The sequence below is a fragment of the Nesterenkonia sp. HG001 genome (assembly GCF_034438835.1).
Lineage (GTDB): Bacteria > Actinomycetota > Actinomycetes > Actinomycetales > Micrococcaceae > Nesterenkonia > Nesterenkonia xinjiangensis.
The window spans coordinates 57,107-171,244 of the sequence record NZ_JAOSZD010000008.1 but is presented as its reverse complement, the minus strand read 5'-3'; the positions used below and the strand labels follow the sequence as shown (position 1 = coordinate 171,244).

The 114,138-nt window shown below is 68.8% G+C and carries 100 protein-coding genes, 3 tRNA genes and 2 pseudogenes (2 of these 105 only partly in view); 71 read left to right on the top strand and 34 right to left on the bottom strand.

Features of this window, described 5'->3' with window-relative positions; translation table 11 throughout:
* From rho to ODE13_RS13795, 14 genes are all read left to right on the top strand, one after another.
* Positions 1-1,080, top strand: the 3' portion of a protein-coding gene (gene rho, locus ODE13_RS13860) for a transcription termination factor Rho (protein WP_416210710.1). The gene continues 1,056 nt to the left of window position 1, outside the view; the window shows 1,080 of its 2,136 coding nt (coding positions 1,057-2,136); its start codon lies beyond the left edge, outside the window; its stop codon occupies positions 1,078-1,080.
* Between the two features lie 144 nt (positions 1,081-1,224).
* Positions 1,225-2,310 (top strand): peptide chain release factor 1, encoded by a 1,086-nt coding sequence (gene prfA / locus ODE13_RS13855; RefSeq protein WP_322479796.1) that lies wholly within the window; start codon positions 1,225-1,227, stop codon positions 2,308-2,310.
* Positions 2,307-3,287 (top strand): peptide chain release factor N(5)-glutamine methyltransferase, encoded by a 981-nt coding sequence (prmC, locus tag ODE13_RS13850; RefSeq protein WP_322479773.1) that lies wholly within the window; start codon positions 2,307-2,309, stop codon positions 3,285-3,287. The genes prfA and prmC overlap by 4 nt, the downstream gene beginning before the upstream one ends.
* Complete coding sequence (locus ODE13_RS13845; RefSeq protein WP_322479772.1) at positions 3,284-3,970, top strand: L-threonylcarbamoyladenylate synthase; 687 nt, start codon at positions 3,284-3,286, stop codon at positions 3,968-3,970. Before prmC ends, ODE13_RS13845 begins: the two co-directional genes overlap by 4 nt.
* A gap of 17 nt (positions 3,971-3,987) precedes the next feature.
* Complete coding sequence (locus tag ODE13_RS13840; protein WP_322479771.1) at positions 3,988-5,142, top strand: MraY family glycosyltransferase; 1,155 nt, start codon at positions 3,988-3,990, stop codon at positions 5,140-5,142.
* Positions 5,139-5,558 (top strand): ATP synthase subunit I, encoded by a 420-nt coding sequence (locus tag ODE13_RS13835; protein WP_179540248.1) that lies wholly within the window; start codon positions 5,139-5,141, stop codon positions 5,556-5,558. Before ODE13_RS13840 ends, ODE13_RS13835 begins: the two co-directional genes overlap by 4 nt.
* Positions 5,559-5,945: 387 nt before the next feature.
* Entirely contained in the window at positions 5,946-6,755 is an 810-nt protein-coding gene (atpB, locus tag ODE13_RS13830) for a F0F1 ATP synthase subunit A (protein ID WP_322479770.1), read from the top strand.
* A gap of 179 nt (positions 6,756-6,934) precedes the next feature.
* Positions 6,935-7,138 (top strand): ATP synthase F0 subunit C, encoded by a 204-nt coding sequence (locus tag ODE13_RS13825; RefSeq protein ID WP_179540247.1) that lies wholly within the window; start codon positions 6,935-6,937, stop codon positions 7,136-7,138.
* A gap of 84 nt (positions 7,139-7,222) precedes the next feature.
* Positions 7,223-7,783, top strand: coding sequence for a F0F1 ATP synthase subunit B (locus tag ODE13_RS13820; RefSeq protein ID WP_179540246.1), 561 nt, complete (start codon positions 7,223-7,225; stop codon positions 7,781-7,783).
* A complete protein-coding gene (locus ODE13_RS13815; RefSeq protein WP_322479769.1) occupies positions 7,783-8,592 on the top strand; it encodes a F0F1 ATP synthase subunit delta in 810 nt (269 codons plus the stop codon). The genes ODE13_RS13820 and ODE13_RS13815 overlap by 1 nt, the downstream gene beginning before the upstream one ends.
* A 133-nt stretch (positions 8,593-8,725) precedes the next feature.
* Entirely contained in the window at positions 8,726-10,357 is a 1,632-nt protein-coding gene (gene atpA / locus ODE13_RS13810; RefSeq protein ID WP_179540244.1) for a F0F1 ATP synthase subunit alpha, read from the top strand.
* 112 nt (positions 10,358-10,469) lie between these two features.
* Positions 10,470-11,363, top strand: a complete 894-nt coding sequence (locus ODE13_RS13805) for a F0F1 ATP synthase subunit gamma (RefSeq protein WP_179540243.1) — start codon at positions 10,470-10,472, stop codon at positions 11,361-11,363.
* 77 nt (positions 11,364-11,440) lie between these two features.
* Positions 11,441-12,898, top strand: a complete 1,458-nt coding sequence (gene atpD, locus ODE13_RS13800; protein ID WP_179540242.1) for a F0F1 ATP synthase subunit beta — start codon at positions 11,441-11,443, stop codon at positions 12,896-12,898.
* A 31-nt stretch (positions 12,899-12,929) separates the two neighbouring features.
* The gene (locus tag ODE13_RS13795; RefSeq protein WP_179540241.1) at positions 12,930-13,196 is read left to right on the top strand and encodes a F0F1 ATP synthase subunit epsilon; all 267 of its coding nucleotides are present in this window, start codon (positions 12,930-12,932) and stop codon (positions 13,194-13,196) included.
* A 156-nt stretch (positions 13,197-13,352) separates the two neighbouring features.
* Here the strand turns inward: ODE13_RS13795 and nucS are convergent, their stop codons facing one another.
* Positions 13,353-14,045, bottom strand: coding sequence for an endonuclease NucS (gene nucS / locus ODE13_RS13790; protein ID WP_322479768.1), 693 nt, complete (start codon positions 14,043-14,045; stop codon positions 13,353-13,355).
* Between the two features lie 85 nt (positions 14,046-14,130).
* Here nucS and ODE13_RS13785 point away from each other — a divergent pair, with 85 nt between their 5' ends.
* Positions 14,131-14,451, top strand: a complete 321-nt coding sequence (locus ODE13_RS13785; protein ID WP_322479767.1) for a hypothetical protein — start codon at positions 14,131-14,133, stop codon at positions 14,449-14,451.
* Between the two features lie 27 nt (positions 14,452-14,478).
* Here the strand turns inward: ODE13_RS13785 and ODE13_RS13780 are convergent, their stop codons facing one another.
* Positions 14,479-15,987, bottom strand: coding sequence for an AI-2E family transporter (locus ODE13_RS13780; protein WP_322479766.1), 1,509 nt, complete (start codon positions 15,985-15,987; stop codon positions 14,479-14,481).
* A 189-nt stretch (positions 15,988-16,176) separates the two neighbouring features.
* Here ODE13_RS13780 and ODE13_RS13775 point away from each other — a divergent pair, with 189 nt between their 5' ends.
* The 6 genes from ODE13_RS13775 (at position 16,177) to ODE13_RS13750 (ending at position 24,302) form a co-directional block, all read left to right on the top strand.
* Positions 16,177-18,333, top strand: coding sequence for a hypothetical protein (locus ODE13_RS13775; protein WP_322479765.1), 2,157 nt, complete (start codon positions 16,177-16,179; stop codon positions 18,331-18,333).
* Positions 18,334-18,411: 78 nt separating this feature from the next.
* Positions 18,412-19,371 carry a co-chaperone YbbN gene (locus ODE13_RS13770; protein WP_322479764.1) on the top strand — a complete coding sequence of 320 codons (960 nt, stop codon included), beginning with the start codon at positions 18,412-18,414 and terminating at the stop codon, positions 19,369-19,371.
* A gap of 61 nt (positions 19,372-19,432) precedes the next feature.
* On the top strand, positions 19,433-20,251 hold the full coding sequence (locus tag ODE13_RS13765) for an ABC transporter ATP-binding protein (protein ID WP_322479763.1): 819 nt from the start codon (positions 19,433-19,435) through the stop codon (positions 20,249-20,251).
* Complete coding sequence (locus ODE13_RS13760; RefSeq protein ID WP_322479762.1) at positions 20,236-21,825, top strand: transporter; 1,590 nt, start codon at positions 20,236-20,238, stop codon at positions 21,823-21,825. Before ODE13_RS13765 ends, ODE13_RS13760 begins: the two co-directional genes overlap by 16 nt.
* Positions 21,826-21,937: 112 nt before the next feature.
* Positions 21,938-22,345: a DUF3039 domain-containing protein gene (locus tag ODE13_RS13755; protein WP_416210709.1), complete on the top strand. Its 408-nt coding sequence runs from the start codon at positions 21,938-21,940 to the stop codon at positions 22,343-22,345.
* A gap of 223 nt (positions 22,346-22,568) precedes the next feature.
* A complete protein-coding gene (locus ODE13_RS13750; protein ID WP_322479794.1) occupies positions 22,569-24,302 on the top strand; it encodes a DEAD/DEAH box helicase in 1,734 nt (577 codons plus the stop codon).
* Positions 24,303-24,338: 36 nt separating this feature from the next.
* Here ODE13_RS13750 and ODE13_RS13745 read toward each other — a convergent pair whose 3' ends face one another.
* Positions 24,339-24,983, bottom strand: coding sequence for an isochorismatase family protein (locus ODE13_RS13745; RefSeq protein ID WP_179540235.1), 645 nt, complete (start codon positions 24,981-24,983; stop codon positions 24,339-24,341).
* A gap of 105 nt (positions 24,984-25,088) precedes the next feature.
* Entirely contained in the window at positions 25,089-26,105 is a 1,017-nt protein-coding gene (locus ODE13_RS13740) for an NAD(P)/FAD-dependent oxidoreductase (protein ID WP_322479761.1), read from the bottom strand.
* Between the two features lie 107 nt (positions 26,106-26,212).
* Here ODE13_RS13740 and ODE13_RS13735 point away from each other — a divergent pair, with 107 nt between their 5' ends.
* Positions 26,213-26,806 carry an XRE family transcriptional regulator gene (locus ODE13_RS13735; protein ID WP_322479760.1) on the top strand — a complete coding sequence of 198 codons (594 nt, stop codon included), beginning with the start codon at positions 26,213-26,215 and terminating at the stop codon, positions 26,804-26,806.
* Here ODE13_RS13735 and ODE13_RS13730 read toward each other — a convergent pair.
* Complete coding sequence (locus tag ODE13_RS13730; protein ID WP_322479759.1) at positions 26,799-28,151, bottom strand: nicotinate phosphoribosyltransferase; 1,353 nt, start codon at positions 28,149-28,151, stop codon at positions 26,799-26,801. The two genes, ODE13_RS13735 and ODE13_RS13730, sit on opposite strands and share 8 nt — an antisense overlap.
* 23 nt (positions 28,152-28,174) lie before the next feature.
* Between ODE13_RS13730 and clpS the strand changes: the two genes are divergently transcribed.
* The 7 genes from clpS to ODE13_RS13695 are packed head-to-tail and all read left to right on the top strand — an operon-like array spanning position 28,175 to position 33,469.
* On the top strand, positions 28,175-28,483 hold the full coding sequence (gene clpS, locus ODE13_RS13725; RefSeq protein ID WP_218881851.1) for an ATP-dependent Clp protease adapter ClpS: 309 nt from the start codon (positions 28,175-28,177) through the stop codon (positions 28,481-28,483).
* A gap of 4 nt (positions 28,484-28,487) precedes the next feature.
* On the top strand, positions 28,488-29,165 hold the full coding sequence (locus ODE13_RS13720; RefSeq protein ID WP_322479758.1) for a DUF2017 family protein: 678 nt from the start codon (positions 28,488-28,490) through the stop codon (positions 29,163-29,165).
* A complete protein-coding gene (murI, locus tag ODE13_RS13715) occupies positions 29,162-30,121 on the top strand; it encodes a glutamate racemase (RefSeq protein WP_322479757.1) in 960 nt (319 codons plus the stop codon). The genes ODE13_RS13720 and murI overlap by 4 nt, the downstream gene beginning before the upstream one ends.
* 16 nt (positions 30,122-30,137) lie before the next feature.
* Complete coding sequence (locus ODE13_RS13710; protein WP_322479756.1) at positions 30,138-31,019, top strand: MBL fold metallo-hydrolase; 882 nt, start codon at positions 30,138-30,140, stop codon at positions 31,017-31,019.
* Complete coding sequence (rph, locus tag ODE13_RS13705; RefSeq protein ID WP_322479755.1) at positions 31,012-31,752, top strand: ribonuclease PH; 741 nt, start codon at positions 31,012-31,014, stop codon at positions 31,750-31,752. Before ODE13_RS13710 ends, rph begins: the two co-directional genes overlap by 8 nt.
* Entirely contained in the window at positions 31,749-32,399 is a 651-nt protein-coding gene (rdgB, locus tag ODE13_RS13700) for an RdgB/HAM1 family non-canonical purine NTP pyrophosphatase (RefSeq protein ID WP_322479754.1), read from the top strand. The genes rph and rdgB overlap by 4 nt, the downstream gene beginning before the upstream one ends.
* Positions 32,396-33,469, top strand: coding sequence for an exonuclease domain-containing protein (locus tag ODE13_RS13695; protein ID WP_322479753.1), 1,074 nt, complete (start codon positions 32,396-32,398; stop codon positions 33,467-33,469). The genes rdgB and ODE13_RS13695 overlap by 4 nt, the downstream gene beginning before the upstream one ends.
* Here ODE13_RS13695 and ODE13_RS13690 read toward each other — a convergent pair.
* On the bottom strand, positions 33,453-34,289 hold the full coding sequence (locus tag ODE13_RS13690; protein WP_322479752.1) for an ADP-ribosylglycohydrolase family protein: 837 nt from the start codon (positions 34,287-34,289) through the stop codon (positions 33,453-33,455). The genes ODE13_RS13695 and ODE13_RS13690 overlap by 17 nt on opposite strands.
* A gap of 117 nt (positions 34,290-34,406) precedes the next feature.
* On the opposite strand from ODE13_RS13690, the gene ODE13_RS13685 reads away from it, so the two are divergent.
* From ODE13_RS13685 to ODE13_RS13675, 3 genes are all read left to right on the top strand, one after another.
* Positions 34,407-35,645, top strand: coding sequence for an exonuclease SbcCD subunit D (locus ODE13_RS13685; RefSeq protein WP_322479751.1), 1,239 nt, complete (start codon positions 34,407-34,409; stop codon positions 35,643-35,645).
* Positions 35,642-38,890 carry an SMC family ATPase gene (locus ODE13_RS13680; RefSeq protein ID WP_322479750.1) on the top strand — a complete coding sequence of 1,083 codons (3,249 nt, stop codon included), beginning with the start codon at positions 35,642-35,644 and terminating at the stop codon, positions 38,888-38,890. The genes ODE13_RS13685 and ODE13_RS13680 overlap by 4 nt, the downstream gene beginning before the upstream one ends.
* 125 nt (positions 38,891-39,015) lie before the next feature.
* Entirely contained in the window at positions 39,016-40,389 is a 1,374-nt protein-coding gene (locus ODE13_RS13675; protein WP_322479749.1) for a hypothetical protein, read from the top strand.
* Here ODE13_RS13675 and ODE13_RS13670 read toward each other — a convergent pair.
* From ODE13_RS13670 to ODE13_RS13655, 4 genes are all read right to left on the bottom strand, one after another.
* On the bottom strand, positions 40,356-41,153 hold the full coding sequence (locus ODE13_RS13670; protein ID WP_322479748.1) for an alpha/beta hydrolase: 798 nt from the start codon (positions 41,151-41,153) through the stop codon (positions 40,356-40,358). The two genes, ODE13_RS13675 and ODE13_RS13670, sit on opposite strands and share 34 nt — an antisense overlap.
* 22 nt (positions 41,154-41,175) lie before the next feature.
* Positions 41,176-42,672 carry a malate:quinone oxidoreductase gene (locus ODE13_RS13665; protein ID WP_322479747.1) on the bottom strand — a complete coding sequence of 499 codons (1,497 nt, stop codon included), beginning with the start codon at positions 42,670-42,672 and terminating at the stop codon, positions 41,176-41,178.
* Positions 42,673-42,836: 164 nt separating this feature from the next.
* Entirely contained in the window at positions 42,837-44,540 is a 1,704-nt protein-coding gene (locus tag ODE13_RS13660; RefSeq protein WP_322479746.1) for an ABC transporter substrate-binding protein, read from the bottom strand.
* A 150-nt stretch (positions 44,541-44,690) separates the two neighbouring features.
* A complete protein-coding gene (locus ODE13_RS13655; RefSeq protein ID WP_322479745.1) occupies positions 44,691-45,593 on the bottom strand; it encodes a LysR family transcriptional regulator in 903 nt (300 codons plus the stop codon).
* Positions 45,594-45,664: 71 nt separating this feature from the next.
* On the opposite strand from ODE13_RS13655, the pseudogene ODE13_RS13650 reads away from it, so the two are divergent.
* Together ODE13_RS13650 and ODE13_RS13645 are read left to right on the top strand one after the other, a co-directional pair.
* Positions 45,665-45,991, top strand: a pseudogene (locus ODE13_RS13650) (EamA family transporter); the annotation flags it as partial.
* Between the two features lie 256 nt (positions 45,992-46,247).
* Positions 46,248-46,466, top strand: coding sequence for an EamA family transporter (locus ODE13_RS13645; RefSeq protein ID WP_322479744.1), 219 nt, complete (start codon positions 46,248-46,250; stop codon positions 46,464-46,466).
* A gap of 29 nt (positions 46,467-46,495) precedes the next feature.
* Here ODE13_RS13645 and ODE13_RS13640 read toward each other — a convergent pair.
* Together ODE13_RS13640 and bcp are read right to left on the bottom strand one after the other, a co-directional pair.
* Positions 46,496-46,576: transfer RNA gene (locus ODE13_RS13640), tRNA-Leu, on the bottom strand.
* Positions 46,577-46,715: 139 nt separating this feature from the next.
* Positions 46,716-47,183 carry a thioredoxin-dependent thiol peroxidase gene (gene bcp / locus ODE13_RS13635; protein WP_322479743.1) on the bottom strand — a complete coding sequence of 156 codons (468 nt, stop codon included), beginning with the start codon at positions 47,181-47,183 and terminating at the stop codon, positions 46,716-46,718.
* 177 nt (positions 47,184-47,360) lie between these two features.
* Here bcp and ODE13_RS13630 point away from each other — a divergent pair, with 177 nt between their 5' ends.
* The gene (locus tag ODE13_RS13630) at positions 47,361-47,918 is read left to right on the top strand and encodes a hypothetical protein (RefSeq protein WP_322479742.1); all 558 of its coding nucleotides are present in this window, start codon (positions 47,361-47,363) and stop codon (positions 47,916-47,918) included.
* A gap of 148 nt (positions 47,919-48,066) precedes the next feature.
* On the opposite strand, the gene ODE13_RS13625 is transcribed toward ODE13_RS13630, so the two are convergent.
* The 3 genes and pseudogenes from ODE13_RS13625 to ODE13_RS13615 all read right to left on the bottom strand — a co-directional run.
* Positions 48,067-48,139: transfer RNA gene (locus ODE13_RS13625), tRNA-Lys, on the bottom strand.
* A gap of 220 nt (positions 48,140-48,359) precedes the next feature.
* Entirely contained in the window at positions 48,360-48,596 is a 237-nt protein-coding gene (locus tag ODE13_RS13620) for an NINE protein (protein ID WP_179540214.1), read from the bottom strand.
* A gap of 20 nt (positions 48,597-48,616) precedes the next feature.
* Positions 48,617-48,919, bottom strand: a pseudogene (locus ODE13_RS13615) (Ku protein); the annotation flags it as partial.
* Here ODE13_RS13615 and ODE13_RS13610 point away from each other — a divergent pair.
* Both ODE13_RS13610 and ODE13_RS13605 read left to right on the top strand, forming a co-directional pair.
* The gene (locus ODE13_RS13610) at positions 48,812-49,195 is read left to right on the top strand and encodes a hypothetical protein (protein WP_416210713.1); all 384 of its coding nucleotides are present in this window, start codon (positions 48,812-48,814) and stop codon (positions 49,193-49,195) included. The pseudogene ODE13_RS13615 and the gene ODE13_RS13610 overlap by 108 nt on opposite strands.
* Before the next feature lie 199 nt (positions 49,196-49,394).
* Positions 49,395-50,222 carry a hypothetical protein gene (locus ODE13_RS13605; RefSeq protein WP_322479741.1) on the top strand — a complete coding sequence of 276 codons (828 nt, stop codon included), beginning with the start codon at positions 49,395-49,397 and terminating at the stop codon, positions 50,220-50,222.
* Positions 50,223-50,264: 42 nt separating this feature from the next.
* Here ODE13_RS13605 and ODE13_RS13600 read toward each other — a convergent pair whose 3' ends face one another.
* The gene (locus ODE13_RS13600; protein ID WP_179540210.1) at positions 50,265-50,546 is read right to left on the bottom strand and encodes a DUF1540 domain-containing protein; all 282 of its coding nucleotides are present in this window, start codon (positions 50,544-50,546) and stop codon (positions 50,265-50,267) included.
* Positions 50,547-50,907: 361 nt separating this feature from the next.
* Between ODE13_RS13600 and ODE13_RS13595 the strand changes: the two genes are divergently transcribed.
* From ODE13_RS13595 to ODE13_RS13550, 10 genes are all read left to right on the top strand, one after another.
* Positions 50,908-52,530: an AbgT family transporter gene (locus tag ODE13_RS13595; RefSeq protein ID WP_322479740.1), complete on the top strand. Its 1,623-nt coding sequence runs from the start codon at positions 50,908-50,910 to the stop codon at positions 52,528-52,530.
* A gap of 251 nt (positions 52,531-52,781) precedes the next feature.
* Positions 52,782-52,855: transfer RNA gene (locus ODE13_RS13590), tRNA-Pro, on the top strand.
* Between the two features lie 123 nt (positions 52,856-52,978).
* On the top strand, positions 52,979-54,385 hold the full coding sequence (gene tig / locus ODE13_RS13585) for a trigger factor (RefSeq protein WP_322479739.1): 1,407 nt from the start codon (positions 52,979-52,981) through the stop codon (positions 54,383-54,385).
* Between the two features lie 304 nt (positions 54,386-54,689).
* Positions 54,690-55,277, top strand: coding sequence for an ATP-dependent Clp protease proteolytic subunit (locus ODE13_RS13580; RefSeq protein WP_179542920.1), 588 nt, complete (start codon positions 54,690-54,692; stop codon positions 55,275-55,277).
* Between the two features lie 178 nt (positions 55,278-55,455).
* Positions 55,456-56,064 (top strand): ATP-dependent Clp protease proteolytic subunit, encoded by a 609-nt coding sequence (locus tag ODE13_RS13575; protein ID WP_322479791.1) that lies wholly within the window; start codon positions 55,456-55,458, stop codon positions 56,062-56,064.
* A 169-nt stretch (positions 56,065-56,233) separates the two neighbouring features.
* Positions 56,234-57,526, top strand: coding sequence for an ATP-dependent Clp protease ATP-binding subunit ClpX (gene clpX, locus ODE13_RS13570; RefSeq protein ID WP_322479738.1), 1,293 nt, complete (start codon positions 56,234-56,236; stop codon positions 57,524-57,526).
* Positions 57,527-57,802: 276 nt separating this feature from the next.
* Positions 57,803-59,173 carry an extracellular solute-binding protein gene (locus tag ODE13_RS13565; RefSeq protein ID WP_322479737.1) on the top strand — a complete coding sequence of 457 codons (1,371 nt, stop codon included), beginning with the start codon at positions 57,803-57,805 and terminating at the stop codon, positions 59,171-59,173.
* Entirely contained in the window at positions 59,170-60,156 is a 987-nt protein-coding gene (locus tag ODE13_RS13560; protein ID WP_322479736.1) for a sugar ABC transporter permease, read from the top strand. The genes ODE13_RS13565 and ODE13_RS13560 overlap by 4 nt, the downstream gene beginning before the upstream one ends.
* A complete protein-coding gene (locus ODE13_RS13555; RefSeq protein WP_179540205.1) occupies positions 60,156-61,007 on the top strand; it encodes a carbohydrate ABC transporter permease in 852 nt (283 codons plus the stop codon). The genes ODE13_RS13560 and ODE13_RS13555 overlap by 1 nt, the downstream gene beginning before the upstream one ends.
* A 115-nt stretch (positions 61,008-61,122) precedes the next feature.
* The gene (locus tag ODE13_RS13550) at positions 61,123-62,370 is read left to right on the top strand and encodes a sn-glycerol-3-phosphate ABC transporter ATP-binding protein UgpC (protein WP_322479735.1); all 1,248 of its coding nucleotides are present in this window, start codon (positions 61,123-61,125) and stop codon (positions 62,368-62,370) included.
* Between the two features lie 97 nt (positions 62,371-62,467).
* On the opposite strand, the gene ODE13_RS13545 is transcribed toward ODE13_RS13550, so the two are convergent.
* Complete coding sequence (locus ODE13_RS13545) at positions 62,468-64,168, bottom strand: glycoside hydrolase family 13 protein (protein WP_322479734.1); 1,701 nt, start codon at positions 64,166-64,168, stop codon at positions 62,468-62,470.
* A 283-nt stretch (positions 64,169-64,451) separates the two neighbouring features.
* Between ODE13_RS13545 and ODE13_RS13540 the strand changes: the two genes are divergently transcribed.
* Positions 64,452-65,618 carry an ROK family transcriptional regulator gene (locus ODE13_RS13540; RefSeq protein WP_322479733.1) on the top strand — a complete coding sequence of 389 codons (1,167 nt, stop codon included), beginning with the start codon at positions 64,452-64,454 and terminating at the stop codon, positions 65,616-65,618.
* 8 nt (positions 65,619-65,626) lie between these two features.
* Here the strand turns inward: ODE13_RS13540 and ODE13_RS13535 are convergent, their stop codons facing one another.
* Both ODE13_RS13535 and ODE13_RS13530 read right to left on the bottom strand, forming a co-directional pair.
* The gene (locus tag ODE13_RS13535) at positions 65,627-66,442 is read right to left on the bottom strand and encodes an ABC transporter permease (protein WP_322479732.1); all 816 of its coding nucleotides are present in this window, start codon (positions 66,440-66,442) and stop codon (positions 65,627-65,629) included.
* A complete protein-coding gene (locus tag ODE13_RS13530; RefSeq protein ID WP_322479731.1) occupies positions 66,429-67,238 on the bottom strand; it encodes an ABC transporter ATP-binding protein in 810 nt (269 codons plus the stop codon). Before ODE13_RS13530 ends, ODE13_RS13535 begins: the two co-directional genes overlap by 14 nt.
* Before the next feature lie 109 nt (positions 67,239-67,347).
* Between ODE13_RS13530 and ODE13_RS13525 the strand changes: the two genes are divergently transcribed.
* From ODE13_RS13525 to ODE13_RS13495, 7 genes are all read left to right on the top strand, one after another.
* Positions 67,348-68,475 (top strand): sensor histidine kinase, encoded by a 1,128-nt coding sequence (locus ODE13_RS13525; protein ID WP_322479730.1) that lies wholly within the window; start codon positions 67,348-67,350, stop codon positions 68,473-68,475.
* Positions 68,465-69,187, top strand: coding sequence for a response regulator transcription factor (locus tag ODE13_RS13520; RefSeq protein ID WP_322479729.1), 723 nt, complete (start codon positions 68,465-68,467; stop codon positions 69,185-69,187). Before ODE13_RS13525 ends, ODE13_RS13520 begins: the two co-directional genes overlap by 11 nt.
* A 100-nt stretch (positions 69,188-69,287) precedes the next feature.
* Positions 69,288-69,674: a glycine cleavage system protein GcvH gene (gene gcvH / locus ODE13_RS13515; RefSeq protein WP_179540198.1), complete on the top strand. Its 387-nt coding sequence runs from the start codon at positions 69,288-69,290 to the stop codon at positions 69,672-69,674.
* Positions 69,675-69,705: 31 nt separating this feature from the next.
* Positions 69,706-70,143: an FHA domain-containing protein gene (locus tag ODE13_RS13510; RefSeq protein ID WP_179540197.1), complete on the top strand. Its 438-nt coding sequence runs from the start codon at positions 69,706-69,708 to the stop codon at positions 70,141-70,143.
* A gap of 76 nt (positions 70,144-70,219) precedes the next feature.
* Entirely contained in the window at positions 70,220-70,978 is a 759-nt protein-coding gene (locus ODE13_RS13505; RefSeq protein WP_322479728.1) for a MerR family transcriptional regulator, read from the top strand.
* Between the two features lie 197 nt (positions 70,979-71,175).
* Complete coding sequence (locus ODE13_RS13500; protein ID WP_322479727.1) at positions 71,176-71,778, top strand: bifunctional nuclease family protein; 603 nt, start codon at positions 71,176-71,178, stop codon at positions 71,776-71,778.
* 343 nt (positions 71,779-72,121) lie between these two features.
* Positions 72,122-72,709, top strand: coding sequence for a MerR family transcriptional regulator (locus ODE13_RS13495; protein WP_322479790.1), 588 nt, complete (start codon positions 72,122-72,124; stop codon positions 72,707-72,709).
* A 116-nt stretch (positions 72,710-72,825) separates the two neighbouring features.
* Here the strand turns inward: ODE13_RS13495 and ODE13_RS13490 are convergent, their stop codons facing one another.
* From ODE13_RS13490 to ODE13_RS13475, 4 genes are all read right to left on the bottom strand, one after another.
* On the bottom strand, positions 72,826-73,611 hold the full coding sequence (locus ODE13_RS13490; RefSeq protein ID WP_179540195.1) for an AAA family ATPase: 786 nt from the start codon (positions 73,609-73,611) through the stop codon (positions 72,826-72,828).
* A 103-nt stretch (positions 73,612-73,714) separates the two neighbouring features.
* Positions 73,715-74,392 carry a GntR family transcriptional regulator gene (locus tag ODE13_RS13485; RefSeq protein WP_322479726.1) on the bottom strand — a complete coding sequence of 226 codons (678 nt, stop codon included), beginning with the start codon at positions 74,390-74,392 and terminating at the stop codon, positions 73,715-73,717.
* The gene (locus tag ODE13_RS13480) at positions 74,373-75,383 is read right to left on the bottom strand and encodes a hydroxymethylglutaryl-CoA lyase (protein WP_322479725.1); all 1,011 of its coding nucleotides are present in this window, start codon (positions 75,381-75,383) and stop codon (positions 74,373-74,375) included. Before ODE13_RS13480 ends, ODE13_RS13485 begins: the two co-directional genes overlap by 20 nt.
* A complete protein-coding gene (locus tag ODE13_RS13475) occupies positions 75,380-76,624 on the bottom strand; it encodes a CaiB/BaiF CoA transferase family protein (protein ID WP_179540192.1) in 1,245 nt (414 codons plus the stop codon). Before ODE13_RS13475 ends, ODE13_RS13480 begins: the two co-directional genes overlap by 4 nt.
* Positions 76,625-76,838: 214 nt before the next feature.
* Between ODE13_RS13475 and ODE13_RS13470 the strand changes: the two genes are divergently transcribed.
* The gene (locus tag ODE13_RS13470) at positions 76,839-77,072 is read left to right on the top strand and encodes a hypothetical protein (RefSeq protein WP_218881849.1); all 234 of its coding nucleotides are present in this window, start codon (positions 76,839-76,841) and stop codon (positions 77,070-77,072) included.
* Positions 77,065-78,597, top strand: a complete 1,533-nt coding sequence (locus tag ODE13_RS13465) for a sodium:solute symporter family protein (RefSeq protein WP_218881848.1) — start codon at positions 77,065-77,067, stop codon at positions 78,595-78,597. The genes ODE13_RS13470 and ODE13_RS13465 overlap by 8 nt, the downstream gene beginning before the upstream one ends.
* Positions 78,598-78,662: 65 nt before the next feature.
* Here the strand turns inward: ODE13_RS13465 and ODE13_RS13460 are convergent, their stop codons facing one another.
* The 3 genes from ODE13_RS13460 to ODE13_RS13450 form a co-directional block, all read right to left on the bottom strand.
* Positions 78,663-78,992, bottom strand: a complete 330-nt coding sequence (locus tag ODE13_RS13460; protein ID WP_179540190.1) for a putative quinol monooxygenase — start codon at positions 78,990-78,992, stop codon at positions 78,663-78,665.
* Positions 78,993-79,037: 45 nt separating this feature from the next.
* Positions 79,038-79,868, bottom strand: a complete 831-nt coding sequence (locus ODE13_RS13455; protein WP_322479724.1) for an SDR family oxidoreductase — start codon at positions 79,866-79,868, stop codon at positions 79,038-79,040.
* 176 nt (positions 79,869-80,044) lie between these two features.
* Complete coding sequence (locus tag ODE13_RS13450; RefSeq protein WP_322479723.1) at positions 80,045-80,800, bottom strand: IclR family transcriptional regulator; 756 nt, start codon at positions 80,798-80,800, stop codon at positions 80,045-80,047.
* A 144-nt stretch (positions 80,801-80,944) separates the two neighbouring features.
* Here ODE13_RS13450 and ODE13_RS13445 point away from each other — a divergent pair, with 144 nt between their 5' ends.
* The 5 genes from ODE13_RS13445 (at position 80,945) to ODE13_RS13425 (ending at position 88,279) form a co-directional block, all read left to right on the top strand.
* Positions 80,945-81,526: a hypothetical protein gene (locus ODE13_RS13445; protein ID WP_322479722.1), complete on the top strand. Its 582-nt coding sequence runs from the start codon at positions 80,945-80,947 to the stop codon at positions 81,524-81,526.
* Positions 81,526-83,109, top strand: coding sequence for a GMC family oxidoreductase (locus ODE13_RS13440; protein WP_322479721.1), 1,584 nt, complete (start codon positions 81,526-81,528; stop codon positions 83,107-83,109). The genes ODE13_RS13445 and ODE13_RS13440 overlap by 1 nt, the downstream gene beginning before the upstream one ends.
* A complete protein-coding gene (locus ODE13_RS13435) occupies positions 83,106-86,021 on the top strand; it encodes an FAD-binding and (Fe-S)-binding domain-containing protein (protein WP_322479720.1) in 2,916 nt (971 codons plus the stop codon). The genes ODE13_RS13440 and ODE13_RS13435 overlap by 4 nt, the downstream gene beginning before the upstream one ends.
* 52 nt (positions 86,022-86,073) lie before the next feature.
* The gene (locus ODE13_RS13430; protein WP_322479719.1) at positions 86,074-87,546 is read left to right on the top strand and encodes a mycothione reductase; all 1,473 of its coding nucleotides are present in this window, start codon (positions 86,074-86,076) and stop codon (positions 87,544-87,546) included.
* 130 nt (positions 87,547-87,676) lie between these two features.
* Entirely contained in the window at positions 87,677-88,279 is a 603-nt protein-coding gene (locus ODE13_RS13425; protein WP_322479718.1) for a DsbA family protein, read from the top strand.
* A 129-nt stretch (positions 88,280-88,408) separates the two neighbouring features.
* On the opposite strand, the gene ODE13_RS13420 is transcribed toward ODE13_RS13425, so the two are convergent.
* Positions 88,409-89,176, bottom strand: a complete 768-nt coding sequence (locus tag ODE13_RS13420) for an SDR family oxidoreductase (RefSeq protein ID WP_322479717.1) — start codon at positions 89,174-89,176, stop codon at positions 88,409-88,411.
* 105 nt (positions 89,177-89,281) lie between these two features.
* Between ODE13_RS13420 and valS the strand changes: the two genes are divergently transcribed.
* On the top strand, positions 89,282-91,984 hold the full coding sequence (gene valS, locus ODE13_RS13415; RefSeq protein WP_322479716.1) for a valine--tRNA ligase: 2,703 nt from the start codon (positions 89,282-89,284) through the stop codon (positions 91,982-91,984).
* A 152-nt stretch (positions 91,985-92,136) separates the two neighbouring features.
* Positions 92,137-93,036, top strand: a complete 900-nt coding sequence (locus ODE13_RS13410; protein WP_322479715.1) for an AraC family transcriptional regulator — start codon at positions 92,137-92,139, stop codon at positions 93,034-93,036.
* Between the two features lie 34 nt (positions 93,037-93,070).
* Here ODE13_RS13410 and ODE13_RS13405 read toward each other — a convergent pair whose 3' ends face one another.
* A complete protein-coding gene (locus tag ODE13_RS13405; protein ID WP_322479714.1) occupies positions 93,071-93,778 on the bottom strand; it encodes an MgtC/SapB family protein in 708 nt (235 codons plus the stop codon).
* Positions 93,779-94,190: 412 nt separating this feature from the next.
* On the opposite strand from ODE13_RS13405, the gene ileS reads away from it, so the two are divergent.
* Genes ileS through ndk form a run of 4 tightly spaced genes read left to right on the top strand, consistent with a single transcriptional unit; the run spans position 94,191 to position 99,917 of the window.
* Positions 94,191-97,580, top strand: a complete 3,390-nt coding sequence (gene ileS / locus ODE13_RS13400) for an isoleucine--tRNA ligase (protein WP_322479713.1) — start codon at positions 94,191-94,193, stop codon at positions 97,578-97,580.
* A gap of 11 nt (positions 97,581-97,591) precedes the next feature.
* Positions 97,592-98,995 carry a folylpolyglutamate synthase/dihydrofolate synthase family protein gene (locus ODE13_RS13395; protein ID WP_322479712.1) on the top strand — a complete coding sequence of 468 codons (1,404 nt, stop codon included), beginning with the start codon at positions 97,592-97,594 and terminating at the stop codon, positions 98,993-98,995.
* A 1-nt stretch (position 98,996) separates the two neighbouring features.
* Positions 98,997-99,503 (top strand): DUF4233 domain-containing protein, encoded by a 507-nt coding sequence (locus tag ODE13_RS13390; protein WP_322479711.1) that lies wholly within the window; start codon positions 98,997-98,999, stop codon positions 99,501-99,503.
* Positions 99,504-99,917 (top strand): nucleoside-diphosphate kinase, encoded by a 414-nt coding sequence (ndk, locus tag ODE13_RS13385; protein ID WP_322479710.1) that lies wholly within the window; start codon positions 99,504-99,506, stop codon positions 99,915-99,917.
* A 132-nt stretch (positions 99,918-100,049) separates the two neighbouring features.
* Here ndk and ODE13_RS13380 read toward each other — a convergent pair whose 3' ends face one another.
* The 4 genes from ODE13_RS13380 to ODE13_RS13365 form a co-directional block, all read right to left on the bottom strand.
* Positions 100,050-101,081, bottom strand: coding sequence for an ABC transporter ATP-binding protein (locus tag ODE13_RS13380; protein WP_322479709.1), 1,032 nt, complete (start codon positions 101,079-101,081; stop codon positions 100,050-100,052).
* Positions 101,078-102,028 carry an ABC transporter permease gene (locus tag ODE13_RS13375; RefSeq protein ID WP_179542901.1) on the bottom strand — a complete coding sequence of 317 codons (951 nt, stop codon included), beginning with the start codon at positions 102,026-102,028 and terminating at the stop codon, positions 101,078-101,080. The genes ODE13_RS13380 and ODE13_RS13375 overlap by 4 nt, the downstream gene beginning before the upstream one ends.
* A gap of 67 nt (positions 102,029-102,095) precedes the next feature.
* A complete protein-coding gene (locus ODE13_RS13370) occupies positions 102,096-104,351 on the bottom strand; it encodes an acyltransferase family protein (protein WP_416210703.1) in 2,256 nt (751 codons plus the stop codon).
* 112 nt (positions 104,352-104,463) lie between these two features.
* Entirely contained in the window at positions 104,464-105,591 is a 1,128-nt protein-coding gene (locus ODE13_RS13365) for a hypothetical protein (protein WP_322479707.1), read from the bottom strand.
* A 215-nt stretch (positions 105,592-105,806) separates the two neighbouring features.
* Here ODE13_RS13365 and wecB point away from each other — a divergent pair, with 215 nt between their 5' ends.
* The 3 genes from wecB to ODE13_RS13350 all read left to right on the top strand — a co-directional run bounded on the left by wecB (position 105,807) and on the right by ODE13_RS13350 (position 111,925).
* Entirely contained in the window at positions 105,807-106,955 is a 1,149-nt protein-coding gene (wecB, locus tag ODE13_RS13360; protein WP_322479706.1) for a non-hydrolyzing UDP-N-acetylglucosamine 2-epimerase, read from the top strand.
* 73 nt (positions 106,956-107,028) lie between these two features.
* Entirely contained in the window at positions 107,029-110,595 is a 3,567-nt protein-coding gene (gene smc / locus ODE13_RS13355; protein ID WP_322479705.1) for a chromosome segregation protein SMC, read from the top strand.
* Between the two features lie 97 nt (positions 110,596-110,692).
* Positions 110,693-111,925, top strand: coding sequence for an MFS transporter (locus ODE13_RS13350; protein WP_322479704.1), 1,233 nt, complete (start codon positions 110,693-110,695; stop codon positions 111,923-111,925).
* 85 nt (positions 111,926-112,010) lie between these two features.
* On the opposite strand, the gene ODE13_RS13345 is transcribed toward ODE13_RS13350, so the two are convergent.
* A complete protein-coding gene (locus ODE13_RS13345) occupies positions 112,011-113,285 on the bottom strand; it encodes an ammonium transporter (RefSeq protein WP_322479703.1) in 1,275 nt (424 codons plus the stop codon).
* A gap of 220 nt (positions 113,286-113,505) precedes the next feature.
* Positions 113,506-114,138 carry the 3' portion of a signal recognition particle-docking protein FtsY gene (gene ftsY / locus ODE13_RS13340; protein ID WP_322479702.1) on the bottom strand. It continues 573 nt past the right edge of the window, so only the last 633 of its 1,206 coding nucleotides appear in the window; its start codon lies off the right edge, out of view; its stop codon occupies positions 113,506-113,508.

Genomic DNA, 114,138 nt, shown 5'->3' with positions numbered 1-114,138 from the left:
CTTCCCGGGCAGAACGACGTCTATGTCTCGCTAGCGCAGGTCAAGCGCTACACGCTGCGCAAGGGCGACGCCGTCCACGGCCACATCCGCGCCCCGCGTGAGGGTGAGAACCAGAACAAGCGTCAGAAATTCAACGCGCTGGTGAAGCTGGAGTCGGTCAACGGCCGGCCGGCCGAGTCCAACACGGACCGCGTCGACTTCTCCAAGCTGGTGCCCCTGTACCCGCAGGAGCGGCTGCGTCTGGAGGGCGACCCCAAGAAGGTCAGCCCTCGAGTCATCGATCTGCTGGCTCCCATCGGCAAGGGCCAGCGTGGTCTCATCGTCTCCCCGCCCAAGGCGGGCAAGACGATGATCCTGCAGGCGCTCGCGCAGTCGATCAAGATCAACAACCCTGAGGTCCACCTCATGATGGTGCTGGTCGACGAGCGCCCTGAAGAGGTCACGGACATGCAGCGCACCGTCGACGGCGAGGTCATCGCCTCGACCTTCGACCGGCCGGCCGATGACCACACCACCGTCGCGGAGCTCGCCATCGAGCGGGCCAAGCGACTGGTGGAGCTGGGCAAGGACGTCGTCGTGCTGCTGGACTCCATGACCCGCTTGGGCCGCGCCTACAACACCGCTGCCCCGGCCTCCGGCCGGATCCTCTCCGGTGGTGTGGACGCCAATGCCCTCTACCCGCCGAAGCGCTTCTTCGGCGCGGCACGGAACATCGAGAACGGCGGCTCGCTGACCATCCTCGCCACGGCGCTGGTGGAGACCGGATCCAAGATGGACGAGGTCATCTTCGAGGAGTTCAAGGGCACCGGCAACATGGAGCTGCGTCTCTCGCGGCACCTCGCCGACCGCCGTATCTTCCCGGCGGTGGACGTCAACGCGTCCTCCACTCGCCGCGAGGAGAACCTGCTCTCCGGCGAGGAGATCAAGATCATGTGGAAGCTGCGCCGTGTCCTCTCCGGACTGGAGCAGCAGCAGGGTCTCGAGCTGCTCATCAACAAGCTCAAGGAGACCAGCTCAAACGCGGAGTTCCTGATGCTGGCCAGCAAGACGGCGCTGGGGGACAAGAACAAGAAGGACTAGCGGCCCGACGACGACAGACGGCGCCGGGAGAGGGCGCACAGCCCTCTCCCGGCGCCGTCGTCGCATCGCCCGCCCGTCCCTCTCGTCCGGCAGAAGAAGGTCACCGTCCCCATGGCAGTCCCAGATCCCCTCATCGAGAAGCGCATGTTCGACTCGGTCGACACACTGCTGGCCGAACATGCTGAGCTTCAGGAACGCCTCGCCGACCCTGATGTCCATGCTGATCAGGCCCTCGCCCGCCGACTGGGTCGTCGTTATGCACGGCTCGGCGGCGTGGTGGAGGCCCACCGTCGGTGGTTCCAGCTCACCGAGGACCTCGAGGCGGCCCAGGAGCTCGCGGAGGAGGACTCCGACTTCGCCGCCGAGGCCATCCTGCTGCGGGAGCAGCTCGACTCCGCCGCGGAGCGTCTGCTGCGCATGCTCATCCCGCGGGATGAGAACGACGTCCGCGATGTGATCATCGAGGTCAAGGGCGGCGCCGGCGGGGACGAGGCTGCGCTGTTCGCCGCGGATCTGCTGCGCATGTACACCCGGTATGCCGAGTCGAAGGGTTGGAAGACGGAGATCATCTCCTCCACGCCCTCGGACCTGGGCGGCTACAAGGATGTCCAGATGTCGATCCGGTCCGGCGCGACCGACCCCGCACTGGGCGTCTTCGCCCACCTGAAGTTCGAGGGTGGGGTGCACCGCGTCCAACGGGTCCCGGAGACGGAGTCCCAGGGGCGCATCCACACCTCTGCAGCGGGGGTGCTGGTGCTCCCGGAGGTCGAGGAGCCGGAGGAGATCGAGATCCAGCAGAACGACCTGAAGATCGATGTCTACCGCTCGTCCGGGCCGGGCGGCCAGAGCGTGAACACCACGGACTCCGCGGTGCGCATCACTCACCTGCCCACCGGCATAGTGGTCGCCATGCAGAACGAGAAGTCGCAGCTGCAGAACAAGGACGCCGCGATGAGAGTGCTCCGGTCCCGGCTGCTGGCCCACCAACAGGAACAGATCGACGCGGAGAACTCCCAGGTGCGCAGGTCCCAGGTGCGGACCATGGACCGTTCGGAGCGGATCCGCACGTACAACTACCCGGAGAATCGCGTCGCGGACCACCGCACCGGCTACAAGGCCTACAACCTCGACGCCGTCATGGATGGAGACCTGGAGGCTGTGGTGCAGTCCTGCCTCCAGCTGGACGAGCAGGAGCGGCTCGCCGCATTGGCCGAAGACTCCCGCACATGATCGGCGGGGGAGCGGAGACGCAGACTGCGCTCGACGACCTCCTGCGCGCGGCCGTGGACCGTCTGACCGCGGCCCAGGTGCCGTCGCCTCGTGCGGACGCCGAGCTGCTGCTGGCCCACGTGCTGGGTGAAGGCAGGGGACGGGCAGTCGCTCTGGCGCTGGTGGGTTCACCGGTCGACGATCCCACGGCGGCCCGGTACGAATCGCTGGTCGACGAACGCACCCGCCGTGTGCCGCTGCAGCACCTGACCGGTCTGGCACCGTTCCGCGGGCTGGAGCTGCGCGTCGGGCCGGGAGTGTTCATCCCTCGGCCCGAGACGGAGCAGGTCGCGCAGGCGGTGCTGGACCATCTGAGGTCACAGCCGACCGCGTCGCCGCGGGTGATCGATCTCGGGACCGGCTCCGGCGCGTTGGCCGCCTCGATCGCCGCAGAGCACCCGCCGGCTGAGGTGCACGCCGTGGAGCTCTCGGATCAGGCCGCGGCCTGGGCGGAGGAGAACCTCACCCCGCACGGGGTGACGCTGCACCGAGGTGATCTGCGCCGCGTGCCCGAGGAATGGCAGGCGAGCTTCGACGTCGTCGTGTCCAACCCGCCCTACATCCCGCCGCACATGGTGCCCACCGAGATCGAAGTCCGGGAGCATGACCCCGGACTGGCCCTCTACGGCGGCGGGGCGGACGGTCTGGAGATGCCGCTGGCCGTGGTGGAGGCCGCCGCGTCGCTGCTGATCGACGGAGGCTGGATGATCATGGAGCACGCCGAGGCGCAGGCACCAGCGATTGCAGACCGGCTGCTGGCCGACCGGCGCTTCGCGCAGGTGCGCACTCACCAGGACCTCACCGGACGGGACCGTGCCACCAGCGCCCTTCGGCTGCGCCGCGCGGACCAGGACCTGGACCGCGGTCGTGGCGATGCCGCCCGACCAGACACAGCTCGAGGGCACCGCCCGTCGAGCGGCACAGGCATGGGAGAATGACGCGCGTGAGCCAGATTGTCGACTGTCATGATCTCGAAGCCCGTTCCGAGGGGATCGCCGCGGCCCGTGATGCTGTGCAGCGAGGCGAATGCGTCGTCATCCCCACCGACACCGTCTATGGGATCGGCGTGGACGCCTTCTCCCCACAGGCGGTGAGCATCCTGCTGGCCGCCAAGGGACGGAACCGGACCATGCCACCGCCGGTGCTCATCGGACGCCAGGCCGTCATGGACGCGCTGGCTGACGAGGTGCCGGAGGCCGCACGAGGTCTCGCCGAGGCCCTCTGGCCCGGCGCGCTGACCCTCATCCTGCGGGCCCAGCCCTCACTGGCCTGGGACCTGGGGGAGACCCGTGGCACTGTGGCGCTGCGGATGCCCGCAGACGACCTCGCCCTCGACCTCCTCAACCAGACAGGGCCGATGGCGGTCTCCTCCGCCAATCGGACCGGACTGCCGGCCGCGACCGAGGTGGCGCAGGCCCGCGAGATGCTCGGAGAGGCTGTGAGCGTCTACCTCGACGACGGTGAGCGGGACACCACACGCCCCTCGACGATCGTGGACTGCACCGTGACACCGCCGCAGGTGGTGCGTGAGGGTGCGATCAGTCTGGCCGAGCTGCAGGCGGTGGCCCCCGAGGTGCACGGTGCTCAGTCGGACACCACCTCCAGCGGCACCGAGGGCTGAAGGGCCCCGACGTCCTCATGATCTATTTCCTCATCGTGCTCACCATCTCCGCGGTGGTGACCTATGCCGTCACGCCGCTGGTGCGCACGGTCGCGCTCACGCTGGGCGTCTACACGCCCGTCCGTGACCGGGACATGCACCGGCAGACCCTGCCCCGCTGGGGCGGGGCAGGGATGTTCCTGGGTATGGTGGTGGGCCTGGCGGCCGCGGCCGCAGTGCCGTACCTGAGCGGCATCTTCGCCGATCTCACCCCGGTGCGCGGGGTGTTCGCCGCCATGGTGCTGATCCTCATCGTGGGGATGGCCGACGACGCCTGGGACATCCACTGGTTCCTCAAACTGATCGGCCAGATCGGCGCCGGGGTGCTGCTCGTGATCCACGGCGTGCGGCTGGAGGTGATGCCGGTCGGCTGGCTGGGAGTCGGGGATGCCCCGGTCCAGGCGGCCCTGACGGTGTTCCTGGTGGTGCTGACCATCAACGCCTTCAACTTCATCGATGGTCTCGACGGGCTGGCGGCCGGGGTCGCGGCGATTGGCGGCAGCGCGTTCTTCATCTACAGCTATCTGCTGACCCTGTCGATCAATCAGTTCGACGCCTCCAACCTCGTCACCCTGCTCATGGCCGTGATGGTGGGCGCCTGCCTGGGCTTCCTGCCGCACAACTTCCATCCCGCGCGCATCATCATGGGCGACACTGGGGCGATGCTGCTGGGTCTGGTGATGGCCGCCGGTGCGGTCGCGGTGACCTCGGACGTCGGGCAGCTCTCCGAGGGCTGGCGCTTCCGCAACGTCCCCGCCTACATGCCGATCCTGCTGCCGCTGGCGGTCACGCTGCTGCCGCTCCTGGACCTGGCGCTGGCCGTCATCCGGCGCACTGCCCGCGGGGCGTCACCTTTCAGCCCGGACCGCGGACACCTGCATCACAAACTGGTCGACGGCGGATACTCTCATCCGCAGGCGGTGCTGCTCCTCTACCTGTGGTCCGCACTCTTCTCCTTCGGCGCGGTCTCCTTCAGCTTCCTGCCATGGTGGTTCGTGAGCTTGGTGATGCTGGGCACCCTGGGTGCCGCCACTGTCCTGACCCTGAGCCCCTGGTTGCGCCGCCGAGCCCGCAGGGTGAACCGACAGGCGGCGGAGCGGGCCCTGCGCGCCCGGCGAGAGAGGTCTGGATGACGACGAAGCTGTTCCCGCGTGCCACCGGTTGGAGGAGGGTGCTCCTGGTCTCCCTGGCGGCGGGCGTCTCCGCGACGCTGCTCGCCGCTCTGGCCGGCCTGGCGGTCGCCGGTGCCGACGCCGCGCTCAGCGCGTCTCTCGGCGGAATGATCGTGGTCGTGTTCTCGGCGCTGAGCCTGCTGCTGGTGGACATCGCCGAGCGAGTGGTCCCCGCCCAGGCGATCACTGCCTTCATGCTGGGATTCGCGGTGAAGATCATCCTGCTGGCAGTGGTGCTGACCTCGGTGCCCGCACCGGGGTGGATCGTCCCCGGATGGACGCTCTTCCCCGCAGCGGGGGTCGTCGTGGTCTGGCAGATCGCCGAGATCACCGCCTTCATGAGGATGCGCATCGCCGTCGATCCCGAAGAGGGCTGAAGCCGTCTCCTGCGTGCTGGTTCCGGCAGGGTCGCACGAGGCCTCGGACCGAGACCGCTGTGCGGGGGAGGTTGCGAGGGGTGAGTCACAGTGACGTGGACTTCTACAGCTCGTAGTACAGTTGTTCCTGGCGCGAGGGCGTGCCGTGCGTCCCCTCGGTCTTTGATAGGCTGACTGAGGGCCGCATCACGGTGATGGATTCTGTCCAACCACCATTCCCCAGCTCATCCCCGTTCCGGGGTTGAGGGATATCTCTGTGTGCATGTCACTGGAGAGCATCCGCCGATCGCGCCGAGAACGACGTAGAGACGGAGACCCTCCGGCTCGCCGATGCCCGGGGCCCATGCCCCATGTGCCCGATGACGGACACCGCAGAGAGGACCAGCGTTGCAGTCGCTTGCGCTCGTAGCCGCCGACGAGGGTGGTTTCACCCCGCCGACGATCAGTGAGACCCATCTTCCGGAGATCTTCCCGTGGATGGCGGAATGGGGGACCGGCTTCGGCAAGAACATGCTGATGGTCATCCTCGCCGTGCTGGCCATCTGGTGGTTCTTCATGTTCGCCATCCGGAAGCACGAGCTGGTGCCGTCGAGGCTCCAGTTCATCGCCGAGGGTGGCTACTCCTTCGTGCGGAACAGCCTGGGGCGGGACATTCTCGGGGAGAAGCACTTCAAGCCGTGGGTGCCGTTCCTCTTCACGGTCTTCTTCTTCGTGCTGTTCAACAACCTCTTCGGCGCGGTGCCCCTCCTGCAGATGCCGACCTTCTCTCACGCCGGCTCGGCCTACGCCATCGCGGCGATCATCTGGGTGACCTGGATCGGCATGGGCTTCAAGCTCCACGGCGGTCGCTTCGTGAAACTGATGACCGTGCCCTCGGGCGTGCCGAAGTGGCTGCTGCCGCTTCTGGTCCCCATCGAGTTCCTCTCGAACTTCCTCATCCGCCCGCTGACCCACTCGCTGCGTCTGATGGCCGTGATGCTGGCAGGTCACATCATCGTAATGCTGGCCGGCTCCGGTGCGGAGTTCCTCATCGCCCAGCAGGAAGGCATCGGCTCGAGCGGTCTGGGCTTCCTGATCCTGCTCGGCTCCATCCCGCTCTACTTCCTGGAACTGATCATGATGGTCCTTCAGGCCTTCGTCTTCGCGCTGCTGACGGCGATCTACATCCAGGGTTCGATCGAGGCCGACGCCCACTGACCCCTTCCTTCCGCATCGGCAGACTCGCGATCGGCTCGAGGACAAGAACGCAGACCCGGGGAGCTCTCCACGGAGCGCCCCACCCGCAGAAACGATCGTCCGGCCGGCAGCCCCGGCCGGACGACCAGAGACAGTCCCGGTGACACGCACCGGGATCGAGACAGAAAGAGAGAAATTCCATGGATGGATCCCTGAACATGCTCGGCATGGGCATCGCCGGTCTCGGTGCTGCCATCGCCATCGGCCTGGTCTTCGCCGCGTACATCAACGGTGTCGCTCGCCAGCCCGAGGCCCAGCGTGTCCTCCAGCCGATCGCCATCCTCGGCTTCGCCCTGGCTGAGGCGGTCTTCGTCCTGGCGATCGTCTTCGCCTTCGTGATCTGACCAGGCTCTGACACAGCCCGTGTGAGGGGTGCAGCTGGCCTGGACCCCCTTCAGACCGTCTGACTAGTGAAAATGGGTGAACACATGATCAGCACTTCACTGATCCAGGCAGCGGCCGAGGACGCCAACCCGCTGGTTCCCAACCTCTGGGAGACCCTTGTCGTCATCCTGGGCTTCCTGGCGCTGCTCGCCGTCGTGGTGAAGTTCATCGCTCCGGCCTTCGAGAAGGCCTACCAGGATCGCCGCACGGCGATCGAGGGTGGGTTGAGCCAGGCCGAGGAGGCCATGGCCGAGGCCGAGGCGATGAAGGCCGAGTACGAGCAGAACCTGGCCGACTCCCGTGCCGAGGCCAGCCGCATCCGCGAGGAGGCTCGCGCGGAGGGCGCTCAGATCGTCGCCGAGCACAAGGAGAAGGCGGCGGCAGAGGCTGCTCGCATCACCGAGCAGGCTCAGCAGCAGATCGCCGCGGAGCGCCAGCAGGCGGCCGTGACGCTGCGCCAGGACGTCGGCGCGCTGGCGACGCAGCTGGCCGGCCGGATCGTCGGAGAGGCTCTGGAGGATGACGCCCGCTCGGAGCGCGTGGTGGACCGTTTCCTCGCTGACCTCGACGCCGAGCAGTCGAACAGGACAGGAGCGGCACAGTAATGGCTGCGGTGACCGGAGAATCCCTCGCTTCGCTGCAGGAGCAGCTGGCGGACACGCTCGACGGTGCTGAGCTCGCCGTCGCGGCTGAGCTCTTCCACGCGTTGGACGTGCTGGACTCCTCGCCCGCGCTGCGCAGGAGCCTGACCGACCCTTCCCGTGAGGCGCAGGATCGTGCCTCCGTGGTGCGCGCGCTCTTCGGCGCCAAGGTGCGGGCCGGCACCGCGACCGTGCTCGAGGCCGTGGCCTCACAGCGCTGGAGCCGGGAGCGCGACCTCGGCGACGCGGTCGAGCGTCTCGCGGTCTCGGTCGCCGCCGTTCAGGCTGAGAAGGGCGGTCTCGAGGGTCTCGAGGCGCTGGAGTCCGATCTCCTGAGCTTCAGGCGCGCGGTGTCCTCCTCTCACGAGGTGCAGCATGCGCTCACCGAGCCTCAGGCGGAGGCAGAGGCCAAGCGGAAGCTGGCCGGGCGTCTCTCCGCCGAAGTCGGCGCTGAAGCCCGTCTGCTCATCGATCGGGCGGTGACCGCTCCCCGTGGTCTGCGTCCGGAGGCGCTCGTGGAGCGCTTCGCCGGGCAGGTGGCGGCGCGTCAGCAGCGTTGGATCGCCCAGGTCACCGTCGCCAAGGAGCTCGACGTCGCCCACCAGCGGCGGCTGAGCTCCAGTCTTGACCGTTACTTCGGACGAGAGCTCAAACTCGACGTCGTCGTCGACCCTTCCGTGGTCGGCGGCATCCGGGTGCAGGTCGGTGACGAGGTGGTGGACTCCACGGTCTCGACACGACTCAACGACCTCAACCGGAGACTGGCAGGCTGATCCGGGGACCCGGAGCAGCGCACGCGTCTCGCAGCGCCGTTGACATCCAGCGCCGATGGCGCTGACATACACGTGAATCTTTGAACCACTCGGCCGCAGCTGCGGCCACGACACAGGAGAGCAGGGACTGCAGATGGCCGACTTGACCATCAACGCCGACGACGTCCGCAATGCTTTGAACGAGTTCGCAGCGTCCTACGACCCGGCGCGCACCGAGCGCGTCGAGGTCGGACGGGTGATCTCGGCGGCCGACGGCATCGCCCGCGTCGAGGGACTGCCCTCGACCATGGCCAACGAACTTCTCCGTTTCCAGGACGGAACCCTGGGCCTGGCTCAGAACCTCGACACCCGCGAGATCGGCGTCGTGATCCTCGGTGACTTCTCCGGGATCGAGGAGGGCCAGGAGGTGCACCGCACCGGCGAGGTCCTCTCGGTGCCGGTGGGCGACAAGTTCCTGGGACGCGTCGTGGACCCGCTGGGAGCCCCGATCGACGACCTGGGGGACATCGAGCCGGAGGGTCGCCGCGCGCTGGAGCTCCAGGCCCCCTCGGTCGTGCAGCGCAAGTCCGTGCACGAGCCGCTCCAGACGGGCATCAAGGGCATCGACGCGATGATCCCGATCGGCCGTGGCCAGCGTCAGCTGATCATCGGCGACCGTCAGACCGGCAAGACCGCCATCGCCATCGACACGATCCTGAACCAGAAGGCGAACTGGGACTCCGGCGACGTCACCAAGCAGGTCCGCTGCATCTACGTCGCGGTCGGCCAGAAGGCCTCCACCATCGCGGCCGTGCGCCAGACGCTGGAGGAGCAGGGAGCGCTGGAGTACACCACCATCGTGGCCTCGCCGGCCTCTGACCCGGCGGGCTTCAAGTACCTTGCGCCGTTTGCCGGCTCGGCCATCGGCCAGCACTGGATGTACGGCGGCAAGCACGTCCTGATCATCTTCGACGACCTCTCGAAGCAGGCCGAGGCCTACCGTGCGGTCTCGTTGCTGCTGCGCCGCCCGCCGGGGCGCGAGGCCTTCCCGGGCGACGTGTTCTACCTGCACTCCCGTCTGCTGGAGCGTTGTGCGAAGCTCTCCGACGAGCTGGGCGCCGGCTCGATGACCGGACTGCCGATCGTGGAGACCAAGGCCAACGACGTCTCGGCCTACATCCCGACCAACGTCATCTCCATCACCGACGGGCAGATCTTCCTGCAGTCGGACCTCTTCAACGCCAACCAGCGCCCCGCGGTCGACGTCGGCATCTCGGTGTCCCGCGTCGGCGGTGCAGCCCAGGTCAAGGCCATGAAGAAGGTGGCGGGCACGCTGAAGCTGGACCTCGCGCAGTACCGCGACATGCAGGCCTTCGCGATGTTCGCCTCGGACCTCGACCCGACCACTCGTCAGCAGCTGGTCCGCGGTGAGCGTCAGATGGAGCTGCTCAAGCAGGCGCAGTACTCCCCGTACCCGGTCGAGGAGCAGGTCGTCTCCATCTGGGCAGGTTCCAAGGGCCACCTGGATGATGTCGAGGTCAACGACGTCAAGCGCTTCGAGCAGGACTGGATCGAGCACCTGCGTCGCAAGACGACCGTGCTGACCAACCTCGCGGAGTCCGGCAAGCTCGAGGACGACACCCTCTCCGAGCTGGAGCAGGCCATCGTGGAGTTCAAGCGGTCCTTCCACGCGGAGGGTCCGCAGTCGATCGTCGGCAACGAGCAGGCCGAGGCGCTGTCCGCGGACGAGATCGGTCAGGAAGAGATCGTCGCTCAGGACCGCTGAGTCGAGCTGACTCTGACTCCAGCCGTCGACGTCGGCGCAGGAGAGGGCTCGCTGCAGAGCCAGCTCTTCGCCACGTCGGCGGCGGAGCCGACCACTTCAGGGAAGGACAAGCATGGGAGCCCAGATCCGGGTCTACCGTGAGAAGATCGCATCGACCTCGTCGATGAAGAAGATCTTCAAAGCGATGGAGCTGATCGCGACCTCGCGGATCGGCAAGGCGCGCCAGCGCGTGCGCGCGTCGCTGCCGTATTCGGAGGCCATCACCCGCGCGGTCTCGGCCGTGGCCTCGCAGGACGACATCGAGCATGTGCTGACGCAGAAGTCGGAGAACCCGACCCGCGCGGCGGTGCTGATCATGACCTCTGACCGCGGTCTCGCCGGTGCCTACTCGACCAACGTGCTCAAGCGTGCCGAGTCGCTCATCGCCTACCTCCGCGAGGAGGACAAGGAGGTCCGTCCGTATCTCTACGGTCGCAAGGCCCAGGCGTACTTCGACTTCCGTGAGCGTGAGTACGACCAGGTTTGGACCGGAGGGACTGACTCTCCGGCGGTGGAGACCGCCCGCGAGATCGGGGATGCCCTGATCGAGCGTTTCGTCCAGGACGCCTCCGAGGGCGGCGTGGACGAGCTGTACCTGGTCTACACCGAGTTCAAGTCGATGATCAGCCAGGAGCCGGTGGTCCACCGGATGCTGCCGCTGGCCGTCGTCGAGAAGGAGGTCGAGGCCGAGGACGAGCTGCTGCCGCTCTACGAGTTCGAGCCGACCCCGGAGGACGTGCTCGACGCGCTGCTGCCGCGCTACGTCGAGTCGCGCATCTTCTCGGCGATGCTCGAAGCCTCAGCCTCGGAGCTGGCCGCACGTCAGCGGGCGATGAAGTCCGCCGCAGACAACGCCGACGAGCTGATCCGCAAGTACACGCTGCTGCGCAACAACGCACGACAGGCCGAGATCACCCAGGAGCTCACTGAGCTCATCGCGGGCGCCGACGCGCTGTCCGCGAGCTAAGCAGCCCACGGGGCGGAGCCAACGACCGCCCGAACTGACCGCTTTGACATCATCCAACATCAAGTGAAGTGAGAGAGATGACTGCCAGTACTGCAGAACAGTCCGCCGTGGCCGTTCCGTCGGGTGCGACCGGTCGTATCGCCCGGGTCATCGGCCCGGTCGTCGACATCGAGTTCCCTGCTGACGCCATGCCGGAGATCTACAACGCGTTGACCACCGAGGTGACCCTCGGCGGCGAGACCAAGACGATCACCTTCGAGACAGCCCAGCACCTGGGCGACAACCTCGTCCGGGGCATCTCGATGCAGGGGGCCGACGGTCTCGTGCGTGGCCTGCCGGTGCACGACACCGGCTCGGCGATCTCCGTGCCGGTGGGTGACTCCGTCAAGGGCCACATCTTCAACGTCCTGGGGGAGACCCTGGACATGCCGACCTCCGAGCTGGAGATCGAGGACCGCTGGCCGATCCACCGTCAGCCTCCGAACTTCGCGGCCCTGGAGGGCTCCACCGAGATGCTGGAGACCGGCATCAAGGTCATCGACCTGCTGACCCCCTACATCCAGGGTGGCAAGATCGGTCTGTTCGGTGGTGCCGGTGTGGGCAAGACCGTGCTCATCCAGGAGATGATCACGCGTGTGGCCCGAAACTTCGGCGGCACCTCGGTCTTCGCCGGTGTCGGTGAGCGGACCCGTGAGGGCAACGACCTCTGGGTCGAGATGGAAGAGGCCGGCGTGCTCAAGGACACCGCTCTGGTGTTCGGCCAGATGGACGAGCCGCCCGGCACCCGTCTGCGGGTGGCGCTGTCCGCTTTGACGATGGCGGAGTACTTCCGGGACGTGAAGAACCAGGACGTGCTGCTCTTCATCGACAACATCTTCCGCTTCTCCCAGGCTGGCATGGAGGTCTCCACCCTGCTGGGGCGCATGCCCTCGGCAGTGGGCTACCAGCCGAACCTGGCGGACGAGATGGGTGTGCTCCAGGAGCGCATCACCTCGACCCGTGGCCACTCCATCACCTCGATGCAGGCCGTCTACGTCCCCGCCGACGACTACACCGACCCGGCGCCGGCGAACGTGTTCGCCCACCTGGACGCGACCACCGAGCTCTCGCGTGCGATCGCCTCGCGTGGTCTCTACCCCGCGGTGGACCCGCTCAGCTCGACCTCGCGCATCATGGACCCGCAGTACATCGGTCAGGCGCACTATGACACGGCGACCCGCGTGAAGCAGATCTTGCAGAAGAACAAGGAACTGCAGGACATCATCGCGATCCTCGGTGTGGACGAGCTCTCCGAAGAGGACAAGATCATGGTCTCGCGCGCCCGCCGCATCGAGCAGTTCCTCTCCCAGAACACCTACACCGCGGTGCAGTTCACCGGCGTCGAGGGTTCGACGGTGCCGATCAAGGACACCGTCGAGGGCTTCAACGCGATCTGCAACGGCGATCTCGACCACATTCCGGAGCAGGCGTTCTACAACGTCGGTGGCCTGGACGACGTCGAGCAGAAGTACGCCGAGCTGCAGAAGAACTCCTGAGTCTTCGGACATCACGGGGAAGGAACAGATCATGGCTGAACTCGACGTCCAGGTGGTCTCCCAGGACCGCGCAGTGTGGTCCGGGACCGCGAAGGCGATCCGTGGCCGCACCATCGAGGGTGACATGGGGATCCTCCCCGGTCACACTCCGGTGCTGGCGCTGCTGTCCTCCGGTGAGCTAGTCATCGAGCCGGTGGAGGGTGCCCCTGTCCGGGCGCATCTCAACGGTGGCTTCTTCTCGGTCGACTCCGACCGGGTGACCGTCGTCGCTGACGACGCCCAGCTGGTCACGGACTGACCGGCACACTCACTTCACACACTCGTAGGCCGCCGTCGAACCCCGTGAGGGGCCCGACGGCGGCCTTCGTGTGTGCGCACACCGCAGGGCTCGGCCTCTGGCGCCGTAGCGCTGCTGGTGCCGTAGGGAAAGCGAGGCGGCCAGGCCGGGGCGGGGTCAGAACAGGCGGGATTCGGCGTCATCCACGCCGCGCATCTCGTCATAGTCGAGGACCACGCAGCGGATGCCCCGGTCCTCGGCCAGGGTGCGCGCCTGCGGCCTGATCTGCTGCGCCGCGAAGACGCCTTCCACCGGGGCCAGCAGCGGGTCTCTGTTGAGCAGGTCCAGGTAGCGCGTGAGCTGCTCGACGCCGTCGATGTCCCCACGCCGCTTTAGCTCCACGGCGATGGTGCCGCCGGGGCCCTTCGCCAGGATGTCCACCGGGCCGATCGGGGTTGGGTACTCGCGGCGGATGAGGCTGTGGCCATCGCCGAGACGATCGATCTGTTCAGAGAGCAGCCGCTGCAGATCAGACTCCACCCCGTCCTTGACCAGCCCGGGGTCCGCTCCGAGCTCGTGGCGGGAGTCATGGTGGATCTCGGAGAGCGAGATGCGCAGGGTGTCGTCGCTCTTATCGGCCTTGACGGTCCAGATCTCGACGATGCCGGCCTCGGCCTCCTCGGCGTCCGGTTCGGTGACGCGCAGGGTGGCCGGAGGGGACATCCAGTTCAGCGGCTTGTAGGAGCCGCCGTCGGAATGGACGAGCACCGCGCCGTCAGCTTTGACCATCAGCAGGCGCGTCGCCTGGGCCAGGTGGGCGTTGAGTCGTCCGGTATAGGTCACGGAGCATGTCGCAATCACCAATCGCACGGTGATCGATCCTACCCGCTCCGCCGCTGCGTGCGGTGCACGCCGTGCGGTGAGATGCCGGGGCGGCTCTGCCACAATGGGGTCCATGGCGAAGGGCTCTCGAGGATCACGGCGCGGCGGGCGCGGACCCTCCAAATGGCAGCGCGAAGCCCGTCCCCTGAATCCGGGCTTGCTCTCCGCCGGAGGATTCTCTGCGGGAACGGTCTCCCGCCGTGACGGGGAGTACCATGTGCGTCGGATCGCCGCAGCCGGTGCGGCCAAGGAGTACATCTGCCCGGGATGTCACCTGGCCATCCCGGCCGGCACCGCGCACGTGGTGGCGTGGCGGGCCGACTCCCTCTTCGGGGACGAGCATGCGGCCGCCGAGCGTCGGCATTGGCACAGCCACTGCTGGCGGATCAGCTGAGCGGTTGGACGGAAGCGGCACAGGCGGTCACCGAGAGTCCTGATGGGTGATCAGCACCTCACGGATCAGCAGCATCAGGGCGGCGGCCGTCGGGATGGCCATCAGGGCGCCCAGGACGCCGAGCAGCGTGCCTCCGGCGATCACTGAGATCACGGCGACCGCGGCTGGGATCTTCACCGCCCGGGACATGATGCGCGGAGAGACCAGGTAGGCCTCGATCTGAAGGTAGATGAAGTAGATCGCCGCGAAGGTCACCGCCGTCTGCCAGTCCACGGTCAGGGCCACGAGGGTCACGAGTGAGCCGCCGGTCACCGGTCCGACCAGCGGGATGAAGGCCAGTACCCCGACGACGACGGCGAAGAGGGCCCCGAATGGCACACCGGCGATGGTGATCGCGATATAGGCCACCACACCGTTGAAGAACGCCACGCAGGCCTGGCCGATGACGTAGTAGCCCACGCCGTTGAGGATCCTCTCGCCCAGGTGCTGGATGCGCGGGCGGCGGGTTCGAGGCACGAGCCGATAGCCCCAGGCCTTCATGGTGGGCAGCGAGGCCAAGAAGTACAGGGCCAGGACCGCCACCACGAGCATCCCGAAGCCTGTGGTCAGCACAGCTGCGCCCACGCCGAAGAGTCCGCCCAGGGCATTGGTGATGTTCGACGAGTCCGCGACGAAGCGGCTGACCTCGGTGTCGATGATGTCCTGGAGCTGGAAGTCGTCGTCCAGACGCCGGAACCAGGGGGTGCGTGACATGTCGTAGACGATCTGCGGGATCGAGGTTGCGAAGTTCGACATCTGCTGGGTCACCGCGGGAGCCAGCCACGCGATGAAGGAGGCGACTGTGGTGACGAAGGTCAGCATGGTCGCGGTGACCCCGGCGGGGCGAGGGAGTCCGAGGCGCTCCAGGGCGCGGACCACCGGGTCCAGGCCCAAAGCGATGAACAGCGCCGCCCCGATCCAGACGAGCAGCTGGGTGTTCGTCTGTCCGATGTAGAAGATCAGCAGTGCCAGGCCGACGCCGACGGTGAACATGAAGCCTGTGTAGACCGGACGCGTGGTCTGCGTGAACTGCTGCAGGGCGCGCGGAGCCCTCGGATCGGGCTGCGTGGGATCGCGCTGCGTGGGACCCGGCGGGGAGGAGCCGGTGGACGCGACGTCGACGCCTGTCACGGCGGTGTCCGGGTGTCCGGAGGGCTCGTCCTGCATCGGCTGGGGCGAGGCGCCCGACGAGGTCCCCTGGGAGCCGTCTGCTGGGCGCACGGCGGACCCGGCCGGGCCGACGGCCCCGGGGGTGGCCCGCTCAGCGGGGCTCGGGTCCACTTCGGGCGGCAGTCCGTAGGCGTCGTAGCGCCGCACGGGTTCGTCAGGGTCTTCGAGGATCGGGCGCAGCGAGCGGCGCAGGCGCGAGATGCGCCGCGGAGAGTTCTTGCCCAGGTCGGCGTCAGGGCGCGCGGGGGCGTCCGGGCTGGCGTCCTCTGTCCCCGCACGACGCCCCCGTGGGGTCAGTCGCCGGAGAGCTCGCTGCAGGAGACTCACGAGGTCAGCCTAGCTGTGCGCCCTGTCGGGGCGCGGGAGGCGGTCCGGAACGTCGCGTCTACGAGCCGTCCAAGGTGCTCCCGAGCGTGACCGGATCGTTATCGTGAGTTAGTCTAAAGTGTTGGACCGCCGCCGATGTGGCGGCGGTCCGTCCGTTCATGTGCCCTCCACATCTAAGGACACCCATCCGTGCGTTTCCTGTCATCGATCCTCGCCTTCCTGCTCGGACTGGCCGCCCTGGCGGCTGGCATCGGCCTGCTGTCCGTCTGGGCTCCGCAGGAGGTCTCCACAGCGCAGACGTCCGAGGTCGAGGAGGCCCCGCTGACGGTGATCACCGACGGCGTGGTGGATCCCGAGCAGGGCAGCGAGGAATTCACCATCGAGGCTGAGGGTGAGTTCACGATCGCTCTGGCGCGTCTCGACGACATCGACGCCTGGGTGGACGATGCGGCCCATGTGCGCATCACCGGTGTGGAGGAAGGCTCCGCCGAGGAGCCGCCGAGCGTGGTCGCGGAGCATGTCGACGGCGAGGCCCAGGTGCCGGACCCTTCAGGTTCTGACCTGTGGGTCGCCACGGAGATCGCCGAAGGATCTCTGGAGTATCGCTGGGTCGCCCCCGATGACTCCGGGGACTGGGGGCTGATGCTCTTCCGCGACGGCGAGGAAGCCGCCCCGGCCGCAGTCGCTGTCGAGGTCGAGCAGCCGGTGGACCGCACCCTGGGCATCGCGCTGAGCGTGGCCGGTGCGCTGCTGATCCTGCTGGCCCTGCTGCTGTCCTACCGCGCCATGGCCGCCCGCCGGAGGGAGCGCGATGTGCTCGCCGCGGCCTATGACGGCGAGGTGGTGCCAGAGGACGCGCAGGAGGCAGAGGGGGCCGACGTCGAGGACGCAGGGGCCTCCGAACCCACGGACGCGACCACGGCGACGACGATCACCCCCGCCGCGGGCGAGGAGTCCGAGGCCTCCTCCGGGACTCTGGCCGACGCTGAGGCCGCTGATCGTGCCGAGATCGACGAGGAGGATGCCGACGACAAGGACGTCGATGGCGAGGAGGTCATGGATCTGACCTCGGAGGAGACCACTGTGATCCCTGCGACCCCCGGTGTGGAGGAGACCTCAGCCGACGGTGAGACCACCGCAGGCCCGGATGGGGTGCCGGTGCGTGAGGAGGACGACGCGACCGCCCCCGCTCCCTCGGGAACCCCCGATGAGGACCCTGCAGCTGAGGACCTTGCGGCTGAGGGCCCTGCCGCTGACAGCCAGGAGCCCGGACGCCGCTCATTCTGGTGGCGCAGTTCCTCGGTCGCGGTGCTCGCGGCCGTGGCCGTCACCGCAGTGCCCGGCGCCGACATCACCGGGAGCCTGCGCGCCTCGCCCGAGGAGGCCGAGGAGCAGGCCGAGGAGCAGGCTGAGGAGGAGTTCGACGACGCGGACGCTGAGGACGCCGGCGCTGATGTTCCCGAGGCCGGTGAGTACTCGGTGCTTCTGGAAAGCCAGCTCCAGCACATCCTGGAGGACATCGTCGAGGTCGTCGAGGCCGGTGACGAGGACCAGGATGCTGAGGTCCTCGAGGAGCGCGTCGACGGGAACGCCCTTGAGGTCCGTGAGCTCACCTACCGCAACCAGGAGATCAGCGACGCCGCCGGCCCGGAGCCTATCGGCTCCGCACCGCTCGCCGCCGCCGTCACCTCATCCACCGAGTTCCCCCGCCAGGCCGTGGTCATCACCCGACACGAAGAGTCCGAGATTCCCCAGGTGCTGGTGATCGAACAGGACTCGCCGCGGGAGAACTACCGGCTCACCCAGGCCGTGATGATGATGCCCGGCACCGAGTTCCCGGCCATCGCCGCAGAGGAAGGGGGAATCGTCCCGGTGGACCCGGAGGCCGAGGTCGCCCGCTTCGCCCCGGACTACGCCATGATCCGCACGGCGGTGTTCCTGAACAACCGTGAGTACTATTTCGGCGCGCACGTGGAGGACAACCCCTACATCGAGGACCTGCAGTCCTATCAGGAGGAGGTCCGCGAGGCGGCTGCCGACGTGGAGATCTCCTACACCCGACCCCTGGTGGAGGGGAGCACCACCGCGCTGCGGCTTCCCGACGGTTCCGTGCTCGCCGTGGGGTCCTTCGACTCCACGATGCAGCTGCGGCCGCTCGAGCTGGGGGACCAGATCATCTTCGAGGACGAGACGCTCGCTGAGCTGGCCGGCACACAGACGACCACTGCGGACGCCGACGTCATCAACCGGGAGTCGATGATCCTCCACATCCCCGCCGAGGACGAGGACCAGGTGGTCCTGCTCGGCGTGCACGATATCGTGAGTGACGTGAACATCCTCGACTGACCGTGCCCGCCCGGCCTCTGGCCGACGGGGACGGAGCAGTCGGTACGGACCAGCAGCAGTGATGGAGGAGTGAGCTCTGTGACCCAGTCAGGACCCGAATCCGAGACCGGCGCGACCGCCTCGGTGAACGCCCGTGGTGCGGTGGACCTCTCGCAGCTGGGAGGAGCCGGTGGGCCGGACCCCCAGCCGGGACAGCCCGGCGGCGAGCACGCCGCCGGTGCCGACAGCTGGGTGGTGCCGATCCGTCCTGAGCAGCTGCAGCAGATCGTGCAGCTCTCGGCCCAGGCGCCGGTGATCGTGCTGATCCACGGGGAGGACGAAGCCTCCACGACGATGCGCTCCACGCTGGCAGACCACGTGGACGCCCAGCAGGGCCGTGTGCTGCTCGCCGAGGTCGACGCCTCGATCAGCCCGGAGCTTGCGCAGGCCCAGGGAGCGGATCAGATCCCTGTGGCGACTGCCTTCGTCGGTGGGCGTCCCGTCGGTGAGTTCGACTCGTCGGTACCGGCCGACCAGCTCGGCCAGGTGGTCACCGAGATGGTCCAGTTGGCCACTCAGAACGGCATGACCCAGAAGCTTCCCCCGCAGAGCCGGCGAGCGCGTGCCGCCGAGGAGGAGCCCGAGCTGCCGCCGCTGCACCAGAAGGCCCACGACTGCTTGGAGACTGGTGACCTCGACGGAGCGATCGACGCCTACGAGCAGGCGCTGCGGGAGAACCCGGGCGACACCGACGCTTCGATCGGTCTGGCCCAGGTGCGGCTGATGCGGCGCACCCAGGACGTGGACCTCCACCAGGCTCGCTCGGCGGCGGCGCAGAGCCCGGACGACGTCGGCGCGCAGATCACTGTGGCCGACCTGGACGTCCTCGGCGGTCACGTGGAGGACGCCTTCGCCCGGTTGATCACCTTCATCCGCGGCCACTTCGGCGAAGAGCGGGAGCGGGCCAGGGCCCACCTGGTGGAGCTCTACTCCATCGTCGGGGACACCGACCCTCGGGTGAACACTTCGCGTCAGCAACTGGCCCGCGCGCTGTTCTGAGCCGATGAATCATCCTCGCGGGTGATGCTGGCCCTCCAGCCGACAGACTAGCCTGACGACCATGACAGAGTTCGGCCGCACGACGTCGCCCGCCCCGGTACTGCCGCACGACAGTGAATCCACCGGCCGCCCGCCCGCCCTGCGGCTGAGCGGCCTGGGGAAGCGGTTCGGTGAGAAGCTCGCCGTGGACGGTCTCGACCTGGAGGTCCCTCGAGGGTCGTTCTACGGCTTCGTCGGGCCCAACGGCGCTGGGAAGACCACCACGCTCTCCATGGCCACCGGCCTGCTGCGCCCGGACCACGGCAGAGCGGAGGTCGGCGGCGTCGACGTGTGGGCCCGGCCGCTCCAGGCCAAGCGCAGCATGGGTGTGCTCGCCGACGGAGTGATGCTCTTCAACCGGCTGAGCGGGGAGCAGCTCGTCACCTATGCGGGCCTGTTGCGTGGGATGGACCGGGAGACCGTCGCCGAGCGCACGGCGGACCTGCTGAGAGTTCTCGGCCTCATTGAGGCGGCGGGTCAGCTCGTCGCCGACTATTCGGCCGGAATGACCAAGAAGATCGCGCTGGCCTCCGCGATGATCCATGCTCCGGAGCTGCTCGTCCTGGACGAGCCCTTCGAGGCGGTGGACCCGGTCTCTGCCCGCACCATCCGAGGCCTGCTGGACAGCTACGTGGCCTCCGGTGGCACGGTGATCCTCTCCAGCCACGTGATGGACCTCGTGCAACGGATGTGCTCCCACGTGGGCATCATCGCCGAAGGGCGTCTGCTGGTCTCGGGGACCGTGGAGGAGGTCCGAGACGGCGGTGACCTGGAGAGTCGCTTCGTGGAGCTGGTCGGGCTCGAGGGCGGGCACGAGGAGCTGTCATGGTTGCGACTCTGATCCGCCTGAAGCTCGCGCTGGCCGCCAACAGCTTCAGACGCTCCGCCTGGCAGGTCGTCGGCACGCTGTTCATGCTGCTCTACGGGCTGGGCATGACGAGTCTGCTGGTCACCGCTCTGGTGGTGAGCGGGTCTCCGGCCGCCGGCCTGGCGCTGGAGACTCGGCACACCGTCTCCGTGCTGCTCGGCGCCGCCGTGCTGCTGCTCTGGCTGCTGATCCCGCTGTTCCTCACCGGTCGTGACAGTCTGATGGACCCCAGACATTTCGTGACCACAGCGGTACCTCGACGGTCCCTGGTCACGGGCCTGGTGCTGTGCGGCCTGCTGTCCCTCGGAGCCCTGCTCACGGTGGTGTGGCTGCTGGGCCACGTGCTCTACTGGCGCGCCGAGCCGGCGGCCATGATCACTGCCGCGGTCAGCGCTCCGATACTGCTGGTGACCTTCTCGCTGGTCAGCCAAGCGGTCACCACGACGGCCAGCGCCTGGCTGGACGGACGCCGCTTCCGTGATCTGATGGCGGTCACCGGGCTGGGCCTGGCGATCCTCGTCTGGCCGGCGTCCACGCTCGTGCAGGATGCCTTCGGCAGCCTCGCCGAGGCGCTGCCGACGGTCACCCGAGTCATCTCCTACACCCCGCTGGGCGCGGGGACCGCGCTGCCCGGGGACGTCGCGGCCGGCGACTGGGGAGGCTTCCTGATCCACCTGCTCATCCTCGCCGGGACCGCCGGTGCGGCCGTGCTGGTCATCCGCGCCGGTCTGGTCAAGATCACGGAGCGCCCCGGCTCGGCCACAGTCCGCCGCGGAGCCGCCCAGCAGGGTCGCCTGGGGCTGTTCGCTCTCCTGCCGGATCGCCCGTGGGCCGCGGTGGCCGCCCGTGCTCTGACCTATTGGCTGAAGGATCCCCGGTACGGCGGCTCGCTCGTGGTCGTGCCCGGCCTGGTGATCCTCGTGACCGTGATGCACCTGCAGACCGGGCAGACCGGCTTCCTCTATGCCCTCGGTCCCTTCTTGGCCTTCACTTTGGGCTTCGCCATCTCTGCGGATGTGGCCTATGACCACACGGCCTTCAGTCTGCACGTGACGTCAGGGGTCCGCGGCATTGATGATCGATTCGGCAGAGCCTTCGCGCTGCTGGTGTTCGCGCTGCCGGCGACCCTGTTGGCCGCGGTGATCCCCGCCCTCATCGCCGAGGGCGCCATGCAGGTGCTGCTCACCACAGGGCTGAGCCTGGGCGCCCTGTTCACCGCGGTCGGAGTCTCGCTGGTCGTCTCCGCCCGGTTCACGTATCCGGTGCCCAGGCCCGGGGAGAGCCCTTTCAAACAGCCGCAGGGTGCGATGGGGCGGGTGATGGCCGTCCAGCTGCTCTCGATGCTGGCCATCGTCGTGCTGATGATCCCGGAGCTCGCCGGCTGGATCGCCTGGCTGGTCGTCGACATCGCCTGGATCGGGGTGCTGACGGGGATCCTGGCCGTGCTCAAGGGTGCGGCGCTGCTCACCGCGGGTCTGGTCCTGGGCGCCCGCATCTACGACCGCAGCCAGCCCGAGCTGTTCCAGCAGGTCCGGGCCCACGCCTGAGCCCCGTGGTGCCGGGCCCGGTGAGCGGCCCTCGCCGCTCGGGATGGATCAGCATCCTGGCCGTGTGGCGTCGCGATGACTGTGTCAGGGATGGAGCGGTAGAATGAGGTCCATGATGGTTCACAAGCACAGCGTCCGCCTGCCCGGTGCACAGGACCTCCCTTCCGTGCCCACCGTGGCATCCTCCGACATGCACACCGCAGATCCGGCCTCCGCACCGTCCCCGGGCGGTGCGACCACGATCGAGCGTGAGCACCAGGAACAGCTGTCCGAGCCGGGTGACCATGAGCGCTTCTCGCATTATGTGAAGAAGGACAGGATCATGGAGTCGGCCCTCGAGGGGGGCGCGGTCGTCGCTCTGTGCGGCAAGGTCTGGATCCCCTCCCGCGATCCGAAGAAGTTTCCGGTCTGCCCCGAGTGCCAGGAGATCTATGAGGGCATTCAGGGTGGTGACGGGGACGGCGACGGCGGCTCAGCCGGCCGCGGGGGTGGCTTCTTCGGCTTCGGGCGCAACCGCTGACCCATCCATGACGACGGCGGGCACCTCCGCCGTGTGAACATCTCTGGCCTCAGCCCGGCCCCCGCCTGTGCGGGGGCCCTTCCCTGAGCCCGCGGCAGACCAAGCGTGGGCGGAACCAGACCACCGGACCTCGACCTTCAAGGGTGCATGCACAGCTGTGACTGATTCCTCAGGCGTTCAGACGGAGTCGCTGTTCGACGTCGGCACCGACGTCGGAGCCTCGATGCCACCGGTGTATCCGCACCGCGCCGCTCGTGGCACCGCCCCGAAGCTGCGGCAGTGGCAGCAGGAGGCGCTGGATCTCTACATCCGCAGGTCGCCCAAGGACTTCATGGCCGTGGCGACGCCCGGTGCGGGAAAGACGACCTTCGCCCTGCGCGTGGCGAAGCTTCTGGTGGACTCGGGCGAGATCAACCGCATCTGTGTGGTGGCGCCCACCGAGCATCTCAAGCGGCAGTGGGCCGACGCGGCCTCCCGCATCGGTCTGGCGATCGACCCCAACTTCAAGAACTCCGACGGCCGTCATGGCCGGCAGTTCATCGGCGTCGCGGTCACCTATGCCCAGGTGGCGAACAAGCCGGCGCTGCACCGGAACAAGACCGAGGCCGGACGCACCCTGGTGATCCTCGACGAGATCCACCACGCCGGCGACGCGCTCTCCTGGGGTGACGGCATCCGTGAGGCGTTCACCCCGGCGACGCGCCGCCTGGCGCTGACCGGCACGCCCTTCCGCTCCGACACCTCTCCGATCCCGTTCGTGGACTACACCGAGGACGCCGACGGTGTGCGGCGTTCGCAGTCCGACTACTCCTACGGCTACGGTCCGGCGCTGAAGGACAAGGTCGTCCGCCCGGTGGTCTTCATGGCCTATTCGGGGAACATGCGCTGGCGCACCTCCTCCGGAGAGGAGATGGAGGCGCAGCTCGGCGCGGCCGCGACCAAGGACATCACCAACCATGCCTGGCGCACCGCGCTCAACCCTGAGGGTGAGTGGATCCCCTCGGTCCTCTCGGCCGCGCACAAGCGGCTGCTCAACGTCCGGGAGAGGGTGGAGGACGCCGGCGGCCTGGTCATCGCCACCGACCATGAGAGCGCGCGGGCCTACGCCGCGCAGCTGGACCGCCTGACCGGGCAGAAGACCACCATTGTGCTCTCCGACGACAAGGAGGCGTCGCAGCGCATCGAGGACTTCTCCGAGGACGGGTCCCGGATGTGGATGGTGGCGGTGCGGATGGTCTCTGAGGGCGTGGACGTCCCACGGCTGTGCGTGGGCGTGTATGCGACCTCGACGTCGACTCCGCTGTTCTTCGCTCAGGCGATCGGGCGCTTCGTGCGGCGGCGCAACGCCAACGAGGTCGCCAGTGTCTTCCTGCCTTCGGTGCCCGTGCTGACCGCCCTGGCCAATGAGATGGAGGAGGAACGGGACCACGCCCTGGAGGTGCCGCAAGTCGGCGAGGAGTCCGAGATCCAGGAGCAGGATCTCCTGGACGAGGCGGAGCAGGAGGACCGTGCCTCCGAGGAGCTCACCAAGGGCAAGTTCGCGGCCCTGCACTCGAACGCCTCCTTCGACAAAGTCCTCTTTGACGGTGACGAGTTCGGACTCGGGGGAGCAGTGGGCTCCGAGGAGGAGATGGACTTTCTGGGGATCCCCGGGCTGTTGGAGCCGGACCAGGTGTCCACGCTGCTCAAGCAGCACCAGGCCCAGCAGCTGAAGCGCCGGCCGGAGGTCGCTCAGGAACGGCCCGCCGACGTGGTGGACCACCGGCAGCTGAAGAAGATCCGCGGCCAGCTGAACACCTCGGTCTCGGCCTATTCCGCGAAGACCGGGATGCACCAGGGCACGGTCCACAACAAATTGCGCGAGGCCTGCGGCGGCCCGCAGGTCGGACAGGCCACGCAGGCGCAGCTGGAGGCCCGGCTCAAGAAGCTGCAGAATTGGTTCGTGGGCCGGAAGTGAGTCCGGTGCGGTTCGGTGCTCCCGCGGCGCGTCGGCTCAGAGATCCTCGAGGCTGAGCACCTCGACCTCGGCCTCGGCGAACTCCTCCCAGGTCTCAGCGGAGCGTGCAGCATCGACTCCGGCGGTCAGCTCCCGGATGACGCGCACCCGGTAGCCGTTCTCCACGGCGTCGAGCACGGTGGCCCGCACACAATGATCGGTGGCCAATCCGACGATCGTCACCGTGTCGATCTCCTGATCGGTGAGCCAGGCGTGCAGGTCCAGGGATTCCTCGGCGACCGCGTCGCCGGCGGTCACCTTGGTGCCGTTCTCACCCTCGAGGGTGCCCACCCGCTCGGGGTCTCCGACCATGCCCTCGAACCCGGAGTATCCGTCGGAGTATTGCCCCTTGAGGAAGCGGGTCTGGATGTGGTCAGTGTCCAAGTCCTCGTGGAGGTCCGCCCCCGGGGTGCCCGCCACACAGTGCACGGGCCAGCTGGTGCGGAAGTCGGGGTTCTCGGCGAAGTGGGCCCCGGGGTCGATGTGCCAGTCCTGGGTGGCGACGACGGCGTCGAAGTCCGCGTGGGCCTCCTCCAAGAACTCGCTGATCTCGCCGGCCACATGGGCTCCGCCCTGCACGGCGAGCGTGCCGCCTTCGCAGAAGTCGTGCTGGACGTCGACGATGATCAGGGCCTCGGCCATGGATCTCCTCCTTAGACGGCGCGCGTGGAGTCCTCCACGTGCTCCCCACGCTACTGCACCGAAGGCCGGCGGTGCAGCAGCGTGCAGGAGAGTCCCTGGGGGTGCTCAGCCGGGGATGGAGATCGACTCCGCGAGGTCGAAGTCCTCGCTGACCAGAGTCATGTTCGCCGTGGCTCCGGCGAAGGTCCCTGCACTCATCGACATCACCACGTTGGCGGCAGGATCGGAGATGTTGCCCACGGCCCAGACCCGCGGGTGGCTGGTGCGCCCGGTGCGGTCCACGGACAGGAACTCACCCATCGGGGTGGCGTTGCGTGCGAGTCCGAGCTCCTCCAGGGGTGCGTCGTGTGGTCGCAGGGCGCCAGCGGTGAAGATCGCGTCCACGGGCACCTCGCGCCCGTCGGCCAGCGTGACGGCGGTCACCGCGCCGTCCTCGCCGTGAACCGCTGTGACGACGGCAGGCTCGATGACCACGTCCCGTGCGCGGAGCCGCCGTGCGGTCTCGTCGGAGAGAGGCTCGGCGCCGGCGCTGAAGAAGGTCAGCCGATCTGTCCACTGGCGCAGCAGCTCGGCCTGGTGCAGGGCCATCGGCCCGGCGGCGAGCACGCCCAGGCGCTTGTCGCGGACCTCCCAGCCATGGCAGTAGGGGCAGTGCAGCACAGAGGACCCCCAGTGCTCGGCGAGCCCAGGCACGTCGGGCAGCTCGTCGGTGAGCCCGCCGGCGGCGATCACCGCACGGCCGAGGACCTGGCTTCCGTCCTCGAGGGTGACCGTCAGGGTGACCGGGCCGCTCTCCACGGAGGCTTCGGAGACCCGGGCGACGACGCCGGGCACGAGGTCCGCTCCATAGCTGAGCGCCTCCTGGCGACCGGTGCGGAGCAGCTCGGCGGGATCCAGGCCCTCGTGACCCAGCACCGTGTGCAGGTGCGAGGCGGCCCGGTTCCGGGGTGAGCCGGCGTCGATGATCAGCACTCGACGGCGGGCGCGGCCCAGGGCGACGGCGGCGCTGAGGCCGGCCGGCCCCGCACCGATGACCACTGCGTCGTAGAGCTCGCCTGACTCAGGGCGAGGGCCGGAGGCGCTGACAGTGTGGCGGGAGGAGGGGGGAGGAGTGGAGTTCATGCTCCCATCCTCCTCCTGCGAACGGTTCCCAGAAAGCGATCTTGCAGAATTGGCAATAATTGGGGAGGCTGGAAGCATCCGCACGCGTCGAAGGAGGGCGAGGCACCGTGATCCGAGAACTCGCGCAGGTGGGGATCCGACTGCGTGGCGCACGCACGGCACGGGGCTGGACCCTGGACCGGCTGGCCCGAGCCTCAGGGGTCTCCACCTCGACGATCTCGCGTCTGGAGTCGGGCAAGCGGCAGGCGAGTCTGGAGCTGCTGCTGCCGCTCACCCGAGAACTGGGCATCGCAGTGGACGACCTGCTGGTCCACGAAGCATCCGACCCCCGAGTCAGCCGCCCCGGATGGCGCGGAGAGGGGATGGAGGTCCAGCCCCTCTCCGAGGAGCGTTCCCCGGTCAACGCCTTCCGGATCACCTATGCGGAGCGGTCCCCGCATGAGCGCCTCCACACCCACCGGGGCTACGAATGGTTCTATGTGACCTCCGGCCGCCTCCGCCTGCAGCTCGGCGAGGAGGAGGTCATCCTCAGCCGCGGGGAGGCCGCGGAATTCGACACGCTGATCCCCCACGCGTTCAGCGCGGCCGGACCCGGGGAGGCGGAGATCATCAGCCTCTTCAGCGAGGAGGCCATGGGGCCGCACACTGATCCCGAGCAGACGGGCGAGGACGCCGGACGCGTCGACTCCGAGGTCAGCTGAAGATCGTCGGCAGCACCGGCTCGCCGTCCTGCAGGCTGGTCGCAGCGGCAGGAAGCTCGTCCACGGACGCGCGGTGGCGCCGGCGGGCGCGCTCCACGCCCTCGGCGCCGGTGTGCTCGGCGAGGATCTCCCCGTCGATCACCAGCGGCACCATCAGTTCGCGGTGGTCGTCGGCCTCAAAGGTGGGAGCCCGGCCGATGCCGACCACCTCGGCCTGCGCTACATGATCGGTGCCGTAGGTGCGCACCGGGTGCTTGACCCCGCCCACACTGGTCTTGCCGACCGCCGCCTTCGCGACGGGGACCGGGACGCCGTCGTCGTCGGTGCGCTCGACCAGCTTGTAGACCATCGAGGCCGTCGGTGCGCCCGAGCCGGTCACCAGCTGGGTGCCCACGCCGTAGGAGTCCACCGGGGCGGACTGCAGACGTGCGATCGCGTACTCGTCCAGGTCCGAGGTCACGATGATCCGGGTCTCGGTGTTGCCCAGCGAGTCCAGCAGTGTGCGGACCTGATGGGCCTGCTCGATCAGGTCCCCGGAGTCCAGCCGCACCGCGCCCAGCTCCGGCCCGGCGATCTCGACCGCGCGGTGCACGGCGGCCTCGACGTCGTAGGTGTCCACCAGGAGCGACGTGCCCGCGCCGAACGCCTCCACCTGGGCGGCGAAGGCCTGCTCCTCGGAATCGTGGAGCAGAGTGAAGGCGTGCGCGGCGGTGCCGAGAGTCGGCAGCCCCCAGCGACGCCCGGCCTCGAGGTTCGAGGTCGCCGAGAACCCGGTGATCACCGCCGCCCGTGCCGCGGCCACCGCCGAGTGCTCCTGCGTGCGGCGCGATCCCATCTCCACGCAGGGGCGCTCACCTGCGGCGACCGTCATCCGCGAGGAGGCCGAGGCGATGGCCGAGTCATGGTTGAGCACGGAGAGGACGAATGTCTCCAGGAGGGTCGCCTCCGCGAAGCTGGCCTCCACGCGCAGCACGGGGGAATGCGGGAAGAAGACCTCGCCCTCGGCATAGCCGTGGATGCTCCCGCTGAAGCGGTACTCGCGCAGGAAATCCACGGTGGCGTCGTCGACGATCCGGTGACCGGCCAGGAAGTCCAGCTCCGGACCCCCGAAGCGGAACTCCGCCAGTCCCTCGAGCAGCCGCCCGGTGCCCGCCACGACGCCGTAGCGCCTCCCCGCCGGCAGGCTGCGGGCGAACACCTCGAACACGCAGCGGCGATGCGCCGCGCCCGACCGCAGGGCGGCCTGGACCATGGTCAGCTCGTACTGGTCGGTGAGAAGCGCGGTGGAGGGGCGGGGCGCGGCCGGTGAGGAGCCGCGAGCCTCCGGGCGGAGTGAATGTGTCACGCCCCCAGCGTAGAATAACCAGCATGAGCTCCGTGGAAGGGTCGACGCTCACCCGTGAGGAGACCGATCTCGAGGCAGAGTTCTCGACGCTCCAGCACGTCCAGCGTCCGTATCAGGTCGTCGTCTGGAACGACCCTGTCAATCTGATGTCCTATGTCGCCTGGGTGTTCCGCAGCTACTTCGGGCACTCTCGGCAGCGCGCGCACCAGCTGATGATGCAGGTCCATGAGCAGGGTCGCGCCGTGGTGGCCACCGGGACCCGCGAACAGGTCGAGCGCCACGTCACCGCCATGCACCACTTCGGGCTGCAGGCCACACTCGAGGAGGCCTGAACCCATGGCCACCGCCTTCCGCGCGACCTCCCACGGCTATCGCGCCGACCTGGACGCCCATGAGCGCCGTCTGCTGAGCTCGCTCTGCGGCGACGTCATCGACCTGCTGCAGTCGCGGACCGACGAGGTCGCTGCGGACTCCGCGGAGCCCGAGACGGACGAGGACGCCGAGTCGACGCAGCATCTGCGGCAGGACCCCGTCCTCGCCCACTTCAGCGCCGAGCTGGCCGGACTCGGCGGCTCGGAGGTCCTGGACGCCCCGCGGGACGAGGTGCTCGCCCGCCTGCTTCCCGCGGCGTCGCGGGACCCGGAGCAGGCCGGACAGCTGCGTCGCCTCGCCGAGGCCTCCCTGCGTGAGTCCAAGATCGCCGACCTGCGCACCGCACGCATGCTGCTGGAGTCCTCCCCGGTCCAGCTGGCAGAGGACCAAGCGCCGCTGTTCGGCCGTGCCATCAATGACGTGCGCCTGACCCTGGCCACCCGGATGGAGATCCGCACCGAGGAGGATGCCGAGCGGGTGCACCGCGCCGCCGTCTCCGGCCGGGTGAAGAACACCGAGACCTTCATGGCCGAGATCTACACCTTCATCACCTGGCTGCAGGAGACCCTCTTCACCGCCATGGTCGAGTTCCTCCCCGAGGGCGAGGACGACGACGAGGGCGACGACGAGGGCACGGGGTGAAGGTCGCCGCTCCTCATCCCGAGGCGCCCATCGGGATCTTCGACTCTGGGGTCGGCGGGCTGACCGTCGCCCGGGCGGTGCTGGACCAGCTGCCCGGCGAGTCGGTGCTCTACATCGGGGACACCGCGCACGGGCCCTACGGCCCGCTGCCCATCGCGAAGGTCCGGGCGCAGTCCCTGGGCGTCATGGACGAGCTCGTGGACTCGGGGGTCAAGGCCCTGGTCATCGCCTGCAACTCCGCCTCCTCGGCTGTGCTCCGGGACGCACGGGAGCGGTACACGGCGCGCTACGGGATTCCCGTGGTGGAGGTCATCCAGCCAGCGGTGCGGCGTGCCGTGGCGGCGACCCGCTCCGGACGGATCGGCGTCATCGGCACGGCTGCCACGGTGGGCTCCCGCGCCTACGAGGACACCTTCGCCGCGGCCCCCCAGCTCCACGTCACCTCGGCGGCCTGTCCACGATTCGTGGAGTTCGTGGAACGCGGGATCACCGCCTCGCCCGAACTGATCGCTGCCGCCGAGGAGTACACCGCTCCGCTGCGTGAGCAGGAGGTGGACACCCTGGTGCTGGGCTGCACCCACTACCCGCTGCTGACCGGGGTGCTCTCCTATGTCATGGGCGACTCGGTCACCCTGGTCTCCTCAGCCGAGGAGACCGCCAAGGACCTCTTCGGCGCGCTCACCCGACATGGGCTGCTGCGTGACGCCGACGCCTCGGTCGGGGAGCACATCTTCCTCTCCACCGGGCCCGCCGACTCGTTCCGTCGGCTGGCCCGCCGATTCCTGGGACCCGAGGTCGCGGAGGTGCGGCAGCTCGACCATGTGACGGAGACCTACCCCACCGGTGTGATTCCACAGATCACCGACGCTATGCTGGCCGGTGCGACCGCGCCGTCGACGTCATCGCCATCGGCTGCATCGGTGCCGCGCGCCGCCGCTGGCGGAGAGACGACCTGAGGGGACTGGGCAGGACATGGAACTGACGATCATCGGATGCAGCGGCTCGTTCCCCGGGCCCGAGTCGCCGGCATCGTGCTACATGCTCAGCGCGGAGCATGAGGGGCGCACCTGGCGGATCATCCTCGACCTCGGCAACGGCGCGCTGGGCAAGCTCCAGCAGCACATCGCGCTGGAGGACCTCGACGCGGTCTGCCTGAGCCACCTGCACCCCGACCACTACATGGACCTCTGCGGACTCCACGTGGCGATCCGCTGGCGTCCCGGCGGCTGGCCCGGCAAGCACCTGCCGGTCTTCGGACCGATCTACACCGACCAGCGCATCGCCAACGCCTACGGCATGGAACCGGACCCGGGCATGCACCCGGACTTCGACTTCTGCAGCTGGAACCCCTGGCAGGCAGAACAGATCGGGCCCTTCACCATCACCCCGGTCCCGGTACGGCATCCCATCGACGAGGCCTACGCGCTGCGGGTGCAGGTCTCCGGCGAGGACGGCCGACTGCGCACCCTGACCTATTCCGGGGACACCGACGCCTGTGACAACCTCGTCGAGGCCGCCCGGGGTGCCGACCTCTTCCTCTGCGAGGCCGCCTTCGAGGACGGCCGGGACGACCACATCGAAGGAGTGCACCTCAACGGCCACCGTGCCGGCGAGATGGCCACCGCCGCAGGCGTCGGGCGGCTGCTGCTGACCCACATCCCGGTGTGGACCTCCCAGCGGATCCTCCTGGAGCACGCCCGCGGCACGTTCACCGGTGACATCGCCGTAGCCGTCGGGGGAGTGACCTACCGGGTCGGGCCCTCCGGAGACGCCGCACCCCAGACCTCGCCGGCCCCCGCCGTCGTCGTCGCATCCGACCACCCCGAGAGGACCGTGAGAACACAGCGTGACTGAGAACCTCCAGCGAGCCGATGGACGTGCCCCCGACCAGCTGCGCGAGGTGAGGATCACCCGCGGATGGTCCGAGCACGCCGAAGGCTCGGCGCTCATCGAGTTCGGCGGCACCCGGGTGCTGTGCACGGCCTCCTTCGAGTCCAACGTCCCGCGCTGGCTCAAGGGCCGTGGCACCGGCTGGGTCACCGCCGAGTACGCCATGCTTCCCCGAGCCACCAACACCCGCTCCTCCCGCGAATCCGTGAAGGGGAAGATCGGGGGCCGCACCCACGAGATCTCCCGGCTGATCGGCCGTTCGCTGCGCGCCGTGGTGGACACCGCCGCCCTGGGGGAGAACATGATCACCCTGGACTGTGACGTCCTGCAGGCCGACGGCGGCACACGCACCGCGGCCGTCACCGGCGCCTACGTGGCGCTCGCCGACGCTGTCGCCTGGGCCCGGGAGCAGGGCCATGTGGCTCGCCGCGCCGAGGTGCTCACCGACTCGGTGGCGGCCGTCTCCGTGGGGATCCTGCCCGACGGCACCCCCGTGCTGGACCTCCCGTACTCGGAGGATTCCACCGCCGAGACCGACATGAACGTGGTCGCCACCGGGGCAGGAGAGTTCGTCGAGGTGCAGGGCACCGCGGAGGGCGCCCCCTTCCGCCGAGACGAGCTCGACGCGCTGCTCGACCTCGCGCTCGCCGGCACCGCGCAGCTGACGCGGCTCCAGCAGGAGGCTCTGGCCTCGTGACCTCCGCCGCCCGTGACGCTCAGATCGTGCTGGCCACCCGCAACGCCGGGAAGGTCCGTGAGTTCCGCGCCCTGCTGGCCGGGGCCCCCGCGCTCGGAGACCTGGACCTGGACGTCGCCGTCGTCGACGCCGCCACCGCCGGCTGCGCCGAGGTGCCGGAGACTGGAGTGACCTTCGAGGAGAACGCGCTGCTGAAGGCCCATGCCGTGGCCGCCGAGACCGGTCTGCCTGCGGTGGCCGATGACTCCGGTCTGGCGGTGGAGGTCCTCGGCGGAGCTCCAGGCATCTTCTCCGCCCGCTGGGCCGGCGCGGGCGCCACCGACGCCCGCAACCTGGAGCTGCTCCTCGAGCAGCTGGCCGACATCGCCCCCGCGCACCGCGGCGCGGCCTTCGTCTGCGCCGCCGCGCTCGCCCTGCCCGACGGCCGCGAGGTCACCCGGCTGGGCCGGCTGGAGGGCACGCTGCTGACCGCACCCCGTGGCGACGGGGGATTCGGCTACGACCCGATCCTGCAGCCGGTGGGGGAGACCCGCAGCTGCGCGGAGCTCACCATGGAGGAGAAGAACGCCATCTCCCACCGTGGCCAGGCCTTCGCCGCCCTTCGCGATGAGATCGTCGAGGCCCTCCAGGGAGCACGCGAACGGTGAGCCTGAACTTCACCGCGGTGGACTTCGAGACGGCCAACGGGTTCCGCGGCTCGCCCTGTTCGGTGGGTCTGGTGCGGATTCGCGACGGCGTGGAGGTGGCCAGCCACTACACCGAACTGCGCCCCCCGGTGGGTTTCGACCGCTTCGACCCGAAGAACGTCGCCGTGCACGGGCTCTCCCCGGAGGCCGTCGCCGTGGCACCGCGCTTCTCCGAGGCGTTCTCGGAGATCGAGGCGTTCATCGGCACCGACACCCTGGTGGCGCACAATGCCGCCTTCGACGTCGAGGTCTTCCAGGCCGCCCTCGAGGTCAGCGGGATGGACTCCCCAGGGCTGCGCTGCTGGTGCTCCGTGCAGCTGTCGAGGGTCGTCTACGACCTGCCCTCCCACGCGCTGCCGAAGTCCGCGGCCGAGGCCGGGCACACGCTCGGCCGCCATCACCATGCCCTGGAGGACGCACGGGCCTGCGCGGCGATCGTCTGCGACATCTCTGCTCGGCAGGGGATCGTCGAGCTGGACGAGCTCTTCCTCTCCTGCAGCCTCGAGCCCCTGCATCTGCCGGCCTGGACCGGATCCCCGGAGGAGCCCTCCCGGGCCACCGCCCAGGTGCGCGCGATGGGGCCGATCTTCGACTCGCGGGTCCGGACGGTCCCTGACGAGGCGCTGCCGGACCTGCTGCGCTGGCAGGACGAAGGCCGCAACCTCCCGCCCTCCGAGAGCGCGGACCCGGCCCATCCGCTCCACGGGGAGCAGGTGGTCTTCACCGGGAGTCTGAGCATTCCGCGCCCCGAAGCCAAACGTCTGGTGGCCGCCCATGGCGGGCAGACCACCTCCCGGGTCACCGCGGGCACGACTCTGCTGGTGGTCGGCGACGGCTACCGCTCGACGGGGTCCACTGAGCAGGTCCCGCTGCAGACCAACAAGTCCCGGGACGCCCTCCGGCGTCGGCGGCACGGGCAGGCGCTGCAGGTGCTCGCCGAGGAGGAGTTCCGTGAGCTGCTCGGAGAGTCCTGGCCCGCGACCGCAGGTCCGCCGCCCACCGCCGCCGTCCGACTCACACCGGGGCTGTGACGCGCTGCCAAGGCGTCAGCAGGGCGGTCTGCAGGGTCGCCTCGAGCTCGTCCGGAAGGGCGGTGACGTCCGGCTGCTGACCGCCCGCGGCCCGCACCTGTGCCAGCACCGCGGCGGCGGTGACCTCGTCGGCATCGGTCATGATGTCTCGCGCCTGCGCGAGCGCCGCGCGGACCGCCGCCGGACCGGGGTCTTGCTGGGCGCCGAGTCCACGCACCGTCGCGACGAGCCGCGCTGCGTCGGCATGGAGCCGGGGATGGCCCTGGGTCAGGGCCAGCGCCTGCTCCGTCCAGCGCAGCACCAGGGAGTCCTCCACGTAGGGGACCAGCGCCAGTGGCACCAGCCGCAGCAGACCGGAAGGGTCGGCGCACTCCGGCTGCGCCGGTGAGGAGGGGTAGGCCATCTCTCCGGTGGCCAGTCCCCGGCGGGAGACCTCTCCGCTGTCCGGCATCAGTGCCAGCGTCGGAGACCGGCCGTTCAGCAGCTCGGCCAGCGCCCGGTCGGTGGCGCGGGCCGGCGGCTCGGGGGCGCCCTCCGGGAAGGAGCCGGTCAGCAGCCGATGCCAGCGCAGCGAGGCCAGCCAGAGGCAGGCCAGCGGGTCGGCGGCCACACCCTGCCGGGTCCAGTCCAGCAGCTCCAGCAGGCCGTCGGCGAGGCACACCTGGTGCAGGGCTTCGGCGTGCAGCCTGGGTCCGGAGTCGTCGGCGGCCAGGGCGGTGCCGAGACCGGCGCGGAGCACCGGAGCGAAGCGGGCGATCAGTCCGGCGTCGGAGGAGTCATCGGGGGCTGGAGGTCTGGGGGAGGGCTCGTCGGGAGTCACGCCCATACTGTAACCAGTCCGTGCTGCTGCCGCGGACCCGCCCGGTGAGCACTGCCGCGCGCGGGCCCTGCTGCGCGTCTGCCGGCACGCGTCACCGCCTGCCGATACCGTGGAGCCATGCGATGGCTCCACACCTCCGACTGGCATCTGGGACGCGGCTTTCACGGCACCTCTCTGGTCGACGCCCAGCAGGAGATGCTGGACACCGTCTGCCGGACGGTCGAGGACCAGCGGGTGGACGTGGTCCTCGTCGCCGGAGACGTCTACGATCGCGCCCTGCCCCCGGAATGGGCGGTGAGCATGCTGGAGCGCTGCCTGCTGCGGCTCGCCGACGCCGGGGTCACCGTCATCATCACCTCCGGAAACCATGACTCCGCCCAGCGGCTGGGATTCGGGCGTGGCCTGATGGCGGCATCGGGCGTCCACCTGCGCACCTCTCTGGAGGACGCCTGGACCCCGGTGACGCTCGACGACGGCGAGGAGGTCGTCCTGGTCTACGGGGTGCCCTATCTGGAGCCGCAGCTCTATGCCTCACGCCTGGGTCTCGGGCGGGTCAGCCACACCGCGCTCATGGAGGAGGTCATCAGGAGGATCCAGGCGGACGTCGACCGCCGCCGCCAGGAGATCTGCCCCGGAGTGACGGTGCGGACCGTCCTGATGGCCCACCTGTTCGCAGCCCACGGGGTGGGTTCCGACTCGGAGCGGGCCATCGGCGTCGAGGCACCGTCAGGGGAGCCCATGGAGCACTCGGAGGAGAGCTCCGGCGGTCTCGCCGTGGTCCCGCTGTCCCTGTTCGAGGGCTTCGACTACACCGCGCTGGGACACCTGCACGGTCGTCAGCGTCTGGCCCCGCAGGTCCGCTACAGCGGCTCGCCGCTGCGCTACTCCTTCTCCGAGGCGCGGCAGGCCAAGGGCGCCTGGCTCTGGGACAGCACGGACTGGTCCGCGATCACCGGACTGGACTGGCACATCGGCCGAGACCTCGCCCAGCTGCGCGGCGCGCTCGAGGAGATCCTGGACGAGCCCACCGTCAGGCGCCACCGCGAGGACTTCGTCCAGGTCACCGTCACCGACGTCGTGCGCCCAGAGCGCGCATTCCAGCGTGTCCAGGAGGCCTATCCGCACCTGGCGACCTTCGCCCACCGTCCCCCGCAGGAACCCGGCGCTGCGGCCGGCTACGCCGAGGCCCTGCATCAGGCGGAGACGCCGGGGCAGGTGGTGGACTCCTTCCTTGAGCACGTCCGCGGCCGTGGGCCGGGGGAGGAGGAGCAGGAGATCCTCACCGAGGCGCTGGCCGCGGTGCGCGTGGACCTGGCCCGTACCGGAGGCCCCGCTCCGGAGGAGGGGACGTCATGAGGCTCCATCGGCTGCGGCTGACCGCCTTCGGCCCGTTCCCCGGGACCGAGGAGATCGACTTCGACGCCCTGAGCGCCGACGGGCTGTTCCTGCTGCACGGCCGCACCGGCTCCGGCAAGACGACGGTGCTCGACGCCGTCACCTTCGCGCTCTACGGCGACGTGCCGGGTCAGCGTGACGTGGCAGGGCTCCACAGTCACCTCGCGCCCCCGGAGCGCGAGCCCAGCGTGGAGCTGGAGTTCACCCAGTCGGACCGGCGCTGGCTGATCCGCCGCACCCCTCCGCATCGGCGACCGAGTCGTCGGGCGAAGACCGGCTTCGTCGCGCAGAACCAGACCGTGCTGCTCCAGGTCCACGACGGCGAGCAGTGGCGGGAGGTCACCAGCGGGGTGCAGGCCGCCTCCAAGGAGATTCAGGACATCCTGCCGCTGGACCGCCACCAGTTCACCAAGGTCATCCTGCTGCCGCAGGGCGAGTTCGCCCAGTTCCTCCATGCGAACAGCATGGAGAAGCAGAAGCTCCTGCAGAAGCTCTTCGACACCACTCTGTTCCAGAGTTTGGAAGCCGAGCTCAACGACCGGACCAAGCAGCTGCGCGAACGGATCGCCCAGGCCGAACACCGCGTGGAGGTCACCGCCGACGGTGTCCGCTCCCAGGCGAAGGCCATGCTGGAGCCGGCGCTGGGGGAGGACCTCTCGCGCTTCACCGCGGTGCCCCCGGAGGAACTGGGCGAAGCCCTGGAGCTTCTCGCTGATTGGCTGGCTCGGGACTTGGCGCGCAGCGTGGAAACCGCCGCCGCGGAGGAAAGGGCTGCGCGTGACCGCGCAGACGTGCTCCGCCGACGTCGGACCCTTCTGAAGGGGCTCGCTGCCCACGAGGAGCGACGTGCCGCCCATGAGGCTCGGCGCGAGACGGCGCAGCAGCACCGCATCGAGCTCACCCGGCATCAGCAGGCCACGGAGATCCGCCGCTGGTTCGTCAACGCCGAGCGCCTCGAACGTGAGGCCGGCACGCGGCGCGACCACGCCGCAGAACAGATCGTCGCGCTGCGGGCGACGCTCGGCGCACAAGACGACGTCGACACCGACGGGACGGCGGCCGCCGCGCTGGTGTCTGCTGACGGAACTCCGGATCCGCAGCCGCTCCGGGGGCTGCTCGACGAGCTGGCGCAGCTGCGCGGAGCCCTCCAGGAGCAGGACGCCGCGCGGCTGGAACGGCGGCGACGCGAGGCCGACGACGAGCGGACCCTCGCCCGGCGTCGGGTCGGCGAACAGCAGGAGATCTGCCGCAGGCTCGACGAAGAGATCACCGGGATCGCCGAACGTGAGCAGAAGCTCGCCGCAGCCTGGCAAGACGTCGAGGAGCTCGAGCACCGGAGCAGAGCCCTGGAAGAATTCCTGAGGCTGCACCGGCGCCGTGCCGAGCTGGCGGGTCAGCTGGATCAGCGCCGCGGCCGTGCCGACAGGGACCGGGCCGCGGCGCTGGAGGCTGAACGCACCGAGCAGTCGGCCGACGCCCGCAGGCGCCGGCTCCTCGCCGGGCACCTGAGCACGGTGGCACGCCGCCTCGCCGCAGACCTGGTCTCCGGAGAGCCCTGCCTGGTCTGCGGCTCCACCGATCATCCCGATCCCGCGAGAGGCGCCGATCAGGAGGCCTCTGAGGAGCCAGCGCGGGAGGTCGGGGAGGAGGACGTCGAGCAGGCCACCGAACACCTCCATGACGCCGCCCGCGCCCGCGCCCGGGCGGACTCCGCGTTCGAGGCCGCCCGCGAAGCGGTCCGGGAGCTCGAGGAGGACCTGTCCGAGCTCGCCCTGCAGCTCCGGGAAGCAGGCGGCGCCGACCCCGACCCTGCCGACCCCGTCCCTGCCGACCCCGACCCCGCGACGCGCGTGGAGGTGTGCGCGGGCGAGGCGCTCGTGGAGACCGCCGCCGCCGAGCTCGAGGACGCGCAGCGGCGGCATGACATGGCGGAGCAGAGTCTGCGGGACCAGCGCCGACGGGAGGCGGACCTCGCGCGGCTCCGCGAGGAGCTCTCCGCCGCGCGGCGCGGCCGTCTCGCCGGGGGCCATGCTCTCGAGCAGGCCGAGGCTGAGGTGGATCGACTGACCCACGAGATCATCACGTCGGACGTGCTCCTCACCCGGCTGCGCGGCTCTCACCCCGACGTCGGAGCACGGCTGACCGCGCTCGAGCTCCTCGAGACCCGGTGCCGGGAGGCCGAGACGGTCCTCAACCGGTGGCGGGACGCTGAGGGGTCGGCCCGGGCGGCTCGCGAGTCTGCCCGCCAGCATCTGCAGGACTCGCCGGTGGCCGCTGAGGAGGAGCTCGCCTCCGCTCTCCTAGACGACGCCGCCGTGCACGACCATCAGAAGATGATCCAGGCGTGGGACAGGGAGGAACAGCGGCTGGGTCTTGCGGAGGAGTCTCAGGACATCGTGGCGGCCCACGCCCTCCGTGAGGAGGAGCCGACGCTCCCCGAGGAGGTCACAGTCCGGGCCGCCGAGCAGCACGCCGAGGCTGCGGACGCACGTCATCACCAGGCACAGAGCGCCCGCGACCGTTTCGAGGACCGACGACGCGCCGCGGGCGAGGCCTGTCTGCGGATGACCGCGGCGCTGCGGGCCCGGGACGGAGAGCTGACTGAGCACCGTCGGCTCGCGGAGCTCGCCTCCACCCTCAACGGTGCCGGTCCGGACAATCCTCGCCGCATGACGCTGACCAGCTACGTGCTCGCCGGCCGGCTGGAGAGGGTCGCGTCCGCCGCGACCCGACACCTGCAGACCATGTCGGAGGGGCGTTATCGGCTGCTTCACGATGATGTCGAGGGCACGGGACGGCGTCACGGGCTGGAGCTGAAGGTCCATGATGAGCACAGTGACCATGAGCGACCCACCTCGTCGCTCTCGGGCGGGGAGACGTTCATGGCCTCCCTGGCGATGGCTCTGGGACTGGCTGAAGTGGTGCAGTCCGAAGCCGGGGGAGTGGGGCTGGAGAGCCTCTTCATCGATGAGGGTTTCGGTTCACTGGACGAGGAGAGCTTGGACCACGTGATGGCCGCCCTGCACCGTCTCCAGGGCGAAGGGCGGCGGGTCGGGGTCGTCAGCCACGTGACAGAGATGCACCGGGCGATCCCCACTCAGCTGCAGGTCATCCGACGGCGCACCGGCTCGACTGTCAGCATGGTGATCCCCTGTGCCATAGACTCCCCGCAACACTCTGCGGAGGACACGCTCAGCGTTCCCTGAACGAGGTCGTCCCGTGGGCGGCCCTCGCTCGCGGAATCTGGGTCGGGGCCAGGCCGCGCGGCGGCCGCAGCATCAGGCCGGTGCAGCGGCTCGTGCCGTGACGAGAGGGAGGCAGGATGTACCGGGTGGCACCGTCGAGATGGCTCAGCGGCGCCGCGCGCGCACCGGCCGCGCTGCTTCCCGTCGGGATGCTCTTCGCCGCGACCGGCGCCGGCTCCCTCACCGTCACGGCCCTGATGACCAGCTTCACGCTGATCGGACTCGCCCTCTCGGTGCCCTGCGCCGGCGCCGCGGCTGATCGGTTCGGTCAACGGGCGGTGCTGCTGGCCACTGCCGGGCTCCATGTGATCCTGTTGGTGCTGATCCTGGCGGTCATCGCCGCGGTGAACCCCGGACCGGGCCAGGAGCCTTCGTGGACGCTGCTCGCCGCTGCCCTGGTCTTCTCGTTCGCCGCTGGTCTGACCGCACCGGCGGTGAGCGCCATGAACCGAGTGCGGGGCTGGCACCTTCATCGCCACCGGCCCGAGCGAGGCATCGCTGCCGGCCCGTGGATGCGTCGGGAAGCGTCTGTGGACGACCTGCTGCTGGTTCTCTCTCCGCTGCTGGTGGGACTGCTCAGTGGATCGCTCGGAGCGGGGGCCGGACTCATGGTCGCCGCGCTCCTCGGCGCGCTGGCGGTGCCCGCCTATGCGATGGAACCGATCGCCGCAGAGCTTGACGCCACACATGAGGCCACGCGCCCGGACGAGGACGGACCCCTGGAGCCGCTGCGAGTGCCGCTGACGGCAGTGGAGCACGGCCAGCAGATGGTCATCGAGGCCAGGGGCTTCGCCCCGGAACACCCGGGAGAGCCCACTCACCCTGTGGGACCCGGGGGACATGCCAGTAGCTTCTCCCTGGCGGGGGCGCTGGCGGTGAGCCTCGGACTGGGGATCGTCGCGGGCGGCTCAGCGATCGTGGCGCTGATCATCGCCCAGGACGTGCACCGCCCGGGTGCGGCAGGCCTGCTGCTGGGGTGCTGCGGCGCGGCCGGGATGCTGAGCTCCCGCTGGCTTCCCACTCGATTCACGGCCCTGGACGTGCCCAGGCGTCGGCGGCTCTTCGCCGTGCTCCTGGCCTGGTGGGCGGCGCTTCTGGCGGCGGTGGTCGCAACGATCCTGGCCCAGCAGGGCGGCCTTCCAGGACTGGTCCTCTCCGCGGTGATGTTCCTGGGGGTCGGAGCCTCCTTGGGTGTGTTGGTCGTGGAGGTCTATCGTGTCGTGGCCCGTCGTGCGCCCAGCGCGGACCTGGTCTCCACGCTGAGCACCGTCGCGGGGGCGCTGCTGGTGGGTCTGGTGCTGGGGCTCAGCGCCGCCGGTCTGGTGGCCGAGCATGCGGGCCGCCCCTGGGGGGCCGCGGTCGTCGTCGGCGGTGCGCTGGTGCCGGCCATGCTGACGCTCCGGCCGCAGCGGCCCGCACCGCCCGTTCAGGGGAGGGCGTCGAGGACGGAGTCCTTGTAGATCCGGGAGGTCAGCACATTGACGTGGGTGCGGCCCGGGATCTCCACGAACCGTGCCGCAGCACCGGCGCGGCGGACCAGCTGCGCCAGGTGCGAGGCCCCCACAGCGATCTCGTCCTTCTCCCCGGCGACTACCAGAGTCGGGACCGCAGGCACCGCAGCGGCGAAGTCGAAGGGCTCCTGGGCGAGGCTGAGCAGCAGCTCCACCACATGGGGCAGGTTCTGATCCGGCATCGCCGCGGCCACCGTGACCACAGCGCGGGTCAGCCCGTCCCGCGGAGGAGTCCCCTCCCGCGCCCAGCGGCGGGCCGCGTCGGAGTCCAGCCCGAAGAGCCGGTCCGAGGCCGGCGAGCCGCCCATCACCAGCAGGGCCACCAGCTCCGGGTTCGCGGCGGCGAACTGCCAGGCGAGCCGGGAACCGAGGGAATACCCGTGGACGGTGACAGGCGCCGTGGACACGCCGGCCTGAAGATGATCGACGAGCAGAGTGCGCAGATCGACCAGCAGGTCCTCGGCACGCACCCCAGCCGGGTCCACTTCGGCGGAGGTGCCGTGTCCAGGCAGGTCCACGGCCAGGATGCTGCGCCCGTGCTTGGCCAGCGGCTCGAGCCACCCGGTCTTCACCCAGTTGAACAGCACGTTGGACCCGTAGCCGTGGATCAGCACCACCGGTGCGCGGGCGGCGTCGGCGCCGCGCCACAGATGGGCGGTGAGCCCGGACGGAGTGCGGAAGGTCTCCGGAGCGGGGTGGTGCAGGCGTCTCACGGGATCCACCAGCCGGGCAGGGTCAGGCGTCGAGCTGCAGGGATGCGCTCGTGGTCGCGGAGATCTCGGCGAGCAGGCGGGGATCCTCGTTGAGCTGGTGACCGTAGGAGGGGATCATCTCCTGCAGCCGCGGCCTCCAGGTCTCCAGCTGGGCCGGGAAGCACCGCTCGAGCAACCTGAACATGATCGAGGGTGCGGTGGATGCCCCGGGGGACGCGCCCAGCAGGCCGGCGATGGTGCCGTCGGCCCCGGCGACCAGCTCGGTGCCGAACTGCAGCACGCCCTTGCCCTTGGCGTCCTTCTTCATCACCTGGACGCGTTGACCGGCGGTGATCAGCTCCCAGGCCTCGTCATCGGCCTGCGGGTAGAAGTCACGCAGCGCCTCGATCTTGCGCTTCTGGGAGGTGGTGACCTCCTTCATCAGGTAGGTCACCAGATCGGTGTTCGAGGCGCCCACCTGCATCATCGGCAGCAGATTGTGCGGACGCACCGAGAACGGCAGGTCGGTGATGGAACCGTGCTTCAGGAAGCTCGTGGAGAATCCGGCGTAGGGGCCGAACATCAGGGTCCGCCGCCCCTCGACGAAGCGGGTGTCCAGGTGAGGCACGGACATCGGGGGCGCTCCCACCGAGGCCAGCCCGTAAACCTTGGCGTGATGCCGCTCCGCCACCGAGGAGTCGGTGCTGCGCAGGAACTTGCCGGAGACCGGGAATCCGCCGAAGCCCTTGATCTCCGGGACGCCGGAGGACTGCAGCAGGCTCAGTGCGCCGCCGCCGGCACCGACGAACACGAAGCGAGCTGAGGCGGTGAACTTCTGGCCGGCCGCCTTGTTGTGGACCTTCAGCTGCCAGCGGCCGTCGGAGCCCCGGGAGACGGAGGTGACCTCGTGGCCGTAGCGCAGGTCTACATCGGAGCCGGTGAGATGGTTGGCGAGCTGACGGGACAGCGATCCGAAGTCGACGTCGGTGCCGGAGTCGATCTTCGAGGCCGCCACCCGCTGCTGCGGATCACGGCCTTCTGTGAGCAGCGGTGCCCACGTCGAGATCTCATCGAGGTCCTCGGTGTGCTCGATGTCGCGGAACAGCGGCAGGGGCTTCAGGGCTTCGTAGCGATCCTTCAGGTACCGGGCGTTCTCCTCGCCCCAGACGAAGCTCACATGCGGCAGCGCATTGATGAAGGTCCGCGGGGAGCCCAGGGTGCCGTTCTCCACCCAGTGGGACCATAGCTGGCGGGAGACCTGGAACTGCTCGTTGATGCCCTGCGCCTTGGCGGTGGAGATCGCGCCGTCGGTGCCGCGCGGGGTGTAGTTCAGCTCGCACAGGGCGGCGTGGCCGGTCCCGGCGTTGTTCCACGGGTCCGAGGACTCCTGGCCAGCCTGGTCCAGTGTCTCGTAGAGAGCGATCGACCAGTTCGGCTCGAGCTCCTTCAGGATGGTCCCCAGGGTGGTGGACATGATGCCCCCGCCGATGAGGATGACATCGAACTGCTGCTCGGCGCTGGTCGACGATGACGTGGCCACAGAACTCTCCTTGAGGTTGTCCGGCGGATGAGGGGCGGCAAGCCGGGTGCTGGCCGCAGGGTCAGCCGGGGCTGCGCGGCGGCTGAACTCGGACGGGTTCCGAGGAGACTTTACCGCTGGGGGAGACGAGCCATGAAATCCCCGCGGGCAGTGTGACGGAGGGATCACACGTGGTTCATGCGGATCTCCCGGAACGGCTCGAAGAGCACCGGAGACATCGGGTAGTCGGACACCCGACGCCCCAGTGCCAGCCCGGAGATGGGATGGACCAGCGGCATCGCGGGAAGATCCTCAGCGACGATGTCGGCCACCTCGCGATACAGCTCGGCACGGTCCTCCTCGTCGGTCTCGCCCCGGGCCTGCAGCAGGAGGTCCCGGACCTCCTCAGAGTAGTAGCCGAACTCACGGGAGGTGCGTTGGAACAGCGGCCCGAAGAAGGAATGGGGGGAGCGGTAGCCGCCGTTGCGGCCCAGCAGGTGCATCGCCCGGTCCTCGTCCTCGAGCACCTCCTCCAGGTACCCGGAGTCCCACGGGACGGGATGCGGCTGGACGACGAACCCGACCCGGGTCAGATCCCGGGCGATCGAGGCGTAGACGGCCTCGGGCCTGGGCAGGTAGCTGCGGGTCGCGTTCATCGGATAGTGGAAGCGGAGCGGCTCGCCGTCGTAGCCGGCCGCCTCGAGCAGCGCGCGGGCCTCCTCCAGATCTCGTCCGTAGCGCTCGGCGGACTCGGAGTGGACTCCCAGCGAGGCGGGGGTGAACTGGTGGGCGGGGCGGGTGCCGTCCAGAAAGAGGCCGTCGATCAGCGCGGAACGGTCCACCGCCCGGGCGGCGGCCTCACGCATCCGGTGGTCCTCCATGATCGGGTGCTCCAGGTTGAATCCCAGATACAGGATGGAGAAGGGGTCGCGCTGCAGGATCATCCGGCCGGACTGCACCAGCGGGCGCAGGTTGTCGGCGGTGATGTAGTCGTAGACGTCGACCTGGCCGCGCTGCAGATCACGGAGCCGGTCGAAAGACCGTGGCACCGCCCGGACCTCGACCCGCTGGGGTGCCGGACCGGCCGGGACGTCGTCCTCTGCGCCGGCGGTCACCGCGCCGTTCCAATAGTCCTCGAAGGCCTTCATGACGACGTCACCGTCCGCGGCCTCGGTGACGCGGTAGGCGCCGGTGCCGATCGGGGAGCGGGAGACCAGGTCGGGGTCGGAGTCGGAGAGCACCTCCGGCGACGCGATGCCGAAGGCCGGCAGGGTGAGGGCCTGGGGCAGGAACACGATCGGCTCCGAGAGGGTCAGCACCACGGTGGACTCGTCCTCGGCCTCGACCGAATCCAGGACGCATGTCTCGTCGCCCAGATAGCCCCCGAACAGGGACTCGAAGGGCAGAGTGGCCGTGCGGCGCAGGGTGCCGGTGCCGTAGAGCTCGTCGAGCCGGCCCCAGCGCTCCAGGTTGGCCACCACGGAGTCGGCTGTCAGCGCGGTCCCGTCGTGGAAGACCACGCCCTGGCGCAGCTGGAAGGTGTAGACCAGGCCGTCGTCGTCCACGTCCCAGTCCCGGGCGAGCAGCGGACGGGTGGCTCCGGTCTCCTGATCGATGCCCAGCAGACCCTCGAAGACCTGCCGGCAGACGCGTTCGGTCTCCGTGTCCACCGCCAGGGCCGGGTCCAAGGAGGTGACGGCGGAGACGCCGGCGACCACCACGGTGCGCTCGCGCAGCTCCTCGGCCTCGTGCTCAGCGTCCTCGGCCGGCCCGTCATCGGGGTCTGCGGAGGCGGCCGGCCAGGTGATGGAGGGCGCGAGGAGCAGTCCGGTGGCTGCGGCCGCGGAGGACGCCCCCAGCATCTGCCGCCGGTTGAGCTCGTCGGCCATCCAGGCACTCCTCTTCGAGGTCGTCACACAGTGATCAGGGGCGTGGCGCGGCGTCGTCAGGGTCTCGTGGTCGGGCCTCGGCCGCCGGGCGCGTCTGCCCATGCTACCGCCCGTGCCGGACCGACGCCGCGCGGCGTCCCGGCGACGTCGTCACGCTTCAGCGGTCAGCGTCTGCCCGATCTCCCGGAGTTCGTCGAGCACTGTGCGCACGGCCTGTCGGGCGTGCCGCTCAGGACGGCTCAGGGCGATGATCGTCCGCTCCGCCGGGGCGCCGACCAGCGGTCTCAGCGCGATCCCGGGACCGGGCCGCGAGGCGAAGCGCGGCAGCACCCCGACGCCCACGTCGCGGGCGACGAGCGCCTCGACCAGATGGTTGTCGCGCAACCGACACACGCGGTGCGCCGGCTCGCCGGTGGCCTGCTCCACGGCGGCCGGCACGGCATCGAACGGATACCCCTCGGGGACCCCTACCCAGGGGAGGCCGATCAGCTGGGAAGGGTGCAGCTCGTCCTGGTCGGCGAGCGGGTGGCGGGTGGACAGGGCGATGTCGAGCGGTTCGTGGGCCAGGACGGTCGTGATGAGTCCTTCGGCAGTCTGCGGGGCAGGACGCGGGGTGGTGTGGTGGCCGATGACGATGTCCGCGTCGCGGGCGAAGGTGGCGAAACGCTCCATGGACAGGAAGTCGCTGAGCTGCACGATGAGGGGACTCCCGGCGAGCCGCCGGACCAGGTCCGGAAGGAGCGGCGCCCCGGCGCTGGGCAGGGCCTGGACGGTGACCTTCCCCCGGGGTTCGCCGGTGGCGGTGTCGAGCTCAGCACGCAGGGACGCGAGGCTGTGCAGGATCTCGGTGGCGCCGTCGGCGAGCAGCTGGCCGGCTGAGGTGAGCCGGATTCCCCGGGAGACCGGTTCGACCAGCTTCACCCCGAGCTCGCGCTCGGCGGTGCGCAGCTGCTGGGAGAGTGCGGCCGGCGTGCGGTGGGTGGCGCGCGCGACGGCGGCGAGGCTGCCACGCTCGGACAGTTCCCTGAGCAGTTCCAGATGTCTGATCTCCATGTAGGCATCCTAAATGATTCCATCAGAAGTATTAGGTAGACCTATAGGACGGTTCACCGGAGGATGGCCTCGTGCCTACCCGACATGCCCTCCTCGCCGCCCTCGCCGCCGCCTTCTGGGGGCTGAACATCGTGGCCATCCATCAGTCGCTCGAACACTTCCCCCCGTTCTTCCTCGGCGGGCTGCGCTTCCTGCTGCTGGCGGTGCCGGCTGTGCTGTTCGTCCCCTGGCCCGGTGTCCGGGTGCGCCACCTGCTGGGGTTCGGCCTGGGGACGGGAACTCTGCAGTTCGTGGGGCTGTACCTGGGCATGGCGGCAGGGTTCCCGGCGGGCCTGGCCTCCTTGGTGCTCACCTGTGCGGCGCCGTTGACGGTCCTGCTGGGCGCCCTGATGCTGCGCGAAAGGGTCACGGGCCGTGCGGCCGCCGGCGTCGGGCTGGCGCTGGCCGGGCTGGGGGTCGCCGGGTCGGTGCGGGGCGGACTGGACGGATGGGGGCCGTTCCTGCTGGTGCTGCTCGGCGCCCTGGGCTGGGCGCTGGGGAACCTGGCCTCACGCCGAGCGATGCCGGAGCGGCCGCTGGCGCTGGTCATGTGGATGTCCGTGGTCCCGCCGGTGCCGATGCTCGGCCTGGGCGGGACTGGTGTACACCGTGCTGGTGGGATCCCTCGTGGCGCCGACGATCTGGGCCTGGCTGCTGCGCCGGCACCCCGCCGGGGCGGTCGCACCGTTCTCGATGCTGGTCCCCGTCGTCGGGTTCTTCGCGGCCTGGCTGGCGCTGGGCGAGCGGCCCGCCGGGCTGGAGATCTTCGGCGGGGCGCTGGTGGTCGCGGGCGTGCTGTGGGGCTCCGCACGGCGCCGCCCGATCGTCAGCTGACCGTGCGGCAGCCGAGGCGCCGCTTCGAGTGCGGGCGGGGGGACTTGAACCCCCACGTCAAAGACACTGGAACCTAAATCCAGCGCGTCTACCAATTCCGCCACGCCCGCGCGTGGCACCTGCGGCGGGCTCTGACCGAGGCCCGGAGGGGGTCGTCGTCAGGCACGGGGCAGGCGCGGCCCTTCAGTCTACAAGAGCCGCCCCGCCGAGAACGCGGGGCGGCTCGTGAGGCCCGAGCCGTCGACGGGCTCAGATGTCGAGCTTGTCGCGCAGCCGCCCGACATGCCCGGTGGCTTTGACGTTGTACTGGGCCAGCTCGACGTTCCCCTCCTCGTCGATGACGACGGTGGAGCGGATGAGGCCCTCGGTGACACGGCCGTAGTTCTTCTTCTCCCCCCAGGCGCCGTAGGCCTCGGCGACCTGGTGGTCCTCGTCGCTGAGCAGCGGGAAGTTCAGCGACTCGTTCTCGGTGAACGTCGAGATCGCAGAGACCGGGTCGGGGGAGACGCCCAGAACGGCGTACCCGGCGGCCTGCAGGGACTCGAGGGAGTCGCGGAAGTCGCAGGCCTCCTTCGTGCAGCCCGGCGTCGAGGCCTTCGGGTAGAAGTAGACGATGACCTTCTGCCCACGGAGGTCGGCGAGTCCGACGGTGCCGCCGGCGGCGGCGGGAAGGGTGAAGGTCGGGGCGACGTCGCCCGGTGCGAGTCGATGTGCCATGGCAGGAGACCTTTCGACGAGGGATGTCGCAGGGACTGCGACGTGGATGTGCTGCGGCAGATCCGGGTGTGACAGGGCACCGACCCGGCTCCGGTGCGGACTCCACCCTATCGACGTGCTGAGACTCGGACCACATGATGCTGTGCACACCAGACCCCGATCCGTAGACTGGCCGGCATGGCGGAGGAGCCCACGGCGGAGCAGCCGACTCGAGGAGAGAGTGAAGAACGCCTCGTCAGCGCGCTGCGGGGCACCTTCGACGTCTCTGTGATGAACTTCGGTTCCTACAACATCCTCTACGCGGCCAACCTGTACGCCCGGGAAGCCCGTGCCTCGGGCCAGGAGCAGCACGTGGGCTCGGTCCATGACGGCGTGGGCCTGGCGGAGCATCTGTTGGTGGGGTACCGCCGGCAGCCGATGGAGCTGGTGCTCTGCCCCGTGGATCTCGACGACGTGCTCTCCCGGGTCGCACGTGCTGCCCCGGATCCTGCGGCGGACGCCGTCCCCGCGGTGCCGCTGCCCGTGAATCTGACCAATCTGGCGGGCATGGCCGCGGAGGGGCGTCAGCTGGAGATCGCGATGTCCACCGGGCACCGCGTCGTCCTGGAGGTGCATCCTCAGGTGAGCTTCGAGGCCCTGCCGGATGTGACACTGGGTCAGCGTCACGATGTGGAGGACTTCTACGACTTCGTCGACTTCTTCATGGACCGGCTGGAGGAGATGAACCCGGTCTGAGCAGGTCCGCTGAGGTGTGAGCCCGGTCGGCCCCGTGCACACATTTGGGCCAGTACCCCCTCCGTCGTCCGGGAACGACGACGAGGGCCCGGCACCTGTGGGTGCCGGGCCCTCGTCGGACGGAGGCGACAGCCTGCACTCGTCAGAGTGGGCCCCCCGGGACTTGAACCCGGAACCTGCAGATTAAGAGTCTGATGCTCTGCCAGTTGAGCTAGAGGCCCTCGGCTGCAGGCTGTCGCTTCCGCGATGTGCTGCTCGGTCACCCGAGCAACGACATGAAACTCTAGCATCGGGTCTCAGGCTGCGCCAACTCGGAGGGAGATCAGGGGTTGTGATCCTCATCTCACCAGCTCAGCGGGCCGGAGAGGCTCAGAGAGGGCCGCTCTGAGCCGTCCGGTCAGGCGTGCCGCACACGAGGCTGCTCCGCGAGCGGGATGTGGTTCAGCGCATCCCGCGGGCACGCAGGTAGTTGACCCTGCGGGTCTCGCCTCGGATGGTGAACAGGGAGATCACCGTGCCCACGTAGAGGAATCCCAAGGTGAACAGGAACAGGAGTCCCATGAGGATCTTGCCCAGGTAGAAGTACTGCAGCCCGGCCACGAAGAAGAAACCCACGATGGTCAGCACCAGGGCGATCCCCGGGTCCTTCTGCGGTCCGTCATATGCGCGTGATGCCATGGGCACAGTCTACGCCCGGCTCAGGCTGGCTTCTTCAGGGCCACCATCAGGCTGATGACCTCGGCGCCCTTGTCCTCCTCCACCACGGGCTGGCGGACCTCGTCGGCCCATCGCATCGTCTGCAGCACGTAGGCCTTGGGGGACTTTGAGATCGGCTCGAGAGAGTAGCTGCGGTCCAGCAGCATCGGATCGGCCTGCTCGGCGGGGGCGAACCGCTGGACGGTGATCTCCCGGCTCTCGTCCACGGGAAGTCCCGCGAGCTCCTCCCGGGTGGCGATGACAGTGTCGGAGTCCTCCTCGTAGGCGCGCTTGATGTCCTTGTAGTCGACGACGGCGTTCTGCGCTGCGCCGGGCGCGTGGGCACCGGCTTCTCGGACGCGGAGCTCGAGTCGCTGCGGTCGAGGTTGGAGCGCATCGAACGCAAGACCCCGCCGACCGGAGACGTTCCCCGTGCGGACCGACGAGAGGTCCGGTGGGCCACCCCGAAGGTGGTGGGGGAGGTGCGCCATTCAGGCCGTACTCGTGAGGGTCGCCTTCGTCAGCCTGTCTGGCGCGGTCTGCGGCTCGACAAGTCGCCCGATGACGTCCGCTGGGAATGAGCGTGCGAAAACAGGCGCGGGTCGGGGAGAGCGGTCCTGACCTGGACGGAGAAACTGTCCACGGATGCCGCTCCACATCCGTGGCCATCTGTGGGACCATAATTACCGCATGTTCGCATGATGTAAAAGTCCGAGTCTGTGCTTCAATGGATCAGGATTCACCCGAGGATCATCCGAGGCGATCGAGGGAGCAGCACGCATGGCGGGAGAGATGGCAGGGACGGCGCGTGATGTCGCGCGTCTCGTGGGCGGCGCAGGGCTGCGTCGCCGCTGCGCGCAGTCGACGGCTCGCCGCCTGGTGCAGGGTGCCGGGTCCGCCGGAGTCGTCGCCTATCGGCAGGATCCGCAGCAGGAGCTGCAGGTGCTGGCCCACGGGGTGAGTGGCGCCGGTGACTGGCTGCTCGCCCTCGCCGACGCCTCAGGGCTGAGTGCTCACACGCAGACTGAGGTGCGGATCCAGGTCGATCAGCTGGGCGCACCGGCCGAGATCCGTGTGCACACGGCGAGCCTGCACGCACTGGGAACCCTGCGGCCCCTCGCAGCGTCCGAGGCGGAGCTCCTGCTCGCCGACGATGCCGTCTCGGACCCGGTCAGGGACGCCGCAGGCGCCGCCGGATCATGCCTCGCGATGGCGGAGGTCGGCTCCGTGCTCGTCCATGCCCGTGAGGATGTGGAGAAGCTGCCCTGGAGCGAAGTCTCCCAGGCAGCGGCGTTTCCCCGGGTCGGACAGGAGTGGCAGGCCGTCGACTCGGTGGCCGCCCTCGCCGGCTCCACCGTGGGGGTTCTGCTCCAGGACCTCGCTCAGGGGGCCCGGCGGGGCATCCTCGGAAGGCCCATGGCGGGCGTGCCCCACTGTGGCGGCGAGGGTCCGAGGCACCTGCTGCTGGACGTGGACACCGAGGGCTGCACATGGCTCGTCGCCGAAGGCGGCCAGGTGCGCACGGCGTTCCTCGCCTTCGATCAGCCGGTCCGCGATGAAGACGACCTGCTGGAGGCCCTGCGGTCCTGGCGTACGGCCGCAGCCTGAGCCGCACGCCCGAGAGCGCAGATCACCGCCGCCGGGCGTGTGTCACTCCTGGGAGTAGGTCAGGCAGTTCGCGGTGTCGCCGCCGACGGTGACAGCCTCGGCAGTGCACATCAGGTCTGTGTTGTGCACGCACTCCAGGCGTTGGCATGCGCCGACGTGTCCCTCTGCGGTGGGGAGCCCGCCCCGCACGTCGAGGGCGATGAAGGTCCCGCAGGTGGGTGAACCCGTGGAGCCGGAGATCGTGACGGCGTCCGCGCGGCAGGCACCGTCGTTGAATGCGCAGGCGGTCACCTCGCAGGAGGCGACGGGGGCGAGGCTGGTCATGGCGATTCTCCTCGTGGTCTCTCTGGGCGGCAGCTCCGTCCAGATGTCGTCAGGATAGGCCTCCCCGACATGGCCCACAAGACTCCGAGACCTCACTGGAATCCGTCAGTATCTCGGCCCTGATCCGACTCTCTGGGGCGCAGGGACGCCTGTCCTGATCAGCGCACACGGGGATGACGAAACACGGTCCGCCCGCCGCCCCGGCCGCCCTCGGAGCCCCGCGTGGGACAGCTCTCACGCACATGTCAGAGTTGACCTGAGTCACAGAGGGGCGGAAGATGTTGTGCCACAGCGCCCGCGGGCCGACCTGTCGGCGGGCGCATCACCATGTGCAGGCACAACATAAGGGGACACCCACCCGATGAGCACCACCACTGAGGAGCCGGAATCCGGCTCAAGCGCTTCAGGTCCGGAGGGCGACGACGCTCCCCGCGGCCGGGGCACCAGCGCGAGGAAGCGCCGAGGAGGCTTCCAACGCTTCCTCGACGTCATCGAGTACCTGGGCAACAAGCTGCCGCATCCGGCCACGCTCTTCGCCTTGCTGGCAGGACTCGTCGTCGTGCTCTCCTGGGCGCTGTCCCAGGCGGGCCTCAGCGTCACTGATCCCCTCGAAGGGGAGGAGGTCGAGGTCTTCAACCTGCTCTCGGCCGAGGGCATCGAATGGATGTTCACCTCCGCAGTGGACAACTTCATCGGCTTCGCTCCGCTGGGGGTGGTGCTGGCCACCATGATCGGCATCGGCATGGCCGAGCAGAGCGGCCTCATCGGCACCGCTCTGAAGACCTTCATCCTGTCCATCCCGCGATTCCTGGTGACCTTCGGCATCGTCTTCGCGGGCATCATGTCCTCCGTGGCCTCTGACGCGGGCTACGTCGTGCTCCCGCCCTTGGCCGCGATCCTCTTCGTCGCGCTGGGGCGGCACCCGCTGGCCGGCATCGCGGCGGCCTTCGCCGGAGTCTCGGCCGGATTCAGCGCCAACCTGCTGCTCTCCGCCACCGATGTCATGCTCGGGGAGCTGACCATCGAGGCCGCCGCCACGGTGGACCCGGCCTACGCGGAGCAGATGAATCTGGCGATGAACTACTGGTTCATCATCGCCTCGACCGCCCTGCTGGCGATCGTGGGGACCCTGGTCAGTCAGTTCGTCATCGAGCCCCGTCTCGGAGACTGGCACGGAGAGGGCGTCATCGCTGACCAGGACAGCGCCGAGCTGAAGGTCACCGCCGAGGAGAAGAAGGGCATGATCTGGGCCGGCGTCTCACTGGTCGTCACCGTGGGCCTGCTGCTGATGCTCATCGTCCCGGAGAACGCGGTGCTGCGCGGTGAGGACGGGACGGTGGTCCAGTCGCCGTTCATGAGCTCGCTGGTGGTGGTCATCATCATTGCGTTCTTCGTTCCCGGGCTGGTCTACGGCATCGTCACCAAGGTGGTGCGCAACGACACCGACGTCGTGGACCACGTCTCCAAGACTCTGGCCGGCATGGCCATGTTTTTGGTGCTGGCCTTCACCGCCGGGCAGTTCATCGCCTACTTCAACCAGTCCAACATGGGCCTGCTGGTCTCGGTGGCGGGTGCGGACCTGCTCGAGTCCATCAACCTCACCGGGCTGCCGCTGATCCTGGTGTTCATGGGCTTCGTCGCGGTGGTGAACCTACTGGTGGGCTCGGCCTCGGCGAAGTGGGCCATGCTGGCACCGATCATGGTGCCGATCATGATGTACCTGGGGATCTCTCCTGAGTTCACCCAGGCCGCCTACCGCGTCTCGGATTCGTCCACCAACATCCTCAGCCCGTTGATGACCTACTTCGCGATCGTCATCGCCGTGGCCCAGCGCTACGACAAGCGCATCGGCATCGGTTCGCTGATCTCGGTGATGCTGCCGTACTCCCTGGCGTTCATGGCCGCGTGGACGCTGATGACCACGGGCTGGATGTGGCTGGACCTTCCGCTGGGGCCGAACTCGCCCATCCACTACGAGCCCTGACCGGCATGGGGCCATCGTTCCTCGCGGTGCTGGCCGTGCTGGCCGTGCTGGCCGTGTTGTGCCGTGACACGGTCGACGGCTGGCCGTGAGGAACCCCCGGGGGAGGCCCGGCGTCTGTTCGGCGCTGATGATCCCCTGGCAGAGGATTCGCCGGGATCGACGGCGGCACGGTATTGTGAGTCGGTCCGTGCCGTCTGCTGGCCGCGGGGTCGCCGCCCTGCGGAGTGTCCTCATCCAGCCCGGCGGATGATCGGGGTGTAGCTCAGCTTGGTAGAGCGCGCGCTTTGGGAGCGTGAGGCCGCAGGTTCAAATCCTGTCACCCCGACGGCGGCCGAGTCGCCCTGGGAACGTCGTTCTCCGGGTGGATGTCGGTCGAGGCCGACGCTGTGGGCTCTGCCGTGGAGCTCGCATCAGACATGATCAGTCGTCATCTATCAGGAGCCCCCACGTGGTCAAGAGCACCGTTGAAAATCTGAACCCGACTCGAGTCAAGCTCACCGTCGAGGTGACCTCTGAGGAGCTTGAGCCCAAGATCAAGGCCGCATACCGGAGCATCGCGGAGCAGGTTCAGATCCCCGGCTTCCGCAAGGGCAAGGTCCCTGCGCCCATCATCGATCAGCGCGTCGGCCGTGAATACGTCGTCCAGACCGCGATCAACGACGGCCTGAACGAGTTCTACCAGCAGGGCCTGGCCGAGGCAGAGATCTCTCCGCTGTCGCGTCCGGAGGTAGAGATCGAGGAGATCCCGGACCCCAAGACCAACGAGGGCGTGCTGAAGTTCACCGGCGAGCTTGACGTCAAGCCCGAGGTGGAGCTGCCCGACTACGCCGGCCTCGAGGTCGAGGTCGAGGCGCGCACCGCCGACGACCAGGCCGTCCAGGAGCAGCTGGACGAGCTGCGTTCGCGGTTCGGGACGCTCAAGGACGTCGACCGTCCCGCCGCCACCGACGACTTCGTCACCATCGACCTGGTCGCCAGCATCGGCGACGAGGAGATCGACAACGCCACCGGGCTCTCGTACCAGGTCGGCGCCGGCACCATGCTCGAGGGCATCGACGAGGCCCTCGAGGGGCTGTCGGCCGGCGAGGACGCCGCCTTCGAGACCACCCTGGCCGGCGGCGAGCACTCGGGCGAGTCCGCCTCGGTGAAGGTCACCCTGCAGGCGGTCAAGGAGCGTGAGCTCCCCGAGGCCGATGACGAGTTCGCCCAGCTCGCCTCCGAGTTCGACACCATCGAGGAGCTGCGCGCGGACCTGGCGACCAAGGCCGAGGACAACCTGGTCGTCGAGCAGGGCGTCGAGGCTCGGGACAAGGTCCTCGAGAAGCTCATGGAGCTCGTCGAGGTCCCCGTCCCCGCATCTGTGGTCGAGGGTCAGGTGGAGCAGCACTTCAGCCAGGGCGGCCACGCTGAGGGCGACGACCACGACAGCGCAGAGCACCGCGAGGAGATCGAGGAGCAGACCCGCGAGGCCTTCCGCAACGAGGTCGTGCTGGACCTGATCGCCGACAAGGAGGAGATCGGCGTCGACCAGGGTGAGCTCATCGAATACATCGTCTCCACCGCATCCCAGTACGGCATGGAGCCCAACCAGTTCGCGCAGATGCTCGACCAGGCCGGCCAGGTCCCGATGATCATGGGTGAGGTCCGCCGTCGCAAGGCGCTGGCCAAGGTCCTTGAGCTCGCGGTGGTCAAGGACTCGGAGGGCCAGGCCGTGGACCTGACCGACTTCGTCACCCCGCAGGGCGAGGACGAGGAGGAGGGTGCGGCCGAGCAGGTCGCCGAGACCGCCGAGGCCGAGACCGCCGCCGACGACCAGGCTCAGGAGTCGACGCGGGAGACCTCCGAGGAGAAGTGATCCGGCGGTGATTCTGCGGCGTCCGGGACGCCGCACCGCCAGCCCGACGACGGCGGGCCGTGGAGCCGAGAGGCGCCGCGGCCCGCCGTCGTCGTCTGCCCACGGCAGAGCTGACCTGCGCACCCTGCGCCAACAGCGAACGATGCCGCAGTGTGCCGCGGGCCCGGCCGATCACCAGGTAATGTCAGGGACAGCACGGACGGCCGTGTGGGCGATGCGGGACCGAGTCCCCCGCCGACGGCCGATCCCGGACTTGAGAGAACACTGGAGTGGAGGAACGTCCATGTCTGAGAGCCTGCCCAGCATGTCGACCGTGGACCCGGCGTCACGCGACGACTACATCTACAACCGCCTGCTCAAGGAGCGGATCATCTGGCTGGGGTCGGAGGTCCGCGATGACAACGCCAACGCCATCTGCTCGCAGATGCTGCTGCTCTCCGCCGAGGACACCGAGCGGGACATCTATCTCTACATCAACTCCCCCGGGGGTTCGGTGACCGCGGGCATGGCCGTCTACGACACCATGCAGTTCATCCCGAACGACGTCGTCACCGTCGCCACCGGCCTGGCCGCCTCCATGGGACAGTTCCTGCTCTCCTCGGGCACCCCGGGCAAGCGCTTCGCCACCCCGCATGCCCGCATCCTCATGCACCAGCCCTCGGGAGGCATCGGCGGCACCGAATCCGACGTGCGCATCCAGGCGGAGCTGATCCAGCACATGAAGCAGGTCATGGCTGAGCTCACCGCCGAGCAGACCGGTCAGACGGTGGAGACGATCCTCAAGGACAACGCACGGGACAAGTGGTTCACCGCCGAGCAGGGGCTGGAGTACGGCTTCTTCGACAAGATCGCCCAGCGTTCCTCCACCGTCTCCGGCGGCGGGGGAGTCTGATCCGTCCAGCTGGCAGCGCCCGCCGGCCGCGCGTCGGCGGGGACCACTGACCTCCGTACCGATCACCCGGACTGATCTGCCCGCGGATCAGCAGGACCACAGGAGCACCACAGACATGAACCTCTTCGACCACGATTCCGCCCAGGGCCTCCCGGCCGCCGCGCCGACCCTCCCGGCGATGCCCAGCTCGCGCTACATCCTGCCGCAGTTCGAGGAGCGCACCCCGTACGGCTTCAAGCGTCAGGACCCCTACGCGAAGCTCTTCGAGGACCGCATCGTCTTCCTCGGCAGCCAGGTGGACGATGCCTCGGCCGATGACATCATGGCCCAGCTGCTCGTGCTGGAGTCGATGGACTCCGAACGGGACATCACCCTCTACATCAACTCCCCGGGTGGCTCCTTCACTGCGATGACGGCCATCTACGACACGATGCAGTTCGTCCGCCCGCATGTGCAGACCGTCTGTCTCGGCCAGGCGGCCTCGGCGGCCGCCGTGCTGCTGGCCGCAGGCACCCCGGGCAAGCGTCTGGCGCTGCCCAACGCCCGGGTGCTCATCCACCAGCCGGCGATGGGCGGCCAGCGCGGCACCGCCACCGATCTGGCGATCCAGGCCGACGAGGTCGCGCGCATCCGCACCTGGATGGAGGACGTGCTGGCTCAGCACACGGACAAGACCCCGGAGCAGGTCCGCGAGGACATCGATCGCGACAAGTTCCTCTCTGCTGCCGGCGCCAAGGACTATGGCCTGGTGGACGAGGTTCTGGCTTCCCGCAAGCTGCCCGTCTGACCTGTCGCCAGGAGGTGGCCGGCCGGACACGGTGGGACGGGCCGATGTCACCGAGGATGTCACCGGGGTGAAGTAGGCTTGTCGGGTACCGTCCTGGGCGGCGGTCATCGTTCCGGCGGCATGGTCCGGGGGATGCCCAGGACCCGATGATCTGAGGGGATTGCGAGGCATGGCACGAATCGGAGAGAGCGCAGATCTGCTGAAATGCTCCTTCTGCGGAAAGAGCCAGAAGCAGGTCCGCTACAAGCTCATCGCGGGCCCCGGGGTGTACATCTGCGACGAGTGCATCGAACTCTGCAACGAGATCATCGAGGAGTACCTGAACGAGGTCCAGGAGCCGGACGACTTCGAGCTGCCCACTCCCCGTGAGATCAGCGACTTCCTCAATGAGTACGTGATCGGCCAGGACAAGGCCAAGCGTCTGCTGGCCGTGGCGGTGCACAATCACTACAAGCGCATCCAGGCGACTGGCTCGGCGAAGAAGACCGCCTCGCTGGAGAAGGGCCCGCTCGACGACGTCGAGATCGGCAAGTCGAACATCCTGCTGGTCGGTCCCACCGGCTCCGGCAAGACCTATCTGGCCCAGTCCCTGGCGCGGAAGCTGCAGGTGCCCTTCGTCGTCGCCGACGCGACGTCGCTCACCGAGGCCGGCTATGTCGGCGAGGACGTCGAGAACATCCTGTTGAAGCTCATCCAGGCCGCCGACGGCGACATCAAAAAGGCTGAGCAGGGCATCATCTACATCGATGAGATCGACAAGATCTCGCGTAAGTCGGAGAACCCCTCGATCACCCGCGACGTCTCAGGCGAGGGCGTGCAGCAGGCGCTGCTGAAGATCCTGGAGGGCACCGTCGCCTCGGTTCCCCCGCAGGGCGGGCGCAAGCACCCCCAGCAGGAGTTCATGCAGATCGACACCTCCAACGTGCTCTTCATCGTGGCTGGGGCCTTCGCGGGCCTGGATGAGATCATCGGCTCGCGGGCTGGGCGCAAGGGCATCGGCTTCGGCGCACCGCTGAGCACCATCAGCAGGGATGAGGTCTCCTACTCCGACGTCGAGCCGGAGGATCTGCACAAGTTCGGTCTCATTCCCGAGTTCATCGGCCGTCTGCCGGTGGTGGCCACGGTCGAGGACCTGGACCAGGAGGCGCTGATCCGGATTCTCACCGAGCCCCGCAACGCCCTGCTGAAGCAGTATCAGAAGATCTTCGCCATCGATGGCGTGGAACTCGAGTTCGACGAGGGTGCGCTCACCGCCGTCGTCGAGCAGGCTGAGGCCCGCGGGACCGGCGCCCGTGGGCTGCGGTCCATCCTGGAGGCCGTGCTGAATCCCGTGATGTTCGATCTGCCGAGCTGGGATGACGTCTCCATGGTCACCATCACCGAGGAGGTCGTTCGCGAGGGCGTGGATCCGGTGCTGCTGACCCATGCCGAGGCCAAGAAGCTGCGCAAGAAGTCCGCCTGAGCCTTTCACCGCGAGGCCTGAGCATGCCGTTCGCCCCTCTCTGATGTGGTGAGTCCCCCGCTGATGTATCTCAGCGGGGGACTCACCTGTCTCGGGGATTCCTCCTCTGTGTCATCCTCTTCCAGGGCCGTCGAAGTCGACGCGGGGATGTCATCCCTCTGACCAGGTCTTCCCTGGGTATATAGTGAGGGCACTCACAGAGTCATCGCGGGGGGCGGGCCTTTCACCGACGCCTTCTCACCGATGCCGCTCGGACCTGAGAGAGGTGGACGGTCTATGCCAGAGACTTCGATGCCGGGAGCGCCCGCCGGGGCCGTAGGCGGTTCGCGGGAGGGTAATGCCGCCTCCTCGCGGCAGCACCTCCGTGCCCGTCCCTTCCGCGCCGCCGCCGTGGTCCTCGCCGGAGGACTTGTGCTCTCCGCCTGCGGAGGCGGGGACGACACCCCAGTGCTGACCTGGTACATCAATCCTGACGACGGAGGCCAGGAGGCGCTGGCGCAGCAGTGCTCCGAGGAGGCCGACGGAGCCTATCGGATACAGACCTCGCTGCTGCCCAACGATGCTCCTTCTCAGCGTGAGCAGCTCGCCCGGCGCTTGGCCGCTGGAGACACCTCGCTGGACATCATGAGTCTGGACCCGCCGTTCATCCCCGAACTGGCGGAGCCGGGCTTCCTCGCCCCGATCCCCGAGGGCGTCGCTGAACGCACCACCTCCGACACGCTGGAGGGTGCGCTGGCCGGAGCCATGTGGCACGACGAGCTGGTCGCTGTTCCGTTCTGGGCCAACACCCAGCTGCTCTGGTACCGGGAGTCGGTCGTGGAGGAGGCGGGGCTCGACATGGACGAGCCGGTCACCTGGGAGCAGATCATGGACGTCGCCGAGGAGCAGGACAAGCACCTCTCCGTCCAGGGGATCCGCGCCGAGTCGATGACGGTCTGGCTCAATGCGCTGGTCGAGTCCCAGGACGTGTCGATCCTGGTGGACCCCTCGGCCGCCTCCGAGGAGTTGGAGACCAACCTGGACTCCGAGGCCGGCCGTGCCGCCGCCGAAGTGCTCCACCGGATCGGTTCCGAGGGCCTCGGCGGCCCGGGCATCGCCTCCATGGACGAGAACCAGTCGATGCTGCTGTTCCAGCGCGACGAAGGCTCCTTCATGCTCAACTGGCCGTTCGTCTGGGCGGCGACCAACGCTGCCGCCGAGGAAGGGACCGTGGACGCGGACCTCCCCGATGACATCGGCTGGGCGCAGTACCCACGCATGGACGCGGACACTCCCTCAGCACCGCCGTTGGGCGGCATCAACCTCGGCGTGGGAGCGGAGTCGGAGCACCCTGAGCTGGCCTACGAAGCCATCGAGTGCATCGTCGCCCCGGAGAACCAGGCGGAGTACTTCGTCACCAATGGGAATCCGCCCTCCTCCGAGGCCGCCTTCGACGACGCGCGCGTCGAGGAGGACTATCCGATGGCCGACGAGATCCGCGAGGCGCTGGACAATGCGGCGCCGCGGCCGCAGACGCCCTACTACAACGAGATCTCGACAACCATCCAGCTGAATTACACCCCGCTGAGCGGAGTGGACCCCGAGCGGACGCCCGCCGAGGCCGACACCACCGTGGGTGAAGTGCTGAGAGGGGAGCGTCTCCTGTGACCACCACCGCAGATGACAGCCGCCGTGCACGACGGCGGGCCACCGACCAGCGCCGCGCGGTGAGATCGGACCGATCCAGAGCGGAAGCGCGTCTGGGCTGGCTGCTGGCCGGCCCCGCCTTCGTCATCATGCTCGCCGTGACCGCCTACCCGATCGCCCAGGCGGTCTTCGACTCGATGTTCGCCTTCCGGCTCACCGCGCCGGACGAGCGGGACTTCGTGTTTCTGTCCAACTACACGACGATCTTCACCGACGGCGTCTTCTGGAGTGCTCTGGGTGTGACGGTCCTGGTCACGATCGTGACGGTCGCCGTCGAGCTGGTACTGGGCTTCGCCCTTGCCCTGGTGATGCACCGAGCGCTGAAGAGGCTCCGTGGGCTGCTGCGCACCGCGATCCTGGTGCCCTACGGCATCATCACCGTGGTCTCGGCCTTCGCCTGGTACTACATGTTCGACATCAACTCCGGCTTCGTGAACAGCTGGTTCGGCTGGGTGCCCGGCATCGGAGCGGAGCTGGACTGGTTCGCCGACTTCGGCACGGCGATCACCGTGATCATGGCCTCGGAGATCTGGAAGACCACTCCATTCATCGCGCTGCTCCTGCTGGCTGGTCTCGCCCAGGTCCCGGAAGAGCTCCTCGAGGCCTCCCGCGTGGACGGGGCGACCTGGTGGCAGCAGATGCGCCGGGTCGTCATCCCGAACATGAAGGCCGCGATCATGGTGGCGGTGCTCTTCCGGGCACTGGACGCCTTCCGGATATTCGACAACGTGTTCATCATGACCGGCGGTGACGCGGACACCGAGGTGCTCTCGCTGCTGGCCTATCGCACGTCGATCGGGCGATTGGAGATCGGCCTCGGCTCGGCGATCTCCGTGGTGCTGTTCCTGTGCGTGCTGCTGATCTGCTTCATCGCGATCAAGTTCTTCAAAGTCGACCTCGCCAGCGGCACGGACGCCTCCGGCGGCAAGGGAGGGAAGAAGTGATGGCTGCTCCCGGCAAGCTCACCGGCCGCAAGCGCCTCGGCTGGACGGTGCTGACCGTTCTGGTCCTGGTCTACGCGCTGTTCCCGGTCGCCGCCATCCTGGCGACCAGCTTCAAGACCCCGGGCGACCTGGGCAACAACACCTTCCTGCCGACGACGTGGACCTGGGCCAACTACGAGATGATCTTCGTGGGCAACGCCCAGGAGCTCTTCCTCACCGCACTGCGGAACTCGATCGGCATCACCCTGATCGCTACCTTCATCGCGGTGGTGCTGGCCACGCTGTGCGCCTATGCGATCGCCCGCCTGGACTTCCCGGGCAAGAAGATCATCCTGGGCTCCGCGCTGGCGGTCTCCATCTTCCCGGTGATCTCCGTGGTGACCCCGCTGTTCAACCTTTGGCGCACCATCGGTCTCTATGACACCTGGCTCGGCCTGATCATCCCGTACCTGTCGCTGACCCTGCCGATCTCCATCTGGACCTTGGCGGCGTTCTTCCGGCAGATCCCCTGGGAGCTAGAACAGGCGGCCCAGGTGGACGGCGCGACCCAGTGGCAGGCGTTCCGCCGAGCCATCATTCCGCTCGCCATGCCCGGAGTGTTCACCACGGCGATCATCGCGTTCTTCATCGCCTGGAACGACTTCGTGTACGGGATATCGCTGACCTCGACGGAGGCGGCCCGTCCAGTCCCTGCGGCGCTGGCGTTCTTCACCGGCGCCTCGCAGTTCGAGGAACCCACCGGGGCGATCTCGGCGGCGGCCATCGTGGTCACCATCCCTGTGGTGGTCCTCGTGCTGCTCTTCCAGCGGCAGATCGTCTCCGGCCTGACGCAGGGAGCGGTGAAGGGATGAGAGCATCCGGTCCCGTCGGTGCAGTCGGCCCACGCACCACCCCGCCCTGCGGGAGCCCCAGACCTGAAGCCCCGGACGCTGTCGGAAGCGTCGTGACCGTGGAGGAGACGTCAACATGGCATCCATCACCCTGAAGAACATCGTGAAGAAGTACGACGACGGCTTCCCGGCCGTCAATGACATCTCCATCGACATCGAGGATGGGGAGTTCGTCATCCTGGTGGGGCCGTCTGGATGCGGGAAGTCCACCCTGCTGCGGATGATCGTGGGGCTGGAGGACATCACCTCCGGTGAGCTGCTCATCGGCGGAGAACGGGTCAACGAACGGGCTCCGCGTGATCGGAACCTGGCCATGGTCTTCCAGAACTACGCGTTGTACCCGCACCTGACCGTCTACGAGAACATCGCCTTCCCGATGCGGCTGGCCAAGGGCAAGTTCTCCGACACGGAGGTCGACGAGCGCGTGCGCAACGCCGCCCACATGCTGGAGCTCACGGACCATCTGGAGCGTAAGCCGGCGAACCTCTCGGGTGGTCAGCGCCAGCGGGTGGCGATGGGCCGGGCCATCGTCCGGCACGCCAACGCGTTCCTCTTCGACGAGCCGCTCTCCAACCTGGATGCCAAGCTGCGCGGGCAGATGCGCGCTGAGATCTCCCGGCTGCAGCGCAGCCTCAACACCACCTCGGTCTACGTCACCCATGATCAGACCGAGGCTATGACGCTCGGGGACCGGGTGGCGGTGCTGAAGAAGGGCGAGCTGCAGCAGATCGCCTCTCCGCGCGAGCTCTATGAGCAGCCGGCGAACCTCTTCGTGGCGGGCTTCATCGGTGCCCCGTCGATGAACTTCCTTCCTGGAACCATCGAGGGCTCGGTGCTGCGCAGCCCGGTCGGAGACATCGAGTTGCCGGAGCACACCGCTGCGGCGGGCCGAGACCGGGACATCGTGCTCGCGGGCATCCGTCCGGACTTCTTCGAGGACGCCGCCACCTTGAGCGAGCCGCAGCTCTCCAAGGGCTCCACCTTTGCGGCGGAGCTGACCCACACCGAGTGGCTGGGCAACGAGCAGTACGTGTACGTCTCCTATGAGAATGATCCGCGCGTCGCCGAGACGATGCAGACCCTCGCCGAAGAGATGGACGCCGACGAGCTGCGCACCCAGCTGGTGGTCGCGGTGGACGCCACCTCGCGTCTGCGAGGTGGCGACTCTGCCACGCTGTGGGTCGATTCTCGGCGGATCCACCTGTTCGACCCGGCCACCGGAGAGAACCTCACCCGGGACGCCGAAGCTGGGGAGGAGCTCACCCGGCTGGCGAGGGAGGATCGCCGGCGCGACGCCGAGCGTGCCGCCCAGAAGGACGCCTGACCTGTAGGACAGAGGAGCCCCACACCGCTGTCATGGCGGTGCGGGGCTCCTCTGTCCGGCCCAGTGTCGGCCTCGACCGCCGGGGCCGGCAAGGGGGTCAGCTCTGCGACTCGCGCAGCCAGACTGTGGTGGCGCCGGGCAGCCTTCCGCCGACCAGCGGGCTGCTGGCCAGGAGCACCTCGCCTGACGGCAGCGCTGCGTCATCCTCACCGAAGTTGGTGACCGTCACCCACCCTCCCGGGCGTCGGAAAGCCAGGACGTCGTCGCGGCCAGTCTCGATCCACTCCAGGGTCTCGTCGGTCTGCAGTTCGCGTCGCAGGTGCAGGGCCGCACGGTACATCTCCAGCGTGGATCCGTCCACGCCCTCCTGTGCCTCGACCGCGTAGTCGGCGAACCACTGCGGCTGGGGGAGGTGGGCCGAGCTGGAGCCGAACCCGAACGTGGGGCCCGTGCTGGACCAGGGGAGCGGGACCCGGCAGCCGTCGCGACCCTTGTCGACGCCCGGACTGCGGAAGAACGTCGGGTCCTGCCGAGCCTCGTCGGGGATGTCACCGACCTCATGGAGTCCCAGCTCTTCTCCCTGGTACAGGTAGGCGGACCCAGGAAGCGCGAGCTCGAAGAGCGTCGCAGCCCGGGCCCGGCGCTGGCCCTTCTCACGATCGAGCTGGTCCTCGGGAGCACCGGCGAGCACCCAGGCAGCGCCCTGCTTCCGATCCTGCTCCGTGGTGCCCACGGTCTCCGGCAGCGGCGGGAGGCCGTACCGGGTGGCGTGGCGGACGACGTCGTGGTTAGACAGCACCCACGTCGAGGAGGATCCGGACTCGGCGGCGAGGCTGAGGCTGTCCACGACGACGTCCTTGAACGCCGCGGCGTCGAACTCTTGGGTGAGCAGGTCGAACTCGAAGGCCTGCCCCAGGCCCTCGGCGCTGGCATACCGCGGCCGGCGGTGCCGTTCCACCCAGGCCTCAGCCACCGCGGTGCGAGGCGGGTCGTAGGAGTCGAAGACCCTGCGCCATTCCGCATAGATCTCGTGGACCTCGTCACGGTCCCAGATCGGGTGCTGGCCGGCGTCGCGCGGGATCGCGTCCAGCTCCGCCTCCGAGGGCAACGGGTCGGTGAGGTCCTTGGTCAGGGCGTGGGCGACGTCGATGCGGAAGCCGTCCACACCGCGGTCGGACCAGAAGCGCAGCGTCTTCAGGAAGTCGGCACGGACCTCGGGATTGGCCCAGTTGAAGTCGGGCTGCTCTGGGGCGAAGAGGTGCAGGTACCACTGGCCGTCCGGGACTCGGGTCCAGGCCGGTCCGCCGAAGATGCTGGTCCAGTCGGTGGGCGGCTCGGCGCCCTCGGGGCCGGTGCCGTCACGGAAGATGTAGCGCTCGCGCTCCGGTGAACTGGGTTCGGCCGCCAGGGCCTGGCGGAACCATTCGTGGCGGTCGGAGGAGTGGTTGGGGACGATGTCCACGACCACTCTGATGCCTTCGGCGTGCAGGGCGGCCACCATCTGGTCGAACTCTTCGAGGGTGCCGATCTTCGGGTCGACGTCGCGGTAGTCGTCGACGTCGTAGCCGCCGTCGGCCAGGGCGGAGGGGTAGAACGGGCTGAGCCAGACGGCATCGATGCCCAGCTGGGCCAGGTAGGGGACCCGGGTGATGATGCCCTGCAGGTCGCCGATGCCGTTGCCGTCTGCGTCGGCGAAGGAGCGCGGGTAGATCTGGTAGACGGCTGCCTGGCGCCACCAGTGCGGGTCGATGCCGGAGATTCGCACCTCGGGTGCGGCGGCGCGGGTGTCAGTGCTCAATTGCTGGTCCTTTCCTGGAGAAGCGTGGGCAGATCGTCCCCGGTCTCGGGAGCCTCGCGGCTGGTGAGTCGTCGGCGGGAGCGTGAAGCGACGGACCCGTGATCGACCTGACATCACGGGTGATCGGCGACGCGGTGAGCCGGGAGACGGGTGAGCTACGACATAAATATAGACCATAAATAAAAGTCACGCAATACTATTGTGACGGCGGATCGGGGCGTCAGAGCAGCTCCGCTGGCTGATCCGGCCAGGGCCCCGGGTGCTATCAGAAGGGAGTGTCTCCATGCAGCAGCTGCGACGGGAGAACGCCCGGCGCGTCCTGGAGCACATGTGGGGATCCGGGGCGGCCACGGCCTCGGAGCTCATGGAGCTCACAGGACTGACGCGCGCCACCGTCCTCACCCTGTGCAAGGCGTTGGTCGACGAGGGTTGGCTGACCTCCGCGGGGACCGCCCGGCGTCGAGGTGGACACTCGACGGGTCGGCCCGCGCTGCGGTACGCCTTCCGGCCCGACGCGGCCTACGTGATCGGAGTCGACGCGGGACAGCACGGAATCTCGGCGGCTGTCGCCGACCTTCGGGCCAACGAGGTCGGTCGCGCGCATCGCCGTCTCGATCCTGAAGTGCTGGACCCAGGATTCCGGCGTGACGAGGTCGATGAGGCGATCGATTCAGCCCTGACCGCGGCGGCCGTGGAGCCGGAGCGCATCCGTGCCATCGTCCTCGGGGTTCCGGCCCCGGTGGATCTGGACGGACTGTCCCCGGGGGACGCCAACCCCTTCTGGCGGCGCATGAACCCCGACCTCATCACTCTTGGTGATGCACGGGGGTGGCCCGCCATCGTGGAGAACGACGCCAACCTGGCCGCCCTCGCGGAGCTCCGCCTCAGCGCCGAGGCCCCCGAGTCCTCCTTTGCGGCGCTGCTCTCGGGGGAGCGTTTCGGCGCCGGGATCGTGATGAACGGCGAGCTCGTCCGCCAGCCGCGCGGCCGCACCGGGGAGATGGGCTTCCTGGACATGGTCGAGGGCGTCGGGTCGTCCGAGGGGCTCGGCGGCCTCGCCCGCCGGCTGGCCCGCGATGCCCTGGCGCAGGGGAGGCGGGACAGCAGCCTGGCAGGCGTCGGCGCCGACCGCGTCCAGGCGGAGCACGTCTTTGCCGCCGCCCACCGGGAAGACCCGCTGGCCCTGGAGATCGTCGAGGATCTGGCCGGACGGCTCGCCCGCGTGTGCATGCTGCTCGGCGGCCTGCTCGACATTGACCGCGTGGTGCTGTGCGGCGCCGTGGCCCCGGCCCTGGGAGACCTCATGGAGGCGGTGCGGCGTCGGCTGCCTGAGAACCCCTACGCCCCCTGGCTGCACGTGGAGGCCTCCACGCTGGGGGCGGACGCCGTGCGGGCCGGAGCGGTGCGCTGCGCGATCGACCATGTGCGGGCGCACGCCCTCGAGGTGTGACGGAGACGTCAGTCCCAGCGGAAGGTCGCCGTGGCGATCCCGGTTCCCACCACCGCCGTCACTCCCAGGCTGAACCAGTGCTGCCAGTCGACGTTCTCGCCGAGCCAGGCCGCCTGGAGTCCTTCGACGCCAGCGCCGAAGGGAAGCCAGGCGCCGATGTCGGCAAGCGTGTCCGGCAGATTCGCCATGCCGCCGAAGAGTCCGCCCAGCGCGCCCATCCCGAAGAAGAGGACCAGTCCGATCGCCACCGCGGAGTTCGTGGTCGGTGCCAGTGCAGCGATCACCAGCCCGACGGCATACATGGCGGCGAAGACCAACAGGAGCACCGCCAGGGCGGTCAGGAGGTGGGTGGGCAGACTGGCATCGAAGAAGATCATGGCCACGCCCACGGCCAAGGCCAGCCCGAGCAGGATCTGCAGGGCGCTCACGACGAACTGCGCGACCAGCACCATCATCGGTGAGGCCGGTGTGACGGCGAGACGCCGCAGGATCCGGAACTTCCGGTAGCTGGCCAGGAAGCTGGGCATGTTGATGACCGCCACAGTGGCGATCACCAGGACCAGCACCAGCGGCATGACGTAGACGTCCATCGCTGTCAGGCCTCCGCCGACGCTCTCACCGGCTGCGGCGGAGCCGCTCATGACCATGATCAGCAGCGGCAGACCCAAAGGGATGACCAGGCCCGCGGTGTCGCGGACGACCATCCGGGCCTCGGCGTCGACCATGAGCAGCCAGGCCAGGGGCCCGGGGCGTCGCCCGGAACGGACCGAGGACTCGGCGGGTGCGGCGGTGCCGCCGGGGGAGTGGGTCTCAGTGTTCATCATCGTCCTCCTCGGTGGTGATCGGACCGCCTGTCAGTGTGACGAAGGCGTCCTCCAGCGTGTCGGCTCCGGCCTTCTGCCGGACCTGCTCGGGGGTGCCCTCGGCGATGATCTGACCGGCGTCGAGGATGGCGAGCCGGTCGCACAGCGTCTCGACCTCGTCCATCGCGTGGCTGACCAGCAGCACGGTCCGGTCCTGCAGCGACTCGATCAGGGCCCAGATCCGCCGTCGTGCGCGCGGATCAAGCCCTGTGGTGAGCTCGTCGAGGATGACTACGGAGGGATCGCCGACCAGGGCGAGAGCGATCGAGAGCCGCTGCATCTGCCCGCCAGAGAGATCGTCGAAACGGGTGGAGGCCTTGTCGGTGAGCTCCACCATCGACAGAGCCTCGTCCGTTCCGAGCGGGTCGGGGTAGAAGCTGCGGTAGAGGCGGACCAGCTCTCGACAGGTCAGCGAGCCATGCAGCATGGCCTCCTGCAGCTGGACTCCGAGGATCTGACGGACTGCGGTGCGGTCGCGCCAGGGGTTCAGGCCCAGGATGCGGACCTCTCCGGCGTCAGGGCTCCGCAGTCCCGCAATCATCTCCACGGTCGAGGTCTTGCCCGCTCCGTTGGAGCCGAGGAGGCCGAAGACCTCCCCGCGCCGGATACCCAGGGAGACGCCGTCGACCGCGCGGCGCGTGCCGTAGCTCTTGGTGAGCCCCCGCGCCTCCACGGCGAGTTCTCCGGAGGGACCTCGGCTCTGCAGTCTCTCAGGGGCCGAGTCCGGGGGTGTTCTGTGCTGGGTTCGTCTCGTCATGGTTCCACTCTTCCGGCCGGCCAACGCCGACGCCTGTGCCCGGGGTCATGACCTGTGCCCATGACTTTCGGCACCCCTGCCTCTCGGAGCAGGTGGATAGGGTGGGTCCATGTCACGTCGTGCGGAGGAGCTCTCAGGCGGTCTGATCCTGGTCATGTGTGCCGGGATCGGCATCCTGCTGCTCGTGGCAGGGGAGCGCCCGCTCATCCCGCTGCCCGCCTGGGCGGCGCTCTTCGGTGTGTCGCTCGCGGCCGTGCTGGTGGCCGCCAGCGCCCCGCGCAGCCGTGCGCTGGAGCTGGGCTCCTACGGCGCCGCCGTGGTGACCTCGTGGCTCGTCATGGGCACGATGCCGCAGCAGGGGATGCTGGCCGTCCTGCTCGTGGTGATCGCCGCGGTGGGGACGTACGTGGTGTCGCTCCGGGTGACGCTCACGGTGGTGGGGCTGAACTGCCTCGTCATCGCCGCATCCATGGCTCTGCATCGGGCGGACCTTGTCGAGGCCAGCGCGTCGACCGTCTTCTACCTGTTCATCCACCTGGCCGCGGTGTTCAGCTCGGTGGCTCTGAACCGCGAGTCGCGGCTCAGGCGTGAGCTGGAGCAGCGCACCGTCGAGCTCACGGCCGCCTCTGTGGTCCTCGAGGCCGAGGCGCGCAACGCTGAGCGACTGCGGATATCACGAGAGCTCCATGACCAGATCGGGCACCAGCTCACGGTGCTCAACCTGGAGTTGGAAGCGGCCCGGCATCGCGCCGCGGCCGAGGCCGAGTCGCACCTGGTCCGGGCGGCAGGCGTGGCCAAGGAGCTGCTGGCAGATGTGCGTCGCACCGTCGGACAGCTGCGTGCCCAGGGAGATCTCGGCGTCGAGGAAGCCCTGCGCCGGATCGCCGCGGGCGCGGCTGACCTCGAGGTGAGAGTGGACGTCGACCCTGAGGTCGAGCTGGACGAGGAGCAGACCGCCGCCCTCATCCGCGCCGGGCAGGAGATCATCACCAACACGCTTCGACACGCCGAGGCCCATGAGCTCGGCATCACGATCGCCGCCCGGGACGGCAGGGTCACGCTGCAGGCGGCCGACGACGGCCGAGGCTCGCCGGAGATCCGCCCCGGCCACGGTCTGACCGGCGTGCGGGAACGGATCGGGCATCTTGGCGGCGAGGTCGCCTTCGAGGGACGCCGCGGCTTCCAGGTGGAGGCCTGGTTCCCCGTGTCCCGGGACAGAGTCGGGCATGGTCGCTGACGTGCCCGGCGCGGCGCCTGAAGCTCTCGGGGGCGGCGAGTCCCCGCCCAGCGCATCCGGGTCGACCCCGGCCCGCGTCGTCGTCGTCGACGACCAGACTCTGGTGCGGCAGGGCATCCGCACTCTGCTGGACCTCGCCGGGATCATGGTGGTCTCCGAGGCGTCCGACGGCGCCCGGGGGCTGGAGGAGATCCTGCGGACAGAGCCCGATGTGGTGCTCCTGGACCTGCGCATGCCTCGCCACGACGGCCTGTGGCTGCTGCGTCGCCTGCGTGAGGACGGCCATGAGGTGCCGGTGCTGGTGCTGACCACCTTCGACGATGACGAACTCGTCCTGGAGGCGCTGCGCGCAGGGGCTCGCGGCTATCTGCTCAAGGACGTGACGGTGGAGCAGCTCTCCGTGGCTGTCCGCACGTTGGCCGCCGGTGGCACGCTCATCGCTCCGTCGATCACCGGCAGGCTGCTGGAGGCCATCCGCAGCGGGCCTGCGCCGGGAGGGGAGGGCCCTGCGGTGATCCAGGAGCTCACTGAGCGCGAACTGGAGGTGCTGCGGCTGGTGGCGGAGGGGTACGCGAACCGGCAGATCGCCGAGCTCGTGCACCTGGCCGAGGGCACCGTGAAGAACCACATCTCCACGATTCTGCAGAAGCTCGGGGCACGGGACCGCACCAATGCGGTGCTGCGTGCCCTGCATGAGGGGATCCTCGGCTGACCTGGCCCGGAACAGGTGCTAAGTTGTCCATGGATCGTCCGCCTCGATCGCCTCTCCGGCGCCCCGAGGGGACCCTGCCCGATGACGAGCGGAGTTGAACATGAGCACCATCCCGGCCCAGCTGAAGTACAGCGCCGAGCACGAGTGGATCGCCACCACGGACACCGAGGGCGTCGTCCGTGTGGGGATCACCGACTTCGCCCAGGACGCCCTGGGCGACGTCGTCTACGTGGAGCACCCTGAGACCGGCAGCATCGTCGCCGCCGGTGACGTCGTCGGTGAGGTGGAGTCCACCAAGTCCGTCTCGGACATCTATGCCCCGGTCGCCGGCGAGGTGGTCGCCATCAACGAGGCCCTGGAGGCCGACCCGGGTGCGGTCAATTCCGACCCCTACGGCGGAGGATGGCTGTTCGAGGTCAAGCTGACGGATGCGGCAGCGCTGGACTCGCTGCTCTCTGCCGAAGACTATGAAAGCCAGGTAGGCTGAGACGAGATCGCTGAAGGGAAGGGAGGCCGCTGTGTCCACGACGCCGGGTGCACCGGATGAGCGCGAGAACATCGCTGAGACCACGAGCATCTCGCTGCCGCCGGCTGACGCGAGTGCCGCGCAGCCGCGCCTGACCGAGGATGACCGTGAAGCCATCGCCGCCCTGCCGCAGGGGTCGGCGCTGCTGATGGCGCATTCGGGGGCGAACCAGGGGGCACGTTTCCTCCTGGACAAGGACGTCACCACAGTGGGGCGTCACCCGGAGGCGGAGATCCTCCTCGACGACGTCACCGTCTCTCGCCGGCATCTGACCTTCAGCCGGGTCGACGGCGGCTTCGAGCTCGAGGATCTGGGCAGCCTCAACGGCACCTACGTCAATCACGACCGGGTCGACCGCTACACCCTCAGGGCCGGGGACGAGGTGCAGATCGGAAAGTTCCGGCTCACCTACTATGCCGGCAGCAAATGAGCCGGGTTTGCTGCTGAGCAGGTTATCCTGAGGCTGGTCTCTGCTCCTTCCCCCTGAGCCCGAAAGAGGATGCGCCGTGAGTGTCTCGCCCCTGAGGAAGCCGAAGGCGTCCGCCGAGGACGTCGACCCGGCGACCAAGCACGTCTTCACGATCTCCGAGGTCCTCCGTGAGCTGCAGAGCGACTTCCCGGACCTGACGGCGTCCAAGCTCCGCTTCCTCGAGGAACGGGATCTCGTCGAGCCGGCACGCACCCACTCGGGCTATCGCAAGTACTGTGCCGCCGACGTCGAGCGGCTCCGTTTCATCCTGGCTCTGCAGCGCGACCGATACATGCCCCTGGACGTCATCAAGAAGACGATGGACGCCCTGGATGCCGGCGAGCAGCCGGATGACCTTCCGGAGGCGGCGCCGGTGGGACCCCGTGAGGTCACCACTGAGATGGCCGCGCAGATCACCGGACGGATCCGTCCGCTGACCCGGAAGGAGCTGCGTGCCCAGTCGGGTGCCACGCGCGGGATGCTGGACACCCTGGAGAAGTTTCGGATTATCCGAGCCGATGCGGAGGGCACCTACAGCCATCACGACCTCAAGGCCGTCAAGGCTGTGCGTGTGCTCGCCCGCTATGGGCTCGAGCCCAAGCATCTGGTGAACATCCGCCGCTCAGCGGACAACGAGCTCGATCTCATCGGCCGGGCTATGGCGCCCTACGCGGCCCGCAAGGACGCCGCCGCCCGTGCCCGCGTGGCCGAGTCGTCCAAGGAGATGCTGCAGTCCCTCAAGGATCTGCGCTCCTCGATGATGGACACTGCCGTGGAGTCCCTCGACAAGGACTGACACGCCGCGTGGACCGGTAGCCGTCTTCGTCACCGCCCCGACCGTCGTCGCGATCATGCCTGAAGGCCGCTGACGTGCGGGCAGGTCTGGACAACTGCTCCCTGTCCCGGTGACTATGGAAGTGCACGGACGTCGTGCGCGAGAGTTCGCGCCGCACCCGAGGCGACGTGCACCGGAGCGGGGGAGGTCGCAGTCCGATGACACAGCGGCAGATCCGACTAGATGTGGTGGGCGTCCGCATTGAAGTGCCCTCGCACCAGCCCGTGGTGATGCTCCGTGGGGCCGAACCAGGAACTGAGGATCTCCACGTAGCGATCATGGTGGGAACCTCGGAGGCCACCGCCATCTCGATGGGGATGGACGGCCAGACCCCACCGCGGCCGATGACACACGATCTCCTGGTGGAGGCGCTCTCCACTTTGGCTGAGGGCGTCGAATCCATCGAGATCGGCCTACTCGACAGCTCCACCTATTTCGGCACGGTTCGGCTGCGTCGCGGGCAGGTGCTCGATTCCCGCGCCTCGGACGCCATCGCGGTGGCCGTGCGCACCGGCTCCCCGATCACCATGGCCGAGTCCACGTTGCGAGCCGTGGCCGTGACTCCGCGCTATCGGACAGCTGAGGGCGGGGAAGCCCAGGGTGCCGCCGGTGGGCCCCAGCGGCCCGCATCCCCCATGGGGACGAGCCCGGAGGCCTCGGATGTGGCCAAGCGTGGTCCCATCTCCGCCGACGAGATCAAGGAGTTTCAGAAGTTCCTCGACGGCGCGGAGCCGGAGGACTTCGGAAAGTCGAATTCCTGAGCGTGGGGCCTGTGCGCCTGTCAGCCCCGGGGAGTAGAGTGTGGACGTCATGGGGCGGGGCCGTTCCGCAGGTGACACGCGCATCTGACGACACGCCGAGGGGGCAGGACCGGATGTCTTTGACCCCTGGCTGTCGCCGTTCTACCGTCGAGGAAGAAGGTTTCCGCATGCGTCGTCCGGACTCGCTCAGTCGTCACCGCGAGGTGCGGTCTGCGGGCGACGAACTTCCCCCGGCGGGACCGCACCGAGGAGGCAACACGTGAGTCTTGATTCTCGCGCCGACGAGCAGCGGGCGCAGAGCAGAACCCCGGAGGGCGCGCACCGTGCGTCATCCAGACCCGCGCTGCAGCAGCGGCTGTTCGACGACGGTCTTCCGGACCTCGACGAGGAGATGGGCTATCGGGGCCCGATCGCCTGCGCCGCCGCGGGCATCACCTACCGTCAGCTGGACTACTGGGCGCGCACTCAGCTGGTGCAGCCCTCCCTGCGCAACGCGTCCGGTTCCGGCTCGGCACGCCTGTACTCGTTCCGGGACATCCTGGTGCTCAAAGTGGTGAAGCGGCTGCTGGACACCGGAGTCTCATTGCAACAGATCCGCAGCGCCATCGAGCACCTGCGTGAACGCGGCGTGGAGGACCTGGCGCAGATCACCTTGATGTCGGACGGCGCCTCGGTCTACGAGTGCACCTCCGCGGATGAGGTCATCGACCTGGTCCAGGGAGGTCAGGGGGTGTTCGGCATCGCCGTGGGCAGGGTGTGGCGCGAGGTCGAGGGCAGCCTTGCCGAACTTCCTCGTGAACGCTCCGACGTGGAGGATCAGACTCCCGCTCCGGTCTCCGCCGAGCAGGCGGCCGGCTCGGAGTTCTCAGCATTCAGCCAGCAGGATGAGATCGCGAAGATGCGCGCTCGGCGTCGCTCCCAGGCTTCCTGAGCGGCAGGACGGACGGGGCGGCAGAGGATCGCCCACGTCGAGGTCCTGGCATGGCGAAGGGGCCCGATCATCTGATCGGGCCCCTTCGCCATGCCAGGACCTCTGCCCTCGACGGTTCAGAGGAGCTGTTTGAGCAGCTCGTCGAAGGATCGCGCCAGGTCGCGCGCCTGGTCCCCGGGCCACTGGTGCACCGGATAGGCGGCGCCCTGGATCTGCTGCCAGAAGGCGTTCTCCTCGAGCACCGGCAGCATCAGCTTCTCCTGGTAGAGCCGCTCCATCTCCAGGAGGCGGTACTCGTGCTCGGTGGAGTCCGCCCGGGCACGGTTGACCACCACGCCTGCGGATTTGAGCTGCGGGGCGTACTCGTTGGAGAACAGGCGGATCGCACGCATCGTGCGCTCAGTGCCGGCCACTGAGAACAGGCTCGGCTCGGCGACCAGGAGCACCTGGTGGGAGGCTGCCCAGGCGATGCGGGTCAGCCCGGCCAGCGACGGCGGGCAGTCCACCAGGACGAGGTCATAGTCGGTCAGGCCGGTCAGCAGGGTGCGCAACCGTCGCATGTCCCGTGGTCGGATGTCCGGGCGGTCGAAGGTGGCCGAGAGGGCCGAGCCGACGACGACGTCCAGCCTGGCGTCGGCGCGCAGCTCCTCGGGGAGCAGGTCCAGCCAGCCGGACCGCACCACGTGTTCGGAGATCCGGGTGCGGCGGGCGTCCTTGAGGAGCTGACCCGCCTCCGTGCCGGAGCCACGGGAGACCGCGAGGCCGGTGGTCGAGTCAGCATGCGGGTCGAGGTCGATGACCAGCGTCCTGACTCCTCGTTGGAGGGCTGCCGACGCCAGCCCCATGGTGACCGAGGTCTTCCCGACCCCGCCTTTCAAGCTGGACACGCTCATGATCTGCACAGGTCCCATCATAGGGATTCCCCGCACGTTTGTGGTGGCGACGTCCCGGGACGTCCGGGTGTGACGGGGATCCGTGCCCAGGTGACAGGCGCGGCGAGTCCCCTCACTGTCCGAAGGAGCCGCCGGGATCGGCTGCGGAGGGGGCTGACTCTCCGGCTGCGGCGTGAGCGGCGCGGTGCCCATGGAGGCCGCTGAGGATATGCGAGGTCATAATCGCCTCGGCCCAGCGGGCGTCCCCGGACTGAGCGGCGAGGATCAGCTCGTCGTGATGCATCAGTGATCGGGCCAGGGCCTCCTCTGAGTAGGCGGCGAAGACGTGAGCCACCAGCAGGGGAGTGACCAGGTGCAGGGCCGAGGAAGCGAGCGCGCGGTTGTCGGCTGCGTCGAGGAAGACCCGGTGGAACTCGTTGTTCAGCCGCGAGAGCTCGGGGCGCCGCGAGGAGTCCTGGGCCATGGCATGCATGCGGTCGCTGAGCTGCCGCAGCCGCTCGAGGTGATCTTCTCGCAGACGGGGCACTGCGTCGGCCACCACCGCGGGTTCGACCCGCGCACGAGCGTGATAGATCTGTTCGATGTCCGCGAACGCGTACTCCCGGATCCGCGCGCCCCGGTGGGGCACCAGGTCCAGGACCCCCAGTGCCGCCAGCTCGCGCAGCGCATCGCGCACCGGCGTGCGGGAGACGCCGAGCCGCTCGGCGAGGGCACCTTCGCGCAGCCATTGTCCGCCGGTGTACTCGCCGACCGCGATCAGGCCGAGCACGTCATCGCTGAGCGGGGCCATCGACTCTCCCCTGCGGCTGGTCCGGCCATCGGGCGGCGGCGAGATCGTCGCGACTGCCGCCGCGGGCGACGAAGGAAGTGACCGGGAAGCCGGTCATCGCGGTGACATCGGTGGCCAGTCGGCGGTGCTGCTCGAAGTCGATCCCCGTCGAGATGCCCATGCTGTGGAGCAGGTGGAGCAGGTCCTCGGTGGCCATGTTGCCCAGCACCGTGGGATCGCCGGGGAACCACATGTCCCCGCCCAGGCCGGAGAAGGACGTCTCCAGCCAGTCCGCCCCGGCGGAGAGTGCGGCCAGCGCATTGGCCGGGGCGAATCCGTTGCGATTGTGCAGATGCGCGCCGCAGCCCAGCTCCGGGTGAAGGTCGCGGACCTCGGCGATGCCGTCGTGGACTTCGCCAGGGTGCTCCTCGCCGGTGGTGGTGGCCAGATACACGGCCGCCGCTCCGGCTTCCAGGGCGCCCTCGACGACGGCGAGACGCTCGGCCCGAGACACCGGTCCGCGGCAGGGCGCGAAGAACGCGCAGGCCACTGCGACGATGAGCCTCTGACCGACGTCAGCGGCGATCCGCCCGATCTCTTGGATCTCTGCGATCAGCTGGGCCGTCGTGCGGTTCTGGTTCTTCAGGGCCATCCCGTCGTCGGCGGGGACGACGACGGCGACGTCGTCGATCTCGCATTCGGCGGCACGTCTCATGCCGCGCAGGTTGGGCACCAGCGCCCGATAGGTGACACCGCGGTCGCGAGGGACCTGTCGCAGCAGCTCCTCGGCGTCGGCGAGCTGGGGGAGCACCCGGGGGTGGGCGAAGGAGGCGACCTCGACCTCTCGGACCCCGGCGTCGATGAGCCGATGGACGATCTCGAGCTTGGTCTGGGTGCTCACCGGGGTGCTGATCGCCTGGAGGCCGTCGCGCAGACCGACCTCCACCACACGGGTCGTGTCCGGCAGCCCCCAGGCCTGTCTCAGCGTGGTGGGCGTGGAGTGGGCGGTCATCGGATCACTCCCTGAGCCCGCAGCCCTGCGCGGGCATCGTCGTCACGGCCCAGCTCGGACAGGATCTCGTCGGTGTGAGCGCCCAGCGCCGGGCCGGGCCACCGCACGGCTCCGTCGGTGCGGCTGAGCCGGGGGAACGTGTTCTGCATGGGGACCTCCCCGAGCACCGGATGGGGCACGGCGGTGATCGACTCCCGTGCCTGGTACTGCGGGTCGGTCAGCATCTCCTGCGGGCGGAAGATCTTGCCCACCGGCACGGCGTGGGCCTCAAGGAGCTCTTCGAGCTCCTCGGCATCCAGACCGGAGGAGAACTCGGCGATGATCTGGTCGAGCTCCGCCTGGTGCTCGCCACGTGCGTGATGATCGACGAATCGTGGATCCTCAGCAAGCTCAGGGTGGCGCATGGCCTCGGCCAGGCGTCGGAACACGGTGTCCTGGTTCGCGGCGATGATGGTCCACACTCCGTCGCGAGTGGGATAGACGTTGCTGGGAGCGAGCTTCGGCAGGATGGAGCCGCTGCGTTCGCGCTGGACTCCGCCCAGTGCCCAGTCCGGCACCAAGGACTCCATGACGGCGAGCACCGACTCGTAGATCGAGGCATCCACGATCTGGCCGCGGCCGCTGCGATGGCGTTCGTGCAGGGCCGACAGGGCGCCGAGCGCGGCGAAGGTCGCGGCGAGCGTGTCCCCGATGGAGATCCCGACCCGCGAGGGCGGGGTCTGCGGGTCGCCGACGATGTAGCGTAGTCCGCCCATCGCCTCGCCGATCGATCCGTAGCCGGGGCGGGTGGAGTAGGGGCCGGTCTGGCCGAATCCGGAGACCCTGACCATGACCAGGCCGGGGTTGTCCTCGATGAGCTCCTCCGGTGCCAATCCCCAGCGCTCAAGCGAGCCGGGCCGGAAGTTCTCGATGAGCACGTCGCATCCGGCGATGAGCTCGCGGGCGATGCGCTGGCCGGGGGCCGAGCGCAGGTCCAGGGCCAGGGAGCGCTTGTTCCGACCGAGCACGGCCCACCACAGCGACTCGCCCTGCGGATGGGCGCGCCCCCATTGGCGCAGCGGATCCCCAGTGGTGGGCTCCTCGATCTTGATGACGTCAGCGCCCATGTCGCCGAGGAGCTGGCCGCAGAACGGACCGGCGATCAGCTGGCCCATCTCCACGACCCGTACGCCGGCCAGCGGTCCTGTCGCCGGATGAGCGGCCTCGCCTCTCGGGTCCTCTGCCGTCGTCGATGGGGCCATCGTGGTGGGTCCTCCTGGGTGGGTCGGGCCGGCCGCCTCGGGCGGGGGCAGTGAGCGAAATCACACACAATAGTATACGATTCCTTCCGTCGCCGCGTCCGCCGTCGCCGAATCGACACCAGATGGCTGCAGTGGAGCCTCTCAGGCCTCCGCAGCCCACGTGGGGCAGTCAAGTGGCAGCAGCTTCGTATACAACTTTCCGAAGGATATGGACATGAAGGAACCCATCCGAAGGCCATGGATCTGGGCCGTGCTGGGCGCGCTCGTCCTCTTCAACGCCCCATGGTTCCTGCCGGAGGGCAGCATCGAGCCGTTCCTGTTCGGCATCCCGTACTGGGTCGTCATCGTGCTCGCCCTCTCGGCAGGGCTCAGCGCGTTCCTCACCTGGGTCTGCCTCACGCAATGGAACATCGTCGAAGACGAGGAGGAGGCGAAGAACCATGGATGACGAGACCATGGACGCTCAGCTCGCCTTCGCCGGTGCCGACGCGATCATCATCCTGTGTCTCTACGCGGCCGCGATGATCCTCATCGGCTGGCTGTGCGGCCGGGGCAAGGGTCTGGGCCGCAGCGTCAGCGAGTACTACCTGGCCGGGCGGAACCTGGGCGTGATCACGCTCTTCTTCACCTTGTACGCCACCCAGTACAGCGGCAACACGGTGGTCGGCTACGCTCCACAGGCCTATCGGGAGGGCTTCTCCTGGTTGCAGTCGATTCCGTTCTTCACCGTGATCATCGGCATCTATCTGCTCTTCGCGCCCCGGCTCTACGCGGTGGGGAAGAAGCGCGGCTTCGTCACGCCGACGGACTGGATCAGCCAGCGCTTCCACTCCCGGGCGGTCACGGCACTGGCCATCGTGCTGATGCTCTGGGGCCTGGCCAACTACCTGTTGGAGCAGCTGGTCGCGATCGGCCACGCCGTCTCCGGGCTCACCGGCGGGGCCATCCCCTATGGATGGGCCGTCATCGCCTTCATCGTGGTCATGCTGGTCTATGAATGGCTGGGCGGCATGCGCGCGGTCGCCATCACCGATGCGATGCAGGGGATCATCCTCATGGTCGGCATCGTGATCATGCTGGTCGGCGCCCTCGCCCTGACCGGCGGCGGGATCACGGACCTCACGGCCTCCATCGCGGAGAATGAGCCGGAGAAGATCGGCGTTCCTGACACGCTGACCTCGATCAACTGGCTCTCGATGCTCGTGATCGTGGGATTCGGCGCGGCCATGTACCCCCACGCCATCCAGCGCATCTACTCCTCACGGTCCGAACGGATCCTGAAGCGGTCCCTGGCCCGGATGACCTGGATGCCGTTCATCACCTCCGGGCTGGTCTTCGTCGTCGGCATCATCTGCATCGACCTCTACCCGGGGCTGGACGTCTCTGCTTCCGAGGAGCTGGTCGGGATGCTGGCCAACGACGTCGCCTCGCTCAACCCGTTCTTCTACTGGACGATGGTGATCCTGTTCGGTGCCGTGGTCGGCGCGATCGTCTCCACCGCGGACTCGGTGCTGCTGAGCTTCTCCTCAATGATCTCCCACGACATCTACGGCAAACTCATCCGTCCTGCCGCCTCGGACAGGCAGAAGGTGCTGGTGGGCAAGATCACCGGCATCGTGCTCATCGCGCTGCTGCTGTGGATCGCCTGGAACCCGCCGGGCACGCTGTATCAGATCTTCGTGCTGAAGTTCGAGATCCTGGTCCAGGTGGCGCCGGCGTTCGTGCTCGGACTCTACTGGCGGCGGCTGTCCTCGACCGCGGTGTTCTGGGGCATGCTGGTCGGGGCCGCAGTCGCCGCCGTGATGACGCTCAGCGGCCACAGCACGTTCCTCGGTGTGCACGGCGGCACCTACGGGCTGCTGCTGAACTTCGGGATCTGTGTGGTGGGGTCCTGGCTGCGGCCGCCCAGCGCAGAGAGCCAGCGGGCCACCGCGACGCTGACCGAGAGCGCGACACCCCCGGCCCGAGGCTGAGCCCCGTCGGGCCCTCGCGGAACGGAGGGCCCGACGGGCCGGGCTCGGCAGCGGGGAGGGCAGGTTCAGCTGACCGTCATCTCGCCCATCTCGTCCCAGTCGTCGCCGTCGATCTTCCGAGAGATGATCTTCGGGGTCGACACCAGCGCCTGGTGCATGGGGCTGCCCTGGGCCGTGGCCTTCTGGAAGTGCTCGCTGGTGACGTGCGCGGCCGCGGCGTCGTCGTCGAAGGCCTCGACGAGGACGTACTCGTTCGGGTCCTCCAGGCTGCGTGACCACTCGTACCACTTGTTGCCGGGTTCGGCCCGCGTCGCCTCGGTGAACTCACGGGTGATCTCGGGCCACTGGTCAGCCAGCTCTGGCTTGACCTGGAACTTCACGACGATGAAGATCATGGATCTCTCCTTCGGGTCGGGAGGGGGATGGGCTTCGGGCAGGCGTCAGGAGAACTGGATGCCGCCGTCCACCAGTATGGTCTGTCCGGTGATGTAGTCGGAATCGGGGGACGAGAGGAACGAGACGAGCTGGGCCACGTCCGCTGGCACCGACACCCGCCCCAGCAGGATGGAGCGCGCGTTCTGCTCCAGGGCTTCGCCCTTCTGCAGCCCTTCCTTCGCGCCGAGCTTCTCATCAATGAGATCCCACATGGCGGTTCCCACGATTCCGGGACCATAGGCATTGACGGTGATGCCGTGCTCGGCCCACTCCATCGCAGCTGCCTGGGTCAGCCCACGGACCGCCCACTTGGAGGCGGAGTACGGGCCAAGCAGCGCGAAGGGCCGGAAGGCGACGATCGAGGCCGCGCCGATGATCTTGCCCCCGGTGCCCTGGGCGATCATCTGCCGGGCGGCGGTCCGGTAGGAGAGGAACATCCCGGTGACGTTGACGTCCAGCATGGTCTGGAAGTCGGCGACGGAGTAGTCGACCAGCTCCTCCACCTGGGCGATTCCCGCATTGGCGACGAAGACGTCCAGCTGTCCGCCGACATCCGCGGCGGTCCTGACCAGTGCCTCGGTGGATGCCTCGGAGGTGATGTCGACCTCCGCCTCGGTCGCGGTGCCGCCGGCCTCACGGATCGTCTGCGCCGTCTCTTCCACCCCCTCGACGGCGCCTGGCAGGTCAGCGACCACGACGTGCAGTCCATCGCGGCCGAGCCGTTCGGCGATGCCCCGGCCGATGCCTCGGGCCCCACCGGTGACCACGGCGGTTCGAGCTGTGTGCTCCTCATGGCGGGCCCCCGCAATGGCGTCAGGGATGGGATCGGTGCTCATGTCAGCCTCCAGTGCTGGATCGATGGACTGGTCCGATGCGGGGCGCCGAGATGCCGGCGAGACGATCGGTGGCAGCATTCTGCTCACATCGCATCCACGTGGTGGAAGTCACGTTCTCACCAGATGAGAACACGGCGGCCTGGAGTCGCTGAGGCAGGAACGGGCGGGGCGCCGGGTCAGCCGGCGGCGCGCAGGTATCGGCTGCAGCGTCCGGCGTACTCCCGCAGCGCCGCCTCCACCTCCCGCTCCCGGCTGCTGCCCTGCTGAGCGGGCATGCTGATCGCCAACGCGCCTACGTTGACCCCCTGGGCATTGCGTATGCCCACCGCCGCGCAGGTCTGTCGCGCGATGAACTCCTCCTGCTCCCAGGCGATCCCTCGGGTGGACACGTCCTGGAGGTGGTCGGCCAGCAGCACGGGGTCCACGATGGTGTGCTCGGTCAGTCGGACCATCCCTCGGGCCCGCAGATAGGCCGAGCACTGATCCTCCGGCATCCCGGAGAGCAGGATCTTTCCGAAGGCCGTGGCGTGGGCTGCCTCATGGAAGCCGAACCGCAGCGGCCGCAGCCGGGGGTGGGTCTCGCAGTCCGAGAGGTGAGTGAGCAGGATGTCCGACCCCCGGTAGATCGCGAAGTAGGCCGCGGTCCCCAGAGTGCGGTGCAGCTCGTCGGTGGCCTGTCTGATCGGGGAGGGGGCGATCAGCCGCTGTCGGAAAGACAGGCCGAGGTCGAAGACCTTCGGACCCAGTTCGAAGCGGCCCGCCTTACGCAGGTGGGTCAGATACCCGGCGTCGACCAGCTCGTGCAGCAGCCGATAGACGGTCGGCAGAGGTATCTCGAGGCGCTCGGCGACCTCCTTGGCGCTCGCGCTGCCGCTGCCGGAGACCGCCTCCAGCACGGAGAAGACCCGTGTGATCACAGCAGTCTGTGGCATGGGCTCCTCCTCTTCCCGTGCCCGCCCCGGGCACGGATCGGGGTTCTCATGTGATGAGAATCGACCTGGTGACAGTGTGGCAGATCACATAGCTTCAGGGCACCCGCTGGCAGCAGCCTACGCAGCAGACGAAGGAGCAGACTCATGGTCTTCCCTGCGAAGTACCCCTCGCTCAATGCGACCCAGATGACGGAGGAGGCGCGGCAGGCGCTGATCCGTGTCCTGCGCATCGCCTTCCCCCACCCGCAATTTTCGGACGGTCCCTATGAGCGCACCGCGGACACCATCCTCAAGGAAGCCGAGGAGGAGACCTGGTTCCGAGTCGCGCTCACCCAGGGACTGCTCTCGCTCAACCACCTCGCCGGGGGCGATTTCCGTGAGGTCGACTCGGACGAGGCACTGAGGATCCTGCGGCGGGTCGACGGTACCGAGTTCTTCGGTTTCGTCCGGCGCACCGCGGTGCTGAACCTCTATGACGACGCCGAGGTGTGGGAGGCCGTCGGCTATGAGGGGCCGTCCTTCGACAGAGGGGGCTACCTGCACCGCGGGTTCGACGACCTCGACTGGCTGCCTGACCCGAGGATCGAGTACCCCGAGGGCGAGCAGATGCCCGACATCGCCCCGCACGCCCTCGAGGTGCCGCGCCCGGCCGCCGAGGAACGGCGCGTCGACAGCACCAATCAGCCCGGCACCACGAGCTCCGACATGGAAGAGGTGAAGAAGTGATGGCAGGATCCACGAACGGCGCCCGCATCGAGGCGGAGGAGGACGCCGTGGTCATCATCGGATCCGGCGCCGGTGGAGGGACCTTGGCCCACGAGCTCACGGGCCGTGGTATCCCCGTGGTGGTCCTCGAGGCCGGTCCCCAGCTCACGGGTGAGGACTATGTCAATGATGAGTGGGAGGCCTTCAATCAGATGGCCTGGCTGGATCCGCGGACCACCAGCGGCTCCTGGCGCATCGCCCGGGACTTCCCCAACCTTCCGGCCTGGATCGTCAAAGCGGTGGGAGGGACCACCACCCATTGGTCGGGTGCCACACCGCGGTTCAAGAGCCATGAGTTCAAGGCCCGCAGCGTCTACGGGCGGGTCGACGACGCGGATCTCCTGGACTGGCCGATCAGTCTTCAGGAACTCGAGCCGTACTACGACCTGGCGGAGCAGGCCATGGGATCCACCCATGTGCACGGGCGCAAGCCGCTTCCTGCCAACAACAATTACAAGGTCTTCGCCAACGGCGCCGAGAGGGTCGGCTACCGCTTCTACGCCACCGGCCCCTATGCCACCAACGCGGAGGAGTATGACGGGCGACCGGCCTCCATCCAGGACGGCTTCAACTTCCAAGGGGACAAGAACGGCTCCAAATGGTCGATCATGGTCCGCGAGATCCCCCGAGCGCTGAAGACCGGGCTGCTGGACCTCCGGCCGGAGTCCCAGGCCGTGCAGATCACCCATGACGCCGAGGGCACGGTCGATGCCGTCCTGTATCTCGACTCTGAGGGGAATCTTCACCGCCAGAGAGCGAAGGTGGTGTGCGTGGCGGCCAACGCGATCGAGACCTCCAGGCTGCTCCTGCTCTCGGCCACCCCGGCATTCCCCGATGGGCTGGCCAACTCCTCCGGTCATGTGGGACGTCACTACATGCGCCATCTCACCGGGACCGTGTGGGGCCAGTTCGAGAATCCGGTGCGGATGAACCGCGGGGAGACGATGGCCGGGGTCATCTGCGACGAGTCGCTGCACGACCCGGACCGCGGATTCGCCGGCGGCTACTACATGGAGACCATCTCCCTCGGACCGGCGTTCATGGCGGCCTTCGCCGAGCCCGGTGCCTGGGGGCCGGACTTCACTCGACTCATCGATGCCTACGCAAACACCGCCGGGATGTGGATCGTGGGGGAGGACATGCCCCAGGCGTCCAACCGCGTCACGCTCAACTCCACGGTGAAGGACCAGAACGGGCTGCCGGTGCCCAACGTGCACTACGACGACCACCCGAACGACGTCGCCATGCGAGAGCATGCCTACGGGCAGGGGGAGAAGGTCTACCAAGCGGTGGACGCGGTCTCGACTCATCGCACTCCGCCGTACCCGTCCACGCACAATCTGGGGACGACCAGGATGAGCGAGCGGCCCGAGGAGGGCGTCGTCGACCGCTGGGGACGCTCCCATGATGTGTCCAACCTGTTCATCAGCGACGGTTCGGTGTTCACCACTGGTGCGGCGGCCAATCCGACCCTGACCATCGTCGCCCTGGCGATCCGCCAGGCGGAGTACATCGCCGAGCAGCTGAGGGCTCAGTCGCTGTGAGCGGAACCACGGAGAAGACGCAGGACTCGGCTGCCGCGCGGGGGGCGGTCGGGTCGCTGCCGGCGCCGGACGAGACGCTGCTGGCGGCGCTCGAGGCCACGGGTGTGGCGCTCGGCCTCCGGGCGACCGACCGGTTGGCCGCCGCCCACGACGCCTCCCACTACCTGCTCACCCCGCAGGTGGTCGTGCGGCCCTGCGACGTCACAGAGGTCGGACGGGTCCTCGCGGCCTGCCGTGACGCCCGGGCCCCGGTGACCTTCCGTTCTGGAGGCACCAGCCTCAGCGGCCAGTCCGTGACCGACGCGGTCCTGGTGGACACCCGGCGCGGCTTCCGCTCCGTGGAGGTCCTCGACGACGGTGCCCGCGTGCGCGCCGGCCCCGGGAGCACCGTCCGCTCGGTCAATGCGCGGCTGATGCCCTACGGCACCAAGCTCGGGCCGGACCCTGCCTCGGAGATCGCCTGCACCATCGGGGGAGTCGTGGCCAACAACTCGTCCGGGATGGCCTGCGGCATCGAGGCCAACACCTACCGCACCTTGGACTCTGCGGTCCTGGTGCTGCCCAGCGGCACCGTCGTCGACACCGGGGCCGAGGACGCCGACGCCCGGCTGCAGGCCGGTGAACCTCGGATCCACGCCGGCCTGCAGCAGCTGCGCGAAAGGATCCGCAGCGATCCGGAGTCGGTGGAACGGCTGCGGCGGCTCCATTCCCTCAAGAACACGATGGGCTACGGGCTCAACTCCTTCCTCGACCACGACCGCCCGGCGGACATCCTCGAGCATCTGGTCATCGGAAGCGAAGGGACCCTCGCCTTCCTCTCCGAGGCCACCTTCCACACCGTGCCGGTTCGGCCGTACGCCTCCACCGGCCTGCTGGTCTTCGCCAGCCTCGCCGACGCCGCGCGGGCCATCCCTGCACTCGTAGAGGTCGGGTTCGCCACCGTGGAGCTCATGGATGCCGCCAGTCTGCGGGTCGCGCAGCAGGACCCGCAGGTCCCCGCCGATCTCGCCGGTCTCGACATCGTGGGACACGCCGCTCTCCTCGTGGAGCTCCAGGAGCCCGACGCCGCCGCCCTCGCCGAACGGATCGCCGCGGCCGATCAGGCGCTCGCAGGACTGCCGCTGGCGACGATCGACGCCGTCTCCCCGGACGCCCCCGGGAGCCTGCTCTCCCAGGACTCCGCGCGGCGGACGGCGCTGTGGAACATCCGCAAGGGCCTGTTCACCGCAGTGGCCGGCAGTCGGCCCAGCGGCACCACCGCCCTGCTGGAGGACATCGCGGTGCCCGTCGAGCGGCTCCACCACACCTGTGAGGAGCTGATCGCCCTCTTCGAGGCGCACGGCTACCAGGACGCCGTGATCTTCGGACATGCCAAGGACGGCAACATCCACTTCATGATCACCGATCGTTTCGACGACGACGGCGGCACCCTGCCCCGCTACGAGGCGTTCACCGAAGACATGGTCGACCTGGTCCTGCGCCATGGCGGCACGCTGAAGGCCGAGCACGGCACCGGACGCATCATGGCGCCCTTCGTGCGCCGTCAGGTCGGCGACGAGCTCTACGCCGTCATGCAGGAGGTCAGAGCTCTCATCGACCCCGATGCTCTGCTCAACCCCGGAGTGCTGCTCAGCGAGGACCCGCAGGCCCACCTGCGTGACCTCAAGACGAGCCCCACGGTGGAGGAGGAGGTCGACCGCTGTGTGGAGTGCGGCTACTGCGAGCCGGTCTGCCCCAGCCGCGACCTCACCACCACCCCGCGGGAGCGCATCGTGCTCCGCCGGGAGATCGCCCGGGCCGAGCGACGCGGCGACGAGGAGCTCGCCGAGCGCCTGCGCGTGGAGCACCGCCACGACGTCGTGGACACCTGTGCGGCCGACGGCATGTGCCAGACGGCCTGCCCGGTGCTCATCAACACCGGCGACCTGGTCCGCCGGCTGCGCGCCGAGGCCGTCGGACCTGCTGAACAGGCGGTGGGACGCGCCGCCGTCACAGGCTGGGCCGGTGCCGCCCGCGGGGCAGGGTTGGCGCTGAGCGCCGCCCACCGGCTGCCGGCGCCGCTGACAGCTGCGGCCACCGACCTCGGACGGGCGCTGCTGGGCAAGGACCGGGTCCCGCGCTGGACGCCTGATCTGCCCGAGGGAGGGACGCCCCGCCCGCGGCTCCGGGACCCCGCGGCTCAGGCCGTCTTCTTCGCCGCCTGCACGGGCACCATGTTCGGCCCTGCGCAGGGTCGCCGCCCTGGTCGAGGCGACGACGGACAGGACGGCGTGGCGGCCGCGTTGATCCGGCTCTCAACGGCCGCCGGAGTGCGCCTGCGCACCCCGGCGGCGCTGCCGCATCTGTGCTGCGGGACCCCGTGGAAGTCCAAGGGGCTCACCGACGGTTACGACGCCATGCACGACAGGGTCGTGCGCGCCCTGGAGAGCGCCACCGAGGGAGGCCGGCTGCCGGTGGTCTGCGACGCCTCCTCCTGCACCGAAGGACTGCAGCTGATCGCCGAACAGGCCGGATTCACCGTCCGAGACGCCGTCGAGCACGTCGCTGCGGAGGTGCTGCCTCGGCTGGAGATCCCGACGAACCGCCGGTACGGACGGATGGTGCTCCACCCCACCTGCTCTTCGGGCCGGCTGGGGCTGGACCCCGACCTGCACCTCCTCGCCGAGGCCGTCGCCGAGGAGGTGCACGTCCCGCAGGACTGGGGATGCTGCGCCTTCGCCGGGGACCGCGGCATGCTGCACCCCGAGCTCACCGCCTCGGCCACCCGGGCCCAGGCCGCGGAGGTCCTCGCCTTCGGTGGGGATGTCCATGCCTCGCTCAACCGCACCTGCGAGCTGGCGATGAGCCGCGCCACCGGGCGGCCCTACCGGCACATCCTCGAGCTGCTCGACGAGGTGGTCACCCGGTCCTGACATCTGGAGACCGCTCTCAGCGTCCGCCGCAGAGCACCCCTAGGATGAGTCCATGACCGACTCCGCGCAGGGATCTCCGCTCACCCCCGACCTGGCCATCATCGGATCCGGCTCCGGAAACTCACTGATCACACCGCACTGGGATGGTCGGCCAGTGGTCCTGGCGGATCGCGGGGCCGGCAGCACCGCGGCCTTCGGCGGCACCTGCCTGAACGTCGGATGCATCCCCACCAAGATGTTCGTCCGGCCCGCCGCGCTGGCCCACAGCACCGAGGAGGCCCAGCGGCTCGGCGTCGACCTGGAGGCCCGGGGAGCCGACTGGCCGGCCATCCGGGACCGGGTCTTCGCCCGGGTGGACTCGATCTCCGAGGCCGGACGCCACTACCGCGACGTCCAGCTCGACCACGTCACCCTGCTCGAGGAACAGGTGACCCTGACCGGCCCTACCTCCTTCCTCTCGGCAGCAGGCACCGAGGTCTCCGCGGAACAGCTGGTCATCGCGGCCGGCTCCCGGCCGGTCCTCCCCGAGGTACCGGGCATCGACCTGCCGCAGGTGCACACCTCGGACTCGGTGATGAGGCTTCAGGACCTGCCGCGGCGGGTGCTGATCGTCGGCGGCGGCTACATCGCCTGCGAGTTCGCCGGCATCTTCTCCGGACTCGGCAGCGAGGTCATCCAGGTCAATCGCAGCGTCGGTCTGATGTCCGCCATGGATCCGGATCTGGCCAGCGCCTTCTCCGCGGAGGCCGAGCGGAGCTGGACGGTGCTCTACGAACGCACCCTGGGCGCCGTCCTCGCCCGGGATCCGGAGGGGGACGGGGGCCGGGCCGGAGTGACGGCCCAGCTGGTCACGGTGGACGGTCGTCAGGAGGAGCACGACGTCGACGTCGTCCTGGTCGCCATCGGCCGTCGCCCGAACAGTGACCTTCTGGGCGCCGCCGAGGCGGGGCTGGATCTGCATGAGGACGGTCGGATCGTCGTCGACGAGCACCAGCGGGTCCTCTCCGGAGGGACACCCGTGGCGGGGCTGTACGCCCTCGGAGACATCAGTTCGCCGGCACAGCTGAAGCATGTGGCCAACCATGAAGCCCGGGTGGTGGCGCACAATCTGGAGAACCCTCAGGATCTGCGCGCCTCACGGCAGGACGCGGTCCCCTCGGCGGTCTTCGCCCACCCGGAGCTCGCCCAGGTGGGGCTCACCGAGCCGCAGGCCGCCGAGCGGATCGGGGCGGAGAACCTCACCGTCACGGTGCAGAACTACGGCGACACCGCCTACGGCTGGGCCATGGAGGACCATTCCGGGATCTTCAAGGTCATCGCCGACCGTCGGGACGGCGCCATCCTGGGCGCCCACGCCATGGGGTATCAGGCGTCGAACCTCATCCAGCCGATCATCCAAGCGATGAGCTTCGGCCAGGACGCCCACACGGTGGCCCGGGGCCAGTACTGGATCCACCCGGCGCTGATGGAGGTCACGGAGAACGCGCTGCTGGGTCTCGACGTCCCGGTCAGCGAGCATCTCTGAGCTCACCTGCAGCACGGATCCTCGACTGCGGAAGGAATGCGTCGGCGTCGGGCCGGGTTGGAGATGGGTGGAAGTGCACCTCGGGCGGAGCCGCCGCCCGGGGAGACATCCCGACTGAGAGGAGCCGAGCATGGCTGAGCGCGTTGATTTCTGGTTCGATCCGCTGTGTCCCTTCGCCTGGGTGACGTCCCGCTGGATCCGTGAGGTCGCGCAGGTGCGTGACGTCGAGGTCACCTGGAATGTCATGAGCCTGGGTGTGCTGAATGAAGCTGACAGGCCCTCACCGGCCGAGGATGCGGAGCAGCTGGCTCGCTGGATCCCCTCCCGCGCGGCCACCGCGGTGCAGCTCGCACATGGCCAGGAGGAGGTCGGTCGCTTCTACACGGCGGTGGGGACCGAGATCCATGACAACGGCAACAAGGACTTCGCCGACGCCACGGCCAAGGCGCTGCGAGAGCTCGGGCTCGCCGAGGCGATCCTCGAGGAGGCGCAGACCGACGTCAATGACGAGGCGATGCGCTCCTCCCACGAGCAGGGCATCTCTCTGGTGGGCCAGGACGTCGGCACCCCGATCGTCGCCTTCCAGGGCACGGCGTTCTTCGGACCTGTCATCACCCGTATTCCGCGCGGCGAGGAGGCCGGCCGGCTCTTCGACGCCTCGGTGGCCCTGGCGAGCTACCCGTACTTCTTCGAGCTCAAGCGCAGCAGGACCGAGAGCCCCGTCTTCGACTGAGACGTCGGCTCACGGGTTTTCCGCCGGACGGTCGACGCTCGACCTCTGCTCCTCCGCTCGGAGGAGTCCTGCCGGGTCGTACGTCGTCCGTCCGTGCGGACCGGCGACGTACCGGTGACGAGCGGGCGCTCAGCCAGTGCGGATGACCTTGTGCTGGGCGGTCTGCGCGACGGGGCGCATCACGATCTGATCCAGGTTCACGTGGTGGGGGAGATTCACCGCGTGAGCGATGACCTCGGCGACGTCCTCGGCGGTGAGCGGCTTCTCCACGCCCTGATAGACGGCGTCGGCCGCTGCGGTGTCCCCTCGGAGCCGCTTGGCGGTGAACTCTTCGGTCTGCACCAGTCCGGGAAGCACCTCGATGACCCGGACATTGTGCTCGGCCTCCTCCAGCCGCAGCGTCGAGGTCAGGGCGTGCTGGCCGGATTTGGCGGCGCAGTATCCGGCTCCTCCCTCATAGGCGGTGATGCCGGCGGTGGAGGTCAGGTTCAGCACGGTGCCTTCGCCGTGTGCGCGCAGCATCGGCAGGAACGTCTGGGTCACATGCAGGGTGCCCAGCACATTGGTGCGGAACATCCATTCCCAGTCGTCGACCCGCCCTTGGGCCACTGGATCGACGCCGAGCGCGCCGCCGGCGTTGTTGATCAGGGTGTCGATCCCGCCCTCCGCGGTGACCTGGGCCAGCGCCTCATCGACCTGCTCGCGGTCGGTGACGTCGCAGACGATCGGCACGATGCCTTCCTGCTCGGCCAGGTGCTCCAGCTTCTCCGCTCGGCGCGCGAGCGCGAAGACCTGCCAGCCGTCTGTGGTGAGCCGGTGCGCGGTGGCGGCACCGATGCCTGAGGAGGCTCCTGTGACAAGGGCGCTGCGGGGCTCTGCGGACTGCGTCTGAATCATGACACCACCCTAGTGAGAAGCATGCGCCGCCACCATGGTCCTCCCGCATGCTGAGATGCTGCTCGGCGCCCCGACGGAGTCCGCGCCCATGGAAGAATGGGCGGCATGGCTGAACAGAACTTGGGCACAGACTCGCCCGTCATCGAGACCGAACGCGCTGACATTCCCACGGAGGCCGTGACCGCGGTCCCGGGGACGGCGGCGACGCCGGTGAAGACTCCGCAGGTGCCTGATCGTCCGGCGCTGGAGGGGCTGGAGGACAAGCTCTCCGCTGCGTGGGAGCAGGAGAAGGTCTACCGCTTCGAGGAGGACACCGAGCGTTCGGCGGTCTACTCGATCGACACGCCGCCTCCGACCGCCTCCGGGTCGCTGCACGTGGGACACATGTTCTCCTACACCCAGACCGACGTGCTGGCCCGGTTCCAGCGTATGCGCGGCAAGAACGTCTTCTACCCGCTGGGCTGGGACGACAACGGCCTGCCCACCGAGCGTCGGGTGCAGAACTACTACGGCGTGCGCTGCGACCCGTCCAAGGCCTATATCCAGGGCTACACCCCTCCGGAGAAGCCCGCGAGGAACCAGCGCGACTGGGACGTCATCTCCCGGCCCAACTTCATCGAGCTGTGCGAGAAGCTCACCGTGGAGGACGAGAAGGTCTTCGAGGATCTCTTCTCACGACTGGGACTCTCGGTGGACTGGACTCAGACCTATCGCACCATCGACGACAGCACCCGTGCGATATCCCAGCGAGCCTTCATGCGCGACGTGCAGAACGGTCACGCCTACACGGCCCTGGCCCCCACGATGTGGGACGTCACCTTCCGCACCGCCGTCGCGCAGGCAGAGCTGGAGGCCAAGGATCACCCCGGCGCGTACCACCGCTACCCGTTCTTCACGGCGGAGGGCCAGAAGGTCTTCATCGAGACCACCCGCCCTGAGCTGCTGCCCTCCTGCGTCGCGCTGGTGGCCCACCCGGAGGACGAGCGGTACCAGCATCTGTTCGGCACCACGGTGACCTCACCGCTGTTCGACGTCGCCGTCGAGGTCAGGGCGCACCGGCTGGCGGACCCGGAGAAGGGCTCCGGCGTCGCGATGATCTGCACCTTCGGCGACATGACCGATGTCACCTGGTGGAGGGAGCTGCAGCTGCCCACGCGGGCGCTGATCGGCCGTGATGGTCGGCTGAGCCGCGCGACTCCGGAATGGATCACCTCCGCGCAGGGCCGGGCGAACTACGAGCAGCTCGCCGGCAAGACCGTCCACTCCGCCAAGGAGGCCGTGGTGGACCTGCTCCGCGGGGCAGGCCTGCTCGAGGGTGAGCCGGAGAAGATCACCCACGCGGTGCACTTCTACGAGAAGGGCGACAAGCCCCTGGAGGTCGTGACCTCCCGGCAGTGGTATATCCGCAACGGCGGACGCGAGGCGGACCGGCGGGACGCCCTGCTGCGCCGGGGCACCGAGATCGACTGGCACCCGGGGTTCATGCGCTCCCGCTACGAGAACTGGGTGGAGGGCCTCAACGGCGACTGGCTGATCTCCCGCCAGCGGTTCTTCGGCGTGCCGATTCCGGTGTGGTATCCGCTGGATGCCGACGGCGAGCCGGACTACGACGCCCCGGTGCTGCCTGAGGAGTCGCAGCTGCCGGTGGATCCCACCACCGACACCGCTCCGGGCTACAAGGAGTCCCAGCGCGGCCAGGCCGGGGGGTTCCTCGGGGAGGCCGACGTGCTCGACACCTGGGCGACCTCCTCACTGACTCCGCACATCGCGGGACGGTGGAGCCACGACGACGAGTTCTTCGCCAAGGTCTTCCCCTTCGACCTTCGCCCGCAGGGCCACGACATCATCCGCACCTGGCTCTTCGCCTCGGTGGTGCGTGCCCATTCGCTCAATAGCTCCGTGCCGTGGACCGACGCGGCGATCTCCGGCTGGATCCTTGACCCGGACCGGAAGAAGATGTCGAAGTCCAAGGGCAACGTGGTGGTCCCCGACGACGTGCTGGACCAGTTCGGCTCCGACGCTGTGCGCTACTGGGCGGCCTCAGCCAAGCTCGGCGCGGACACCGCCTACGAGGTCGCGCAGATGAAGATCGGCCGCCGTCTGGCCATCAAGCTGCTCAACGCCTCCAAGTTCGCGCTGAACCTCGGGGTGACCGAGGAGCACATCGTGGGCGGGACCGAGGACCTCGAGGTGCTCACCGAGCCGCTGGACCGCGCACTGATCGTCGAGCTCCGAGAGGTCATCGCCCAGGCCACCTCGGCCTTCGACGGCTACGACTATGCCCGGGCTCTGCAACGCGTGGAGTCCTTCTTCTGGCAGTTCACCGACGACTATGTCGAGCTGGTCAAGGACCGTGCCTACGGCGCCCGCGGCGAGGAGGCCCAGGCCTCGGTCCGGGCCGCGCTGGCCACCACCCTGGACGCTGTGCTGCGGCTCTTCGCTCCGGTGCTGCCCTTCGCCACCGATGAGGTGTGGCGGTGGTGGCGCCAGGGCTCCGTCCACAGCGCCGAGTGGCCTCAGGCCGAGGCGCTGGACGCTGTGCACGGCAACGCCGCGATGCTGCCTTCGGTGGCCGAGGTGCTCGCCGGGCTGCGCCGGGCGAAGTCCGAGGCGAAGGTCAAGCAGCGCACTGAGGTGGTCTCCGCCCGGGTCACGGCTCCCAACGACGCGCTCAGCCACATCGAGGCGGCGCTCGGCGACATCCGTGCCGCCACCCGCTCCCGGGCGATCGAGCTTGTCGGGGAGGGCGAGGCCGTCCATGCGATCTCAGTCTCCGATGTGGAGCTCGCGGACCCCGAGCAGAGCTGAGCCCGGCTGCCTCCGGCAGCCTCGTCCCGCAGCCTCCTCCGACGCCGCGGACCCGACCGAAGCGGGCATGCTTCGTCGGGTCCGCGGCGTCGTCGTCTCCCTATGCTGATGAGGTCAGAGGAACCGCAGGACGCGGATCGACGGAGGGCAGGATGGACAGCTGGAATCGGGCGATCGCACTGATCGAAGAACAGATCGCCGACGGCGCGACGCACCGTTCCGGAGGTGAGATCGACGTCGCCCGGCTGGCACAGGCCACCGTGACCTCGGAGCATCACTTCCGCCGGATGTTCTCCGTGCTGGCCGGCATGCCGGTCTCGGAATACGTGCGGCGCCGCCGCATGACCCTGGCCGCGTCGACGGTGCTCGGCGGACGGGAGCCGCTGCAGGACATCGCCGTGCGCTTCGGGTACAGCTCCGCCGACGCCTTCAGCCGCGCCTTCCGCACGGTCCATGGGGTCGGCCCTGCCGAGGCTCGGGGCGCGGGTGCCGGAGCGGGACTGCGGTCCCAGGCCCCGCTGCGGTTCACCCTCACAGTGGAAGGAACCGAGCAGATGAACTATCGGATCGAGACCCTGGACGCCTTCACCTTGGTGGGGCGCAGCCGTCGGATGTCGATCGTCCAGCAGGGACCGAACCCTGCCATGACGGAGTTCCTGGAGGAACTCGGACGCGACGTGCTGGAGGACATCTCGGCACGCTCCACCCGGCGCCCCGCAGGGGTGCTGGCGGTGTGCACCGATTTCGAGGAGGAGCGCGAGGACGGCAGCACCTTCGACTACTGGCTGGCCGCCGCCACCGACGGGCCCACCGGTGACCACCATTCCCTGCGTGTGGGTGCCCACCGTTGGCTGGTGCTCGGCTCCCGGAGCATGGAGATCGAGGACATCCAACAGCTGTGGCCGCAGGCCTACGGGGAGTGGTTCCCGTCCAACCCCTATGAGCCGGTGGAGGCCCCCGAGCTGCTGGCCACGGTCTTCGACGCCTACGGCAGTGAGAGCCACATGGAGCTGTGGCTTGCGGTCCGCGAGACGGAGCAGCTGGAGGGCTGAGCGAGGCCCGCGCGGCTGAGGGGCCCGGGGCCTCTCAGTCGTGCTCCTCCTGGATGGAGCGCACCTCGCGCACGCCGGAGATCTCCGTGAGGGACCGGAGCAGCTCGTCCGCGCTGACGCCCTGAAGGCTGGTGAAGCGCAGCGTGGCCTCCACGACGGGTTCGTCGTCGGCCTCCAGCTGACGGGTGCGGGACAGCGCCGAGGCGTAGCCGAGGTCCGAGGCTCGGCCCAGCACATCCCGCAGCACTCCGCGACCGTCGGCGTAGCGGATCAGGAACACCCGGCTGCGACTGTGCCGGGGCAGCCGGCGGGCCAGCATGGTGATCAGTGTGACCGCCAGCAGGTAGAAGGCGACGGTGAGGCCGGCGATCAGCGGCATGCCTGCCCCGCAGGCCATGCCGACGGCGGCGGTCACCCAGATCGACGCGGCGGTGGTCAGTCCGGAGACGATGTTCTGCCGCACGAAGATCACGCCGGCGCCCAGGAAGCCGATGCCGGTGACGATCTGGGCCGCGATGCGTGAGGGGTCCAGGATCACCTCCTCGCCCAGCAGGGGCGAGAACCCGTAGGCCGAGACCAGGGTGAACAGCGCCGAGCCCAGCCCCACCAGGATGTGGGTGCGGGCCCCGGCGGACTTCAGCCGGACCTCGCGCTCGATCCCGATCACCGCGGAGAGCACGAACGCGCACAGCAGCAGCACCGCCTCCGTGACCGCTGTCTCCGAGACCCAGGTGATCTCCATCCCGCACCTCCGCCTCGACGTCCAGGCCCGTGTCCCGACGGCAGCGCCGCCGTGGGCAGACCACCACCGTAGCCGTGCGGGCAGCGGCCGGGAAGAGGCGCCCGCCGGGTCTGGCCCGCCGGTTCTGCCCTCCGGGAGATGATCCCGTAGAATATGCCCATCAGCGATGACCCGGCCATCACCGGTGAGCTTCCGGAGGAACCGGTCCGCACTCCAGCGGCGGGCCCCAGTAGAACCGGACGGGCATGCCCGTCACAGCTGTCATGGAGAGGTCCGTATCCTCCTCGCCCAGGCCCACGCGCCGAGGTGTGGATGCGGACAAGCGAGGTGGTACCGCGTCCGGCCCCGGCTGAGGCGTCCTTGCGGAAGAACGCGACGCCCACCAGATCGTGAACACCCAGGACGGATCTCCATGACCGAGCAGAACTCTTCGCCCGTGTATCCCCGCACGACCACGGCCCCCGGTGCCTCCGAGACGATCCCCTCCTCCCCACGGTTCCCGCAGATCGAAGAGCGAGTCCTGGCAGGCTGGGCCGAGGACGGCACCTTCCAGGCGTCGGTGGACAACCGCCCGGCCGAAGCCGGGGGAGGACGCGGCGGAGAGTTCGTCTTCTACGACGGCCCGCCCTTCGCCAACGGGCTGCCGCACTACGGGCATCTGCTCACCGGCTATGTGAAGGACCTGGTCGCCCGCTACCAGACCCAGCGTGGCATGCGCGTGGAGCGCCGCTTCGGCTGGGACACCCATGGTCTGCCCGCCGAGCTGGAGGCCATGAAGCAGCTGGGCATGACCGACAAGGCCGAGATCGAGGCCATGGGCATCGACACCTTCAACGACGCCTGCCGTTCCTCGGTGCTGAAGTACACCGCGGAATGGGAGGACTACGTCACCCGCCAGGCCCGCTGGGTGGACTTCGAGAACGACTACAAGACCCTCAACGTCGATTACATGGAATCGGTCATCTGGGCCTTCTCCCAGCTCCATGAGAAGGGCCTCACCTATCAGGGCTTCCGCGTGCTGCCGTACTGCTGGAAGGACGAGACACCGCTGTCCAACCATGAGCTCCGCATGGACGACGACGTCTACAAGGAACGCCAGGACCCCTCGGTGACCGTCAGCTTCCCGGTCACCGGCGGCGGCGAGCACGGAGACTCCCTGCGCGGGGTCAACCTGCTGGCCTGGACGACCACCCCCTGGACCCTGCCGACCAACTTCTCCGTCGCCGTGGGCCCCGGCGTCGAGTACGTCGTCGTTGAGGCACCGGCCGACGGGCCGCAGCCGGGTCGGCACCTGCTCGCCGGTGAGCTCCTCGGCGCCTACGCCAAGGACCTGGGATTCGCGGACACTGAGGACAGCACCGCCGCCGAGCACGCCTCCGCCGCCGTGGTCGCCCGCTACCAGGGTGCCGATCTGGCGGGCCTGGAGTATCAGCCCCTGTGGAGCTACTACACCGACGCCGAACAGTGGGGCACCCAGCATGCCTTCCGGGTGCTGGTGGAGGACTACGTCACCACCACGGACGGCACCGGCCTGGTCCACCAGGCCTCCGCCTACGGTGAGGAGGACCAGCGGTCCTCGGAGGAGGCAGGGATCCCCGTGATCCTCTCCATCGACGAGGGCGCGCGCTTCCTGCCGATGTTCGCCGAGCCCACCGGAGACGGCGACGCCCCGCTGGCCGAGATCGCCGGTGTGCAGGTCTTCGAGGCCAACCGCACCATCATCAACGTGCTCAAGGCCGCGGGCCGCCTGGTCCGGGAACAGTCCTACGTGCACTCCTACCCGCACTGCTGGCGCTGCCGCACCCCGCTGATCTACAAGGCGGTGACGTCCTGGTACGTCGCCGTGACCCAGATCAAGAAGCGCATGCTCGAGCACAACGAGGCCATCAACTGGATCCCGGCCAACGTCAAGCACGGCCAGTTCGGCAGGTGGCTCGAGAACGCCCGGGACTGGTCGATCTCCCGCAACCGCTACTGGGGAAGCCCCATCCCGGTATGGATCTCCGACGACCCCGCCTACCCGCGCACCGAGGTCTACGGGTCCCTGGACGAGCTCAAGGAGGCCTTCGGGGACTACCCGCGCAATGCCCAGGGCGAGCCGGACCTGCACCGTCCCTGGATCGATCAGCTCACCCGGCCCAATCCGGATGACCCGACCGGGCGGTCGACGATGGTGCGTGTGCCCGACGTCCTCGACGTCTGGTTCGACTCCGGGTCCATGCAGTTCGCGCAGGTGCACTACCCCTTCGAGAACGCAGACTGGTTCGAAGACCACCATCCGGCAGACTTCATCGTGGAGTACATCGGACAGACCCGCGGCTGGTTCTACACCATGCACATCCTGGCCACCGCGCTGTTCGACCGGCCTGCGTTCACCAACGTCATCAGCCACGGCATCGTGCTGGGCTCCGACGGGCAGAAGATGTCCAAATCGCTGCGCAACTATCCGGACGTCAACGAGGTCTTCGACCGCGACGGCTCGGATGCGATGCGCTGGTTCCTGATGAGCTCACCCATCCTGCGCGGCGGCAACCTGGTCGTCACCGAGGAGGGCATCCGCGAGGGCGTGCGCCAGGTGCTGCTGCCGATGTGGAACGCCTGGCACTTCTTCACCCTCTACGCCAACACGGCGAACGGCGGAGCCGGATACCAGGCGAGGCGGGTCACCGCCGCCGAGGTGGACACCGAGGCGCTGAACCCCTTGGATCGCTACATCCTGGCCGCCACCGGCGACCTGGTCCGGGGGGCGACCACCGCCCTCGACGCCTACGACGTCTCTGCGGCCTGCGACGCGCTGCGCACCTTCTCCGAGACACTGACCAACTGGTACATCCGCCGGTCCCGTCAGCGCTTCTACGAGGAGGACACCGCAGCCTATGACGTCCTCTACACCGCACTGGAGACCTTTGCCCGGGTGGCGGCGCCCTTGCTGCCGCTGATCAGCGAGGACATCTGGCGCGGCCTGACAGGGGAGCGTTCCGTGCACCTGGCCGACTGGCCGGACCCGGAGGAGTACCTGCGCGACGAGCGTTCCGTGGGGCTGATGGACCTCACCCGTGGCATCACCTCCGCCGGCTCCTCCCTGCGCAAGTCCGCCAAGCTGCGGGTGCGTCAGCCTCTCGCCAAGCTGACTGTGGTGGTCCCCGGAGCCGCCGACCTGGCCGGGACCTATCAGCAGATCATCGCCGACGAGCTCAACATCAAGGAGGTCGAGCTCCGCGACGCCGCTGAGGTCTCAGCGGACGACTGGGGGATCGGCCAGCAGCTGGTGGTCAATGCCCGTGCTGCCGGACCCCGGCTGGGAAAGGACGTCCAGAAGGCCATCAAGGGGGCGAAGTCCGGCGACTGGTCGACCACCGCCGGGGGAGTGATCGCAGGCGGGCTGGCGCTCCACGAGGGCGAGTACACGCTGACCACCACGGTCTCTGACGCTCTGGCCGACCAGGCCGTGACCGTGCTGGAGGGCGTCGTCGACGGCGCCGGGGGAGGCTTCCTCGTCCTGGACACCGCCCTGACCGCCAGGCTCATCGCCGAGGGCACCGCCCGGGATCTGATCCGCACGATCCAGCAAGCCCGCAAGGATGCCGACCTCCAGGTCTCGGACCGCATCCGGACCACGGTGACCGCGGCCGCGTCGACTATCGACGCGATCGAGGACCACCGTGAGCTGGTGACCTCCGAGACGCTCACCTCTCAGCTGCACCTGGTGGCCGACGCGGCCGCCTCTGACCCATTGGTCTGCGTCACCGTCGACGACGGCAGGGACTCTCGTCCGCGCCGCACGACGACCCCCGTCGATTGAGGAGACAACCCATGTCTGATTCCGAGTCGCTGAACCCCGTCGAGGGCCAGCCGGTCGACCAGTTCTCGGTGGCCAGCGTCTACGCCGAGCTGCTCTCCCGCGCGCCGGAGAACAAGATGGAGCCGCGCATGGAGCCCATGCGCATGGCCATGGACATCCTCGGCGAGCCCCACCGGGCCGCACCGGTGATCCACCTCAGCGGGACCAACGGGAAGACCTCCACCGCCCGGATGATCGAGGCCGGCCTGCTCGCTCACGACCTGCGGGTGGGTCGCTACACGTCACCGCACCTGGCCTCCGTCACCGAACGGATCTGTGTGGAGGGATCACCGGTGGCGGACGAGACGTTCGTGCGCATCTGGGACGAGATCCGCCCGCACCTGAGCCTGGTGGACCAGCAGCTGACTGCGCGCGGAGAGGTGCCGCTGACCTACTTCGAGTGCGTGACCATCCTGGCCTTCGCCATCTTCGCCGACGAACCCGTCGACGTCATGGTCCTCGAGGTCGGGCTGGGAGGGATCACCGACGCCACCAACGTCGCCGACGGGTCAGTCAGCGTGCTCACACCCATCTCCCTGGACCACACGGATCTGCTCGGTGACTCGGAACGGGACATCGCCCTGGAGAAGGCCGGCATCATCAAGCCGGAGGGATTCCTGATCTCGGCCGCCCAGGTCCCAGAGGCCGCTGACGTGCTGCTGGAGGCAGCCCGAGAGGCCGCGGTCCCGTTCCGCTTCGAAGGAGTCGAGTTCGGCGTCGAGGCGCGCACCCCAGGGGTCGGCGGTCAGCAGGTCACCATCCAGGGGCTGGCCGGACGCTATCCCGACCTGCTGCTGCCGCTGCATGGCGCCCACCAGGCCGAGAACCTGGCGGTGGCGATCGCGGCGCTGGAGGCGTTCATCGGGGGAGGGGAGCAGGAGCTGAGCCTGGAGATCCTCCAGCTGGCCTGCGAGCACATCAGTTCGCCCGGGCGGCTCGAGGTACTCCGCACCAGCCCGTCGATGATCATCGACGCCGCCCACAACCCCTCCGGCATCGAGGCCAGCGCGCAGGCGCTCAAGGAGTCGTTCGGGCTCTCACAGCTGGTGCTGGTGGTGGGGATCCTTCAGGAAAAGGATGCCCGGGAGATCCTCGCGACGCTGCACCGCGAGTACGACGGCCTGGTCGAGGACATCTGCTTCACCCAGTCCACCTCCCCCCGGGCGATCCCGTCGGCGCAGCTGGCGGAGATCGCCCTGGATGTCGGCTTCTCGGAGCAGGACATCCACATCACCGAACGCCTCGACGAGGCCATCGACTGGGCTGTGGGGAGGATCGATGCCTCCGCCGACGGAGTCGGGGCCGGCGTGCTGATCACCGGATCCATCACGGTGGTCGGAGAGGCCCGTACGCTGCTGGGCGGAGGTGACCTCTGAGATGGCAGGACGGGACGACGACGCCCGCGCGGGTCGACCTCGGCGCGAAACCCGCGCGCAGCGGGAATGGCGGCCGGGCATGACCCGTCCGCCGCGGTCGGTGCGGGTCATGTTCGCCTCGGCCGTGCTCAGCCTTGAGGCGCTGCTGATGTTCTTCTACGGGCTCATGGCCTGGGGGCTGCATCAGAACGAGTGGTTCGCCTGGTGGCTGTTCGGGGGATCCCTGGTGGTGTCGGCGCTGCTGATCCTCACCTGTGCCGTCCTCCCCCGCCCCTGGGGCTACTGGATGGGCTGGATCCTGCAGGGCGTGATCATCGCCGGCGGCGTCTTCGAGCCGTTCATGTACTTCGTCGGGGTGATGTTCCTGGCGTGCTGGTGGTACGCGGTTGTCAAGGGACGCCAGCTGGACCGGGAGAAGATGGAAAGATGGAGGGCGGAGGAACGCCTGGCCGCCGAGGCGGAGCCTGGGCATCCCGAGACTGAGCACATGCATCGTGAGGAGAGCTGAATGACTGAACGCACCCTGATCCTGGTCAAGCCCGACGGCGTCGAGCGCGGCCTGACCGGTGAGATCCTGCGCCGAGTGGAGACCAAAGGCTACCGCATCGCCGAGCTGAAGCAGCTGCGGGCATCCACCGAACAGCTGGCCGCCCATTACGCCGAGCACGAGGGCAAGCCCTTCTACCAGCCTCTGGTGGACTTCATGCTCTCCGGTCCCGTGGTCGCCGCGATCCTGGAGGGCGACCGGGTCATCGAAGGGCTGCGCTCCCTGGCGGGCACCACGGAGCCGACGACGGCGGCTCCGGGGACGATCCGCGGCGACCTCGGCCGTGACTGGGGGGAGAAGGTGCAGAAGAACCTGGTGCACGGCTCGGACTCCGTGGAGAGCGCCGAACGCGAGATCGGCATCTGGTTCGGCTGAGCAGCCGCCCCGGGCAGATCATGCCCGCATGCGCGTCACAGGGCCCGGGACGGTGAACCGTCCCGGGCCCTGATCTGTGCCTGGTCGATCCGCTGCGCCGCTGGAGGGCCCGGGAGCATCCGGGCGGCGACGTCAGCCGGCGCGCTTGGGCCGGGTGCCGCCGTCGAAGTCGATGCGTACCGGGCCCAGCTGGAGCAGTGTGCGGTCATAGACGATCTGAGCAGAGCGCAGACGGTCGTTGGACTTGTGCTCGGTGTACTCCTGGTACTGCTGGATGACCCACTCCGGATCTCCATCGGCCAGCAGACGGCCCTGCTCGATCCACATCACGCGGGAACACATCTGCTTGATGGTCCCCAGCGAGTGGGACACCAGGAAGACGCAGCCGGCCTGCTGGCGGACTTCGTCCAGACGGCGCTTGGTGCGCGCCCGGAACTGCGCATCACCGGTGTTCAGGGCCTCGTCGATGATGAGGATGTCCGGGTCCACCGCGGTGGCGATGGCGAACTGCAGGCGCGAGGCCATGCCGGAGGAGTAGGACTTCAGCGGCAGGTTCAGCGAGGCCTCGAGGCCGGAGAGCTCCACGACCATCTCGTACTTCTCGGCAACCTGTGCCGGCGAGAGCCCCATGGCCAGACACCCGAGCTTGATGTTCTCCCGGCCGGAGAGCTGCTTCACCAGGGCGGCGTTGACGCCGAGCATGACCGGTGTCGAGGTCGCGTAGACCTCACCGGTGGTGGGCCGGATCTTACCCGTCAGCAGCTTCATCAGGGTCGACTTCCCGGATCCGTTCGTGCCGATCACGCCCACGGATTCGCCCTGCCGCACCACGAAGCTCAGATCCTGCAGCGCCGGCACGTGGGCCCACCCCGAGCCGGTGATCCTGCCCAGCTGGCGGGAGATCCTGCGCTGGGAGTTCCGGTACTCCGAGGAGGAGCGGATCTTGTAGATCATGGACGCCTGGTCCACCGCCACCGCGATCTGGCTGGCGTCGAGTCGCTCCACCTCCGGCTCCCGCGCCTCGTCGGCCCAGGCGATCTCCTCGAAGAGCTGGTCCTGCTGCAGGAGGTCCAGCTCGCCGGTGTGCGCCGTGAGGACCTCCGACTCGCTGGAGGATCCCCAGTTCACCCGCCGTGGTGTGTAATTCCGCACCGGGACGCTCATCGTTCCCTCCCGTACTTCTCTTCGCCGTGCCAGAACACGAGGAAGCCGATGATGAAGATGCTGACCGAGGAGGTGATCAGCACGACCCAGCGATAAGGGTCGGCCATCTCGCCGTAGAGCCAGGTGGAGCGGATGATGTCGAGCACGCAGAACATCGGGTTGTGGTACATCGCGAACTCGATGTACTCACCGCCGGGGGCACCGGCGAAACGGTCCACGGTGAAGAAGACCGCCGAGGTGTAGAACCAGATCCGCATCCCGAAGCTGATCATGTGCTTCACATCCGTGTACGCGGAGACCGCACGCGCCAGCAGCATCCCGAGGCCCGTGCTGAGCAGAAAGTTCAGTGCCAGCACGGGGAAGATGAACAGCCACAGCCAGTCCACCGAGACGGGCGTCGGCTCGGTGCCGGCCAGCGGCACGTCTCCGATGGTGAGCACCAGCACCCCCATCACCAGCAGCATGGGCACGTTGGAGAAGAGCTCGCGGACGTTGATGGCGAACGGCAGGCTCGCGCGGGGGAAGTTGAAGGCCTGCACCACCGACTGATTGCTGACCATCGAACTCGCCCCGGAGGAGACCGCTGACGTCGTGTAGCGGAACATGAACACGCCGATGATCAGGTACCCGATGAAGTTGCTGATGCCGCGGGAGAGGTCAAGCAGCATCCCGAACACCAGGAAATAGGCGAATCCGCTCAGGATCGGGTTGACGACCATCCACACGCGTCCCATGGCGTCGTTGGAGTTGGCCGTCTGCACCCGGGAGTGGGAGTCATAGATGATGAAGTGCCGGAAGGTCCACAGGCGTCGGATGTAGTCGAAGAGCCGGGGGCGGGCACCTACCCGGACCAGCGAGCTGCCGTCCAGCTGCACCACATGGGCGGCCTCGTGCGAGGCGTCCGCCCCGTTCTGGGCGGCCGTGCGCTCTGCTGTCGGAGTGGCCATCACCACGATCCTTCCGGGGACTTCGTCGCAGTACCGGCAGGCTGCCGGTCCCGCCGTCGTGAGGCTCTCACAGGGAACGGCCTCCCCATGGAGCGCCAGCCATTGTATCAGCGGGCCCTTCACCGTCCGGCGCCCCGACAGCTTGGGACTCCACCTCGAAGAGATGGGGCATCGCCTCACGCACTCGGTCTTCCAGGTAGGGGGCCGCAGTCTCCACGTACTCGTTGGTGAGGTGGTGGCTGTCTCGGTAGACCACCACATTGCCGATGATCGCCGCGCACCGGCCCTGGGGGCAGAACAGCTCGCTGAGATCCACCGTGGCCGTGCCCGGCGGCAGCCCGAGCTCAGCCAGGGGATTGGTCTCGGCGAACCTGCCGCCGTCGGGGGCGCAGCTCATCGCGTCTCCGCCGGAGGCCAGGCAGTCGGGGACATTGGTCAGCTGGCGGGGAGTGCCGCGCATCAGCAGGAGCTCGGCACCGGCGTCGGTGATCTCCTGCCATCGTTCCTGGGCGCCGTCGACGATGAACTCCTCACCCGGTTCCCGGGGGAGGCGGGTCCCGGGGGTGACCACCACATCTGGGCTCCGCTCCGCCACGACCTCGGCGAAGCCCGCGTTCCAGCGCGCACATTCGTTGTCCTCGAGGTCCTCGATGTGACGGAACACGCATCCGCCCTTGGTGGCGACCAGCACCTCCCAGTCGTGCTCCTCGGCAAGCATCAGCCAGGCGTGCTGCCAGTGGCCCGCATGGGAGCCGCCGGCCAGCATGATGGTCGCGCGGGGGTTCTCCGGACTGCGTGGATCCTCGCAGACCAGCACTTCGCCGGTTCCCGGATCATCCCCCGTCCGCTGGTGGCAGTCCCGGGTCGCGTACTCCGGGACACGCTGGCCCAGCCCCACCAGCTCAGGGAAGACTGGCACATCCTCAGCGTCGAGGGCGGCCATGGAGGCCGCGGCGGGGGAGGCCGCGGCGGGGGAGGCCGGGGAGGCTTCGGAGACGGTGACCGAGGCCCCGGGATACAGGTGACGGTCCATGCCCTGCATGGCCAGGCCGTCCTGCTGCGGGTCAGTGGACACCTGCAGATGCGCGGTGATGGCGGCGGTGGTCACCGTCAACGTCGCGGCGGCGAGGGCGAGGGTGTTCCGTTGCCTCCGGGTGCCCCGGCGGTCGGTGGCGGGCGAGGTGGCGGGGGAGGCGGTGCGCGCCATCGGGTGCGGCGGGGATCCCGGCACGGAGGTGCCGGCCACGACCTGACGTCCCGGCCGCCCCAGACGTGCGAGGGGAACTTCCACCCATCGGTGTGTGGCCCAGGCCGCCGCCCATGAGAAGGCCAGCACCACCACGGCGCCACCGGGACCAAGCCGCTCGGCGCCGGTGATCTCCAGCAGCAGGATCAGCGCGGGCCAGTGCCACAGGTACAGGCTGTAGGCGAGATCGCCGGCCCGGGCCAGGGGTCGCGAGGAGAGCAGCCTCAGCGGCTTCGGTCGCCCCGTCCCCGTGACAGCGTCGCCGACAGCTCCGGAGTCATCCTCGGGGGCGGCTTGCGCAGCGGAGAGGATGAGGGCCAGTCCTAGCAGCGGCCAGAGTGCCCAGGGGCCAGGGAAGAGAGCAGCGCCGTCCAGGACGAAGCCGCAGCTGATGACCAGCCCCAGGCCCAGCCAGGCCGCCGCCCCGCGACACCGTGGCGGAAGCCGCAGGTGCACGGCCAGCAGCGCCAGCAGCCCGCCGAAGGCGAGTTCCCAGGCGCGGGTCGAGGACATCAGGTAGGCGGCCGCCTGATCCACCTGCTGCTGATGCACCGCCCAGGCGAATGAGGCCACCAGCACTCCGGAGGTCAGCAGACCCATCACCCCGGCGGCGGAGCGCCCGGTGCGGCGAGCCAGGTGCACGGCCAGCACCACAAGCAGGGGCCACACCAGATAGAACTGACCTTGCACGGAGAGTGACCAGAAGTGCTGGAAAGGGCTGGTCTCCGGCCCGGCGGCCTCATAGGACAGCTGCGAGCGGATCAGCTCGTGGTTCTCCAGCCACAGCAGTGAGGCCCTCGCCTCCGCGAGGAGCTGCCCGTGCCGGGTGACCGGCAGAATCAGCAGCCCTGCCGCTGCGGTCACAAGGATGACCAGGGCAGCTGGGGCCAGGATGCGGCGCACCAGTCTTCCCAGATAGTCCGTCACGGCGATGCGCCCGGTGGCGGCGGCCTCGCGCAGCAGCATCGCGGTGAACAGGAAGCCGGAGATCGCCAAGAAGACGTCGATGCCTCCAGAGACCCGGCCGGCTCCGAAGAGGTGGAACAGTACCACTCCCAGGATTGCCAGACCTCGCACCCCGTGCAGCTCAGGGAGGCGGCGACGCTCGGGGAGCCCATGGCTCAGGGCGTGCGCGGGTGAGCCGGGCCGCCGTGCTGGACGAGCCCTGGAGGGGCGTGTCGTCACCGAGTCAGCGCCTCGCCCGCTGGATCATCTGCTCGATGATGGCATCTGCGGGACGTCTCACGGCGCCGTAGGAGGGGTAGCGGTGCAGAGAGAGGTCGGCGTCGTCGTGCAGGTCCACCACGACCGCACCGTCGGAGACCTCGAGGTGCGGCACCACCATGTCCACGGCGGCGGCGCGCAGGCCGGGCAGAGCCCACATCGCATCCACCGCGAGCTCGCGGTGGCCGTGGCACAGCTCGGTGGTGATGTCGAGGGTGATGCCTCCTGCCAGCGGGTTGGAGGTGCCGCTGATGTCACGCATCTCACCTGCGGGGAGGACGGCCGAAGTCTTCAGTCCCAGCTCGGCCAGCGCGTCGTCGTCGACCTCGGGGGCATGCTTGGCCAGGTAGGAGTTCGTGGAGCGGGCGGCGACGGCGTCCTCGACGAGCCGACGCACCGTGGAACGGCCGTCACCCACGATGAACAGCGGCAGTCGGGCGACCGCGGCCACCGGCGTCTCGCCGACCACGTAGACGCGGACATCCATGCCGGTGACGTGCTCCTCGACGAGCAGCTCCAGGCTTCGCTGCAGGGGTGTCGTACGGGCGGCCCGGGCGTACTCCCACGCCGGTCGAAAGTCCTCCTCAGCCTCTACCGCCCAGGACACCCCGACTCCGGCAGCTCCAGTGGCCGGTTTGATGGTCACCGGTCCGTCGAGCTCCGCGCAGTGGGCGACGGCATCGTCGAACTCGCGGACGCGGAAGCCGCGACCCGCCGGGGTGGGGACTCCCATGGCCTGCAGATACTGCTTGGCCAGCGGCCGTGCGCGGCAGGCGCGCTTGGCCTGATCGCTGACCAGGGTGTGCGTGCGCTGGTTGAGTCCACCGATGACGTCCCCGTTGAGCGTGAACGTCCGATAGCCGTGCTGGACCTCGTGCTTGGTGACCTTCTTCCGGCGGGCGGCGGCGACCAGCTGTCGGGTCGGCGAGGGGGCGCTCGCGAATTCCCGCGGGGCGGCCCAGTCGACGTCGGGGAAACGGGCGAGCAGCCGACGGGTCGGGGACTGCGGGTCCTGGAAGGCCAATGCGTGCCGCGCCCGCTGGCGCCGCCGTCCCTCCTGCGCCTCCCCGGTGAAGTCTGCTGAGCTGCTCATCGCCACCACATTAGCGCAGGAGTGCGGCACGGGACGGGCTGTCTGCGCCCATGCGCGTGCCGCAGCAGATAGGCTGGGCGCTGTGACTCCGGCAGCGGCGCCCGCGTCCACGGCGCTCGAGCCGGACCGGCGGCAGCGCCGGAGGACAGCCATACGGAGTCCGCGTTCTCCAGCGAAGACATGAGATCCACCATCAGAGGGGAAGAACTACGGCGATGAAGCGGATCATGCCGATCTACGGCACCCGGCCCGAGGCGATCAAGATGGCTCCGATCGTGAAGGCCTTGCAGGCCAGCGAGCACTTCGACTGCCGGGTGACCGTCACCGGCCAGCATCGCGAGATGCTGGACCAGGTCAACGAGCTCTTCGGCATCGTTCCGGACCATGACCTGAACATCATCCAGCCGCGTCAGACCCTCAACGGTGTGCTGACCCGGACGGTCACCGGTCTCGACTCGCTGTTCACCGAGGAGAAGCCTGACGCCGTCCTCGTCCAGGGAGACACGACCACCACGACGGCGGGGGCCTTGGCCGCCTTCTACGTCGGGATCCCCGTCATCCACGCCGAGGCCGGGCTGCGCTCCTTCGACCTGTTCTCCCCGTTCCCGGAGGAGGCCAACCGCAAGATGACCTCCCAGATCACCTCCCTGCACCTGGCGCCCACCAGCCAGTCACGGGCCAACCTGCTGCGTGAGGCCATCGCCGAAGAGGACGTCGTGGTCACCGGAAACACCGTGATCGACGCGCTGCTCGAGGTCGCGGAGAAGCAGGTGCCGTTCTCCGACCAGCAGCTCGAGGATGCGGCGGCCTCAGGTCAGGACGTCCTGCTGGTCACCACCCACCGGCGGGAGAACCAGGGCTCTGCCATGGAGGGCGTCGGACGGGCGCTGGCGCGGCTCTCCGATCGCTACCCGGAGAAGCTCATCGTGCTGCCGGCCCACCGCAACCCGGTGGTGCGTGAGGCGATCCTGCCCGCGCTGGCCGGCCATGACAACGTCATCGTCACGGAGCCGCTGCCCTACGGCGAGTTCACCCGTCTGATGAACCTGGCCACCGTGGTGCTCACGGATTCCGGGGGCGTCCAGGAGGAAGCCCCCAGCCTCGGCAAACCGGTGCTGGTGATGCGCGAGAACACCGAGCGGCCGGAGGCCGTCGACGCCGGCACCGTGCGTCTCATCGGCACCGACGAGGACCGGGTGGTCACCGAGGTGTCCACGCTCTTCGACGACGCTGAGGCCTACCGGGCGATGGCCAACGCCGTGAACCCCTACGGCGACGGTGCGGCTGCCGCACGCACCGTGGCCGCGCTGGAGAAGCTCTTCGGGCTCGGCGAGCGGATGCCGGACTTCTCCCCGCGGGGCTGAATCCGGTCAGTCTCCACCCAGCGCAGCACAGTCCAGCACAGACGCAGGAGAGGCAGAAGGAGGGTAACCGGGCGTGCATCTGAAGACGCTGACCATCCGGGGCTTCAAGTCCTTCGCCTCGGCGACCACCTTCGAGTTCGAGCCCGGGGTGACCGCCGTCGTCGGTCCGAACGGATCCGGAAAGTCCAACGTGGTCGACGCCCTGGCCTGGGTGATGGGGGAGCAGGGGGCGAAGTCCCTGCGCGGCGGCTCCATGGAAGACGTCATCTTCGCCGGGACCACGGATCGGCAGCCGCTCGGCCGCGCCTCGGTCAGCCTCACCATCGACAACTCAGACGGCGCACTGCCCATTGAGTACTCCGAGGTCACCATCAGCCGGACGATGTTCCGGACCGGAGGCTCGGACTACACGATCAACGGGCAGAAGTGCCGCCTCCTCGACATCCAGGAGCTGCTCTCCGACTCAGGGCTCGGCCGGGAGATGCACGTGATCGTCGGCCAGGGGCAGCTGGACCAGATCCTGCAGGCCACACCGGAGCAGCGACGCGGGTTCATCGAGGAGGCCGCCGGCGTGCTCAAGCACCGGCGGCGGCGGGAACGGACCGTCCGGAAGCTGGAGTCGATGCAGGGCAACCTGGATCGGCTCGAGGACCTCATCTCCGAGATCTCCCGTCAGCTGGCGCCGCTCGGTCGCCAGGCGAAGGTCGCCCGCCGGGCCCAGCGCATCCAGCATGACGTCCGTGACTCTCTGTCCCGACTCATCGCCGACGACCTCATCCAGGCCGCCACCGCGCTGCACGAGTCGGGCCGTGGCGAGGAGGAGGACCGCAGTCGGGCTGAGGAGCTGCGAGCCTCCCTGCAGGCGCAGGACCAGCGAATCACCGCCCTCGAGGAGCAGTCCCGCGCGCAGCGGCTGCGCGGGGAGAAACTGCTGGCGGGTCACCACCGGCTGGCCCAGGCGCAGGAGCGGCTGCGCTCCGTGGCCTCGGTGGCCGCCGAGCGATCCCGCAGCCTCTACGCCTCGGCCACGGTGGAGGACTCCGGGCGGGACCCCGAGCAGCTCCGGGTCCAGGCTCAGCAGGTCGCGGAGGAGGCCCAGACCCAACAGACCGAGGTGGAGCAGAGCCGCACCCGCCTCGAGGAGACGAGCGAGCGTCGGTCCGCCAGCGAGGAGGCACTGAAGGCCGAGGAGACCCGCCTGACGGAGCAGCTGCGGGCCGTCGCCGACCGTCGCGCCGGTCTGGCGACCCTGCGGGGCCGCGTGGACGCCGCCCAGGGGCGCATCGAGGCCGCTGAGGCGCGCCGGCGTCGGGCTGAGGAGCAGCGTGAGCAGGCTCGGCAGGTGCGGGAGAGCTCCCGCGCCCAGTTCGCCGACCTGGAGCAGAGGATCGCCGGCATCGAGACCGGCGAGGAGGACCTCGACGCCGCCTACGAGAAGGCTCAGGCACGGTACGACGGGCTGAAGGGTCGCTACGACGAGCTCCTGGCCGAACGTCGTCGGCTCGAGGCCGCCGTCAACGAGTACCGGGCCAGGCTCTCCGGGCTCTCGGCGGCCCGCACGCCCCGGGATGGGGCGGCGGCGCTGCGCAGGGAGTGGGAGCAGCTCATCCCGCTGGCCGATCGGCTGACCGTGACCGGCGGCTGGGAGAAGGCGCTGGCCGCCTGCCTGGGATCCCTGGACACGGCCCTCGTCGCGGCCGACGCCGAGCAGGCGGCCCAGGCCCTGGCTCGGCTGGCCGAGGCTGATGAGGGTCGAGCGCACCTGATCTATCCGACTCAGGAGACGGCGGACTCCCCTTCGGCGGGCGATCTCACCGCGCGGCTGCCCGAGGGTGTGCTGTCGGCCGGCGCCGCGATCAGCGGTCCCGCCGAGCTCAGCGCCCCGCTGTCCCACGCCCTGGACGGTGTGGTGCTCTGCCCGGATCTCGACTCTGCACGCGAGGCGCTGGCGCTCTCGGGCGTGCGCACGGCGGTGACCGCCTCCGGCGATGTGTTGCGCCGCGGCGAGCACATCGGGGGCACCGCCCTGGAGAACTCTGATGTGGCGATCACCGCCCAGATCACCGAGCTCACCGAGACTCTTCGGCAGACCGAACGTGACCTGGCCGAGGTGCAGGCGGCGGCGGAGACTCAGGCCGGTGACGCGCGCGCCGCTGAGCTGGCCGCGGAGCAGAGCCTGGAGGCGCTGCACGCCAACGACGCCGAGATGACTGCCACCACGGAGCAGCTCGGCCGCCTCAGCTCCGAGGTCTCCCGCGCCGAAGAGCGCATCGCGGCGGCGGAGACGGAGATCGCCGAGGTGGCTCAGGCACGGCAGCACGCGCAGGAGCAGCTCGATGAGGCCTCCGCACGGCTGGCCGCAGCGGAGAGCGACGACGTCGAGGAGGAGCCTTCCGCCGAGGAACGCGACCGGCTCTCCGAGCAGGCCTCCGCCGATCGGCGTGAAGAGGTGGAGGCGCGGCTGGCCCTGCGCGCGGCCGAGGAGCAGCATCACCAGCTGCAGGAGCGGGCGGCCGGGCTGCGTCGGAGCGCCCAGGCCGAGGAGTCCCGGCGCGAGCAGGCCCGGCGCGTCGCCGAGGCGCGCAGCAGCCGGGCGCAGCAGGCCGAGGCCGTGCAGGCCGAGGCGGAGCAGGCGGTGGAACGGATCAGCACCGTCCTGCAGGAGGCTCAGGACGCCCACGACGACGCTCAGCATCGGCATCGGGACCTGGCCGCAGAGATCCAACGGCTGCGGCAGGAGCGACAGGCCGAGGCGGAGAATCTCGAGTCCGTCACCGGTCGGCTCCACCAGGCCGAGCTGACGCGTACGGAGCTGAGGGTCAGTCTCGAAGCCGCCGAGCAGCGGGGCCACGAGGAGCTGAGCCTGAGCCCCGAGTACCTCATCGAGAACTACGGCCCGGACCAGCCCATTCCAGATCCGGAGGACGAGAACGCTGAGGCTCGACCCTACGACCGGGCCGAGCAGCAGACCCGCCTGGACAGGGCACGCCGGGACCTGAAGGCGCTCGGAAACGTCAACCCGCTGGCCCTGGAGGAACACGCCGCCCTGGAAGAGCGGCACAGCTATCTGCAGGAGCAGCTGGCCGACCTCAAGGGGTCCCGGCAGGACCTGCTGGAGATCATCTCCGACGTCGACCAGACCGTCGAACGCGTCTTCACCGAGGCCTGGGTCGACACCAAGGCGCAGTTCGAACGGGTCTTCGCCCGGCTGTTCCCCGGCGGCGAGGGCCACCTGGAGCTGACCAATCCGGAGGACATGCTCAACACCGGCATCGAGGTCCACGCCCGCCCGCCGGGGAAACGGATCCGGCGTCTCTCGCTGCTCTCCGGCGGAGAACGCTCACTGACAGCCGTGGCCCTGCTGGTCGCGATCTTCAAGGCGCGCCCGAGTCCCTTCTACGTCATGGACGAGGTCGAGGCGGCCCTGGACGACACCAATCTCTCCCGGCTCCTGGTGATCTTCGAGGAGCTGCGTGCCGCCTCGCAGCTGATCGTCATCACCCACCAGAAGCGGACCATGGAGATCGCCGACGCGCTCTACGGCGTCTCCATGCGCCAGGACGGCTCCACCCGAGTGGTCTCCCAACGACTCGCCCGCGCTGAAGAAGACCGGGCGACGGAGTCTCAGCCCGCCGTCTGATCCTGGGAACAAGGCGACCCTGTCCGGCGTTGCGAAGCAGGTCAGAGACTTCTCGTCGGCCGTCTGCTGCGCCGACACATTCCCAGGAGAGTGAAGGATGGCTGTCGACGATGCGGCACGCACCGCGGACCGCACCCGGACCCCGATCCCCAACGAGCTGCGCGTGCTGATCGTGGCGGCGTTCGTGGTGGCGATCGGGTTCGGCATCGTGGCACCGATCCTTCCGCAGTACGCGGCTGACTTCGGAGTCTCGGCACTGGCCGTCTCGGCGGTGGTCTCCGCCTTCGGACTCTTCCGGCTGGTCTTCGCGCCCGCCTCGGGCAAGCTCACCCAGATGCTGGGGGAGACCCCGGTCTATGTGGTGGGGCTGCTGATCGTCGCGGCATCGATGATCGCCACGGCCTACGCACCGAGCTACGAGCTGCTTCTGGCCTTCCGGGCGGTCGGCGGCATCGGCTCCACGTTCTTCACCGTCTCGGCGATGACCTTCCTGGCACGGAAGTCCCCGCCGAGCATCCGCGGAAAGATCTCCGGGGCGTACGCCTCGGCCTTCCTCATCGGCAATGTGGCCGGGCCCCTGGTGGGCTCAGCGCTGCTGGTCTTCGGACCGCACGTGCCGTTCCTAGTCTACGGGGGCGCACTGGTCGTCGCGGCGATGATCGTCTTCGTGATGCTGCGCGGTTCCCGCCTGGAGGATCGTGGACGCCGGGACGAACGGCAGCGGGCGACTCTGCAGGAGGCCTGGGCGGTGCGCGGCTACCGGGCGGCGCTGACCGCCGGGTTCGCCAACGGCTGGGCCACCTTCGGACTGCGCAACTCGATGGTGCCGCTCTTCGCCGCCACCGCCTTCGTCGGTTCCGGGTTCATCATCGATTCCTCACAGCTGGCCGGCGTGGTGCTGGCGACCTTCGCAGCGGGCAACGTCGCCGCGGTGCTGCTCTTCTCCCGTCGGACGGACCGGTACGGGCGCCGGGGCCCGATCATCCTGGGCCTGGTCATCACCGCGATCTCCACCGGGGCGCTGGGCCTCGCCCCCGAACCCTGGGTGCTGATCCTGCTGAGCCTCGTCTCCGGCGCGGGGACCGGCCTGGTCAACCCTGCCCAGCAGGCGGCGATCGCCGATGTCGTCGGGGAGGGGCGCAACGGGGGGCCGGTAGTCGCCACGTTCCAGATGACTCAGGACCTCGGGGCTATCGTCGGCCCGCTGGTGGCCGGGCTGATCGTCGACCATCTCGGCTATGCATGGGCCTTCGGGCTGACCGGCGTCATCCTGATGATGGGTGCCATCGCCTGGACACGAGCGCCGGAGACCCTCCAGCGCAGTGGGTGAGCCCGGGGAGGCAGACGAGCGGGCCGGAGGAATGCGCATGATGCGCATTCCTCCGGCCCGCTGCCTGTCACGGCGAGTGCCGGTGTCAGCTCGAGACGTTGTGTGTCTCGGCCGCCGAGGGGACGGCGTCGCTGGAGTAGGCATCGGTGCGGTGGGCGACGGTGTCGATGCCGCCCCGCTCCACCTCGGGCTCGACGCGGAAGCCCATGGTCTTGTGGATGGCCATCGCGATGACATATGTGGCCACGAAGGCGAACACCAGCGTCACCAGGCAGGCGACGATCTGCGCCCAGAGCAGGGAGAAGTCACCGTTGAGGAAGAGGCTGCCTCGGCCGTCCGCGATGAGCTCCTCGCTCCCGAACAGCCCGATGGCCAGAGTGCCCCAGAGACCGGCGACGAGGTGCAGACCGACCACGTCGAGCGTGTCGTCGAACTTGCCGTACTTGAACTCCACGGCGAAGCAGCAGGCCAGACCTGCGACGAGGCCGATGATGATGGCGCCGAGTGGGGTGACGAAGGCCACCGCCGGGGTGATGGCGACCAGGCCGGCCACGATTCCCGAGGCTGCGCCCACGGGGGTGGGCTTCTTGCCGCGAGCCCACTCCGTGATCAGCCAGGCGACCAGGGCTGCCGCCGGTGCGAGCAACGTGTTGATCCAGTTCAGCGAAGCCTCTTCGACGTCAGCGGCCTCACCGATGTTGAAGCCGAACCAGCCGAACCAGAGGATGGAGGCACCCAGCAGGACGAACGGCACGTTGTGCGGCTTGTTCGGGGCGAACTTCTGACGCGGCCCGATGACGAGCACCAGGGCCAGGGCCGCCACACCGGCACACATGTGGACTACGAGCCCGCCGGCGAAGTCGACGGCCTCGCCCACGGTGTCACCGATGAAGCCGCCCTCGACGAGCAGTCCGCCGTCGCCCCAGACCCAGAAGGCCAGCGGAGCGTAGACCAGCGTGATCCAGATCGGGACGAAGACCATCCACCCGGCGAACTTGGCACGGTCAGCCACTGCGCCCGAGATCAGGGCCGTGGTGATGATGGCGAACGTGGCACCGAAGCCGACCCACACCAAGGAGTCACCGCCCGCGGCCATGGACTCGAAGAGCACGAAGTCCGAGGTCGGGTTGCCGAACAGGCCGCCGGCGACCGGATCCGCCCCGGCGATGGCATTGCCCCACAGTGCCCACGTCAGGGCAACCAGGCCCATGGCGGCGAAGCTCATCATCATCATGTTGACCGCAGAGCGAGTCTGCGAGAGGCCGCCGTAGAAGAGCGCGAGGCCCGGCGTCATGAACAGCACGAGCGCTCCGGCGACGATCACCCAGATCACGCCGACGTCTTCGATCACGATTTCCATGTGTCCCTCCAAGGAAACAACTACTCACCGATGTCTTTCACCGATGCGAGCTGGATTCCATGGTTGTCGGTCCGTGTTTCGACGACGCCGCCCTCTTGTTTCAGAGACGTAAAAACTCCCGCTCCTCACCCGGGATCACTGGGATCCGGGGCGATGAGCGGGAGCTTACACGCGGCAGTCTTGACTGCGGATGGGTCTGGGTGGTCGAGGAGGGGTGGGCTCAGCGCTCCTCGAGAAGGGCGTCGACGAAGCTCTCGGCGTCGAAGGGCGCGAGGTCGTCCGGGCCCTCGCCCAGGCCGACGAGCTTCACCGGGACACCCAGCTGTCGCTGGATGGCGACGACGATGCCGCCCCGGGCCGTGCCGTCGAGCTTGGTGAGCACGATGCCGCTGACGTCCACGACCTCGGAGAAGACCTTGGCCTGGTTCAGGCCGTTCTGCCCGGTGGTCGCATCGAGCACCAGCAGCACCTCGTCCACGTCGGAGAGCTTCTCGATCACCCGTTTGACCTTGCCCAGCTCGTCCATGAGATTGGCCTTGTTCTGCAGGCGGCCGGCGGTGTCCACCATGACGACGTCGACCTCGTGCTCGATGCCTGCGGAGACGGCCTCGTAGGCCACCGAGGCGGGGTCGGCGCCTTCGACGTCGGACTTCACGGTGGGGACCCCCACCCGGGCGCCCCAGGTGGTGAGCTGCTCCGCCGCGGCGGCACGGAAGGTGTCCGCGGCACCGAGGATCACGTCCTTGTCCTCAGCCACGAGCACACGGGCGAGCTTGCCGACCGTGGTGGTCTTGCCGACGCCGTTGACGCCGACGACCATCATGACGGCGGGGCGCCCTGAGGCGTCCAGGGT

Excerpts from the sequence above, each read along its gene's own strand:
- prfA (WP_322479796.1), top strand. The coding sequence starts at position 1,225 with ATGTTCGACTCGGTCGACACACTGCTGGCCGAACATGCTGAGCTTCAG.
- prmC (WP_322479773.1), top strand. The coding sequence starts at position 2,307 with ATGATCGGCGGGGGAGCGGAGACGCAGACTGCGCTCGACGACCTCCTG.
- ODE13_RS13845 (WP_322479772.1), top strand. The coding sequence starts at position 3,284 with ATGACGCGCGTGAGCCAGATTGTCGACTGTCATGATCTCGAAGCCCGT.
- ODE13_RS13840 (WP_322479771.1), top strand. The coding sequence starts at position 3,988 with ATGATCTATTTCCTCATCGTGCTCACCATCTCCGCGGTGGTGACCTAT.
- ODE13_RS13835 (WP_179540248.1), top strand. The coding sequence starts at position 5,139 with ATGACGACGAAGCTGTTCCCGCGTGCCACCGGTTGGAGGAGGGTGCTC.
- ODE13_RS13825 (WP_179540247.1), top strand. The coding sequence starts at position 6,935 with ATGGATGGATCCCTGAACATGCTCGGCATGGGCATCGCCGGTCTCGGT.
- ODE13_RS13820 (WP_179540246.1), top strand. The coding sequence starts at position 7,223 with ATGATCAGCACTTCACTGATCCAGGCAGCGGCCGAGGACGCCAACCCG.
- ODE13_RS13815 (WP_322479769.1), top strand. The coding sequence starts at position 7,783 with ATGGCTGCGGTGACCGGAGAATCCCTCGCTTCGCTGCAGGAGCAGCTG.
- atpA (WP_179540244.1), top strand. The coding sequence starts at position 8,726 with ATGGCCGACTTGACCATCAACGCCGACGACGTCCGCAATGCTTTGAAC.
- ODE13_RS13805 (WP_179540243.1), top strand. The coding sequence starts at position 10,470 with ATGGGAGCCCAGATCCGGGTCTACCGTGAGAAGATCGCATCGACCTCG.
- atpD (WP_179540242.1), top strand. The coding sequence starts at position 11,441 with ATGACTGCCAGTACTGCAGAACAGTCCGCCGTGGCCGTTCCGTCGGGT.
- ODE13_RS13795 (WP_179540241.1), top strand. The coding sequence starts at position 12,930 with ATGGCTGAACTCGACGTCCAGGTGGTCTCCCAGGACCGCGCAGTGTGG.
- ODE13_RS13785 (WP_322479767.1), top strand. The coding sequence starts at position 14,131 with ATGGCGAAGGGCTCTCGAGGATCACGGCGCGGCGGGCGCGGACCCTCC.
- ODE13_RS13765 (WP_322479763.1), top strand. The coding sequence starts at position 19,433 with ATGACAGAGTTCGGCCGCACGACGTCGCCCGCCCCGGTACTGCCGCAC.
- ODE13_RS13760 (WP_322479762.1), top strand. The coding sequence starts at position 20,236 with ATGGTTGCGACTCTGATCCGCCTGAAGCTCGCGCTGGCCGCCAACAGC.
- ODE13_RS13755 (WP_416210709.1), top strand. The coding sequence starts at position 21,938 with ATGATGGTTCACAAGCACAGCGTCCGCCTGCCCGGTGCACAGGACCTC.
- ODE13_RS13750 (WP_322479794.1), top strand. The coding sequence starts at position 22,569 with ATGCCACCGGTGTATCCGCACCGCGCCGCTCGTGGCACCGCCCCGAAG.
- ODE13_RS13745 (WP_179540235.1), bottom strand. The coding sequence starts at position 24,983 with ATGGCCGAGGCCCTGATCATCGTCGACGTCCAGCACGACTTCTGCGAA.
- ODE13_RS13740 (WP_322479761.1), bottom strand. The coding sequence starts at position 26,105 with ATGAACTCCACTCCTCCCCCCTCCTCCCGCCACACTGTCAGCGCCTCC.
- clpS (WP_218881851.1), top strand. The coding sequence starts at position 28,175 with ATGAGCTCCGTGGAAGGGTCGACGCTCACCCGTGAGGAGACCGATCTC.
- ODE13_RS13720 (WP_322479758.1), top strand. The coding sequence starts at position 28,488 with ATGGCCACCGCCTTCCGCGCGACCTCCCACGGCTATCGCGCCGACCTG.
- ODE13_RS13710 (WP_322479756.1), top strand. The coding sequence starts at position 30,138 with ATGGAACTGACGATCATCGGATGCAGCGGCTCGTTCCCCGGGCCCGAG.
- ODE13_RS13685 (WP_322479751.1), top strand. The coding sequence starts at position 34,407 with ATGCGATGGCTCCACACCTCCGACTGGCATCTGGGACGCGGCTTTCAC.
- ODE13_RS13680 (WP_322479750.1), top strand. The coding sequence starts at position 35,642 with ATGAGGCTCCATCGGCTGCGGCTGACCGCCTTCGGCCCGTTCCCCGGG.
- ODE13_RS13660 (WP_322479746.1), bottom strand. The coding sequence starts at position 44,540 with ATGGCCGACGAGCTCAACCGGCGGCAGATGCTGGGGGCGTCCTCCGCG.
- ODE13_RS13655 (WP_322479745.1), bottom strand. The coding sequence starts at position 45,593 with ATGGAGATCAGACATCTGGAACTGCTCAGGGAACTGTCCGAGCGTGGC.
- bcp (WP_322479743.1), bottom strand. The coding sequence starts at position 47,183 with ATGGCACATCGACTCGCACCGGGCGACGTCGCCCCGACCTTCACCCTT.
- ODE13_RS13630 (WP_322479742.1), top strand. The coding sequence starts at position 47,361 with ATGGCGGAGGAGCCCACGGCGGAGCAGCCGACTCGAGGAGAGAGTGAA.
- ODE13_RS13620 (WP_179540214.1), bottom strand. The coding sequence starts at position 48,596 with ATGGCATCACGCGCATATGACGGACCGCAGAAGGACCCGGGGATCGCC.
- ODE13_RS13605 (WP_322479741.1), top strand. The coding sequence starts at position 49,395 with ATGGCGGGAGAGATGGCAGGGACGGCGCGTGATGTCGCGCGTCTCGTG.
- ODE13_RS13600 (WP_179540210.1), bottom strand. The coding sequence starts at position 50,546 with ATGACCAGCCTCGCCCCCGTCGCCTCCTGCGAGGTGACCGCCTGCGCA.
- ODE13_RS13595 (WP_322479740.1), top strand. The coding sequence starts at position 50,908 with ATGAGCACCACCACTGAGGAGCCGGAATCCGGCTCAAGCGCTTCAGGT.
- ODE13_RS13580 (WP_179542920.1), top strand. The coding sequence starts at position 54,690 with ATGTCGACCGTGGACCCGGCGTCACGCGACGACTACATCTACAACCGC.
- ODE13_RS13575 (WP_322479791.1), top strand. The coding sequence starts at position 55,456 with ATGCCCAGCTCGCGCTACATCCTGCCGCAGTTCGAGGAGCGCACCCCG.
- clpX (WP_322479738.1), top strand. The coding sequence starts at position 56,234 with ATGGCACGAATCGGAGAGAGCGCAGATCTGCTGAAATGCTCCTTCTGC.
- ODE13_RS13565 (WP_322479737.1), top strand. The coding sequence starts at position 57,803 with ATGCCAGAGACTTCGATGCCGGGAGCGCCCGCCGGGGCCGTAGGCGGT.
- ODE13_RS13555 (WP_179540205.1), top strand. The coding sequence starts at position 60,156 with ATGGCTGCTCCCGGCAAGCTCACCGGCCGCAAGCGCCTCGGCTGGACG.
- ODE13_RS13550 (WP_322479735.1), top strand. The coding sequence starts at position 61,123 with ATGGCATCCATCACCCTGAAGAACATCGTGAAGAAGTACGACGACGGC.
- ODE13_RS13540 (WP_322479733.1), top strand. The coding sequence starts at position 64,452 with ATGCAGCAGCTGCGACGGGAGAACGCCCGGCGCGTCCTGGAGCACATG.
- ODE13_RS13535 (WP_322479732.1), bottom strand. The coding sequence starts at position 66,442 with ATGATGAACACTGAGACCCACTCCCCCGGCGGCACCGCCGCACCCGCC.
- ODE13_RS13530 (WP_322479731.1), bottom strand. The coding sequence starts at position 67,238 with ATGACGAGACGAACCCAGCACAGAACACCCCCGGACTCGGCCCCTGAG.
- ODE13_RS13525 (WP_322479730.1), top strand. The coding sequence starts at position 67,348 with ATGTCACGTCGTGCGGAGGAGCTCTCAGGCGGTCTGATCCTGGTCATG.
- ODE13_RS13520 (WP_322479729.1), top strand. The coding sequence starts at position 68,465 with ATGGTCGCTGACGTGCCCGGCGCGGCGCCTGAAGCTCTCGGGGGCGGC.
- gcvH (WP_179540198.1), top strand. The coding sequence starts at position 69,288 with ATGAGCACCATCCCGGCCCAGCTGAAGTACAGCGCCGAGCACGAGTGG.
- ODE13_RS13500 (WP_322479727.1), top strand. The coding sequence starts at position 71,176 with ATGACACAGCGGCAGATCCGACTAGATGTGGTGGGCGTCCGCATTGAA.
- ODE13_RS13485 (WP_322479726.1), bottom strand. The coding sequence starts at position 74,392 with ATGGCCCCGCTCAGCGATGACGTGCTCGGCCTGATCGCGGTCGGCGAG.
- ODE13_RS13480 (WP_322479725.1), bottom strand. The coding sequence starts at position 75,383 with ATGACCGCCCACTCCACGCCCACCACGCTGAGACAGGCCTGGGGGCTG.
- ODE13_RS13475 (WP_179540192.1), bottom strand. The coding sequence starts at position 76,624 with ATGGCCCCATCGACGACGGCAGAGGACCCGAGAGGCGAGGCCGCTCAT.
- ODE13_RS13470 (WP_218881849.1), top strand. The coding sequence starts at position 76,839 with ATGAAGGAACCCATCCGAAGGCCATGGATCTGGGCCGTGCTGGGCGCG.
- ODE13_RS13465 (WP_218881848.1), top strand. The coding sequence starts at position 77,065 with ATGGATGACGAGACCATGGACGCTCAGCTCGCCTTCGCCGGTGCCGAC.
- ODE13_RS13460 (WP_179540190.1), bottom strand. The coding sequence starts at position 78,992 with ATGATCTTCATCGTCGTGAAGTTCCAGGTCAAGCCAGAGCTGGCTGAC.
- ODE13_RS13455 (WP_322479724.1), bottom strand. The coding sequence starts at position 79,868 with ATGAGCACCGATCCCATCCCTGACGCCATTGCGGGGGCCCGCCATGAG.
- ODE13_RS13450 (WP_322479723.1), bottom strand. The coding sequence starts at position 80,800 with ATGCCACAGACTGCTGTGATCACACGGGTCTTCTCCGTGCTGGAGGCG.
- ODE13_RS13445 (WP_322479722.1), top strand. The coding sequence starts at position 80,945 with ATGGTCTTCCCTGCGAAGTACCCCTCGCTCAATGCGACCCAGATGACG.
- ODE13_RS13440 (WP_322479721.1), top strand. The coding sequence starts at position 81,526 with ATGGCAGGATCCACGAACGGCGCCCGCATCGAGGCGGAGGAGGACGCC.
- ODE13_RS13430 (WP_322479719.1), top strand. The coding sequence starts at position 86,074 with ATGACCGACTCCGCGCAGGGATCTCCGCTCACCCCCGACCTGGCCATC.
- ODE13_RS13425 (WP_322479718.1), top strand. The coding sequence starts at position 87,677 with ATGGCTGAGCGCGTTGATTTCTGGTTCGATCCGCTGTGTCCCTTCGCC.
- ODE13_RS13420 (WP_322479717.1), bottom strand. The coding sequence starts at position 89,176 with ATGATTCAGACGCAGTCCGCAGAGCCCCGCAGCGCCCTTGTCACAGGA.
- valS (WP_322479716.1), top strand. The coding sequence starts at position 89,282 with ATGGCTGAACAGAACTTGGGCACAGACTCGCCCGTCATCGAGACCGAA.
- ODE13_RS13410 (WP_322479715.1), top strand. The coding sequence starts at position 92,137 with ATGGACAGCTGGAATCGGGCGATCGCACTGATCGAAGAACAGATCGCC.
- ODE13_RS13405 (WP_322479714.1), bottom strand. The coding sequence starts at position 93,778 with ATGGAGATCACCTGGGTCTCGGAGACAGCGGTCACGGAGGCGGTGCTG.
- ileS (WP_322479713.1), top strand. The coding sequence starts at position 94,191 with ATGACCGAGCAGAACTCTTCGCCCGTGTATCCCCGCACGACCACGGCC.
- ODE13_RS13395 (WP_322479712.1), top strand. The coding sequence starts at position 97,592 with ATGTCTGATTCCGAGTCGCTGAACCCCGTCGAGGGCCAGCCGGTCGAC.
- ODE13_RS13390 (WP_322479711.1), top strand. The coding sequence starts at position 98,997 with ATGGCAGGACGGGACGACGACGCCCGCGCGGGTCGACCTCGGCGCGAA.
- ndk (WP_322479710.1), top strand. The coding sequence starts at position 99,504 with ATGACTGAACGCACCCTGATCCTGGTCAAGCCCGACGGCGTCGAGCGC.
- ODE13_RS13380 (WP_322479709.1), bottom strand. The coding sequence starts at position 101,081 with ATGAGCGTCCCGGTGCGGAATTACACACCACGGCGGGTGAACTGGGGA.
- ODE13_RS13375 (WP_179542901.1), bottom strand. The coding sequence starts at position 102,028 with ATGGCCACTCCGACAGCAGAGCGCACGGCCGCCCAGAACGGGGCGGAC.
- ODE13_RS13365 (WP_322479707.1), bottom strand. The coding sequence starts at position 105,591 with ATGAGCAGCTCAGCAGACTTCACCGGGGAGGCGCAGGAGGGACGGCGG.
- wecB (WP_322479706.1), top strand. The coding sequence starts at position 105,807 with ATGAAGCGGATCATGCCGATCTACGGCACCCGGCCCGAGGCGATCAAG.
- ODE13_RS13350 (WP_322479704.1), top strand. The coding sequence starts at position 110,693 with ATGGCTGTCGACGATGCGGCACGCACCGCGGACCGCACCCGGACCCCG.
- ODE13_RS13345 (WP_322479703.1), bottom strand. The coding sequence starts at position 113,285 with ATGGAAATCGTGATCGAAGACGTCGGCGTGATCTGGGTGATCGTCGCC.